The following is a 115,343-nucleotide window of genomic DNA, read 5'->3' on the forward strand; positions in this document are numbered from 1 at the left end:
TGGAACGCCATCCGCCGCCTGCAGGGACAGGCCGATATCGAGCTTTCCGAACACGGCAAGGAGCAGGCGCGCGCGCTCGCGCCAATGGTGGCGAGTTTCAAGCCCGGGCTTGTGCTGACCTCCGACCTCAAGCGAGCGGCCAACACCGCAAGCCTGCTTGGCTATGAGGACGCGGTGCGCGAACCGCTGTTGCGCGAACAAAATGTCGGGGCATGGACCGGCATGGAGATCGCCCAGTTGATGACGGATGCACCGAGCGCCTATGCCGGCTGGCGGGCCGGCACGTTTGCGCCGGAGAATGGTGAGATCTGGGCCGATTTTCGCGCCCGTATCCGCCAGGCGCTGGACCGGGCGATCACCGCCGAAGCCGAGACGGTACTGATGGTATGCCATGGTGGCGTCATTCGCGCAGCGCTTGATGGCGCTTTGGGGTTGGCACCGGCACGGATCATTCCGGTCGGGCCGGCGAGTTTGACCATTCTGGCCTTTCCGGCGGGTGAGGCACGGTTGGAGGTCTTTAATGCCACCACCTTTGCACCCGTCGTTGATGCGCCCGATTAAAAGACGCATCCGCGGACGCTCAGGCAGGAAAAAGTGACCGGCCAACGCAGATCGAAATGCGCCTTTTACGGTCAATCGACCCCTTTGCCGCCAGTCGCGCCAAAAACCTCGCCGTTCAGATAGCTTCCTTCCTGGGACGCCAGCAGGACGTAGAGGGGTGCGAGCTCGACTGGTTGGCCAGGCCTGCCAAAATCGCTGTCCTTCCCGAAGTTTTCAACTTTTTCGTCCGGTTGACCGCCGCTCGGCTGCAGCACCGTCCAGAAAGGACCCGGCGCCACCACATTGGCACGAACGCCCTTCTCTATGAGCTGTTTTGCCAACGCCTTGGTATAGGCGACAATGCCGGCTTTGGTCGTGGCGTAATCGAGGAGGATCGGGGATGGCTGGTAGGCCTGAATGGAAGCGGTGGTGATGACCGAAGCGCCCGGCGGCAGATGCGGCACGGCTGCCTGCGCAATCCAGTGCAAGGCGTAAAGATTGGTCTTCATGGTCGCGTCGAAATCGTCGGTCGACAATTGCGAAATGTCGTCGCGATACTGCTGGCGGGCCGCGTTGATGACGAGAATATCCAGACCACCTAATTTCTCGACCGCCAACGATACCAATTCACGGCACCAGGTTTCCTGTTTGACATCTCCTGGCAAAGCAATGCCCTTGCGCCCTTCAGCGGCGATCAGATTGATGACCTCACGGGCATCCTCCTCCTCTTCGGGAAGATAGGCGATGGCAACATCAGCCCCTTCCCGCGCAAACGCGATCGCCGCAGCACGACCAATACCGGAGTCCGCCCCCGTTATCAGCGCCTTGCGCCCCGTCAACCGTCCACTTCCTTTATAAGAATGCTCGCCGTGATCGGGTTTCGGCGACATCTCCCTGACAATTCCGGGCATTGCCTGTGGCTGAACCTCGAAAGGGGGAGATGGATATTGTGTTCTCGGATCCTGCATCTGCAAGCGGTCTGACATTAAAAGTCCTTTCCATTAAGTCGATGTGTAACTCGCGGAAAGGACCGGAGTTCCTGCCGGATAGTTCGCAAAAACGCTGCTGCGAGACGCATTCGCGCAGGAACAAAAGCGCGCATGGACGGTTCGCCTTTCACAACAAACGAAAAGGAGGACTACCCAATGGATCATACAAATCACGTTCGTCTCAGCACCGCAGAACTCGTCCCCGGTACACTCGAAGGCGCAACCATCTATGGCGCAGACGACCACAAGGTCGGCAAAGTCGACCATATTCATGGTGTCGGCGCCGGCAGTGCCGCGATTATTGACGTCGGCGGCTTTCTAGGGATCGGCGCAAAGCCGGTTGCTGTCCCGCTCACCGATCTCGAATTCATGCGCGATGAGGATGGCGATGTTCATGCGGTGACAAGCTGGACCAAGGACCAGTTGAAGCAGATGCCTGAACATCGGCACTGATACGACCCGCCTTCATGGAAGCCCGGCAAATTGCCGGGCTTTTTTAATCCTGCGAAACCGTTCAACCTTCCTCGGGTTCGTCCTTGTAGGTCATCACGCGGTAAACATAGATACCAACCAACAAGACCAACACGCCCGTCGAAACCGGATCGACGTAATCGGCAACCACACTATAGGCTTGACCCAAAACGTAACCGGAAATAGCGAGTGCAGACGTCCAGATAAGTGTTCCGACGAACGATAATGCGAGAAATCTCCCGACCGGCATGTTCGCAACCCCGGCCGGTACGGAAATCAATGTTCTCACCGTCGGGATCAGCCGCCCGAAAAGGACCGAGATTGCACCATGTCGTTTAAAACGGTCGGCAGCAGCATCCACATCGGACGCTGTCATGGTCAGCCAGCGGCCGTGGCGCGATGCGAATTTTCGCACCCCTTTATGGCCAAGACGGCGCCCAAGAAAATACCAGGGGAGAATTCCGAGCATGGAACCCATGGTGCCTGAGGCAATGACGACAAAGATGTTCATATCACCACGGGTTGCCAGATAGCCGGCAAGCGGCATGATGAGTTCGGAAGGAATTGGAGGAAAGATGTTTTCCAAGAACATCAAAAGCCCGATGCCAAAAGCTCCGAGCGTTTCCATCATCGCTTGAACCAGTCTTTCCATTGCCAACCTCGATTATCGCTGCGCAGGCAAACGCCCGAGATGTAAAAAAGTTACATCGACCCAGACGCTTACCGTAGAAAAGCAAACGCAGAAACGACCGTCACGAGGCTGGGAAGAAAACGCAAGCGCGTCCGGCACTCCCCTCCCTCGGCGGGGCGCCGAATGTTGATCCGCCTGGCGAAACCCACGTCAGCATTTGTGACCGCGCGATCCGCGATGAGATGGCAATTGGCCGGTTTGGCCGAATGCCAAAATGAGCGCGTGATGGCTAACTGGAGTCTGGAAGGACAATCGGTAAACGCGGACTCAGATGGCCGCCGAAAATACGTGCCGTGTAAGATACGTCATGACCTGAGAAAGGCTGCTGGTGTGACAACCTAACGAGCGTTGGTGCGTTATTGCAAAACACTCTTTGATCAGCGGAGCCCAATGTGCCCAGAAAACCTCGTTTCGAATGGCTGGCGAAAGCCGGTTACGCCGCCCGTGGCACCGTGTTTCTGTTGATTGCCGGCCTGGCTCTGTTCTCCGGCTTTGCTGGTGCGGAGCCGGAAAGCAAGTCGGCTCTGTCAACGCTGCTGGAACAACCATTCGGGCGTGTCTGGGTCGGCTTGATTGGGCTTGGGCTGTTCGGTTTCGTCGCATGGCGTTTAGCCCAGTCCCTCGCCGACAGCGACGGGCATGGAACGGATGGCAAGGCCGCTGTCATCCGGATTGCCATGCTCGGCAGCGCCATCACCTATTTCGGTCTGGCGAGTTATGCAATCGGCCATGCGGTGAACGCCGGCGGTGGCGACGCGGGGTCCGGCGAGCGCGGGCTTGCCGAATGGATCATGGCTCAGCCTTTCGGCTCCTATCTTGCTATCGCGGTTGGCATCGGCTTTGTCATTGGCGGAATGGTGACAGCAGCAAAGGGATTGATGCGCAAATTCGAGAAATACGTTCACATTCCCGACCGACACGGCATTCTGACAATGATCTGCATCTACGGACTTGCGGCCAGAGGTGTGGTTTTTGCGATCACTGGCATCCTTTTCACCTATGCGGGCTTTCGCGTGGACCCCGATCAGGCCGGCGGCATGTCGGATGCCTTGAACTGGCTGCGACAGTTGCCCTTTGGTTCGCTGATCTATGTCGTCATCGCAGCGGGCCTGGCGGCGTTCGGCGTGTATAATCTCATCGAGGCACGATACAGGGTTGTTCGCGGCCCCACAAAAAGTGACCTCAGCCGTTCGCTGCCCATGCGAAACAAGAGCTTCTAGCCCTGTTGCGTTCAAAGCTACCGGCGGACAGGCCGTCGCGCCGGCAGGAAGGAAAGGATGCCGTCGAGTGGCTTCAGCTTCCTCGCTCGAGCCAACGAACCTCGTCTGTGGTCAAGGCAATCTCCAGCGCCGAAAGGCTGTCCTCCAACTCGCCGACCGTACGCGGCCCGATCAGAGGAATGACCGGGAACGGCTGCGCGATGACATAGGCAAGCGCAATATGGATCGGGCTCACACCGCGTTTGTTCGCCAGTTCGATCGCCCGGTCGCGACGCTCGAAATTGCTGTCGGAATACCAGCACCGCACGATTTCCTCGTCGTCCCGTTTGTCGCGCCCTGCCCGGTCGGTAAAAAAGCCGCGTCCCTGGCTGGACCATGCGAAATTCGGGATCTGCCGCGCGTTCAGCCACTTCTTCCATTCCGCCGTCGATGATGTAACGCAGCCCGGCCAGATCGGATCGAGCATTTCCGCCAGTGCAAAATTGTTGGAAAGGGCGGCGGGTGCCGCCTTGCCGTTCTTGGCCGCATAGTCGATGGCCGCATCCAGACGTTCGCGCGTCCAGTTGGAGCCGCCATAGATGCCGCGGATACGGCCGCGTTTCACTTCCGCATCGATGGCATCGACAAATTCGCCGATCGGGATATCCGGATTGTCGCGGTGCATGAAATAGACATCGAGATAATCCGTCTTCAGCCGCTCCAGAGAGTGGTCGAGCTGTTTTGAAATCACGTCCGGATAGCAGAGTGGCGAGTGGGCGCCCTTTCCGATCAGCACGATCTCCTCACGCGGCACTTGGCGGCTTGTGTGCCAATCTCCAAAAATGCTTTCGGTTTTTCCCGCGCCGTAAACGAAGGCCGTGTCGAACAGGTTTCCGCCCGCCTCGTAAAAAGCGTCCAAAGTCAGCGAGGCGGAGGCGAAATTCGGGAAAAATTCGAAACCGAGCGCGACGACCGAAGCCGGTTTCGCGACGCCGGGGATTTGCCGTTTCGGCATGCTGTTTCCGGCCACGACCTTTGCGCCAGCAATATTTTCCGTGCGCTTCGCTGCCTTTTCGATCCCGTATTCCAGACCGACAGAGGCACGCCAGCGATCCAGCACACGCAGATTGGCCAGCGTTTCGGCCGCATTCATGCCCGGATAGGCAAACGTCTTTTCACCGGCACGGATGGCAGCCGTCACGGCATCCACCTCGAAAGAGTAAAGATGCCGGTTTTCCGTGACTTCGATCACCTCGCGCTCATCGCCTCTGACAATCTCGATTTTTCCGGTGCCGCCTTTGCGACCGCCAGCAAACCAGAAATCCTTGACCTCGATTCGCCCCTTGGAGCCGATGATGCGCAGCGTATTGTCCTGGTTCGCCATGATCGAGCACGAAACTTCGGCCACGATACCGTTTTCGAACTTCAGGACGGCGGACGCCCATTCGTCGACACCCGACTGGCCAAGATGCGCGGCACCGGCAACGCTTACCGGTTCGGCATAGGATGTGCCGCTGACGGCACCTGCCAAAAGCCGCACCATCGAAACCGGATAACCGCCGACATCCAAAATGCCGCCGCCTGCGAGATCGTTGGAAAACAGCCGGTGCTCGGGCCGGAAACTCCCCATGTCGAAACCAAAACTGGAGCGGATCAAGCGGACATCGCCGACAACGCCCTGTTTCACCAACTCGATCAGCCGTGCCGTCTGCGGGTGGAAGATGTACATAAAGGCTTCGCCGACGAACACGCCGGCTTTTTGGGCCTCGTAAAAGATCACGTCGGCATCATAGGCCGAAACTGCGATCGGCTTTTCCACGAGCACATGTTTGCCCGCCCGCACGGCCTTGATCGCCCATTCGGCATGGCCCGTATGCGGCGTGGCGATATAGATCGCGTCGACATCGGGATCGGCAAGCAGAGCTTCGTACCCATCAACGATACGGGCACCGGGAAAATCATCGCCAAGCCCCGGCTTTTCGGGATTGCGGCTGGCAATGGCCGCAAGCGTGCCAGTGGACGATCCGGCGATGCCCTCGACAAAGGTTTTGGCGATGGTGCCGGGACCGATAATACCCCAGCGGATTTTTTGCTCTGCACTCATGGCATGTCCTTTTCAGTCAGTCTTGGGAATTGAAAACAGCAGAAATCAGCGAAGGCGCTGGCCATCCGCATCGAACAGGAAGCAGCGTTTGGCCGGCAGGCCGATAGTGAGGGTTTTACCGGCGCCCGAATGGCGCGATTCCGGTCGCTCAACGATCAGCGGTTCATCGGAAACGGCGGCGTAAACGTAGCTGGTATGGCCGAGATGTTCGGCGACATCGACATCCACCGTCAGATCGGCGTCGCCGGTACCGGCATCGACAAAATGTTCGGGACGGATGCCCATAATGACGGATGAGCCGATTTCCGGGCGGCTGGAGATCGGCAGCATCAGCCTGACACCCGGATCGGCAGCCAGCGCCACCGTGACATCATCCGATGTGGCTGCCTCGATCTTCGCCTTCAAGAAATTCATTTTTGGCGAGCCGACAAATCCGGCAACAAACTGGTTGGCGGGATCGTCATAAAGATCGAGCGGAGCGCCCACCTGCTCGATGCGCCCGGCGCGCAGCACAACGATCTTGTCGGCCAGCGTCATCGCCTCGGTCTGGTCGTGGGTGACGTAGATCATCGTCGTGCCCAGCTGCTTGTGCAGTTTTGAAATCTCCACGCGCATCTGCACCCGCAGTTCCGCATCGAGGTTGGAGAGCGGCTCATCGAACAGAAACACCTGCGGTTCGCGCACGATGGCGCGACCGATGGCGACACGCTGGCGCTGGCCGCCGGACAGTTGGCCGGGACGCCGATCCATCAACTCGTTGATCTGCAGGATATCGGCTGCGTGCGCCACGCGACGCTCGGTGTCCGCCTTCGGATTGCCGTTCATCGTCAGGCCAAAGGACAGGTTCTTTCGCACCGTCATGTGCGGATAAAGCGCATAGGACTGGAACACCATGGCGATATGCCGTTCCGACGGTTCGACATCGTTGACGACAGTGCCGCCGATGGCAATCTCGCCGCCCGAAATATCCTCCAGTCCGGCGATCATGCGCAGAAGGGTCGATTTTCCGCAGCCGGAAGGGCCGACGAACACGACGAACTCGCCGTCTTCTATCTCGAGATCGGCGCCATGGATGACCTGCAAGGCACCGAAACGCTTGGTGACATTTTTGAGGGTGAGCCCGGCCATGAAGCCTCCGATTACTTGACTGCGCCGGCGGTGATGCCGGAAATGAAATGACGCTGAAGGAAGATGAAAACGAAGAGGATCGGCGCCGTCAGCAACACCGCGCCTGCCATGATGCCGCCCCAGGAAACCTTGGTGAGGCCGATCAGCGTGCCGAGCGCCACAGGCGCGGTCATCATGCCCGGCTTTGAGTTGACCAGCAGCGGCCAGAGATAGTTGTTCCACGAGGCGAGGAAGAGGATGATCGACAGCGCCGCCATGGTCGGTCGCGCAAGCGGCAGGGCGATGTGCAGAAAGATGCGCCATTCCTTGACGCCCTCGACCCGCGCGGCATCGAACAGTTCCGACGGCATCATAGAAAATGCCTGCCGCATGAACAAAACGCCGAGCGAATTGAACAGCGGCGGCACGATCAGCGCCACCCAGGTATTGGCGAGCTTGAACTCACGCGCCACCATGATGAACTGTGGGATGACGACGACGGCGAAGGGCAGCGTGATCGTGCCGAGAATGATGGCGATGACGACGGAGCGTCCGGCGAACCGGTAGCGCGCCAGGGCCCAGCCGGCCATCGAGGTCAGCATCACCGACAGGATTGTATAGATGACCGCGACGGTAATCGAGATGAACATCGCCCGCAAAAAGTCCGTATCGGCCTGCAGGTTCTTGAAATTATCAATAAACTGCGTCGATGGGACGAGCACGATATCGGGGCTGAAAATGCCGTAATCCGACATGGTCGAGAACACGAACATCATCCACAGCGGAAACAGCCAGACGATTGCGAGTGGCGTGAGTGCGGCATGCAGCGCCACTCGGCGCATCAGCAGAGAACGGGATTTCGATCTCATTTCGCCTCCCTCCCGAAAAACAGATTGAGCAGCGAAATGGCGACGGCCAATGCCGCGATCGTATAGGCGATTGCCGAGGCGTAGCCGAAATTGAGCGAGGTAAAGCCCTGGCGATAAAGCAGCAGGCCCAGCGTTTCGGTGGCCCCACCCGGCCCGCCGCGATTGGTGATGAGGAAAGGCTCAGTAAACAGCTGCATCGTGCCGATGACGGACAGGACGATGCAGAACAGGATGATGGGTTTCAGGAGCGGCAGGGTGATGTGAAAGAATTGCTGAACCTTGCCGACACGGTCGAGCGTCGCCGCCTCATAGACATCGCCGGGAATGGATTGCAGGCCCGCCAGAATGATGATGGCGTTGTAACCCGCCCAGCGCCAGGTGACCGCCATGATCAGCAGCGCCATCGCCGCCGTGCCGTTGTCGAACCATGAGACCGGCGCTAAACCGACAGTGCCGATGATCTTGTTGATGATGCCGAAATCGGCACTGAACATCAGGCGGAAGACGGCGGCGTAAGCCACCTCGCCCACGACGACCGGGGCGAAAAAGGCAAACCGATACAGCGGCCGCGCCTTCAGGAGCGGCGAGTTCAAAAGCACCGCCATAACGGTTGCAAGCGCGATCATCACCGGCACCTGAATGACGAGAATGATCAGCGTGTTGTAAAGCGCATTATAGAAGGCCGGATCGCCGACCAGCCGCCCCCAGTTCATCGAGGGGGCGAACCGCCACGGATTAACACGGGTATTCTGGAACGAGATCAGGAACGAACTGATGATCGGCCACAACCAGAAGGTGGCGAAAATCAAAAGGTAAGGGGCCAGGAACGCATAGGCGATCCTGCTCTGCATACGCATGGCATCCTCCAGTCATCGTCGGCGGGGAGTTTTGGGCCGGACAGCGGACTGCCCGGCCCGATTGCTCATTCCGCGATGGGAAGGCCGGTGGCCGTTTCGATCTGCTTGGCGGCATCGTCGAGTGCCGTCTTGGCATCCGGGTAACCGTTGGCGAAATATTTCGCCTGCACCGCCTTGTAGACACCATCCGCATCCGCCTGGAATGCGGTGCCACGCGCCGGCTTGATTTTTGGCAGGGTGGAAAGGATATCCGTCCATACCGCCTGATCACCCCAATAGGCCTGCTTTTCCTTGACGAACGGATCGTCTATCGCCGACAGAAGCGACGGCACGAGACCAAAGGATTTCAGCATCGAGACCTGACCTTCATTGGTGGTCAGAGCGTATTCCACGAACTTGAAGGCGGCCTCCTTGTTTTCGGAAACCTCGCTGATGGCGAGCGACGAGCCACCGAGATTGGCGGCGCGAGGACCGTCCGCCGTCAGGCTCGGCATCGGATAGACACCCCATTTGCCGGCAAGGTCGGGGGAACCGGAGCGGATCGTGCCCTCATACCAGGCGCCAAAAACCTGGCTGGCTGTGCGGCCGGCCGTGTTCGCCTGGATCTTTTCGTCCCAGATGGCGGCGGTGATGATGCCGGCATCCTTCATCTGTTTGATCTTGTCTAGCGTGGCGACGCAAGCCGGCTGGTTGATGGTGATCGCTTGACCATCGGTCGAAAAGTAACCGCAGCCCTGCTCATTGGCGAGCATGCGGAACCATTCGCTGTCGCCATTAAAATCGGCCTGCGCCATCACCGTGCCGGGGTTGGCCGCCATGACTTTCTTGCCTGCGCTAAGAAAATCGTCCCAGGTCGTGATCGTCGCCGGATCAACGCCTGCCTTCTCGTAGAAATCACGGCGATAGAAGACCGTGACCGGCCCGGAATCCCATGGCATCGAATAGGCCGCGCCATCGACCTCAAGTTCGGTCCGTTTGAATTCGGGGAAAAGCGCCTGCATTTCCGGCGTGTAGCCGAGCGCCGTCAGGTCGGTGAAGCAATCCGGAAAACGGTTCCAGAACAGTTCTGCTTCAAAATTCTCGATGGTGACGATATCCGGCAGGCCATCACCACCGGCCGCACAGGCAGCCAGTGACTTGTCAAAAACCTGATCGTTGCCGAGATCCTGAACTGTCACCTTGATATCGGGGTATTTCTTGTTGAACCCCTCCAGGGTGGATTTCAGTGCCGAAGCGGCAACGTTCCAGCTCCAGATGGTAATTTCCGTCGATTGCGCGGCGGCCGGCCCGGTTGCCAGAAGAGCAAACGATACCGTCGCGCCAAGAAACCTGTAGCCCATTGAAAACCTCCCTTTTTCAATTGCTGTTCCTCCACGAACATGAGCAGATTACCGATTGACGGCATCCTGTCTCGTTAGAAGGGAATGTGGACTTGGCGAAAAGTAAGATCGGCGAGAATGCGTTCTATCAGCCCGGCGCCAGCAGCATCGAGGGCATGCCCACGACGCTGCAGTTCTTCCATGGCCATCCGCGCGTCATGCTGCGGCCTCACTGGCACGCGCAGGTGGAGGTCAATTACATCATGCGCGGCCATGTGCATTACCGCATGGGCGGGCATGAACTGACACTCTCGGCTGGGCAAATGGGCATTTTCTGGGGCGGACAGCCGCACCGGATGGACGAGTCTTCACGGGATTCGATTTATGCGGGCGCACATCTGCCGCTTGTGCATTTTTTCCGCATGCGTCTGCCGGCGGCCGTCTCCGCCATGCTCATGGGCGGCGCGACCATGTTGACCTCGCAGACAGACGCTGCCGATCGGGAAAATTTTCCGCGCTGGTTTCGTTATGTCACTTCGGGAGAAGAGATGAAGGCGCAGCATGCGGTGGAGGAACTGCTTTTGCGTGTCGAGCGAATGTTCATGGAGCCTTACGCAACCATCTCATCCGATCACGTGCGGGTTGCGGCCACGGAGACCGGCGCGCCCTCGCCCGCCGTCGCAAAAATGTGCGATTTCATCGCCGCCAATTTTCTCGAAGAAATCGATGCGACCGACATTGCCGAGGCGGCAAGACTGCATCCCAAATACGCAATGAACCTGTTTCGCAAATCGACCGGCATGACGCTGATCAAATATCTGACGCTGCTCAGGCTTTCGCATGCGCAGGCGAAGCTGATGCATAGCGGCGACAGCATTCTGCAGGTGGCGATGGACAGCGGTTTCGGGTCGGTCAGCGCCTTCAACAAGGCGTTTCGCTCCACCGCCGGCATGCCGCCCTCGGATTTCCGCCGCGACACACGTGCCGCGGCGGTTTGAGACGAGCCGGTTGGGTCAGCTCGCCTTTGCCTGCCGGACGGGCGCGCTCTGCGTCCATGTCGGCAGCCAGTCGCGATGTGCCGTCAACAGGTCTTCGGTCAGCGACCAGATCTGGTCGAGATCGAGTTCGGCGGCGGTATGCGGGTCCATCATCGCGGCGTGGAAAATATGCTCGCGGTTTTCCGTCATCAGTGCCTGAACCGTCAGTTCCTGCACGTTGATGTTGGTGCGCATCAGCGCCGTCAGCTGTGGCGGCAGATCGCCGACAAATGTCGGCTGGATGCCGTTGTGGTCGACAAGGCAAGCCACTTCGGCAGCGCAGTTGAAGGGCAGCGAAGTGATGCAGCCATTGTTGCGCTGGTTGCCGTAGATCACCGAGGGTTCGCCGGTCCAGACCGAGTTGATGATCGAGGAGGCATATTCCTTCGACTGCTTGACCTCGATCTTTTCGGCCGAGCGATAGGCATCCGCCTGGTTCTTCCATTTCTCGATCTGCTCAATGCAGCGTTTTGGATATTCATCGAGCGGGATGCCGAATTTCTCGATCAGGTCCTCGCGACCTTCCTTGATGAAATAGGGCGTATATTCGGCAAAATGCTCCGAACTTTCGGTGACGAAATACCCGAGCCGCGTCAGCATTTCGTACCGCACCTTGTTGGGGCAACGCGGGTTCCAGGTGGGTTTTGGCGCTTTGCCTTCGCGGTAACCGCGCAACAGGTCCGGATAGAGATCGCGATAGCTGCCGTCCTTCTGGCGATGCTCGAATTCGAGATAGAACGCCATGTGGTTGATACCGGCCGAGCGATAGCGGATTTCCTCGTAAGGGATATCCAGATCGTGCGCGAGTTCCATCGCCGTGCCCTGCACCGAGTGGCAAAGCCCCACCTGCCGGATGGTCGGATATTTTTCGGCGATCGCCCAGGTGTTGATCGCCATCGGGTTCACATATTGCAGCATGATCGCATTCGGGCAGACGGCGAGCATGTCCTCGCAGATCTTCCACAGATGCGGCACGGTGCGAAGCCCGCGCATGATGCCGCCGACACCGAGCGTATCGGCAATCGTCTGGCGCAGGCCGTATTTTTTCGGCAGTTCGAAATCGGTGACCGTGCAGGGTTCGTAACCGCCGATCTGGAAGGCGACGACAACGAAATCGGCATTGGCCAACGCCTTGCGCTGATCGTTGAACGTCTCCGCCGTCGCTTTTACGCCCAACGTCGAAATCAGCTTGTTGACGACGATGGCGCTTTCTTCCAGCCGCTGCGGGTTGATGTCCATCAGCGCGATATGCGCTTCAGCCAGCGCCGGCCGCTGCAGCACGTCGCCGATGATGTTTTTCATGAACACCGTCGAACCGGCGCCGATGAATGTGATTTTGGGATGTCCTGCCATATGTTCCTCCAACAATGTGTTCGTCCGGCAATCAAGCGAATTCGAAAGCGGCCTTCACCAGCCGCTGCGTATATTCGGTTTTCGGTTTGGAAAGGACGTCTTCGACCGGCCCCTCCTCGACGATGCGGCCGTTCTGCATGACGATGACGCGGTGGCAGAGTGCCCGCACCACTTTCAGGTCATGGCTGATGAAGAGGTAGCTGAGGCCACGTTCGTCCTGCAGTTTTCGCAGCAGCTCGATGATCTGCGCCTGAACGGACAGGTCGAGCGCCGAAGTCGGCTCGTCGAGCAGGATGAATTCCGGCTCCAGCGCCACGGCGCGGGCAATGGCGATACGCTGCCGCTGGCCGCCGGAAAATTCATGCGGGAAACGCGACAGGATGTTGGTCGGCATGCCCGCTGCATCGAGCGCATCGCGCACGCGTGCCAGCCGTTCTGCCTTGGTCCTGCCGAGCCCGTTGACGACAAGGCCTTCATCGATGATCTGGCCGATCGTCATGCGCGGGTTGAGAGAGGAAAATGGGTCCTGAAACACGATCTGCATTTTCGCCCGCAGTGGTCGCATCTGGGCGCGCGAATGGGCATCGATGCGTTCGCCGTCAAAGGTGATTTCGGCAGCACTCGGCTGGTTGAGACGCAAAAGCGACTGGCCGAACGTGGTCTTGCCGGAACCGGATTCACCCACCAGCCCCAGCGTTTCATGACGGCGCAGCGTCAGGCCCAGGCTGTCGACCGCCACCAGCTCACGCAGGTCCGGCTTGAAGACGCCGCCATGGCGCATCATGAACGATACCCGCACCCCACTCGCCGAGAGCAGCACCCCGGCATCCGCCGGCAGCGGCCCGGCATTGCCATGCGGCTCGGAAGCCAGCAGTTTTTTCGTATAGGGATGGCGCGGATCGGCAAAGATGCGTTCCGCCGTGTTGTGCTCACGCATTTCCCCGTGCTGCATGACATAAACGTAATCGGAAAACTTCTTCACGATCGTCAAGTCATGAGTGATCAGCACCACCGCCATGCCGCGCTGTTTCTGCAGATTGCGGATGAGGTTGAGGATCTGCGCCTGCACGGTCACGTCGAGCGCCGTGGTCGGCTCGTCGGCGATCAGCACATCTGGATCGTTGGAAAGCGCCATGGCGATCATGACACGCTGGCGCTGGCCGCCGGAAAGCTGGTGCGGATATTGTTTCAGTCGCGCTTCCGGCTCAGGAATCTGCACCTGTTTCAGAAGATCGAGCGCCTTGGCCTCGGCCTGTTTGCGGTTGACCCGGTTATGCGCGCGAATGGCTTCGACGATCTGGCTGCCGATCGTATAAAGCGGGTTGAGAGAACTCATCGGCTCCTGAAAGATCATCGAGATGCGGTTACCGCGCAGGGCACGGCGAGCACGCGGCGAAAATTTCAGGATATTGTCGCCGTTGAAACCGACCGTCGCCTTCGGTGAGATGGTCGCTCGTTTCGACAGCAGCCCCATCACGGTGCGTGCGGTGACGGATTTGCCGGAACCGGATTCACCGACGATGGCGATGGTTTCGCCACGGTAGAGCTGGAAGGAAATATCCTTCACCGCTTCCACCGTGCCATGCTCCACCTTGAAGGTGACGCCGACATTGCGGGCATCGATGATCGGTGTTCCCTTCAGCGCATCATGATCGAAACGGTCGAGCGGCGCGTAATTGTTGACGATTGCGAGAGCCATGTTCTGTCCTCCGCTCAATAGGGATCGACCGCATCGCGCAGACCGTCACCCAGCGCGTTGAACGCAAAGACGGTGACCAGCACGAAGCCGACGGGGGCGAGGATCCACGGATAGGATCCGATGACGGAATAGGTGGATGTGTCCTGCAGCATCAGGCCCCAGGAGATCAGCGGCGGCTTGACCGCGAAACCGAGGAAGCCGAGGAAGGATTCCAGGAGCACGACGCTCGGGATGTGCAGCGTGACGGAAACGATGACGTGGCTCATCACGTTGGGCAGAATGTGCTGAAAGATGATACGACGATCGGTGGCACCGACGGCAATGGCCGCGCGCACATAATCGATACGGGCGAGCGCCATCGACTTGCCGCGCACTTCTCGCGACATCTGCGCCCAGCCGAGCGCCGACATGACCACCACCACAAAGGTGAGGAACACATGAGTTGGCGCCGTAACCGGGATCAGGGAGGTGAGCGCGAGATAAAGCGGCAATTGCGGAAAGGCCAGCACGACTTCGACGAAACGCTGGATCCAGGTATCGGCGACACCGCCGAAATAACCCGAGACCAAGCCCACCGTGGTGCCGATGACCGTGACGATAAAAACGACGCTCAGCGCGATGGCAAGCGAGATACGCGACCCGTGAATGGCGCGCGACAGCACGTCGCGACCGAACTTGTCGGTGCCGAGAAAATGCACGGGCTGGCCGTCGGTGGCGCCAAAAAAATGGCGGTCCATCGGGATGAGGCCAAAGAGGTTGTATTCCGCGCCCTTCACGAAGAAACCGAGATAATGCGGATTATCGTAATCCGGGCCCACGATCGGCTGGAAAGTGACGGGGTCAAGCTCCTCGGTTTCGGCTGTGGCATAGACCCGCGGAAAGAGGCTGAACGCGCCTTCCTTGTCGGTGAAACTGATGGCCTGCGGTGGTGCGAAACTCGCATGGGTTTCCATCGGATCCATCGGCGCGAAAAAGTTGGCGAAGATGGCGGTGAGGAACAGCAGGCCGACAAGGATCAGCCCGAGCATGCCGGTGACGGAGCGGCGGAAACGCCGCCAGACCAGCGCGACATAACTTTCATTGACCTGCTGCGGCTCAGTAGCCGGCTTGATCATCTTGGTGGTGGTTTGATCGATGGCGGTCATCTCACGCCCTCCCGAATTCGCGAACGCGCGGGTCGAGCAAGGCGAGCATCATGTCGGCGATGATATTGCCGATGATGAGCGTTGCCGCGAGCACCATCATGAAGGTTGCGGTGACATAAACGTCACCCACCGCCATGGAGCCGACAATGGCGGGACCGACAGTCGGCAGCGAAAAGATGATGGCGGTCTCGATTTCACCCGACAGCATGTAGGGAAGGACGACGCCCTGATACATGACGAGTGGATGCACGGCATTCGGCACCGCATGGCGCATGATGACAGCCCCTTCCGACAGTCCCTTGGCACGCGCCGTCTCGACATATTGCGCGTTCAGTGTATCGAGCAGATTGCCGCGCATGACGCGCATGTTGTAGGCGAGCCCGCCGAACACGGCGATGGCGACCACCGGCCAGACATGGCTGACAAGATCGACGAACTTCGCCCAGGACCAGGGCGCGCCGCCATATTGCGGCGAGAAGAAACTGCCGATCTCCGACACGTCGTAATGGAAGACCATGAAATAGACGAGCACCAGCGCCATCAGGAAGCGCGGGATGGTCATGCCGAGGAAGGAGACGACCGACAGCAGATTGTCGATCCAGGAATATTGGCGGGTTGCCGCCCAGATGCCGAAGCCGATGCCGAACAGCGACGCAAGAATATGGCAGACGACAGCCAGGGCCAACGTGCGCGGCAGGCGTTCACCCACCACTTCGGCCACCGGCTTGTTGTAATAGAAACTGTAGCCGAAATCGCCGCGCGTCAGGATCCCGCTGATCCAGTTGAAATACTGCACCACCATCGGCTGATCGAGACCATGCTCGATACGATAGGCCTGGGCCTGCGCTTGCGCCTGTTCGAAGGATGCCCCGCCTTGGTTCATCAGCTGCGAGCGAATGTAATCGGCATAGTCACCGGGTGGGGCCTGAATGATGGCGAATGTCACCACGCTCAGGATCAGCAGGACCGGTATCGCGGAGCCGATGCGGGTCAACAGAAATCTCAACATTTCCGTCTCTCTCCTTTCAGCGGGCGCGTAACAGGCACCCGGATTGTCGTCCTCTCCGGCCGCGCTTCACGCGCGACCGGGACTTCTTCTGGGAGGGAGATTACTGGGTCGGGCCCTTGTCCGGGCCTTTGTCGCCCGGTTTGCCGGGCAGCTGTTCGGCAAACAGCTCGTATTTGCCCTGTTTGTCGGTCGCCACCCACATGCGTTCGCGGATGATGGCGTCTTCGGCCCAGTTGAACATGTTGATCGGCGTGCCGGCTGGAACGTTGGAGAAGCGCTTGTTGATGATCAACGCACCCGGATATTCCGTCAGGCCGATCGTGTAGAGATTTTCGGTGTAGAGTTTCTGGTACCGCTTCATAAGCTCCGCCTTTTCGGCATTGTCCTGCGATGCGGTAAACTTGTTCACGACCTCGACCATTTCAGCCTCGAAAGGCATCATGTCGACCGGCTTGCCTTCCGGCGCGCGGTGGTTCCAGCTGGTGCGCGGGCCAACCGGCGCCAGCTGTTCGGTGTTCTGCACCACGGAAAACAGTTCGGTGCTGTTGCGGCGCACCGCCCAGTCGAACTGGCCGCCGTAATGTTTGGCGTCGCGCTGGTTGGAATCGAGTGCATTGAGAACAATGCGGATGCCGAGCTTGGCCATCTGGCCTACCAGCCCTTCGGCAAGGCTTTTGTCGGTCGCGTAACCATTGTTGACCAGAAGCACGATCTCGACATTCTTGCCGCCCGCAGTCCCCGCCGGAAAATTGACGAAACCGTCATTGTCGGTATCGACCAGCCCGATCGTCTTCAGCGCCGCCTTGGCCTCCTCCAGATTAAAGGGGTAATAGACGGTGGATGCGCGATCGTAAAAACTCGTGCCGGAAGAAAGCCCGCCCGGATAGATGGCGGTAAATGGCCCTTTCACCAGCGAGTCGCCGACCGCCTTGCGATCGATCGCCGACGTGATCGCCTTGCGGAATTCCGGGTTGCGGTTGAGTTCGCGGATCGCCTGGCCGCGTTCATCCGGATTGCCCCAGCCGTTGGCAGAAAAGTTCATCAGGAGATTGTAGCCGGTGAGGCGCGGGCCGAAGGCAAGACGCGCCGGCGCGTTTTCATCCGCCGCACGCTTCAGCGAAGCGACAAAGTTTTCCGGCTGCTCGAGATTGGAAAGGTCGCCGGAGCCGGCAACCGCCTGCACGTCACGGTCAGCCCAGGTCGAGAGCTTGTAGTGAAGCTCGTTGATGTAAGGCAGCTGCTGGCCTTTCTCGTCGACCTTCCAGTAATAGGGGTTGCGACGCAGCACGATAATATCGTCGGAGCGATAGCTGACCGGCACCCAGGCGCCCATGACCGGCATGTTCATGTATTCCGGCGGGAAGGCATTTTTGAACTGGTTATAGGTGTTCGACGAATATTTGGGATGTTTCGGTTTCAGGAGATGCGACGGGCCGGGGCAGAAGGTCGGGTAGGCCATCGTGTAGAGATACTGTTTTGGAAAGGCCGCCTTGAACGTCCACTCGACGGTGTAATCGTCGATCTTCTTGAGAGTCGTGCCCTCGCCAAAGGCTTCCGGCGATGCACCGCCGCCGAGCGGCGAAACCTGCGGGTCGATGACAGCATCTTCCCAGTAAAACATCACGTCATCGGCGTTGAAGGCTTCGCCATCCGACCATTTGGCGCCCTTGACCAGATGCATGGTGAGCTTGTGACCGTCCTCGGACCATTCCCAGCTCTTGGCGAGATTGGGCAGCGGCTCGGTATCGGCGGCATTGACCTGAAACAGCGGTGCGGTGCGCGTCAGGCATTCGGACAGCGCGATATCGATGCCGCCCCAGCCCTGGCTCTGGCCGGCAATATAGTTCCAGCCTTCGGGCCGCCCGCCGACCACATGGCGCATCGTGTCACCATAAACACCGACGCCATCCGGCATGTTTCCGGTCTTGTAGACCAGCGGCTCTTCCGGCAGGCGATCCTTCAGCGGCGGCAGCTTGCCGGTCTTTTCGAACTTTTCCGCCACCCAATCCGGCTGGCTGTATTGCGGCAGCGCCTTGAATTCGAGAATGGAATCGCGCGGCACATAGGTGACCTTGCCTTCTGCCGGAAACTTTGGCGGTTCCGGCGGCGTGGTCGGCTCGAACGCGTGAGCGCTTACTGCGATGAACGAAACGCCGAGGCTGAGCGCGGCAATGGTCGAAATTCTGGTCTGAAACGGCATCGTCATTCCTCCCTGACGGCAGCACCCCACCGGCCTGCCTTGATGGCGATGAGGCCGTGCCCCGCTCCTCCGGGTCACGGCCTTTCAAAATTCTAGCCTGCCTTTTTCATTGCGGCCTTTTCCACTCGAAGTTCTTCGATTGAACGGACATTGCGGCGCGCCGCACCCTGCCAGTCGCGCGTCTTGACCTTGGAATGCGCCAGTCTCTCCTTCGCGGCCGGCACGGCATCGGCATATTGCGGCAGCCAGCGCGCCTGCGCCACGACCATCTCGTCCACCATCTGCCACACCTCCTCCGGCGTGGCGACGGCGCCGACCAGCGGATCGTGCAGCACGGCCAGTTTCAGCAGATCGATATCGCCGCTGATCGCCGCATGAACCGACATGCGCTGGACGTTGATCGACGCCATGCAAGTGGCAGCACAGGCTTCCGGAATGGTGATGCCCGAGACCATGTTGATACCGAAACGATCGACAAAACCGGGGGATTCGATGATGGCATCGGCCGGCAGATTGGTAATCACGCCGTTGTTCTTCACATTGAAATGGCCGCGATAGACACGTCCTGTTTCCAGCGCCTCGAGAATATGGCTGGCATGCTCGTTGGACCGTTTTGCGGGATCGATCGGCTTCTTGGCCTGTTCGAGGAATTGCGGAAACTCGGTTTCGAACCAGTTGCGGGTTTCCGTCGAGTGGCGCAGGTAACCGCCGGTCTCGCCGTGGATCCAGTCCGACATGTCGATCCAGCGGGAAATTTCCTCCGGCCGCTTGCGATACCAGGGCAGGTATTCCGACAGGTGGCCGTTGCTTTCGGTCGAATAGACGCCAAACCGTTTCAGCACATCGATGCGCAGCTTTTCCTGCTGCGAGAACACCGGATGCGCCTCGAAGGCAGCAACAAGCTCGTCCTTGCCGATCTTGCGACCATTCAGCTTCAGTTCGGTGAACCACGTCTGGTGGTTGATGCCGGAGCAAATGTAATCGAGTTCATCGAGCGATTTGGCGCCGAGAACCTCGGCGATCTGTTCGGCGCCATGCTGCACGCCGTGGCACAGCCCCACCGTATCGACCTTGCCGTATTCGATCGCTGCCCATGTGTTCATCGCCATCGGGTTGGCATAGTTGAGGAATTTTGCGCCCGGTTCGGCGACCTCGCGGATATCCTTGCAGAAATCGAGAATGACCGGGATGTTGCGCTGGCCATACAAAATGCCGCCGGCGCAGATCGTGTCACCGACGCACTGGTCGATACCGTATTTCAGCGGGATGGCGATATCATCGGCATAGGCTTCCAGACCACCGACGCGAACGCAGCTGATGATGTAGCGCGCGCCTTCCAGCGCCTTACGGCGATCCGTTGTTGCAGTCACCCTGGCGGGCAGTTTGTTGGCGTCGATGATGGTCTGCAGGATCTCGCGGATCATGCCCAGATTGCGTTCGCTGAGATCGGTCAGCGAAAATTCCACGTCTTGGAATTCCGGAACGCAGAGAATGTCGGTGAACAGTTTTTTGGTGAAACCGACGCTTCCCGCGCCGATGATAGCGATTTTGAAACGCATGAAGCAAATCCTCGTTGCAACTTCAAAGGCATGACAAGCGCAAGCGAAGCGACGATGAAACGCCGCCATGACAGCAGGATGAATACGGATAAGTGACTGTATTCTGCCGAAATCGCTTCCGCAGGCCCTCCCTTCAACTTCTCCTCGGATTGCAATTATGCGTATTATCAAAAGCCGGACCAGAGAAGGATTATGCTATCATGGGTAATTTTGTGCTCAAGAACCTGATTGATGCCGGTCCGGCCTCTCGTTCGGTGACACTGCCGCGCGGGCGCCAGACACTGCACACGATGCCGACGAGCAGCGGTTACGAGATCAGGCGCGACATCGCTTATGATTGGGACGGGCGTCGGCGCGGTCAGGCTCCCTTCACCGTGCTGCAGCACTGCATCAGCGGGCGCGGCAATCTGCGTTATGAAAACCGGACCATGCAGGTCAAACCCGGCGAAACCCTGCTGGTACTGGTGCCGCACAATCATCGCTACTGGCTGGAGCCGGGCGACGAATGGGAGTTTTTCTGGATTTCCATGAATGGCGAGGAAGCGCTGCGCATCCATCGCTCGATCCTGTCGATCACCGGCCCGATTATGCATCTGCAGCCGCAGACGATCGATCAACTCGCACATTGTTGTCACCGTCTGACGACCGGAGGCGAAACGCCGGGCCTCGCGTCGGCCATCGCCTATGAGGCGGCGATGACGCTCTATGACGATGTTTTTGGCTCGCATCCGAATTTCAGCCAGGAATACCGGACCATGCAGCATGTTCTGATCCATATCGAAAGCCATCTCGACCAGCGGCTGTCGGTGAGCGATCTGGCGGAGGTGGCGGGCCTCAGCCGCGCCCATTTTTCCCGCATCTTTGCCGCCAACGAAGGCTTGCCGCCCGCCGAATTCGTGCTGCAACGACGCCTGCGCCGCGCCGCCAAACTGCTGACCAAGGCTGCAGACATGCCGATCAAGGAAGTTTCGGCACTCTGCGGTTTCGACGATGCCAATTATTTCTCAAAAGTGTTCCGGCGGCTCTACGGCACCAATCCCAGCGATTTTCGAACCACCGGCATGTATGCCAGCGTGACGAGCGACCGCAAACGCAGCTGATCAGACGGCGAGAAAACCGCCATCGACACTGAGAACCGCACCATTGACCATGGCCGTGTCCGGGGACAGCAGCGTCGCAATCGTGCGCGCCACATCGTCCACTTCCGCAAAACGTCCGATCGGGTGGCGCACCATCATCGGCGCAGATTTTGCAGGGTCGCTCCAAGCCGCGAGCGCCAGTTCCGTCAGGGTGATGGTCGGAGCCACTGCATTGACGCGAATGCCGTGCGGGCCGAATTCCTTGGCCATAACGCGGGTGGCGCCTTCGAGGCCTGCTTTCGAAGCGGCATAACATAGATGTTCGGTAAATCCGCGATGACCGGCAATCGAGGTGATATTGACGATGGCCCCGCCACCACCGGCCGCCACGCGGGCGCGACCAAACTCCTGGCAGGTGATGAGAGCTGCCCGCAGATTGATGCCCATCACCGCTTCATAACCCGCTTCGGTCATGTCGAAGCTTGATTCCAGCACATTGATGCCGGCGCTGTTGATGAGAAAATCCGCCGTACCGGCCTCGGCCATCGCCCGGCGTGTCGCCGCCGGATCAGCGAGATCGACGGCAATCGAACGCCCGCCGACCTTTTCACGCAGGCTGTCGAGATCCGATGCCGTGCGGCTGAGTGCGATCACCTCAGCGCCGCGCTCAGCCATGATTTCCGCGCAGGCTCGACCGATACCCTTGCCGGCACCGGTGATGATGACGGATTGTCCTGAAAACTGCATTTTATCCTCCCTGTTATGACTATCGGCGCGCTTGATGCCGATCGCGCCATGCCGGAAGGCACAGCGCGATGACATGCCCAAAAATCACACGCGATCGAAATTGGTCGGCAGAACCAGCATGTCGCGGATTGTCACATTGCGATTGCGGGTAAGAATGTATTCGACGGCATCGGCCACTTCGGAAGGCTCGATGATGCTGCCGCTTTCCTTGGCCTTGCGCAGGTTTTCCTCCGGCCAGTCGGCCAGAAGCGCGGACGAGACCGGGCCGGGAGACACCTGCGACACACGCACGCCATGTGGGATCATCTGGCGGCGCATGGTCTGCACGAAGCAGGTGATCGCCCATTTCGAACCCGCATAAACCGGCTCCCAATGGGTGGGGAAATGGCCGGCGATCGAGCTGGTGACGACGATGTCACCCGTCTTGCGCTCGCTCATATGCGGCACGACGGCGTGCACGTTTTTCATCACGGCGTTGATGTTGAGGTTGAGCATGCGGTCGATTTCTTCGGCCGTTGTCTCCGTCAGGTCGCCGCCGATATAGGTGCCGGCATTGCAGTAAAGGATGTCGATATGATCGACCTTCTTGAGGATGTCGGGAATCATCGCGGCGCAGCTGTCGGCATCAAGCAGGTTGGTGACCTGCGGGATCGCCTTATCGCCGAGCTTGGCGACGAGCTCGTTCAACGCCTTCTCGTTCCAGTCGACCATCACCACCGTGCAACCGTTTTGCAAGAGCTTTTCGGTGGTCGCGAGACCGATGCCGGAAGCGGCGCCGGTGATGACGGCAATCTTGCCTTCGAGGGATTGAGCCATGGTGTTTCTCCTGTGGTTATGAAAATGGACGGTTGGTTTGGATCAGCGCCATTCGCGGGCGATGTAGATGGCGAGCAGGATGATGAAGCCGCGGATGATGTCCTGCAGGTACGGATTGATGCCCATCAGGTTGAGGCCATTGTTGAGGATGCCGAGCAGCACCGCGCCGATCAGTGTGCCGAGAATGAGGCCCCGACCGCCGGCAATCGCCGTGCCACCAAGCACGACGGCGGCAATGGCATCGAGTTCGAAACCGACACCGGCATTCGGCTGGCCGGACATCAGGCGGCCGGTCAGGATGATGGCGGCAAGACCCGCCGTCAGGCCGGAAATGACGTAAACGGCGATCTTGATGCGGCCGGTTTTGACACCCGACAATCTGGCCGCCATCTCGTTGCCGCCGATCGCATAGACATGACGGCCGAAAGCAGTGCGCTCCAGCAAAACCCAGGCCAGCGCGTACACGATCACCATGGCGATGACGGGTACCGGGATGATGCCGATACGGCCGACGCCGAACCAGGAAATCCACGAGGGCAGGCCCGAGATCGGGTAACCACCGGAATAGATCAGGCCGGCACCACGGGCGATGCCCATCGTGGCCAGCGTGACGATGATCGCCGGCATACGCCCGAAAGCGACGAGAAGACCGTTGAACAGACCAAGCCCGACGGCGATGCCGATGCCTGCCATCAACCCCGCCCAGCCTGGCAGGCCAAAGTGTACCATCAGACCGGCGGCCATCGTGCCCGCCAGCGCCATCAAGGCTCCAACGGAAAGATCTATGCCCCCGGTGAGGATGACGAATGTCATGCCGACGGCGAGGATGGCGACGATCGACACCTGTCTCAACACGTTGAGGATGTTGGAGACGGAGAAGAAATTGTCCGAGGCAAAACCCATCAGGACCGAAACGACGATCAGGCCGGCCAGCGGCAGAGCCAGAGGCGAATGGATCATCGATTTCCAGAAGGGCGTGGCAGAAGTTTCCGCCTGCCCGCCGGTGATAGCGTCCGCGTCATGCGACATGTTGTGTCCTCCCGGTTGTTGCATGGGTCATGATCTGCTCGGAGGTGATGGCGTCGCCCTCGACGGTCGCGACGATGCCTCCGGAGCGGAAGACACAGACCCGGTCGGACATGCCGATGACCTCAGGCAGTTCCGACGAAATCATGATGATGGAATAGCCACGCGCGGTGAAATCGCGCATGAGCTGGTAGATCTCGGCCTTGGCGCCGACATCGATACCGCGTGTCGGCTCGTCGAAGATCAGCACCTTCATGCTGTGATTGATCCAGCGGGCGATCACGACCTTCTGCTGGTTGCCGCCCGACAGCGTGTCGACGCGGGCATGCGGGCTAGGCGCCTTGACGCGCACCTGCTGCATGGCCTTTCGCGTATCTTCCAGTTCGCGGGCGCGATTGATGAAGAAATGGCCGAGCAGATATTTGCCGTAATTGTTGAGCGAGACATTGTGCAGGATCGGGAAACTGGTGATCAGCCCCTGTTCCTTGCGGCTTTCCGGCAGAAGGCCGATGCCCGCTTCGAGCGCCTGTGACGGATCGGCAAACCGGATTTCGACACCGTTCATCCGCACCCTGCAGCGCGCTGCCGAATATGCACCGAGCATGGCGAGCACGGTCTCGGTGCGGCCGGAGCCGACGAGACCGGCAAAACCTAAAATTTCGCCGGCACGTAAGGCAAAACTTGACACCGGCCCACCCTTGGCAAGCTGAACCTCTTCGACCTCAAGCACCGTTTTTGCATCGGCCGCAATAACCGGTTTTGGCGGAAAGCTGTTTTCGATCCGGCGCCCGACCATCATCTCGACCAGCCGCGCCTGATCGACTTCACTGACGGCGCAGGAAGCAACGTATTCGCCATCACGCAACACGGTGATGCGGTCACAGATCTCGAAAATCTCCTCGAGGTGATGCGAGATGAAGATGATCGCCACGCCCTGCGAACGCAAGCTGCGCATGACGTGGAACAGGTGCTCCACTTCGGCGGGTGTCAGCGTTGCGGTCGGCTCGTCCAGCACCAGAATGCGCGCATCGAGCGCCAAGGCCTTGGCGATCTCGACGAACTGCTGTTCGGCAACCGACAGATTACGGATCGGCACGTTGAGCGGAATGGAAATGCCGAGCTGTTTCATGATCTCAGTGGCCCGCTTGCGCATGGCCGCACGTTTCATGAAACCCAGACCGTTGCTCAATTCGCGTGCCAAAAACATGTTTTCGACAGCGTTCAGGTAAGGAACCAGCGAAAATTCCTGGAAAACGACGCCGACGCCGGCATCAATCGCCTCGTTGTAATCGCTGAAATGGCGGACATCGCCATCGATGCGCACCTCGCCTTCGCTCGGCTTGATCAGGCCGCAGAGGATTTTCATGAGCGTCGATTTACCGGCGCCGTTTTCGCCCAGCAGAGCGTGCACTTCGCCCGGTCGCACTGTCAGATCGACCCCATGCAGGACCTCGATCCGCCCGAAACTTTTCTTGATGCCACGCAGTTCCAGCATCGGTTCCTCCCTTGGCTGAATTGGAAAAGTCGCCCCCGCCATGATGGCGAGAGCGACGCTCGGGAGGCGCTTACCAGCTGAAATCGGCAGCGTTTTCCTTGGTCACGGGGCGAACATCGATCGGCACTTCCTTCGGCACGACACGAGCGCCCCATTTCTGGGCCAGCGCCATGGCGAGACCGACGCGGATCTGGTCACGCGGGAACTGCGCAGTAGTCTGGATGAACGGTGTGCCGTCGGCGATCGCCTTCACCGCTTCCGGTGCACCATCGACCGAGGTCAGCTTGACGTCGCGACCAGAACCCTGGATGGCGGCGAGCGCGCCAATGGCGCCACCGTCATTGACGGAGAAGATGCCCTTGAGGTTCGGGCGCGACTGCAGCATGTTTTCGACGACGCCGAGCGCGACCGAGCGATCCTGACGACCGTTCTGTGTATCGACCAGCTTGATGCCCTTGAACTCGGCCAGTGCTTCCTTGCAGCCTTCGACACGCTGCAGGATCGGAACGACCGGAATGCCATCGAGAATGGCAACTTCGCCCTCGCCGCTCAAGGCTTCGCCGAGTGCCTTGCACGACTGGTAACCGGCATCCTTGTTCTTGGAGCCGACAAACGTATCGACAGGGCCATTGGCATTGGCGTCAACGGCAACGACGATGACATCCTGTGCCTTGGCGGCATTGACGGCTGCCTCGACGCCGGCGGAATCGGTGGGGTTGAGAAGCAGAATGTCGATGTTCTGCTGCAGCATGTCCTCGACGTCGGAAATCTGCTTGGCGACATCATGGGCGGCATCGGTGACGACGACTTCGGCACCCAGCGACTTCGCGGCCTCGTCGAGTGCTTCCTTCATGGAGACGAAATAGGGGTTGTTCATTTCCTGAAAGGTCATGCCGATCTTCAGCTTGGCATCCTGCGCCAGGGCTGAACTTGCGGTCAGCGTGGCGACGGCGATCGACAGCGCGGTGAGTGTCTTTTTCATCCGATATTCCTCCCATTGGATGACGGCAGGCAACACCTGTCCGTTTCCGGAAAGCACCACGCTTTCCGAATTGCTTCTCCCCGAACCGGGGTATTCAGTTGTCTGGCCTATTCGGCGGCTTTGAAGGCTCCATTGGCCGCAAAGGTCGCGCGGAATTGCGAGGGCGGCATTCCCTTGAGTTTCTGGAAATGCCGGTTGAAGTTCGAAAGGTTGGAGAAGCCAATCTCGTAGCAGATTTCGGCAACCCTCACGTCGGGGCGGGTCAGCAGCGCCAGGCAGGCAAGGTCGACTCGCAACTGGTTTCTGTAGCGCACCAGCGTCGTGCCGGTATGGCGCTTGAACGCGCGTGAAAACGAACTCGGGCTATGGCCGACCATATCGGCCAGATCGCGCTCATCGATATCGTCCGTCAAATGTTCGCGTAAGTGCGCGATGGCGCGGTTGATGCCGCTCTCGTTGATGTTCGAAAGGTCCAGTTCGTAACTCAGGCTGGCGAGAACTTCCGGCTCCGGCGCGGTCGCCAGAACATCAAGGATTTCCCAGAACAATGCCAGCCGTCGAATGCCGCGCGCCTCAATCAATTGCTCGACCAGCGGCCGGACAGTGTCGCTGGTGGCATTGTCGAACAGGAGGCCGCGATGGCTACGCTCCAGAAGCGGCACAATCGCCTCCATCTCCACCATGCCGGCAATGCTGTCATCGATGAATTTTTGCGGGAACTGGAGGACCAGAGAACGGGCCGGAACAAGCTCGTCGGGTTCGATTTCGGATATCCAGTTCTGCGGCAGGTTCGGCCCGGTCATGATCAACTGTCCCGGTCCGAAGCGGCCAATATGATCGCCGATGTAAAAACGACCTGACGTCGCGACGACAAGATGGATTTCAAATTCGGGATGATAATGCCAGCGAACCGTGCGGAACGGATAGCCATGCGTCCAGGCTGCGAAGGATTCGCCCTTGCGGATATGGACCAGTTCCAGATCAGGTTGCACAGCGTCTCCTCCCAAAGAACGCACGGATCGTCATCGAAATCTGCAAACCTCCGACTTTGCAGATTTGATCTTTGCCAGGATCATAAACACCGATTTTCCGGGCTATCTACATCACGGCGAAATTTTAACTGATACTTTTTTGACAAACGTGATGTTGTGACGGCTCATCAGCGAATTCTGGATAAATTGCTTGATCGGCAAATTTGGGGAGATGGCAAAAAGACGATTGCTCAGGACGTGCCACGACCGCATCCGCCACTGTCATGAAAAATCTTGAGATAGCTGGCTTGCCGATGGTCTGCACTATCACGTGCCGCCATCTGCAAGCCAATGCATCTGCTTGTCGCTATGCCGTTCTCGGGTCACCGGACAGCGTAACCGGTCGAATTAGAGACCCGGCTCACCGAGGCTCGCATCGGTCACCCTTCTCGTCGAAGACATGCAGATGTTGCGATGGGAAAGACACGTGAACGCTCGGCCCCGCCGACAGCGCTGTACGATCCAGCGTAAATACCTTGAAGGCCAATCCGTGCAAGGAGAGATGCAGGATGATGCCGAAACCGGTCGGCTCGACCAGATCGACGCTTGCCGCCATGCCTGAGCCCTCGCCGCCCATGACCACATGTTCCGGGCGGATGCCGACGGTCACCTTCGCGCCATTGGCAACCGCCAATGGTGCCGGCAGCGCCACCACTGTTCCGTCCTTCAGCGTCACATTGCCGTTGCTATAGGTCGCATCGAGAAAATTCATGCCCGGCGAGCCGATAAAACCGGCAACGAAGAGGTTGGCGGGACGGTCGTACAGCTCCAGCGGAGCCCCCACCTGCTGGACCACCCCGCCATGCATGGCAACGATCCGGTCCGCCAAAGTCATTGCCTCGATCTGGTCGTGGGTGACGTAGATCGAGGTGGCCTTGAGGTCGCCATGCATTTTCTTGATTTCGGCACGCATCTGCTCGCGAAGCCGCGCGTCGAGGTTCGACAAAGGCTCATCGAACAGAAACGCCTTTGGCTGGCGCACGATGGCGCGGCCCATGGCGACGCGCTGACGCTGGCCACCCGAGAGTGCCTTTGGGCGACGATCCAGCAGCGGATCGAGGCCGAGTTTGGACGCCGCACCCGCGACCGCCGCAGCGATCTTTTCCTTGGCGATCTTTCTGAGCTTCAGGCTGTAGCTCATGTTTCCGGCGACGTTCATATGCGGATAAAGCGCATAGGACTGGAACACCATGGCGATGTCACGATCCTTCGGATGCAGTTCGTTGACGCGCTTGCCGTCGATGCGCATCTCGCCGCCGGTGACGCCTTCGAGCCCCGCAATCATGCGCAGCAGCGTGGATTTTCCACAGCCGGAGGGGCCGACCAGCACGACGAACTCGCCGTCCTTGATCTGCAAATCGATGTCGTGCAGCACCTGCACATGGCCATAGGCCTTCTTGACGTTCTGGATATCGATCGAAGCCATAAGATTACCCCTTGACCGCGCCGGCCGTCAGGCCCTGGACGAGGTAGCGCTGGATGAGCAGGAAGAAGAGAGCAGCCGGGATGAGCGCGAGCACGCCCGCCGCCATCATCTGTCCGAAATCCACCGAGAATTTGGAAACGAAGGTCAACAGCCCGACCGGGAAGGTCGCGGCATTGTTGCCGTTGATCAGCATCAGCGCGAACAGAAGTTCGCTCCACGCGGCGGTGAAAACGAAACCGAGCGTCGCGGCAATGCCGGGCAGCGTCAGCGGCAGAATGATCTCACGGAACGCCGTGAATTTCGTGGCGCCGTCGATCATCGCCGCCTCTTCGAGATCCTTTGGAATGCCATCGAAGAAGGACTGCATCAGGAAGGTGGCGAAGGGCACGTTGAAGGCGGTGTAAACCACGATCAGGCCGGTCAGACTGTTGGTGAGACCGAGCGGCGTCAAAATCTTGAAAATCGGCGCCACCAACATGACCAGCGGGAACATCTGGGTCAGAAGCATTAGGCCGACGATCCAGTATTTGGCGCGGAAACTGAAACGCGAGAGCGCGTAACCCGACAGCGAGGCGCAGATCGTGACGATGACGGCCGTCGAGCCGGAGACGATCAGGCTGTTCTTGAAGAAGGTCGGAAAGGCGCTGTGCTGCAGCACGAAGGAATAATGTTCCCAAGTGGTCCGCGACGGCCACATGCGCACACCTTCGGAATAAAGAAGGTCGTTTGGCGTCAGCGACACTTTTAACAGCCAATAGAGCGGGAAGAGCGCAAAGATGACGTAGGCGAGAATGGCCAGTCGGTGCGCGATGGTCGGAAGAAGCGATGTTTTCATGACTCTCACCCCTTGTTCAGCAATGTCTGCCGCAGCAGGATGATCAGCATGGAATAGGCCAGAAGCAGCACGAGCAGCACCAGCGCGATCGCCGAGGCATAACCGAAGTCGAGCGCCTTGAAGGCCTGGGTGAAGATATAGCTGGCGACGATCTGGGTGCGATCGGCAGGTCCGCCGCCAGTCATGACGACGATGAGATCGGCGAAGTTGGAGATCCAGACGGTGCGCAGCAGCACGGTGATGGCGATGGTCGGCGCCAGAAATGGCAGCGTGATCGACCAGAAACGCTGGAACCATGAGGCGCCATCGATGGAGGCCGCTTCATAAAGATCACGCGGGATCGATTGAAGGGCTGCCAGAAGCGTGATGGCGAAGAACGGAATGCCCCACCAGACATTGGCGATGATCGGACCCCACATCGCATATTGCGGATCGGACAGGATATTGCCCGGCTGGCTCATCAGGCCGAGATCGAACAGCCAGTGCGGGATCGGCCCGATGACCGGGTTGAACAGCCATGCCCAGTTGAGGCCGGCGAGAAACGATGGCACCGCCCATGGCAGGAAGACCAGCGCCTGCACCAGACCGCGTCCCATGAACGGCTTGTCGAGCAGCAGCGCCAGAATGAGGCCGAAGCCGAATTGCAGGAACACTGACGCGCCGGTCCACCACAGCGTGTTTTTCAGCGCGGTGTAAAACGCCCGGTCCTTTGACAGCGTCTCGAAATGGTCGAGCCCGATGAAACCGCCGGAAAACGGATTGAGCAGCTGGATATCGCGAAACGCATAGGAAATGCCGACGACGAGCGGCACCAGCATGACAACGATGATGAGGATCAGCGCCGGTGCGCTGTAAAGATAAGGCTCCGAGGCATCGGCAAGGCGCTTCAACCACGGCCTGCGATCCTGGCGACGATCATAGACGTCGGCGGTCATGGACATCAGACAGTTTCCCGTTTGCGGCGCAAATCTGCGCCGTCATTGCATGAAGAAGGCGGGGTGACGGCGCGGGAAAGGTCCGCGCCGCCACGACGTCGATTACTTCTTGGAGAGGTTCTTCTGCTGTGCCTTCGTGAGGTAAGCCGCCCATTCATCGGCCAGTTCCTTGGCAGAAATGTCGCCGAGCAAAGCCTGCTGCGAGGTTTTGATCGCAAGCGAATCCTTAAAGAAGGCGAACTCTTCGAGGAAGGTCGGCATCACGGTCGGAACGGTGTCCTTGTCGGCCAGTTCCTGGAACCAGCCCTTGAACTGGTCACCGGCGTAGAACGGGTCCTTTTCCGCTGCCGTATAGGCCGGCAGAGCGCCGATCTTCTTGTTCCACTCGATATTGCCTTCCGGGCTCTGCAACGTTTCGATCAGCTTCCAGGACAGGTCCTTGTTTTCGCTTTTGGCGAACATCGACCAGCCGGCATAACCGATCGTCGGGTAAGACTTGCCAGCCGGGCCCTTGGGCAGCGGCGCGACACCAAAGTCTTCCGGCTTCATGCGTTCGGCCACGGCAATCAGCGCATCCGGGTCCTGATCGAGGAAGGCGCAGGTGCCGGAATAGAAGCCGGCGACGACCTCGTTAAAGCCCCAGTTGACGCTGTCCTTCGGGGCAAGACCCTTCTTGTAGAGGTCGACCATCCACTCGATGCCCTTTGCCCAGCCTTCGCTGTTCATGGTCGAGGTGCCGTCTTCGGTGAAGTATTTATTGTCGCCCGCCATGGAGGCGGCAAAGATCATCCAGCCGTTCAGGCCGCCCGGTCCGCCGCGCATGCAGTAACCGTATTTGCCCGGCAGTTTGGAGACGGCTTCGGATGCCTTGACGAAATCTTCCATCGTCTTCGGCGGTTCGGAAACGCCGGCTTCGCTCAGCAGCTTCTTGTTGTAAAACATCGCCCGCAGATAGAAGCCGTAAGGCAGCATATAGGCGGTGTCCTTGACATCGCGGCCAAGCTCCAGCGCGCGCGGCGTCAGTTCCTTGGTGTGCTGCCATTTCTCGAGATAGGGCTCGAGGCTTTCGAGCATGCCGTTGTTGCCGTAGAGCGAAAGCCAGGTATCCGGCATTTCCATCACGTCGGGCGTATCGCCGGCCGACACCATGGTGGCGAATTTCTGAAAAGCTTCGTTCCAGGGCAGCGAGATGATCTCGACCTTTGTGCCCGGATTGGCTGCCTCGAATTTTTCGGTCAGCGATTTCAGTGTCTGTGTGCGTTCCGGGCTGGTGATGACTTCCACCAGCTTCAGTGTCGTATCGGCCATGGCGGTTCCCGCCATCATGGTCGCGATGAATGCAGCTGTTATGATTGTTTTCATTTTTCTGCTCCCAGTTGTTTTTGGTTGATGCGCTAGGTGGCGACGGCGATCGCCTCCTGAAGATCGCTCCACAGGGCCTCGGTTCCCTCGAGGCCGACATGGAGGCGTACGGACCGCGCATGGATGCCAAAAGTATGCGCGGAATTCGGCTGGGCCTTTTGCTGCAGCACCACTTCGCCCGGAACGATCAGGCTTTCGTGGCCACCCCAGCTGACGCCGAGCTTGAAGAGTTTGAGATGATCGGCAAAGGCGCGGATATCGACGCCTTCCTTGAAGATGAAGGAAAACAGGCCGGACGTGCCGTGAAGACCTGCCGGCAGGCGGTTGGCCAGCCCCGGATGGCAGACGGTTTCCACCACATCGAGTTCCTGCAGCCGCCGCGCGATGGTCAGCGCCGATTCCTGATGCGCCTTCATGCGCAAGGGCAACGTGCGCATGCCACGGATCAGCAGCCAGGCATCGAAGGGCGAAAGCTTGCCGCCGAGATAAGGATAGGCCTCCGCCTTCACCCGCGCGATCATTTCCTTGGAGCCGGCCACGACACCAGCAACGACATCGCTGTGACCGCCGAGATATTTTGAAGCCGAGTGGATGACGAGATCCACTCCAAGGGTGATCGGCCGCTGAAAAACCGGGCTGGCCCAGCTGTTGTCGATCATCGAGATGGCGCCATGCTTTTTCGCCAAAGCGGCGAGCGCGCCGACATCATGCGCTTCCATCACCCAGCTTGTCGGGCTTTCGAGATAAAGCAGTTTCGCACCGGGCAGCGCCTTGTCGACCGCTTGCTCATCGCGGCCATCGACATAGGTGACTTCGACCTTCATCCGCTTCAAAAGCGTGCCGAACAGGCGAAAGGCGTCGGGATAAACGTGTTTCACCGCGACGATACGGTCACCCGGCTCGACAAAACTCAGGACCGAAGACGAGATCGCCGACATGCCGCTGGCAAACCCGAGCGCATCTTCGGCGCCTTCCAGCTTGGCCAACATTTCCTCGAACATGCGCACCGTCGGGTTGAGGCCGCGCGTATAGATCGGCCGCACCTTTTCGCCGCGATAGGAGGCGATCATCTCGTCATATTCGGAGAAGGTGAACAGCGATGTCTGGAAGATCGGCGGCACCACCGCATCGGCAAAATTGCTTTCATCATGGGCGGTGATCAGCGAGGCAAACGCCGACGGATCGAGCATTTCGTTCATTTGGACATTTCCTTGATGTCTTCCTCGACAACCGCGAGGATTTTCAGTGTCTCGCGCCGCGCGCGCTCCGGGTTCTGGGCGGCGATGGCGTCGAAAAGCGTACGATGGAACGGAAAGGAGCGGCGGGCAAAATCCTTGCGGTCGAAGGGTGAGGCCCAAAAATGCTCGAAACTTTCGCGCATCTGCTCGAGAAGCTGGCGGAACAGCGGATTATGCGTGGCGTCGTAGACGGCAAGGTGAAAAGCAAGATCTTCCGGACCCGACGAGCCTTTCTCCAGATGGACGGTTTCCATCTTTACGAGCCTGTCCTCGATGATCGCCAGATCATCGGCGGTGCGCATCTGCGCCGCCACCATGCCGGCTTCGCATTCGATACCGCGCCGAACTTGGAGGGTTTGCAAAAGCACATCGCGCAATTGCGTGGTGTCCAGCGACAGCGGCATGTGAACGGTGTCGGGAGAGATTGGCCGCAGCAGATAGGTGCCGCTACCCTTGCGGGTCTCGATGACACCAAGTGCCTGAAAATGCCGGATTGCCTCGCGGATCGTCGAACGCCCGACGGATAGAGCGGTCATCAACTCGCGCTCTGCCGGTAGCCGATCGCCCGCATGCAGCCTGGATGTTGCGACATATTCCGCAAGCGCAATTGTCACCTGCTTGGCGCGGTCCATCTTCGGCAAAGGCCGAAGTGCGGCTGACAACTCTAACTCCATCGCCCCCTCGCAATGTCGAAATTGGTCTGACATCATAGCAAATCATGCGTGGGCGGCAGTGTCAATTTGCCAAAATGATTTTCTGATCTCGATGAAAAATAGACCTGAGATTGCGGAAATTGGTGTCGAGGTTTTGCACCTGTCGATATTGCGAAATTGCACGTGCAGGAGAGCTATCATCACCTGAATTGGTGGCCTCACAAATGGACATGCACATTTCATCGAACGCCGCTTTTGCAAGGAAGCAGATCAGGATCCCGCGCGTTTAATGGGGTGAGTGCATGCCGGGTAAAAGCAGGATGACTGCCCCCGGCCATTGAAACAGGGACAGGCATCTGCGAGACCGGGCTTAAAGCCTTTGATTGCAGCCTCTTGCCAGATTGATGATCGGCCAAATGTGCCGATCAATCGACTTTCAGCAGGCAAGCCGAGAGAGTGAATTCGTTCTCTTCTGGTTCGGACAAACGCAGCGCGCCATCCGAACCAGCATTTTGCATGACTGTTACCGACCCGGCTAGCCCGTCGACGTGTTGCGCACCACGCGCCAGTCCGGTCGGCCGAGATTATAGGGCCATGGATGAACTTCGCGGTCGTTAAAATAAACGACTTCCTCCAGCCGGGGGAATTCGGCGAACTTGCGCGTCACGTCTGCCATCCAGGCGGTCAGATAACTGTCGCTTCCTTCATAACCGAGCTCTGCCAACCAGACCGGTTTTTCAAAGCCTTCGACACGTCGATAACCGTCGGTGATCGCCTCCTGAAAGCTGCGCGGTTTGCCATGAGCAATCTTGTCATAGGCCTCCAGGCCGAAGACCGATAGCCCGACATAATCGACATAATCGTTTCCGGGGTAATACCCTTCCAGACCGGCAAGTCCCTTGGGAGACCACATCAGCCGGGCATTCGGTGCTTCGTTGCGCACGATATCCATCATCCGCCGGTATGCGGTGATGAACGCATCCGGTTCCCAGCCCGACCATGAAAAGCGACCGTCACGGTCTTCCATTTCCTGCGCCCAGCGAACGATCACCGGATTTTTCATCTTGCCGACGAGACGGGCAATCTCCCGCATATTGGTGTCGTAGCCGCCAGCCAGAATGCGTTCCCGCAATTGGCTGGAAGTCAGCCGCCAGTCACGGTCCCAGGACCATGGCTCCACCGTGACCAGCAGATCGCGCCCGCGCTCACCCGCATAGATGTCGGCAGCAGGCAACGAGGACAGGTCTACGTCCTCCCAAGGCATAAAAAGGGCCTCGGTCCCGACATTGGTCTGTTGCGTGAAATCCCCGTGCGGGTCATAGGCGCCAAAGCGCAACCCGTCCGGATGAAGCGTCGGACGCTTGTCGCGGATCGCGCTGCCCGTCATCGATGATGTAACGCCCTGCCCCAGGGCGAAATGATATGCCCCGGCGAGCACAGCCGTCGCAACGCCTGCGCCGAGGATCTGCCGTCTGCCAATCTGTTTCATGACGCATCCTCCTTCTTTCTCAGTTTCGACCATCATCTCGGGAAACCGAAGCCTGCCACCGGCGAACCTTTGGTGTCACAGTATCGGCGGCGACCAGCTTGCGGAATTCGTCACCCTGACGCGCGCGCGCATGGCGGAACACATACCATTTGCCGAACGGATGCCGGCGCTGATAGATCGCGCCGCCCACCTTCATGTGACCGAAACAGGTTGCGGCGCGTGCAGCGCCATCGCTCGCATACCATTTGGCAAAAATGCATAGCTTGCCGTTTTCATCGACCGCCCAGCGCCCCTGTCCGATCGAGGATTTTCCGTCCTCCCGCGTGTAGGCGGAGAACTGCTTGTGCATGGTTTTGAAACGACCGCCGCCGCTGTTCCAGATCCATGTCCTGTCGCCATAGATCGAGGTCAGTTCCGCTGCCGTGACGGGCACGACAACCGATCGCATGGCCTTTGTCTGGGCAGAGGCCGGAAATGGCATGGCCAGGACGGATAACAATGCGCCGGCCAACGCAAAATGATTCATATTCATCTTAGTCTCCCTGTTCTCAACGCAAAACATCCGGGTGAGAGACCGGCATTTTCAGATAGTTCGCTCGCCTTTTCCCGTTGCCGGGGTGAAGCCATTCCAGCGGAAGCGGAACGTGGTGATCTTGGTGCGGCTGCCAAATCCGGCACCGGCAATGGTAAAGCGTGTCTCGCTGAAACTGACGACCTGCTGGCCGAAGGACATGGCTTCCGCCGCTCCGGCTGCCTTCTGGCTGAACTGCGCGCCGCCGAGGACAACGGCTGCCATCGCTGCGACCATAGCCGTTTTGATGCCGCGAGACCGCACGACTGCCGGCATGCCGTTTTCGCGGGCATGCCGCAGAGCGATCAACGCAGCGGCGCCCGCATAAACGGCCAGATTGACAGCGGCAAACAGATGGAAACCGCGCGCCGCATCTGCATCGGGCGCAACCCACATCACGAGCGCAGTCAGGCCGGCAAGACCGACATAGGGAAACACGACCCTTACCGGCAGACACTGCGCCTGTTTGTCCTTGGGCGTAATCCGAAAATCGACGAAGCCCTTTGCCAGACTGTCCCACACCGCCATCACGGCGCCGGCCAGCGACCAGGGCCAACGGACGAACGGAAACACCAACCCCTCCCAGCCGAACAGTTTTGCCGAGCGCGGCCGGAACAATCCGGTCGAACGCCAGAAGATCGCCAAACCGATCAGCGTGATCGAAAGCGGCAGGAAATGCGCCAGAAAATCAACATAGCTGACCTCTGCGAGGGATTGTCCGCTCGCAAGCGAGATCAGCGGCATCGAAAACATCACCGCCATGAAGACGGAATAGAGCGGATACCAGAGCTGCGCGAAAACGAACTGGAATTTCAGCGCCGGCGGCAGCTTGGCGACAAGTGGCGCGGAATGCTGCAAAAGCAGCGTCGTCAGGCTGCGCGACCATTGAAATTCCTGTACGGCAAGATCCGCAAAGGTGGCTGGGCCATCGCCGTGGGCAATCGCATCGACCGCGTGAACACCGCGCCAGCCCCCGGCATTCATCATCAGCGTCGTCGAATGGTCTTCCGCAAGTTCCGGGCCGAGCCCGCCGATGTCTTTCAACGCTCTGGTGCGCACGGCATAATGCGATCCTATGCACAAGGGAGCCCAGCCGTTGTTGTACCCAATCTGCAAGGCACCGTGCAGGCTTGCCTCCGCATAAAGCCGGCCGCGCGCAGCCCAGCTTTGAGAAGCATTCGCGTCGCAGATGCTGGGCGCCGAAACATAGCCCACCGCCGGATCGGAAAAAGGTCGTATCACCTCCAGCAGATAGGTGGGCTCGGGCACATGATCGGCATCGAACTGGGCGACGAAATCATAACGGTCATAACCGTAATGATCGTAAAAATAGGCGAGATTGCCTTCCTTGCAGCGTGTCCGGCGCGGCCATTGCTCCCGGTGATAGGCCGCCACGCCCTTCCGCGTCGAAACGAACACGCCATGATCACGGCAGAATGCCAGGGTTTCTTCCGAGGGATCTTCGTCGGCCAACCAGACGTCATATGTCATGCCGACCTGTGCCAGCATGCCGAAAAGCGTGTGGCGCACCACCTCGAACGGCTCGGATGGCGCCTTGGTGACGATCATGGCGATGCGCCCTGTGGGAAGGGCTGCATCGGGCCGCATCCGCCGTGCCTGAAAAAAGATGGCGACGAAATAACCGGGAATGAGCGTGACCCATGCCAGAATGACAGTGACGATTGCAAACGACAGCCAGCCGCCGACATGGTCGGGACGCAGCCACCAAATCCAGAAATACACGAGTGCACCCAGCCAGACTGCAGCACCAACCACATAGGCAAAGGCCCGCCACCCGATAAAAACAGGCTCCAGCCGCGATTGGTCCAGCACTCGGTGAATGGTCATTTGACAACCTCCAGACCGAATGTCGGTGCGGCAGTTCGGATGATCGTGTCGATATCGGAAAGGCGCGGCACAAAACCAAGCGTTTTGCGTGCCCTCGCCGTATCGGCAAACAGCACGGGCGGATCACCCGGTCGCCTGTCACCAAATGCAACGGGCACACGCCGGCCGGTCACCCGACCAATCGATTGAACGATATCAAACACGGAGGTGCCTTGACCCGACCCGAGATTGACCCGCAGCGTCTCGCCACCCGACAGCAGGTGACGGACGGCAGACAGATGGGCGTCGGCAAGATCACAGACATGCACATAATCGCGAACACAGGTGCCGTCCGGCGTCGCATAATCCCGGCCGAAGACGTCCAATCGGTCCAGACGGCCGATCGCCGCCATCAGCGCCCTTGGGATGAGATGGGTTTCCGGCTCGTGGCGTTCCGACAGTTCGCCGACGGGATCTGCGCCCGCGGCATTGAAATACCGCAGCGCCACGAAACTCAGGCCATAAGCGGCGGCATAATCCTCAAGCGCCTGTTCAAAAACCAGCTTCGTTCGGCCATAGGGATTGATCGGTTTCTGAGAACAATCTTCGCGCACCGGCAGCTGTGCAGGTTCGCCGTAGGTGGCACAACTGCTGGAAAACACCATCCGCTCGATACCGCTTGCCAGACAGGCGTCCAGAAGCGTCAGCCCGCCAACGACATTGTTGCGATAGTATTTTCTCGGATCCACGACGGATTCACCGACATAGGCACTTGCCGCACAATGCACGATGCAATCGGCCTTCGATGTCTTGAGTGACCGGCAAAGCCCATCGAAATCGGCAATGTCCAGTTGCTCCAGTGGACCCCAACGCACCGCATCGGCATGACCGGTCGAAAGGTTGTCGACTGCAATCACCCGCATGCCGGCAGTGGCCAGTGTCTTGCACACATGGCTGCCGATGAAACCAGCTCCTCCGGTGACGACAACCGTGCCCGACATCACGCCACCTCCACCGAAGCGCGGTCATGCTGGGCGCCGATAACGCCGTCGAAATACTGGATCGTGCGCTGCAGACCGGCTCGAAGAGCGACCTTGGGTTCCCAGCCAAGCTGCTCGCGGGCGCGGGAAATATCGGGACGACGCTGGCGCGGATCATCGACCGCAGCGGCCAGATGGACGATACGCGATCGCGAATTCGTCAGTTCCAGCACGAGTTCGGCCAGTTCGATCATCGGGATTTCGACCGGGTTGCCGAGATTGATCGGGCCGACGACATCCTTGCCGGCACCGGAAAACCGCACGAAAGCCTCGATCAAGTCATCGACGTAGCACAAGGAGCGCGTCTGATGGCCATCGCCGTAGATGGTGATATCCTTGTTCGTCAGTGCCTGAACGATGAAGTTCGATACCACGCGGCCGTCATCAAGACGCATGCGCGGGCCGTAAGTGTTGAAGATGCGCCCGACCTTGATGTCCGTTCCATATTTGCGGTGATAGTCGAACAGAAGGGTTTCGGCAGACCGTTTGCCTTCGTCGTAGCAGGCTCGCGGACCGACCGGGTTGACATTGCCGCAATAGGCCTCTTCCTGCGGATGTTGCAGCGGATCGCCATAGACCTCGGATGTCGAGGATTGCACAATGGTAGCGCCGTTCAGGCGGGCAACTTCGAGACCGTGCAGGGCGCCGAGTACACCGGTCAGCAGTGTGCCGACGGGATCGCGCTGGTAATCCGGCGGCGACGCGGGCGAAGCAAAGTTGAAAATCAGCGAAACATCGGCGTGATACACCTCGCGAACATCCTGCTCGACAACGGCAAAACGCTGCGATGTCGCCAGATGAGCGATATTGGCGCGCCGCCCGGTCGAGAAATCATCCAGGCAGATGACGTCACGCCCATCCTGCAGGAGACGCTCGCACAAATGCGAGCCAAGAAAACCCGCGCCCCCCGTCACCAGAACCGGACGAGACGATTGCGGTTGCGCCATTTGCATCAGTGCAGAGCTGGTAAGTCTAGGTTTACGCATAACAGTTCCCCTTCCGGCGACCTCAAGCGCACGCCGGTTACAATCACCAGAATATGGAGGGACAAGCGGGTCTGTTTCGTTTCGTCAGCGAGACGCCGAGAGGAAACCGTGGAAAACTTTAACGCCGTCTTAACTATAATTGTCTCTCAAAATATAATTTCGTCAAATAGAAATACATAGAATTACACTAATTCATCAGAGACATAGCTATATCAGTCGACCAAAATAACCCGTCTGAACGATAGGGATTAGGCCTCGTAAATCTGGAATAAAGGAATTCATAATATAAGCGGATTAGCTTACTGATAGCCAATCTGATTCTGGAGATTTTCGTGCAGATAACGCCAGCGATACGCGTTTTCGTCGCGACCGCAGTGATTGCGGTGCTCTCGTCCTGTTCTGTAACGGATAACGACACGGCCGACGCGACTGTCTGCTGTAAGCCCGGAAAGACATCGACGGCGATTGCATCGACAAAGACCAAGACCTATGCGTTCGCGACACCGAAGCCCGTCAAAATCCTTCGCAGCGAAAGTTCTGCCAAAACAGCTTCGGCAACCACCGTCAATCCCAGCAGGACAGCCTTTCTCGGAAGCGCGCCGTATATCTGCTCCCCAAGCGGCTTTGGTCGAAAATCCGCGTGTTTTCTGCGCTGACGAACGTCAGCACGCCAGGGCGAGCTGCGGGTATTTCGTTAACCCGTTGAAATACTGAGAGGCGGCTTCGGTACGATTCCGCACCTGCATTTTCTTGTAGATATTGCGGATATGCGCCTTCACCGTATTTTCTGAAAGCTTCAGCGTGCCGGCAATATTCTTGTTTTGCGTACCCTTACAGACCAGGTCGAGTATCTCCACTTCACGCAGGGTAAGCCTGGAACGACTGACCCCTTCTTTTCCCGGGGTATCTGCGGCATGCAAACGCCGCGCCCCATGCCCTTGCAGGCGCGCCGGACGACTTTGCTGCAGCAACAAGGATGGAAAATGCTCGCCCCCTTTGGCGAGCAGTTCAATACCGGCAAGAAAAACATCAAGGTGCAGACTGAGCGACAGCACGCCGTTGATCCTCTGTTTTTCCATGAGTTGTCGCAGAACCGGTTGCGCTGCCTCCAGGTCATTCATGATGATGCCGATGGCGCTGGCCGCCAGACCATCCCTCACCTGCGAGACGATCTGATCGATCTGCGAGGGATCCTGGCAATAAATCAATGTAAGTCGGATGCTGCCGACGACATCCGCAGGAATATCCGCCGGGTTTTCATAGGTAACGACATCATAGTCCGGAAACCGGCCGCAGAGGATTTCCGCGAAACATTCCATCAGCAGGCCCGTCTGGGCCATGATCGCCACTTTTTGCTGGCGACGAACACGTCCCGACTGCGGAACCATCTCTGCAACTGCAATATCTGTCATACGCATCACAACCCCTCACCCGATACTTGAACGCGCTGTATTGACTCAGTTCAGATAGCCATCCGTCTTCATGTTAAGGAATTACTTACTAAGCATAGTCGGAAATTCAAATAAAACAACGGGATTTTCACTTCGCCAAAGAACCTCATACCAATGGATGCAATGTTCATGACAAATTTCATCTTTTGATTGCAATTTCCACAGATTTTTTCGTTACAACCAGTTTTCCATGCTGCACCAAGCAGCCATATATTGAGCAATTACATAACTATTTTGAAAGCTGACCGAATATTAAAATACACCCAAGGAAAGTTTTTGGGTAACCCCAATATAGGTGAAAGAAATCACGAAATTTGCGTGTAAACGGCGAATGAAATTTGGAAAAACAACGTCGAACCGCCCGGCGTTCAGCCGATCGCAGCTGATCGCCATACCTGTCAGTAATAAGTGAGCAGTGGTTCGCTGACGCAGTCAGTCTTTACGTTTCGGCTTAAGCGTGGCAGCAAAATCGCTTTTGAAGAACTGTGAGGCAGCCTCCGTACGATTGCGGACACCCATCTTTTTGTAGATGTTGCGGATATGAACCTTCACCGTATTTTCGGAGAGCCGAAGGCGGTCGGCGATGATCTTGTTCTGCGTACCGTTGCACAGAAGATCGAGGATCTGGATTTCGCGAGTCGTCAGTGCGATTGCCGCGGGATCGGGGGCGCCATGATTGCCTTCGCCAGCCTCGGCACGCGTGGACCCGTACCGCGTAATCGGCAAATCTCCTTCGAAGCGGCGCAGCCGCTGCAGCAGCGCAGATGGAAAATGTTCTCCCCCCTTCACAAGCAGCCGAACGGCGGCAAGAAAAACATCGAGCCGCAAATCAAGCGAAACGACGCCATCCACGCCCTCCGTCCCCGATATCTGCTGGAATATATCTTCTGCTTCGTCGATGCTCTCCACCACGATTCCGATCGATTGCTCCGTGGCGTGATCATGCAGTCGCTCCAGCATGTCCCAGATCGTCTCCGGAGCTGGACGATAAAGAAGCACAAGCCGCGCATCTTCACCCTCTTCGTCGCTCAGATGCGAGATATGATCACGACGCGATACATCATTATCCGGGAAATTTTTCATGAGCACTTCAACCAGGCATTCAGCGGTCAAAGTACGCGGCGCCACCATGACGATCGCTCGTCCGCGCCCCCCGGCACCGATCTGTCGTGTCGATTTGTCGTTGAACTGTTGGCCCATCAACATACTTGTCCCCTCCGGTGTGGCAACACTTTACGTCACGCTCCTAAGAACGGGCGGTAGGCGCCACTCGTTATTGATTACAAAACCAGTATAAATGCAGGGTTATCAAAAATAAATCGTCACTTCGGGTTATAAATCCGACCATCACCTTGTTTACGTGAAACAAAATCATCAAACACATAACACATTGTCCGGTTTATATTGACCTTGAGCCCCATCGCCCGGAAGGAATTCGCCACCTTTCACACCCGTCCTGGCTCATTTAATAACCTGTAAAGCATTTATTTCATCATGAGCAGGTGTAACCTCCAATCCACCAAGGCTAATCCTTTTTTGTGTCTTGGATCAAAACTGATTTGGGTGTTGTCTGAGGTTGTCGAGGCGACAGAAGGCGCCGCAGGCTGAACACCCGCTGAAAACCCCAAGTATTCTCGACAAAAATCCGAAAATATCGACGTGAGTTTGAAAGTATATTTACTTTCGGAAGAAGTCCTCGTGCGTTTTCGTGGGATTTTCTTCCGGATCACCGGCAGATGAAAAGTTCATCGTACGTCTGCTCATCAAAATCGGAACAGCGCGAGTGATCCCATAACAGATGAGAGGGGTCGAGCGCATTCCAACATCTTGGAGGAATACGCATGTCTAAAGGTTATGAACCCAAGGGCTCCGACGAGTCGACCGTAGCTGGCGCATTGGCCGACGGCTTTGCCGCCAGCGCCATCAACTCCACGGAAGTGGACGAAGGCTCGACCGGTTATGTCGGCGGCCTCGCCAACGGCGACAACCGCGGCAACACCGACAATAGCGTCGATGTCGACGCCAAGGTCGATATTGAAGCCGGCAACGGCAACAACCGCGATAACGATTACGATTGGAGCTACGACAGCAAGTCGTATTCCAACACCGAGACGGATATCAAGAACATCTCGGACAACGACACGAAGACCGTGACCTCCACGGACATCAAGTCGGATTACGACTGGAGCTACGACAGCAAGTCCTACTCCAACACCGAAACCGACACCGACATCAAGACGGTTACGGAGACCAAGACCGATATCGACACCGACGTGAAGACCATCTCGAGCGATGACGATACGACCACCAACGCCACCAACAGCTTCAACTCTTCGGACACCGACTTTGCGGTCCTCGAAGACGTGAAGGACTTCAGCAACCTGGGTATCGCCGGCGGTGATCTCACCTTCAATCTCGGGGACGATTTCTCGTTCACCCTGGATGTCGACAATATCCTCAACGACTCGCTGAATGGCGGCGGCGGCACCGGCTTCAGTGCCGTGCAGGCCAACCATCTTGCCGACCAGGATTCCGCCTGGGAAATCCGGATGGAGAACGGCGGCGCCCAGAACCACCTCAACGCCAACGCCGGTACCGCCAACGGCGCCGAAGGGATGGAACTGGACGGGAAGACCTGGGACCTCAAGGCAGACGACGATGTGACTGGCACGAGCACGGCAGATGCGTCCGCCATCCTCGCCAACTCGGGCTTCCACTTCGAGTTCGTTCAGGGCGCCAACATGCTCAGCAACGCAATCGACAGCAGCGTCATCGGTGGCAACTCGCATGTCACTGACGTTGGTGAAGACACCGCAGGCTGACATCTTCTCCACCAAAGGCAAGAAGGACCGCACCGAAACCCCGTCGGTGCGGTCCGATCCGATGTTCCGAATAATCTGTGACGCAGGGAATGGACGGTGAGATCGTATTGATCCTCAGCCGGACTGGGCGTCGTCTGGCCGAGGAAGACGGACATGCACGCGGAAAAGCTCTCCGAGATGATCGCGAATTTCATCGGCTTTCTCGACCTGGCACTCGAGGACGATCGGATGCGCACGCATCTCACCGGCGGCAAGGTAGAGACGTTCGATGCACGCCCTCCGGCCGATCTGGAATCCCTCGATCCGCGCTTTGCCTCAAACCTTCTGCTCGACGATTACGATCCCAGCCTGTCTTACCGCAGCGGATTTGTCAGGTTCGTGGTCGACAAAATCCATCTGGGCATCGACGACCAGGATTACGACTGGGGCACATATTTGCGCGCCGGCTTCGGCAACGCAGATCCGGATTTCATCAGACCATTCATCCCGTCATCCTCAGATGATCCGCAACTCCCGATCTTCATGGGGCCCGGATCGGTCATTTCCCACATGGCCCAGTTCAACCTGCTGCAGGACGACGACTACCTGAACCTTCGGGATGGCCGTATCGAGCTTTTTGACACCCGTTTCGTGGTCGAGAAGCTCAACGACTATCTGATTGCGGGCAAACCCTACGTGCCGTTTGGCGGCTTGGACCGCATCGACACCTATGAGGGATTGACGGCGATACGCGACCAGATCCGCGACCATGCCCAGAATATCCAAGAGAACCGGATCCATTCGCTCAACGACGGCGCCGAGATTGATTTCGTACAGGCCGGGCACGCCATCGAGGGGTTCTATGTCAACGGCGAGCGGGTCTCCGAAGTCCCTGACATCGATGATTACCTGCCCGACCGTGGTCTTGCGACACCCCCTTCCGAACCGGAGGAAAGCGAAGTTTCGTTATCCTCTGCCGATGCGCCGAGGGATCGCCTCGAGGTCGAGGCAGGCGCCAATATTGTGCTCAGCGTCGCGACCGTCACGAATGTCGGCATCATGGCGCCGGTCATGGCGGTGATGGGACATTACTCCCAGGCCGATGTCATCAGCCAGTTCACCATCTATAGCGACCACGATGTCATTGCCTATCAACCGCTGGGCGGCGAGCAGCAACACGAGATCCTGCCGGCAACGACAGTCGCCATGAATATCGGTGCCTTTGAGCGCTCCACCTATGAAATGCCCTCGGCCACAACAGATGCGACCCACGCAGCGATCTTCCCGACCACCTGGCAGGTGAGCGTCGTTGAAGGCGACGTCTCCTTCGTACAGTGGATGGAGCAATACAACTTCATCACCGACAACGACCAGATGGTGATCACTTCGACCGGCTGCGAAATGTCGGTGATCATGGGCGGCAACTCCGTGGTCAACTTCGCCTCCTATCTCGGCATCAGCCTGCAATACGATCTGGTGATCGTCGGCGGCGACGTTCTCGACATGAACATCATCAGCCAGGTGGCGGTGCTCTACGACAATGACTGGATTGTCGGGGCGGGTAGCGCGGGCGGAACCACGGATTATTCGACCAGCGGAAATCTGCTCTGGAACAGCGCCTCGATCCACAATGTGGGAGCCAGCGACCGTTTCGAAACAATGCCGGACTATATGGTCAAGACCATGGAAGCGATCGAGGCTCGCGACGCGAACATGCCCGACGGGCTGGCGACCGATCCGAATTTCGAGGGTTTTGCAGGGCTGAAAGTCCTATACATCACAGGCAATCTATACGACGTGTCACTGATCAAGCAGGTCAGCGTTCTCGGCGATGCGGATCACGTCACGGAAGCCGCCAGTCTCGTGCTGAGCGCCAATCCCGACGCAGAGATCACCGTGGGCACCGGCAGCAATGCCGTCGTCAATCTGGCCAGCATCATCGATTACGACACATTCGGGGCGACCACCTATCTCAGCGGCAGCCTCTACAGCGACGTCATCCTCATTCAGGGCGGCCTGATCGACGACGACGACACCCGGCCGCTGCTGGTCGAACATCGGCTGGCCAACGAGGTCATCGCGTTTCTCGATGACAATCCGGATACGGCTGACACAGACGACGCCATCATCAGTTCCGGTCGGGATCTGTCCTGGTCGAATGTCAATCCGGCGGATGTCATGCAGACCGTGGTCCACTGAGACAGTGCCGAGGGGGCAACATGAATTTCATCTCCAAAAAGTACGTCATTCCGGCAGCGGTTCCAGCCGCATCAGCAAAAAAAGACCACCCCGGACAGGCGAACGAAGACGAACTGACAGACGCCTGCATCTTCGCCATCGAGAAGGCGGTTTCCGACATTCGCCGGCTGGCCGCTGAAGCTCAACCATTTGTGCCCGAGGCACCCATCCCCGCCCCAGTTCATGCCGATATCGAAATGGCGGCCACGCCTGCGCCTGTGGCTGCGGTTACGACTGCCGGTGAACCGCAGGCACGCCTGCCCGAAGACGGGGAACTCAAGGCGACGCCCGACCTGCATTTCGGAAAGACGATCGAAGTCGAGTCTGGGCCGATCCGCCAGAACGAGCGCCGGACCGGCAGCGGTGATGGCGGCAACGTCAGTGACAATGGCGGCGGCGGCGGTGGTGGCGGGGGCGGCAATGGCGGCCATAGCGCATTCCATAAACGCAGCAGTCCGATCAGTTTTGCCGCAAGCCTTGCCAAGGGACTTGCCATCCTGCGCCGCAACCTGGCGATCGTGATGATTTTCACCGTCGCCATCAACGTGCTTGTGCTGGCCATCCCGCTATATCTTTTCCAGATTTCCGACCGCGTCCTGACCAGCCGTTCCATCGACACGCTCGTCATGCTGACGGTCGTCGTGCTCGGCGCGATCCTGGTGCAGGCCTTTCTCGATTCCATCCGCCGTTTCATTCTGATGCGAACCGCCGTGGAACTGGAAGTAGAACTGGGCGCGCCGATCCTCAGCGCCGCCGCGCGTGCATCTTTGAACGGCAGCGGCAAGGATTATCAGACGCTGCAGGATCTGCAGCAGATTCGCGCCTTCCTGACATCCGGCACGCTGGTCGCGTTTCTCGATGCGCCCATCATGCCGCTGTTCGTCGTGGTCGTTTACGTCGTGCACCCGCATCTGGGCATCATCATCATGCTGTGCTGCGCCGTGCTGTTCGGCATCGCCTACCTCAACCAGAAATTTACCGCGCGCCAGTTCGCGGAAGCCAACTTCTACGTCAGCCGCGCCAACCTCCATCTGGAGTCCATGGCCCGCAATTCCCAGATCATCAATGCCATGGCGATGATCCCCGAGGCGGTGAAGATGTGGGGGCAGGAAACGGCGGGATCGCTCAAATCGCATGTCGGCGCGCAGGACCGCAACATCATGTTTGCCGGCATCTCCAAGGCATGCCGCATGGTGGCGCAGGTCGCGCTGCTCGGCTGGGGTGCTCATCTGTCACTGTCGGGTGAACTGACGGGCGGCATGGTCATCGCGGCCTCTATCGTTTCGGGCCGCGCGCTCGCTCCGATCGAAGGCGCGATCGAAGGCTGGCACCAGTTCAACAAGTCGGCGACGGCCTATAGCCGAATCAAGCAACTGCTGTTGAATTCACCGCTGAACTTTCCCCGCCTGCGTCTGCCCAATCCGGAGGGCCGGCTGGATGTGGAACGGGTGCTGTTCGTCCCGCCACCGCAGAAAAAGGTGATCCTCAACGGCATTTCCTTCTCGCTCAACAAGGGGGAGTCGCTGGCGGTCATCGGCAATTCCGGCTCTGGCAAGACCACGCTCGGCAAGATGCTGGTGGGCTCCATTCTTCCAACGTCGGGCAATGTCCGTCTGGACCTGATGGACCTGCGCAATTGGGATCAGCGACAGTTCGGCGAAAGCATCGGCTACCTGCCGCAGGACGTGCAGCTGTTTCCCGGTACGATCAAGGCCAATATCAGCCGCATGCGCGACGACATCGAGGATCGCCAGGTCTATGAAGCCGCCGTGCTGGCCGACGTACACGAACTGATCGCCAGCCTGCCGCAAGGCTATGAGACGGTCGTCTCCGGGGATGGTTCACCACTGTCTGGCGGACAAAAACAGCGCATCGCACTGGCGCGTGCCTTTTTCGGCGATCCGAAACTGGTGGTTCTCGACGAGCCCAATTCCAACCTCGACACCCAGGGCGAAGCCGCACTTGCCAAGGCCCTGCGGCATGCCAAGCAAAACAACATCACCACGGTGACGATCACCCAGCGTCCTGCGCTTCTGCAGGTCGTTGACAAGATCCTCATCCTCAAGGACGGCACGGTCGCCATGTTCGGCGAGCGCATGGACGTGCTCAAGGCGCTCGACAAGGGCGCTCCGAAACGCGAGCAGCTGCCCCCGAAAAACGAAGACAGGTGAGAAGTGATGACCAAGGATATTGCAGTCAAGAACCCCTCTTCGCCGGAATGGTATGGCGACGTTCCGCGTTCCATTCGCTTTCATTCGATGTTGGGGCTGGGCGTACTTTTCGCGACATTCGGCGGCTTCAGTCTGTGGGCGGGGACGGCGCCGCTTGCCTCGGCCATCATCGCGCCGGGGAGCTTCGTGGCCACCGGCAACAACAAGATCGTCCAGCATCTGGAGGGCGGCATCATCAAGGAAATGCTGGTCAGCGAAGGCGAGACTGTCAAGGAAGGCGACATCCTTCTCAAGCTCGACCCAACTGCGGCACTGGCCAACGAACGAGCGATGAAGCTCAGGCGTCTGCGGCTGGAGGCTGTCGTGGTGCGCCTGCGCAGTGAGGCACAGGGACTCAAGACGTTGAACCTGCCGGATATCATCAAGAAAGAGGCGGGTGACCCGGACGTTAACGCGATCATTCAGGGCCAGCACGTTATCTTCAACAGCAAGATCGTCAGGCTGGAAGAACAGTTGAACCTGATTGAGAAGAACATCCGCTCGCTGGAATTCCGCCGCGCCGGTTATCAGGGCCAGAAGGAATCGTTCGAACGCCAGCTTGCCCTGCTGTCGGAAGAGCGGAACTCGAAAGCGAACCTGGTCAAGGTCGGCTATTTCAAGAAGACCGACCTGATGGCTATCGAACGCGCCGTTGCGGATGCGATGGGCGAAATCTCGCGCCTTGATGGCGAGATCAACGAATCCGAAGCCCAGATCGCAAAGTTCCGCCAGGAGGCGGTGATCGGCATCAACGCCAACAAACAGGCCGCGCTTGATGCGCTGGAGACCGCGGAAACCGATCTCGACAGCGTGCGTGAGCAGATGAACGAAGCGGCCGGCGTACTGGACCGAACGATCATCCGTTCGCCGGTGGCGGGCACGGTTGTGCGCTCCTATTATCACACCGCCGGCGGCGTCATCACCACCGGCAAACCGATCATGGAGATCCTGCCTGCCGGCGTGCCTCTCATCATCGAGGCCGAGGTGCTCCGAAGCTCCATCGACCAGGTGCATCGCGGCCAGACGGCGGCGATCCGGCTTTCGGCCCTCAACCGGCGCACCACGCCTGTTCTGAATGGAACGGTCTTTTACGTCTCCGCAGACTCGGTGGAAGAAGTGACGGCCGGGCCGCCGAAGGATGTCTATATCGTTCGCGTCGAAGTGCCCGAGACGGAAATGGCCCGCGTGCATGATTTCCGGCCAGTATCCGGCATGCCTGCCGATGTGCTAATACAGACATCGGAGCGGACGTTCTTCGACTATCTTGCCAAGCCGATCAGCGACAGCATGTCGAGAGCATTCAGGGAGCGTTAGGCCGCGTGTCCGGCCGGCTGGTGAGGTGCTTATGGGAAATGTGCCGGATGTCCTGCTGAATGTCGGGCGGCTGAACTATGTCTGGACCAATACCGAAAGCCTGCTGATCTACGTGATCGCCCACCTGCTGGCCGTCGACAAGGAAGCCGCCATCATCGTCTTCCTGACCCTGAACACCACGCGGGCACGCATCGACCTTGTTGAACGTCTGGCAAAGCGACGTTCGGTCGCAAAAAGCGAACGTGTGGCGGTTCTCGGCGCCATGGCCCGGCTGAAACGGGAATCCAAGGTGCGCAACAAATACAACCACAGCATCTACACGTTCGATGAACATGGCGACATTTCCGGCACGCAGTTGATGCGTCTCGTCGAATATGACGATGCCATCCGCTACGGCAAAGTGGAAAAGATGAATGACCGCGAGATGCAGGAACTGGAAAAATCCATCGCCGAGATTGCCGACATCAGCAAGGCCCTCTGGCGTTTCATCCATGCAAGCGAGCGCCTGAAAGGCGCACTCTGAGCTCCCTTACCCGCCATCCTAACCCGAATTGGCGGGGCTGCCTCACCCGAACCGGCCATGGTTTCGCGCTTCACCCTCTACTAAAATGCGACGTTCAGGTTCTGCGTCGGGAGGGGAAAATGTCGATGCGTATCGATGTCATCGAAACGCTGGAGGCGTTGCGAAAGGTTCGTGAAAACTGGCAGTCCGTTTTCATGGCGGATACGTCCGCACAATATTTCCTGTCATGGTCCTGGCTCTACCGATACCTTTCTCATCGTAAACGGTGGTTCATCCTCGCACTTCGCCATTCGGAACCAGACGCGCCTTACGTGGCCTTCTTTCCGGTACGCCTGCAGACGCAACGCGACGACAAGGGCCAGTTTTTCGACGAAATCATCATGGCCGGAAACTATGCCGCCGATTACACCGGCTTCATCGCACAGCCTCAATACGAAAGTTTGGCCGTGCGCGGTTTCTCAGATTTCCTCAAGGCCCAGAACTGGCGGCAGATCAAGCTCGACTATTTTGGAGGACCGCCCGGCCGACACGAGGCGATGCTGCGCGCATTGCAGGGCCCCAAGGTCATGTTCCGCAACAACAAACCGCGCAACGAGCAGAATGTCGACAACACGATCTGCCCGGTGATCAACCTGCCCGACACCTGGGACGGTTATCTGGAAAATCATATGAGCAGCCAGACGCGCCAGAAACTCCGGCGCTTCCTGCGCAAGGTCGAAGGTGGAGACGATTACAGGATAACGCTGGCGACGCCGCAAACGATCAAGCGCGATATGGACATCCTTTTCGACTTCTGGCGAAAACGCTGGCAGCCTTCAAAGGGTGACAAGACCGAAAAACTGATCGCCGCGTCGCGCGAGATGCTGATGGACTGTTTCGAAGACGGCGATCTCGATGTGCCTGTATTGTGGCACCGTGACCGCCCGCTCGGTGTCCTGGCAAATATCGTCGACCGCCGGAAAAGGGCAATCCTCTTTTATATCACCGGCCGCGACGAGGAGTGGACCACGCCCTCCCCGGGCCTCGTGCTTCACGGTTACTGTATCCGCCGCGCCATCGCCGAGGGATTTCACACCTATGATTTCCTGCGTGGCACCGAGCCCTACAAATACATGTTCGGCGTCGAGGACCGGCAGATCAACTGTACGATGTTCAGAACGAGAGACGGCAAAAACCTTGGCGGCAAGCTCAACACCCGCAGCATCCGCTTCGTTTACGATCAGGCGGTCGCTTTTTACAACAATGGAAAAAAGCCCGAGGCCGAAATGGCGTTTCGGCAGGTGCTCGCGGCCATGCCAGGCCATCGTGGCGCGCAATTCGGTCTGGCGAATCTCCAGTTCGAACGCGGTCAGTTGAAAAAGGCGGAAGAAGCATATCGGTCGCTGTTGCCGCGTATCGAAACACCGGTACCGGTCCTGCTGCGCATCGGCGATGTCGAGCTCGCCACGCGCCGTTATCGTCAGGCAGCCGAAACGTTCGACCAGATTTGCCGGCTGGCACGCGACCACGTCGAAGCACGGTATAAACGCGGTGTGGCGCTGATCGCAATGTCCCGGCTGCGGGACGCATCCGCGGTTCTCACCGAAGCAGCGGCGATGGGCGGGCGCGATCCGGCGAGCGGCTTTTATGCCGACAAGGCGCAGAAGGCTTTGTTGCGGCTATGACCTGAGATCTCAACACAGTTTTCCCAAGGCGCGACGATGCCAGCAAAACAGCATCGGTCCTCATTTGGTCGGCGACCCCGATCTCGGCCATGGCGCTCTCTTCACCACCCGCTGCAGCAATGACCGCGATTTGCCCTTCAGCGGCAGAAGGTCGATATCGCTGACGAGCCGTGCGCCGCCGTCCCGGCGCTCCAAGGTGATCTTGCGGCTATGGAACGCCTCGAGTTCGGCACGGTGAGCAACGCTCAGGATCGTCGCCTTAGGCAGTTCTTGCGTGACGATTTCCATCATCCGGTCCTGGCTCTTGTCATCAAGCGCGGCCGTTGCCTCGTCCATGACGATGATATCGGGATCATTCAGCAGCAGCCGTGCGAAGGTGAGGCGTTGCTTCTCGCCGCCCGACAATGTCTGGTCCCATGGCGCGTCGTCCTCGATCTTGTCCTTGAGATGGCCGAGTCCGACCTTTTCCAGCGCTGCCGCAATCTCTTCGGATGTCCAGATGTCGGAAGACTGGGGATACGATACCGCGCGACGAAGCGTGCCGGTTGGGATGTAAGGTTTCTGGGGCAGCATGAACAAGCGGCTGTCGGGGTGGAAATTGACGCTGCCACTGCCCCATGGCCACAGGCCGGCAATCGCGCGAACCAGCGTGCTTTTCCCCGATCCGGACTCGCCGGCAACAAGCACCCGCTCGCCGGGTCCGATCTCCACCTGTGTTTCCTTGACCACGGCAGTTCCATCGCCGAGCTTGACGGAGAGATCACGCAGCGAAAGCATGGTCTCGCCCTCCGTCTCGCCGCGAGCGATGCGACCAAGCGTATCGCTCTGTTCTGCCCGCTCAAGCCCATCGAGCGACATCATGAGAGATGCCACACGGCGCGCGCAGGCATTCCAGTCTGCCAGACGCGGGTAGTTGTCGACCAGCCATCCGAATGCTCCCTGCACGATGGTGAAGGCGGATGCCGCCTGCATGACCTGCCCGAGCGACATGCTGCCATCGAGAAATTTCGGCACGCAAAGCAGGACAGGCACAACAGGAGCGATCAGCAGGGAGCTGTGCGAAACCAGCGTCGTGCGCATGTACTGGTTCGCGAGTTTCCGCCACTGGTGACGAACGGCACCGAATTTCCTGTCGAGATCGCTGCGCTCTTCCTCTTCACCGCCGAGAAGCGCAATGCTCTCGCCGTTTTCGCGCACGCGGGTCAGCGTGTAGCGAAATTCCGCCTCCAGCTGGTTCTTTACCTCGGAGACCTGGACAAATCGACGCCCGATGACGGCGATCGAAGTTGAGGTGATGACCGCATAGAGGACGGCCGCAATAACCAGGAAGCCGGGAATCGTAATCTCGGAGCCACCGATAGACAGCGTCAGCGCTCCACCGATCGTCCACAGGACGGCAATAAAAGTGGATGCCGACAGGAAAGCGGCGACGACGCCAGCGACAAAATCAACGGGAGCCTCTGTGGCAATCCGCATATCCTCCGAAAGGCGTGCCTCCGGGTTCTGGTGATCGCCATCGATCAGATTGAGCTGGTAATACCGGCCGCCGGCGAGCCAGCGTGCAATCGTCGATTTGGTCAGCCAGGAGCGCCAGCGTCGCTGGATCAACATCCGCACATAGACCTGCGAGGTCACGATACCGACGCTGCCGACAACCAGCAGCGGAAACAAGGCTCCCAGAGAATAGACCGTCGGAGCGTTACGCTGCTCGATGGCATCGAACAGGCCGCGGTTCCAGACGTTCACCCCGTACTGAAAGCCGACATTGATGCAAATAAGCGCCAAAAGCCCGACCGAGAATGGCCAGGCGATCTTATCGCCGCGACGGCTCCAGTATCCGCGGGCGCTGATCCAGAAGCGACGCAGCAGGTATTTCTTGCGCGCGCGCTCCAGTTCTTCCGGCGTCATGTCGGGGTCGGTCTCAACGATATCCGGCGGTGGCGGCGGATCGCCCTCGCTCTGTTCTTCAATCTGACGCGCCTTTTCAGGCGCAGCAGGATCGGCACCGTTGACCTGTTTCGGTTTCAGCTCGTCATTGTTCATGGCGGCATCAACGAACGATGGAACCAAAGGTTTCACGCTCACGCGTCTGGGCTGACGTTATATTGACAGCGCGGGACACAGACGCTGCGGCCGGAAACAGGATTGCCGGTCGCTTACATCTTGTAAGACCGCTTCGCCAATCCGTAGGCAAGGTCGTGGGCAACATCCCCGGCCTCGTCTTCCGCGATACGTCCCGACACGACGAGGTTGGCGAGATATCCGCAATCCACGCGTCTGGCGACATCATGGCGCGCCGGTATCGAGCAGAACGCGCGCGTATCGTCGTTGAAACCGACCGTGTTATAGAAACCGGCGGTTTCCGTGACGGTTTCACGATAGCGAAGCATGCCTTCCGGGCTGTCGTAAAACCACCAGGCGGGGCCGATACGCAAGCACGGATAAGCGCCGGCCAGAGGCGCAAGCTCGCGCGAATAACTCGTCTCGTCGAGAGTAAACAGGATCACCGTCAAATCAGGCCGCATGCCGACAGCATTCAGCAACGGTTGCAGCGCGGTCACATAATCGGTCCGTCCCGGAATATCGAACCCCTTGTCTCTTCCGAACATGGCCATGACCTGGCCAGAATGATTGCGCCGCGACCCCGCATGAATCTGCAGGACAAGGCCGTCCTCGATGCTCATGCGCGCCATCTCGGTCAGCATCTGGCCCCGGAATGCGTCCGCCTCGGCTGCTGAACATGCGCCGCGCAATGCTTTCTGGAAGAGGGCGGCGGCCTCGTCCTTCGGCAGATCTTCCGTTCGGGCTGAAGGATGACCATGATCGGAAGACGTCGCGCCAAACTGCTTGAAAAAGGCTCGACGAGCACGATGGGCATCGAGATAGCCCGCCCAGCTGGACGTGTCGAAACCGGTCTGCTCACCCATCAGCATGATGTTTTCGGCAAAACCCGCCATTTCAGGATCAACGACATTGTCCGGGCGGTAGGCGGTCACCACCCTGCCATGCCAGCCGCTTTCGCGGATCATCCTGTGCCAGCGCAGATCATCGGTTGCGGCTTCGGTCGTTGCGATCGCCTCGATGTTGAACCGCTTGAACAGGGCACGAGGGCGGTATTCCGGTTGGCCCAGGCAATCGGCAATGTGATCGTAATACCAATCGGCCGTGTCGGCGCTGAGGCGCCGGTCGATGCCGAACACGTCCTGAAACGAATGATCGAGCCAGAGCCGGGACGGGGTGCCGCGAAAGAGATGATAATTGGCGGCAAACAATGTCCAGATCTTGCGACCATCGGTCTCCACCGGCCCCCCATCGGCGCGCGGCACACCGAGATCGGTCATGCTGATCCCTTGCGAGGCCAGCATTCGGAAGACGTAGTGATCCGGCGTCACAATGAGTTGCGCCGGATCTGGGAAGGCTGCATCCTCCGCATACCAACGAGGATCGGTATGCCCATGCGGGCTGATGATCGGCAGGTCACGCACCTGCTCGTAAAGCGTACGCGCCACACGCCGCGACCGCTCCTCGGTCGGGAACAGACGGTCTTCATCCAGCAGTTTCATAGTGCCTTTCTCCTCGACTTGGTGTGCAGACATGTCGGACGAACCGTTCAGAGATCGACCATATCCGCGACTTCAACCGGCAGACCGGTCTGGAACGAACGATTGGCGGCGAGACCTGTCAGGATTGACATGGCGCCGTCGCGAAAATCTGCGGCGAAGGCGCTGCCCGACTTCGCATCGCCAAAAATATCGGCCAGCATGCGGTTGTCGCCACCGCCATGGCCGCCCTCGCCCATCACCACCGGCACGACGCGTGGTTCGCCATGCAGCGGGAAATGATAGAGTTGAATGCCCTTCGCTGCACCTTCCTTGTCGGAAGAGCCACCAGCATTGATATAGGACGTTTCGCGCACCATCAGTTCGATGCGTCCCTTCGAGCCGTTGAAGGCGACGTTGAAACCTTCCCAAGGCGCGTAGGTATTCAGCGAATACGTCATGACCGCGCGATTTTTGTAACGCACCATCACCTGCATCGTGTCTTCAATACTGATCCCATCTCCAAAAACGTTCTGGTCGCGCTGATAACCGTCCTCGTGTTCGGCATCCCAATAAAGTGCTTTCTGCACCGGGCTGTCGGTCAAATCGATGGCAAACGGATCAGCCTTTGCAGCCTTCACTTCAGTCGTACGTGTATAGGGTGTAAACAAACCGCGCTCCTCCGCATTGGCGCGGCCATAAAAGCGCAGGTCGCCCATGCCGAACACGGTCTGCGGCTGGCTTTGAAGCCAGAAGTTCACAAGGTCGAAATGATGGGTGGATTTATGCACCATCAGGCCGCCACTGTTGCGCTTGTCGCGATGCCAGCGGCGAAAATAGTCGGCTCCGTGCTTGGTATCGAGCAGCCATTCGAAATGCACGGAGAAGACCTCGCCGATGCCGCCCGACGCGATGATGTCGTGAACCGCGGCATTGTGTGGCGCATAACGGTAGTTGAAGGTAACTCGAACCGAGCGACCGGTGCGCTTCGCGGTGTCGATGATCTGCTGGCATTTGACCACATCCGTGGTCATCGGCTTTTCCGTGATAACGTCGCGACCAGCCTCGAGTGCCGCAATGATGTAGATGTGGTGTGTCCGGTCGATTGAGGTGACGATCACCACGTCGGCACCGGTCTCATCGAGCATGCGCCCGAAATCCTCGGCTTTGTAAGTCGGCAACTGGACAAGACCGAACTCCTCCACCAGGACCTTGTTGGTGTAATCCATGCGGGTCTGGTTGGTATCGCAGAGCGCGACCAGTTCGCCATGCTCGCGATAATCGCGAGCGATCGCCTCGTAGAACATGCGGGCGCGGGCACCTGTGCCGACAAGGACGTATTTCTTCTTGCTCATGGACTATCTCCTCTTGCGTTCACGCCAAACCGTTCCGATCGACGATGCCGATCCGGCGGAACAAGATGTTTCTGATCATTTCGTGGGAAGGACGTTTCGCCCTATCTGGGCAAAGCGCGGCCTTCGGCATCGAATAGGTGGCAATTTTTCGGATCGATGCGCAATGCGACACTCTCGCCCGATCGGCATGCCTGCTGACCGGACAGGACCACCGTCATCGTTTCCTCCTGAAATGGTGGAAGGACATGCAGTACCGTGCTGCCGCCGAGATGCTCGACCAGTTCGATGCGAGCCTCGCAGATGACTTGCCCGGCCCCATCGCCAATTTCGATATGCTCCGGTCGGATACCCAAAGTCAGCTTGCCACTCGAAAACTGTCGCCCGGTTTCAATCCGCGTGCCGTTCAATGTCACCGCCGTGCCATCCGCCGCCTGTACGGCGACAAAATTCATCTTCGGCGAGCCGATAAAACCGGCGACGAACTGGTTGGCGGGATTGTTGTAGAGTTCCAGCGGCGAACCCGCCTGCATGACCTTGCCTGCCTTGAGCACCACGATCTGATCAGCCATGGTCATCGCCTCAACCTGATCGTGCGTAACGTAGATCATCGTATTGCCGAGCCGCTCATGCAGCTTGGTGATTTCGACACGCATCTGCACCCGCAGTTCCGCATCGAGATTGGAGAGCGGTTCGTCGAACAGGAAGATTTTCGGATCGCGCACGATTGAACGACCGATGGCGACGCGCTGGCGCTGGCCGCCGGACAGCGCCTTGGGCTTGCGCTGGAGATAATCGGTGATCTGCAACGTGGCAGCGGCCTCACGTACGCGGCGATCGACCTCTTCTCGTTTGTAACCCGCCGTCTCAAGGCCGAAGGCAAGGTTCTTGTAGACGCTCATATGCGGATAGAGCGCATAGGACTGGAACACCATGGCGATGCCACGCTTCGAGGCGGCAATATCATTCATGCGTTCGCCATCGATCAGCAGATCGCCGCCCGAGATCGTTTCCAGACCGGCGATCATGCGCAGCAACGTGGACTTGCCGCAGCCAGACGGGCCAACGAAGACGGTGAATGCGCCCGGCTTGATTTCGAGATCGATGCCCCGGATCACGTCCAGTGCGCCAAAACGCTTTTCGACATTGTTGAGAGTGATAGTCGTAACCATTCGCATATCCAGATTTCAGCCACCATGGGCTGGCCAAAAGGGTTTCAGCGTTTCATGCCGGTCGTGGCGATGCCTTCGATCAGCAGACGCTGGAAAAACAGAAAGATCAGGAAGATCGGCACCAGAGACAGGGCCGACATGGCAAACAGCTCGTTCCAGCTGGATGTGCCGCTGGAGTCGATGAACGAGCGCAAGCCGAGCTGAACCGTGTAGTTGCGCATCTCGCTGATATAGATCAGCGGCCCGAAAAAATCCTCCCAGGTCCAGATGAACGAGAAGATCGCGGCCGTTGCCAGAACCGGCATGGATAGCGGCAGGATGATTTTCCAGTAGATGCGCCAGGCACTGCAACCATCCATCCGGGCCGCTTCATCCAGCTCCTTCGGGATGCCACGGAAAAACTGCACCATCAGAAAGATGAAGAAGGCGTCCACCGCAAAATATTTGGGCAAGATCAGCGGCCACCAGGTATTGACCCAGTCAAGATTGCGGAACAGCACATATTGCGGGATGAGCGTCACGTGATAGGGCAACATCAGCGTGCCCAGCATCAAGGCGAACCAGAAGCCACGCCCCCAGAACTGCAACCTTGCGAACGCATAGGCCACGAGCGATGCGGCCGCCACGTTGCCCACCGTTGCCAATACGGCGATGATCAACGAGTTCAGGAAAAACTGGCCAAAATTGATCTGCAGTCCGAACCAGCCATTGGGATAGGCCTCGACCGTGACCTGAGACGGGATCAGCCCCGCATCGCCGCCGAACAGTTCGGAAGCCGGCCTCAATGAACCCGACAACATCCAGAGGATCGGATAGACCATCGCGAAACAGATCGCGACAAGCAGGACGTGGCGAATAACACCCGTCAGCCGTGGATGCGTAGGGCCGCGCCCCGGCATATGCTGCAAAGCATCAGTCATCGTAATGCACCCAGTATTTTGTCGTCAGGAAGGAGATCGCGGTAAACACGGCGATGATGGCCACCAGCACCCAGGCCAGCGCTGACGCGTAACCCATGCGGAAATAGCTGAAACCTTCCTGATAGAGATACAGCGTATAGAACAGCGTCGAATTGATCGGGCCACCCGAACCGCCGGAGATGACGAACGCCGGTGTGAAAGCCTTGAATGCCTCGATCACCTGGATCACCAGGTTGAAGAAGATCACCGGCGACAGAAGCGGCAGGGTAATGCGCCAGAACTGTCGGGAGGGTGATGCTCCGTCGAGACTGGCCGCCTCATACATGTCTGTCGGTATCTGGCGAAGCCCCGCCAGAAAAATGATCATCGGCGAACCGAACTGCCACACCGACAAAACCACCAGAGTGTAGATCGAATAGTTCGGGTTCGAAATCCAGCTCGGCCCTTCGATGCCGAACTGGGCCAAAAGACCGTTGACCATACCGTCCGAGGCAAAAAGCTGCCGCCACAAAACCGCGATCGCGACGGACGTGCCGAGAAGGGAAGGAAGGTAGAAGATTGCCCGGTAGACCGGCAGCCCCCGCATGCCCCGGTTCAGCACCATGGCCACCGCCAGCGCGAAGATCAGTTTCAGCGGCACTGACAGGGCGACATAGATCAGCGTGACCTTCATCGACGCCGCAAATTTCGGATCGGCCGTGACCATGCGAACATAGTTCTGGGCACCGATGAATTCCGGCGCGGTCAACAGATCGAACCGCGTAAACGAGAGGTAGAGTGAGGCAAGTGCCGGACCGAGTGTCAGGCAGAAAAAGCCGATCAGCCAGGGCGAGAGAAAAAGATACCCGGCGCCGTTTCGGCGGATCGCGGTCACGAGACGGCCAGCCGGCCGCCTCGAAAACTGCATTGCATGTGTATCCTGCACAGTCATCATCAACCACGCTTCAGGATGGCAGCGGCCTCATCGACCATGTTCGCACCGGCCTGTTCAGGGGTGATCCCCTCAAACGAAGCCTCCTGACTGATGCGGATCAGAACGTCGTTGATTTCACCCGCACCACGCGGCGGCGCCGGTGGCAAAGGTCCGACCAGCGGCGTGATGGCAGATACGAGTTCGACCACCTTTCGGGCATTGGGGTTGAGATCCGCCATGATGGCATCGCGGATTGCAGGCGAAGCAGGAACGCCGCGATCGAGACCGAGGATCTTCGCGCCTTCCGGTTCGGCAATCAGGAAATTGATCAGCTGCGCCGTTGCTTCGGGATTTTTCGAACTCGCCGAAATCGCAAACAACTGTGAAGGTTTCAGATACTGGCCAGGTTTACCGCCGTCCTGAACCGGCGTGCCGGTTGCCGTCAGTTCGAACGGAACGAGCTTCTGGCAACCTTCGAACTGGTTGGAATGAACGAAATCGGTGACCGCGCGACCATTGACGATCGGCGAGGTTTCGGGAGACTGCTTGTAAAGCGCCTGAATGTCCGCGGCCACGCAGCTTTTCGCCTTGCGCATATCGGCCCAATAGGCGAACCAGCGGCCGGCATCCGCGGCATCGTAAGCCAGTGTGCCATCCGGATTGTAGAGCGCCTTGCCCTGCGTACGCAGCCAGATTTCGAAAAGGGTTTCCTGGCCGCTGCCATCCGCGACGGCGCTGACACGCTTGTTCTTGTTGCCCTTGGTAAAGGCAGCGCATTTTTCGGCAAAACCGTCCCAGGTCATCTTGAGATCCGGCGGTTCGACACCGGCTTCGCCCCATGCCTTGGCATCGAAGACGACGGCAAATGCATTGACGCCGACATTGCCGCCGTAAAGCTTGCCATCCACGGAGCAGCTGTCGAGATTGACCTTGCCGAAATCCTCAAGCTTGAGCTGCTTGCCCAGATATTCATCCAGCGGCCGGATCGCGCCACGACGCGCGTATTCGAACATGTAACGGTAATCCATCTGGATGAAATCGGGGGCATTGCCACCCGCGACCTGTGTCGCCAGGCGCGCCCAGTAATCATCCCAACCCATGAATTCGGCTTGGACGGCAGTTTGCGGATTGGCTTTCTTAAACAGATCGATAGCCGCATTCGTGCGGCGCGCGCGTTCATCGCCACCCCACCAGATCATACGGATATTGGCGGCCTCCTGCGCGAAAGCGCGGGTTCCAGCGAGCAATGGCAGGGTAGCAGCGGCCAACCCGGCGCCGAAGAACCGACGCCGACCGATAAGGGTCATATTCATGTCATCCTCCCGAGACGATATCCATCCCGTCCAGGCTGTGGACAGGGCGGTCCTGCGAGCTCAACCCCTCCTCGGGTGCGCTTGCATGAAGAAGACTAGCTGTCGCGGGGCATATGGACAAATAGAATATTTCCGCCCAATCATAAAAATCCTTTATGAAAGCGGGAGGAAGCTATGGACAAGGCATTGGAGCAATTCGCAGCAGTCGCCGAGGCTGGATCATTCATGGCGGCAGCCGAAATACTGCACATTTCCCAACCCGCGCTGAGCTACAACATCAAGCGGCTGGAACAGTCGCTCGGCGTTGAACTTTTTCACCGATCGGTGCGCGGGGTGCAACTGACCCCTTACGGAGAGACCCTCTACAACAGCGCGGTCTTCATGAGCCGGCTGCACACAAACGCGCTGGCAACGATTGCCCGGCAAAAAGCCGAACTCGAGGAAGGCATCAGCATCGGCACCGGGTATTCGACCTGGATCCTGCTTCTGAAGGATTTTGTGATCGAGCACTTCAAGACGCATCCGGCTGCACCAATCAATGTCAGCATCGGCAACATGATGCGCTGCATGGACCAGTTGATAGCCGGTGACATCTCCCTGTTCATGGGCCATCGCATCGATCATCTGAAACCGGGACTTGCGGTGGATTTTATTCCTCTGGGGCTGGCCACCGACGGGTATTTCGTCCGCGAAGGGCATCCACTTCTTGCGCGCACGCATTCGATCGACGAAGTACGCGCCTACCCGACGACAATGGCGAACCCGACGGATGCACGGCAAAAACGCCTAATCTCAGGTACGGGAGCGCAGGATCTCGATGGCATTGGCCATGCTTTCGCCTGCAATTCGATGGACGCGTGTATCAGTTTTGCGCTGGAGACGGACGCGGTCCTGATCCACAGTGACGTGCTGAGAGACTACTTTGTCAAAAACGGTCTGCGGGAGGTGATGATCACCGCGCCGAGCTCACGCCGGCGCGCGGTGATGGGGTTTTATGTTCTGCCGGAAGGCAGATCCAAACCCAAGATCAAACAAATCATCCAGTCGATATCTGCCCGCGCCGAAGCTGCAAGCCTGTTTCCGCCGGCGGCTTGAAGCTCGACAACAGACTTACTGACGGACTATAGCGCCACACCAGTCTCGCGGTCGAACACATGCACCTGTTCCGCCGCGATGTTTGCCTGAAAAAGCGAGCCATAACGCTGCGGATATTCGCCATCGACAATCGCCGTTACCGGCTGGCCGGCGAGATCGAAGATCACATGTGTCTGGGCACCGGTCGGTTCGACCAGCAGGGTCTGGCCTGAGAGCGGTGTACCCGCCTTGCCGGGGCTCAAATGTTCGGGCCGCAGGCCGATCTTGATCGGCTGGCCACGCCTGACCTTGCGATCCTGCGCAATGCGAATGGCCGTGCCGTCCGAGAGGCGGGCGGCCGCCTCGCCGCCGTCCGCATCGACGGTGCCGTCCAGCAGGTTCATGGCCGGCGAGCCGATGAACGCCGCCACGAAAAGATTAGCCGGATTTTTGTAAAGTTCCATCGGCGTGCCCTGCTGCTCCACCCTGCCCTGATTGAGCACGACGATCCGGTCGGCCAACGTCATTGCCTCGATCTGGTCGTGGGTGACATAAATGGAAGTCGTCTTGACCTTCTGGTGCAGTGTCTTGATCTCGGAGCGCATCTGCACGCGCAGCTTGGCATCGAGGTTGGAGAGCGGCTCGTCGAAGAGAAAGACCGCCGGGTTGCGCACGATCGCTCGGCCCATCGCCACGCGCTGGCGCTGACCACCGGAAAGCTGGGCAGGTTTACGCTCCATCAGCGGCACAAGATCGAGCATGCGTGCGGCTTCATTGACCCGCTCGACGATTTCCGCCTTTGAAGCCCCGGAAAGCCGAAGATTGAAGCCCATGTTTTCTGCGACCGTCATGTGCGGATAAAGCGCATAGGACTGAAAGACCATGGCGATGTTTCGTTCGCGCGGCGTCAGGTCGTTGACGACGGCATCATCGATGATGATGTCGCCGCCGGAAATATCCTCCAGCCCGGCGATCATGCGCAAAAGGGTGGACTTGCCGCAGCCGGAGGGGCCGACCAGCGCGACGAACTCACCATCCTCGATGGACAGCGAGACGCCATGAATGACTTCGAGTGCGCCAAAAGCCTTGCGGACTTCGTGAAGTTCTACGGATGCCATGTGTGATCCTCCGGTCCGGCTGTCAGGATTTTACCGCACCGGCAGTGAGGCCGGCGATGATGTGTTTCTGAGCGAGGAAAAAGACGATGATGGTCGGCAGGATTGTGAGCGTGATGAAGGCCAGAACCAGCTGCCATTCGGTGTTGAACTCGCCGCGATAGATCATGATGCCGAGCGGCCAGGGATAACGGCTTTCGGAATTCAGCATGATCAGCGGCAGGATATAGCTGTTCCAGCTGCCGACGAAGGAGATGATACCGACGGTGGCGATGATCGGCCGCGATAGCGGCAGGGTGACGTGCCAGAAGAAGCGCATGTAACCGCAGCCATCGACGAAAGCCGCATCGAACAGTTCTGATGGCAGGTTTCGAAAATAATTGCGGAACAGCATGATGCTCATGCCGGTGCCGAAGGCCACCTGCGGCAGGACCACACCCCAATAGGTGTCGACGAGGCCGAGATCGCGGATGCGGATATAAAGTGGCAGGATGGCAGTGGCGGCCGGGAACATCAGGCCGATCAGAAAGTAGTTGAGCAGATAATCCGAGCCGAAAAAGCGGATATGGGCAAAACAGAAGGCCGCCATGGCGCCGAAGGCCAGCGTCAGGAACACGGTCAGCACCGCGATCACCAGCGAATTGCCCATCTGCAGCCAATAACGCTGGCTGACGATGATATCGCCATAGTTGGACCACTGCCATTCCGTGGGCAGACCAAAAGGATTGCCGCGCAGATCGCTGAGTGACTTGAAGCCGCCGAGCGCCGCGCTGATCAGCGGCACCACGACGATGGCGGCGACGATGATGAGCGCCACATACATGTAGATCTGCGTGGCGGTGCGCAGGCGCTGGCCGGAACCGGGCGCCGTTGCGGCATCGATGGGCTGGGATGTGGCGATATCAGTCATGGCGCATAAAAATCCGCTTGTAGCTGAAGGCGAGCGTGACGCAGATGACGAACAGCACGACGCCGACGGCGCTGCCGAAACCCACCTGCATGCGGGTCACCCCGAAATTGTAGAGGAAGGTCACCATCGTCTGCGTGGAGTTGGACGGACCACCACCGGTGAGCGGCATGATCATGTCGAACAGCTGCAGCGAACCGACGACCGCGAAGAAGACGGACAGGCGCACGGTGGAACCGAGCAGCGGCAGCGTGACCAGACGGAATTTCTGGAAACCGGTGGCGCCGTCGATATCGGCCGCTTCAAGCACGCTTTTGTCGATCGCCTGCAGGCCGGCGATGAACAGCATCATGTGAAAACCAAAGTATTTCCAGATGACGACACCGAGGATGGCGTACATGGCGGTATCGCGATCGGCCAGCCAATAGGGTGGTTCCGCGCCGAAGAGATGGGCGATGCCGCCGACCAGACCGAAATCGCCGTCATAAACGAACCGCCAGATCATGCCGGCGGCGACATCCGCCAGCACGTAAGGCAGAAAGAAGATCAGCCGGAAAAACAGTGCGCCATGGATGCGGCTGGAAATCATCGTCGCCAGCCACAGCGCCAGCGGGATCTGGATGAGGATCGAGGCGACCACGATCATGCCGTTGTTGATCAGCGCCTGGCTGAAGGCGCTGTTGCGGAAGATCAGCTGGTAATTACGCCAGCCGACCCATTGCTCAGGCAGGCCATAACCGTTCCAGTTATAGAAGGAATACCACGCCGCCTCGCCCATCGGCAGGATGACGAGCACGGTGAACAGCATCAGCGCCGGCGGCAGGAACAGCAGCAGCACCGGCCATTTGCTGTGCTTCAGCGACCGTTTTCGCCGTTGCAGCGTCGCACGTGGCCTTGTCTGCCCATTCGCCGCAGCATAGGTCCTGCCGGGCATGGTGGTTTCGCTCATGCTCATTCGCATTCCTCATCTCGCACGGACGGGGCGGTATGGTCTGGAAAAGGGTCGCCTGCGCTCCGGGGCCTAAAACCCATGGAGCGGGAGCGCAGGCAAAGCGCCCTATTGGCGCTCGAGGGAAAAGGCATCCTCGATCTGCTGGGCCGCATCGGCCGGTTCCATGCCGCCGGAGACGATCTCGACGCTGACATCGTTGACCACGGCACCGACATTCGGACCCAGATCCTGATCTAGGAAATTCTGGTGCCAGGTTTCCTTGGCCAGCGTTTCCGCGACGTCCTTCAGGAGCGGTTTCTCGATCGCTTCGCTGGCGCCCTTGGCGACCGGCATGATCTGCGTGTCCTTTGCCAGACGTTTCTGGACATCGACACTTGCCATGTAACGCAGAAATTCCTCGGTTTCCGGCGGTGCGTCTTTCGTCACCGCCCAGCCGTTGAGACCACCGAAACTGTCGGTGACCAGGCCGGGCGCGCCTTCGATGGTCGGGAACTGGAAGCGGCCGATATTGTCTTCCGACAGTCCCTTGCGGCTGGTCGAATTCGACGCCTGCGTACCCGGCGTGCTCTCGAAGCCGAGAAGAATGGCTGCACGGCCGTCGCCGAAAGTGGCCAGAGCATCGTTCCAGGTGGCGCCGAGATAGCCGTTCTGGAAGGGTTCGAGCTTGCCGAGTTCCGCCAGATGCTGGCCGGCTTTCACAAATGGCTCGGCAATGAAGCCTTCGTTTTCACCGGCCTTGGCATCGGCAAAGCCTTTCTGGCCCGCCTCGCGCATGGCGAGATAACTCCAGTAGAAATGCAGAGGCCATTTATCGAGACCGCCGCCGGCAATCGGCGTGATACCGGCACCCTTCAGCGTTTTCACCGCGCCCAGAAAATCATCCCAGGTGACGATCTTCGAGGCATCGACGCCCGCCTTCTGGAACATTTCCTTGTTGTAGTAGAACGAGACAAGCCCGCTTTTCGCCGGCGATGCCCAGACTTTTCCATCAAAGGTCAAACCTTCGATCGCATTCGGGTTGATGGAATTGCGCCATTCGCCGCCACTGGCGTCGAGTGCCGCATCGATCGGCCGCAAAGCGCCGGTTTCGGCCTGCGCCTTCAGAACGCCGCCGCCCCATGTGTAAAACATGCTCGGAGCATCCTTGGACTGCAGCAATGTCGGCATCTTTGCCTTGAAAGCCTGGTTTTCCAGGAACTGCATCTCGATCTTGACGCCAGGATTCTTTGCTTCAAACTCTCTGGCAACTTCTGTCCAGAGGCTGACAGCTGCGGGCAGCTGCTCGACATGCATCCAGCGGATGATGCTTTCGGCGCTCGCCGAACCGGAACCACCAAGCGTGAATACGGCCAATGCGGCCGCGGTCGATAACATGCGGAAATGGAAAATCGTGTTCGACATAAAAGGCGCTCCTCCCAAAGCTCTTTTAATCCCGTGTCCGAATTAAATAATTGAGGACCATGCTCAACCTGTCAATAGCCAGAATGAGAATCCGGCAATTTTGACGGGGTGGCGTTATATTTTGCAAAAATCGTCTTGCGCGACGACCGAAACTCGCCCTACAAACAGCCAAATTAATTTGGATTGCGTATTAAATCGCGTTCGACGCAAGAGGCTTGCGCACACGACATGAAAACTGCCGACCCCGAACTCATGCGCGCGATGAACCGGTTGAGTGTGCTGGATGCGATCCGGCGGCACGGCCCGATTTCCCGCGTCGAGATTTCTGAACGCACCGAACTTTCGACCACCACGGTTTCCGCCATCACCGGATCACTGCTGGATGATGGGCTGATCCTGACCCGACACGAAGGCGACATCCGCAACGCCGCCGCGCGCGGCAGGCCACGCGTCATGCTGGAGCTCAATCCGGCAGCAGCCCGTGTCGTCGGCGCAAAGATCACCGCCAGCCGCATGGTGTTCGTCGTCACCGATTTTTGCGGGGACGTGTTGTCCACGCTCACGCTGCCGATCCGCATCGACCGCCAGCCAATCAGCGTGATCGCCGACCTGATCGAAGATGGCGTGCGACGCTGCGTCGTTGATGCCGAACTGTCGCTGAAGGATGTTCACAGCGTCTGCCTCGGCCTGCCCGGCGTGATCGAGCACCGCACCGGCCGCATCCGTTTCAGCCCGATCCTGAAGGATGCCAATGTCGATTTCGCCACCGAAATGTCGGCGCGGCTCGACACGGCAACGATCATCGAAAGCGATGCAACAGCAATCACGCTTGCCCATCACTGGTTCGGCAGGGCCCGCGACCTTGAAGACATGGTGCTGATCTCGCTCGAACAGACACTCGGGCTTGGTGTTCTGCATGAGGGCCGGCTGTTTCGTGGCGCCGGCGGCCTCAGCCACAATCTCGGCGATCTGGTGCTCGGCATGGGCCGGGACGGGGCCATGCGCCTGTCGTCACAGGCGGGCGAAAACGCCATTTTGGCGGACCAGCGTGGCGATGGCGCCTTTGCGGAAGCGGTCAAACTCGGGCGCGGCATGGCGCATGCGCAGGCGCTGATCAAGGCGGAAGACAGCCAACTGATGACGGCGGCGATCCGGGCCGGCGAAGCGATCGGCCTCAGCATCGCCAATATCGTCACGCTGTTTGCGCCGCCGCGCGTCATTCTGGTCGGCACCTCGCTGGCACTTGGCGCGCCATTCCTCAAAAGCCTTGGCGACGCTTATGCGCTTGCCATCCCACCATCGCTGCAGGGTGTCAGCGAACTCGTTTTCGACGATTCCAACGACGATTTCTGGGCCCGCGGCGCTGCCGCCGTGGCGCTTTACGAGCTCTATGAATCGCCCTGGAGCACAACAGGGCCGGCGCGCTGACGCGCCATCACGAACAATGCCATCGGGAGGAGACAAGATGGATAAGGTCGGTATCGGCATCATCGGATGCGGCAATATTTCGGGCGCCTATCTGAAGGCCATGACCAGCGCCTTCGGCATTCTCGACATCAGGGGGCTGGCGGATCTCAACCGCGACATTGCCGAGGCGAAGGCGGCCGAATTCAACCTGCCCGTCAAGACGATCGATGAGCTTTTCGCTGATCCGAAGGTGGAGATCATCGTCAACCTGACGGTGCCCAAGGCGCATGTCACCGTTGCCCTGCAGGCACTCGACGCCGGCAAGCACACCTATTCGGAAAAACCGCTCGGCATCAATTTTGCCGAGGGCAAAAAGCTGGCAGATGCAGCAAAGGCAAAGGGCCTGCGCATCGGGGCAGCGCCCGACACGTTTCTCGGCGGCGGCCACCAGACCGCCCGTGCTTTGATCGATCAGGGCGTGATCGGCATTCCGGTCGGCGGCACAGCCACCTTCATGTGCCCCGGCCACGAGCGCTGGCATCCTAACCCCGGCTTCTATTACGAAGTCGGCGGCGGCCCGATGCTCGACATGGGGCCCTATTACATCACCGATCTCGTCAACCTGCTCGGCCCCGTCTCCAAGGTTGCCGGTTTTGCCACGACACCGAGGTCGGAACGCATCATCACCAGCGAACCGCGCAATGGCGAGCGCATCCCCGTACAGGTGCCGACCCATGTCGCGGGCGTCATGGCCTTTGCCAATGGCGCCGTCGTACAGATCGGCATGAGCTTTGATGTCGCCGGCCACAAGCATGTGCCGCTCGAGGTCTATGGCACCGAGGGCACGTTGATCGTGCCCGATCCGAACCATTTTGGCGGTGAGGTTTCCTACCTCAAGAAAGGCGGACAGTTCGAGGAACAGCCGCTGACCCAGCCCTATGCCGACGGCAATTATCGCTCGATCGGGGTGGCCGACATGGCCTTTGCCATCCGCAACAACCGGCCGCACCGCGCCAATGGCGATCTGGCGCTGCATGTTCTGGAAGTGATGGAAGCGTTTCATACCGCTTCGACCGAAGGCCGCACGATCGACATCACCACCGCGACGGAGCGCCCTGCCCCGCTGTCGGAGTCTTTGATTGACGGCAAGCTTGCGAACTAAGAAATATCTGGAGGAGATTGGAAATGCGCGAAGCACTTATCGCCTGGGGCGGCTGGAGCGGCCACGAGCCGGAGGAATGCGCCGTTGTGATCAAAGACATGCTGGAGGAAGACGGCTTCAAGGTCTATGTCGAGCGCTCGACAGAGGCATTCGCCGATCCTTCCATTCACGACCTCAGCCTGATCGTGCCGATCATGACGATGTCGAAGATCGAGAAGGAAGAGGTGAAGAACCTTGCCACCGCGATCGAGAGTGGTGTCGGCATTGCCGGTTACCATGGCGGCGCGGGCGACGCCTTTCGCGAGTCCGTCGATTACCAGTTCATCATCGGCGGCCAGTGGGTGGCGCATCCCGGCAATATCATCGACTACACCGTCAACATCACCCGGCCGGATGATCCGCTGATGGAAGGGATTTCCGATTTCCCCTACACGTCAGAGCAATATTACATGCATGTCGATCCCTCGAACGAGGTGCTCGCGACCACGACATTCACCGGCGAGCACGCCTACTGGATCGATGGCGTCGTCATGCCGGTCGTGTGGAAACGAAAATACGGCAAAGGCCGGGTCTTCTATTCGGCACTCGGCCATCAGGCCAAGGAGTTCGATGTTCCGCAGATGAAAACGATCTTTCGCCGCGGCGCCGGCTGGGCGGCGCGCTAGGTCTGTTGGCAGACGTTTGGTCGGCGGCGCGCATTCGTCGTCGGCCTTCTGGCACCGACAAGCTGACTCACCGGCCATTCGGTGCCGGGCCAGTCGGCGAGCGGGCAAAACTTGGCCAAGGACAGCGGTCGATTGCAGCAGGCCGGCCAGCCTTATGGCGACACTGGTAACGGGCGCTGCTGCCCCGATCGGCTCACCCACAGCCAAAGGCTTTGAAATGGAAGAGATCGCCCAAAGGCAAAGGCACAGCCACGCGATTATTCTCGGCCGCGTCGTCGCTGTCACCGCCCACGGCGACTTGCCACTGCTTTGCAGCCATGGCCGATATGGATCGGTCGCGTCCTGTTTCTGTTCGCTCACCGACCGGGCAAGATATGCCGAGTCCGAGACGGTCATGCCTCGGTTGTCCTAACCGCCCCGGCAAAGCGTCGCCTCACAATCCCGCCGGAGAACACACTTGCGAGCCGTCGGCAGTCTCTCAATATAATTTTCTTGGTCGCACCCGAATAATAGCATTCCTTGCCGCGACCTTCGTCAGACGCTCAGCCTAATATTTATTATCTACTAATTCGATAGATATAGGAAAATTTGATGACGCTGAAGTTCTCACGGCGCAACGCTCTCAAACTCGGTGCCGGGGCAATCCTTGCATCTCCCCTCGCGGCCAGCGCATCGTTTGCGCAATCCAACATAGACTTCCCGACGGAACTGCGTCTCGATTGGGGCTTTTACTCGTCCCACACACTTCTCATCAAAAACAAAGGCTGGCTTGAGGAAGCGTTCAAAGATGTCGGCACCAAGATCACCTGGGTGCAATCGCGCGGCAGCAACAACTCACTGGAATTCCTGAAGGTCGGTTCGACCGATTTCGCAGGCTCCGCGGCCCTCTCCGCCTTCCTGTCGCGCGCCAACGGCGTTCCCTTGAAAGTCATCTATGTGGCAAGCTGGGGTGGTTCATCGATCATTCAGGTCAAGCAGGATTCACCTTTGCAGTCTGTGGCGGATCTCAAAGGCAAGACGATCGCCGTCACCAAGGGCACGGCACCCTATTTCACGCTGGTGCGCGCACTCGCCAAATCCAACCTGACGATCAATGATCTCAAGATCGTCAACCTGCAGCACCCGGAAGGTTTTGCGGCGCTTCGTCAGGGTCAGGTCGATGCATGGGTAGGAATCGACCCGCAAACCGCACAGGCTGAGATCGCCGGCGACCGGGCTATCTTCAGCGATAAAAGCTGGCGCGAAGGCAGTGTTTTCAGCGTGTCGGAAGACTTCCTCGGCAAACACCCGAAAGCGGTTGAACGCGTGCTCGGCGTATGGGCGCAGACCCAGAAATGGATTCTCGAAAACAAGGAGGAGTTCATCGCCTTCGTCACCGAGCAGGCAGGGGGCGATCCGCAGGTCACGAAACTGACGGTCGACCGGCGTGACTGGACCGACCCTGTCCCCGGCGATGAACTGCTGGCGTCCATCAGGACGGCCACACCGCTTCTCGGGCCGGAAGTTCTGCGGCCAGGCACCAACGTCGATGATGTGCTTGGCCAGCTCCTCGATCCCGCGCCGGCCCGGAAAGTGCTCGGCGCATGACGATGTCCACCCATGAATTCAGGGGCGAGGCGCAAAGCAAAACGACAAGCCCGCGCCCGCTGGGCGCAATCTCCGGGTTCGGCGCCAAGATAACTTCCCTTGATCTGCGCGGCGCCATTGTGCCGGTAGGTGCGCTGGTGCTTCTCGAGCTGTTCGTGCGCATGGGTTGGATCAGCCCCTATGTGCTGCCACCGCCTTCGGATTTGTACGCGACATTTCTTTATCTGGCGGAAGGACCACTCTGGGCAAATATCGCAGCGAGTGGGTTACGCGTCCTGATCGGCTTTGCCGTCGGCTCGCTGCTTGCCATTGTTGTCGGCTCCATCGTCGGGCTATGGTATTCCGCCGAGCGTTATCTGGAGCCAAGTTTCCAGGCGCTTCGTGCCGTGCCAAGCCTCGCCTGGGTACCGCTCCTGATGATCTGGTTCGGAATCGGAGAAACGTCGAAAATCGTGCTGATCGCCAAAAGCGCGTTTTTCCCCGTTTATCTCAGCCTCTTTTCCGGCATCCGCAATGTCGACCGCAAACTGGTGGAAGTGGGAGAAATGTATCGGCAGCCGCTGCCCGTACTCGTCTGGCGCATCCTCATTCCGGCCTCGCTTCCTCACCTTTTCACCGGCCTGCGCTACGGCCTGTCGCTTGCCTGGTTAAGCGTCGTCGCCGCCGAACTTCTCGCAGCCTCCGAGGGCATCGGATACATGCTGTCGGATGGCCGTGAACTCTCTCGCCCCGATCTCGTGCTGATCGCGATCATCTGTCTCGCGGTGCTGGGCAAGATTTCCGACAGCCTGTTCAAGTTGATCGAGGACCGCTGCCTGTCCTGGCGCGACAGTTATTCGACCTCGATCGGAGGACGCCCGGCATGAGCCTTCTCGATATAGACGTTCGCGAGAAGGCGTTCGGCAAAACGGTGGTGCTGCACGACATCAGACTGAGCCTGGAGAATGGCCAGGCGGCTGTTCTTCTCGGCCCCAGCGGTTGCGGCAAGAGCACCCTTCTGCGCATCGCCGCCGGTCTCGACAAACAGTTTTCCGGCAGTGTGTCCGTCAAGGCAGGACAGGACGGGAGCACGTCGAAAGCCCCACCCGTCGCCTTCGTGTTCCAGGAACCACGGTTGATGCCATGGCTCACGGTGGCTCAGAATATCGGCTTCGCAGACGGCGCCAAATTCGACGCCGCTCGCGTAAACGGGCTGATTGCCGATGTCGGCCTAACCGGCCACGCGACCACACTTCCCAAAGCGCTTTCGGGCGGCATGGCCCAGCGTGTCGCCATTGCCCGGGCCCTCTATACTCAGCCGCGTATCCTGCTGCTCGACGAACCCTTCAGCGCCGTCGACGCATTCACCCGCATGAAACTGCAGGATCTCGTGCTCAAGCTGGTGGAACAGCGGGGCATCTCGTTCCTGCTGGTCACGCATGACATCGATGAAGCGCTTTATCTCGGCGACCGTATCTACATGATGGGGGCGGGTGACGGCGGCATCCAGCATGATCTGTCCGTCGATGTCGCGCGCCCTCGCGATCGCCGCGCCGCGCGACTGGCCGAACTGAAGAGCGATGTGCTGACGGCATTGCAGGCAGCCCACGTCATTTGACCGGATGATCAATCGTCCGCCTCCTTTTAATCAAAAGACAAGATAAACATGACGAAGCAATCGGAATTTCTCTGGTACATTCCCAATCAGGTCGTGGCCGGGCATCGAGGCGAACCTGTCCGCGACGACCACAACAGCCTGGACACATTGACCAGCCACGCCAAGGCCCTGGAAGAACATGGGTGGAAGGGTGCATTGCTTGGCGCGGGCTGGGGTCGCCCGGACACATTTACCGTGGCGACCGCTTTGGCGGCCCGCACCACAACATTCGAACCGCTGATCGCCATCCGGCCGGGTTACTGGAAACCAGCAAACCTCGCCTCCTCAATCGCCACGCTCGATCATCTGAGCAGCGGCCGCATCCGCATCAACATCGTGTCCGGCCAGGACAGCATTGCCGCCTATGGTGATCAGGAAGGCGACCAGGCGGAGCGTTATGGCAGGACACAGGAATTCATGCGGCTGGTCCGCCGGCTTTGGAGCGAGGATAACGTCACCTTCAAGGGCCGGCATTACTGGCTCGATAATTCCACGGTAACGCCACGGATAACCGCAAGGCCGGACCGCCCCACCCCAAAACTCTATTTCGGCGGCGCCTCCGCAGCCGCCGAGCGCGTCTCGGCCAGCGAGGCCGACGTTCAGCTTTTCTGGGGCGAGCCTCTGGAAGGGATCGCCGCCCGTATCGATCGGCTCAAACAGTTGAGCCGGATGCAGGATCGCGATTTGCCGCCACTGGAATTCGGGTTGCGCATTACCACCTTCGTGCGGGACACGACCGAGCAGGCCTGGGCGGAAGCGGAGGCCAAGGTGGCGGAAATGGCGAAAGCCGGCAAAAGCGACTGGGTCGACGAACGCCGCCCGAATGCGGTCGGCCAGCAACGCCTTTACGATCTCCAGAACAAGGGCGATGTCCTGGACGAAAATCTGTACACAGCGCCCGGCAAATTCGGCGGAGGTGGCGCCGGAACGACATGGCTGGTGGGGTCTCCTGCTGATGTGGCGCGTTCATTGAAGCGCTACCGCGACCTCGGCATCACGCATTTCGTGCTGTCCGACACACCCTATCTGCGCGAGATTTCCCGGCAGGGTGATCAGCTGTTGCCATTGTTGCGCGAGGCCGCATGACGGTCGCTGCCATTCAGAAGATCATCGCGGACGGCAATCCTGGCATCGTGCCCGAACGTGGAAAGGAGAACCGCCCTGACCCGGTGGTGCTCATCATCGGCGGCGGTTATTCCGGCGTCGCCTTGGCGATACGCCTGCTTGAGCAGAGGCGAAAACACCTGCGCATCGTCATCGCCGAGCCGCGCAGCGCGCTCGGCTGCGGGCAGGCGTACAGTACCACCGAGACAGCACAACTGATGAATGGTCCGGCCGGCAACTTCTCCATCCACCCGGATAATTTGACACACCTTACCGAGTGGGTCGAACGCAACGCGGATAGATACGATATCGTTGTTCCGCCCGGTGGTGCCGACAACCTATTCATACCACGTGGCGTATTCGGCCACTATGTTCAGGAGGAATTGCAAGAAGCGATCCGCGCATTGGACGATGGCGTCACCCTCCAACACTGGCAATCACAGGTCATCCGCCTCGACAGGAGAGCGAACGGCGGCATGGCGGCAGAATTCGCGGATAGCCGCACCCTGCATGCAGATCTTGTGGTACTGGCAACGGGTGTGTTTCCGCTTGCCCCCGATCCTGCGCTCGCATTTCCTGCCAGTGACTTGCCCCTCGCCACGCCATGGAATGCAGAGAAACTGGATCGCCTGAGCACTGCACGGGACATCCTGATCGTCGGCGCAAGTCTGAGCATGGTCGATACGGTAGCGAGCCTGGAAGCACGTGGTTTCACCGGCCGTTATCACGTCATCTCTCGCCGCGGCCATCTCATCCAGCCCGTGCGCGCGGCCGGTGATCCCGTCGATATCGTTGACCCGGGCGCACTTCCGCACACTGCCCGCGAACTGCTGGCACTGGTGATCCACGCACGTCGAAAACTGCTGACGGAAGGGCGTGACTGGCAGGTCATCCCTCTCAGTCTGCGGCCCTTTATTCTCGCTTTGTGGCAGGGCGCGACAACGACCGAGCGCCTGCGCTTCACCCGCCATCTGCGCTCGCTTTGGGATGTCACCGTGCATCGAGCAGCACCACCATCCTATGCCGCGGTAGAGCGCGCCATGCAGGCGGGACGGTTCACGGCGCGGGCAGCACGGCTGGTCTCGGCTGCTCGAGGTGGCGACCGGATCGAGGTCTCACTGCGCCCGCGTGGCCAACAAGAAACCGTCACGATCCAAGTCGATGGGATCGTCGATGCCCGCGGCCATCAGGAGCATGACTGGAGCCGGATAAAGACATCGCTGATACGTCATCTGCTTGAGAACGGTCTGGTTCGGCGCCACGACACCGGTTTCGGAATAGACGCGACAATCGACGGATGCGTGATTGATTACTCAGGGATCGTGCATGGAGATCTTTTTGCCATTGGTCACCCGCTACGGGGTGTCGCATGGGAATCGAGCTCTTTGACCGAACTGCGCGCACAGGCGCAGGCGTTGGCAGAAAGGCTCGATGCTGCGCTCGGCATGGAAGAGACCGACAGGCACGCAAGCACCTTATTTTGACATCGTCGGAATGAAGCGCACCGGCGATTGACGGCGATCTGTCCTTACCAAGCCGAAAACTGCTTTCTGTTTTCTCGGCACGAAGTGTACGCGCCCTACGAGAAAGAGGTTCCTACCCGCGGGAAGTTGTGATACCGCCCAGAATAAGCTTCAGTTCAAGCTCTTGCAAAAGCAGGCGCTCGGCGAGCGAACTGAAAACCTTGATAGCCGACGCAATCACCGATATCGATAGCGTCGCATTCGACCAACGAGGACAACATGGCAACTGGTACTGTAAAATTCTTCGCCCAGGACAAGGGCTTCGGCTTCATCACCCCAGACAACGGCGGCCCGGACGTTTTTGTCCACATCTCCGCAGTCGGCTTCGGCGGTTCTCTGCAGGACGGTCAGAAGGTCAGCTACGATGTAGGTCAGGACCGCAAGACCGGCAAATCGAAGGCTGAAAACGTCAGCGTTCTCTGACAAAACCGCGTTTGACCCTGCCGTTTTTTCGGCAGGGTCACGTCCGCCTGACCGCTTCGTGGCAAGAGTGCTCGGTGAGGATCACACCTCACGAACACCAAAGCCTGCAAAGCACTCGGAAAAGCGGCACATCAAATCATAGATTTAGCACGGATATAAAATCCGGATGGTCGCTGCTGACTTTTGACCGGCACCGATCAGCGCGGCAACTCGAGCCTGATGCGCAATCCCCCAGGCCTACGATCTAAAAACTCCAGCTTTCCGTGATGGGCCTGCACGATTTCCGAGACGATGGACAGGCCAAGTCCAAAGCCCGCATCGGAACCGCCGCGCGAACTATCCATCTTGAAAAATGGCTCGAGCACGCGGGCTCTATGCGTTTCAGGTATGCCCGGCCCGTCATCCAGTATCTCGATGACCGCACCACCGTTTTCCATGTGCAGGTGGACTTCGACCTTCGTTGCGAACTTAACGCCGTTTTCGCACAGATTGGTGATGGCGCGGGTGATGGCCAACGGCCGCACACTGGTAATAGCGCGCGACGGGCCGAGATAACGCACATCGTGTCCCATGTCGGAAAATTCATCGCACACCGTCTGCAGTACCGAGGCCAGGTCAACGCGCTGCGGCTCTTCATGTTGGTGGTTGTCGCGCAGATAACCGAGACTTTCCTTCAAAAGCTGGTCAATACGCTCGATATCCGTGAGCAGGGCGTCGCGAATCTCTCCCTCGCCGACACGATCCGCCCGCAAGCGTAATCGCGTCAACGGCGTGCGCAGGTCATGGCTGATGCCGCGCAGCATGCGGGTTCGCGCCTCCACCATTGTCGAAATGCGGGTTTGCATGCCGTTGAGAGCACGCGCCAGCGCCACGATTTCGACGCTGCCACGCTCCTCGAAAAGTGCTGGACCAAGCGAGATGTCAGCTTTCTTGGCAGATGAAACGATGCGCCGCAGAGGGCGGGTGATGGCCCATACGGCAAACACGGAAAACAGGATTATCAGCGTTATCGTGGCAACCAGATAGTTCGATCCGAACCGCAATGCGTCGGTGCGCAGGAAGCGTTCCGGCTGCAAGGCCATGACAAGAAGCGTTTCTTCATCAACCTTGGCGGCAAGAACGCGCTTGCCGTCGATAAACGTTCTCCACCCCCCAAACGGCGGCGGCCGGTCTTCCGGTGGAAGAAGTTTATCGATGACGACCTGAATGAATGGCTCGTCCGGCGATGTGGTGGCGAAATTGTCGAAATACGAGATTGGCTGCAGCATGAGCGGCAGATCGCCACGATTGGCAGCGGTGAGAACGATGGCTCGCTCGTTGGGGCCAGCTTTTGCAAGCACCAAAGCGATGGCCGAAACCCGTGCCGACATACCCTCCAGATCGGGCGCGGAATATTCGTCCCTGACCCAGCGTTCCAATGTCGTACCGATGACGAAGGCAATGACAAGGCAGGCAAAAATGACGGCGGTGATCTGGCCGTGAATGGTTGATATCAACCTGGGCACTCGAAATCCCACAATGCCTCCCTGGGACCGTCCCCATAGATGAAAAATAGTCGCCGGGCCAAAACCCATGGCATTCGTCGCGCACAATAGAGATCAGCACGAAAATTGGACATTAAGTTTTGTGTCGACCGCACGAACAAGCCCGCAAACCAATGCATCGCAACAAAGCGTAACATAACGACACGCCATACCGGATTGCAGGGTGACAGGACGAAGGTGTTGCACACACGGCCCGCCTTTCCTTTCCCGCGAGGCCCGTGTCAAATCACTGGAGCCCCCATGTCTTTTATCCAACGGACCGACTGGCGACTTGCGACAAGCGCCCTCTACGTGTCGCTTGTGCTCATCGGCACAGCATCAAATACGCTTGCCGCCGATGCAAGCCTGTCCAACCAGCCCCCGGAACCGGCTTTCGATCAAGAGCGGTTCAACAACGAAAAACCGCATCGCGATTGGAGCCTGATCATCGGGGCTGGCGCGATCTACGCGCCGGAATACGAAGGCGGCGACAAGCTTGAAGTCTCTCCCGTGCCGCTCGTGGTCTTCAATTATGGGGACTGGCTGGAGATCGACCCGAGAGGCGTCACCGTTACCGCCATCCAGCAAAACGGCCTGAAGCTTGCCGCCAGAGTTGGTTATGAAAGCGGTCGCGATCAGGACGACGCCGATCGTCTTCGTGGACTGGGCGACATCGATTTCGCCGCGACCGTCGGCGCCAAGGCATCCTATGAATGGGACGGATTTGAAATTTTCGCCACGGTCGACCAGACGATCGATGGCAGCGAAAGCCTGATCGGCACGTTCGGCGCAGAATATCAGGCGCCCGTGACCGAACGGCTGATCCTTGGTGCTGGCGTCGAGGCGATCGTTGCCAATGACAAGCACATGCAAAGCTATTTTGGTGTCACCGCCGCGCAGGCAGCCAGTTCCGGCCTTGCCGAATACAAGGCGGAAGCCGGACTGAAGCGTGTCAACGTTTCGGCTTCGGCGATCTACATGCTCAGCGAAAACTGGCTAGTGCGCGGCGAAGCCGGTGTCGGATTTCTCACCGGCGATGCGGCCGACAGCCCGATCGTCGAGGAAAAGGTTCAGCCTTCCGCCTCGCTGTTTGTCGGCTACAAGTTTTAGAACGGCGCAGATAAGATGGAAAAGCCGGGTCGAGCGCCCGGCTTTTTTGTGATCTCAATCAGGCCTGCTCGACCCGGGCCGTGAACACATAACCGCCGAGCCTGACGGTCTGCAGGAAGATGGGTATTTTCGGGTCCGCCTCGATCTTCTGACGCAACCGGCTGATATGCACATCGACGCTGCGTTCGATCGGCCCAGCCAGACCGGTATGCGTGAGCGAAAGCAGTTCCTCACGGGTGATGACCCGGCCGGGATTGCGGCAGAAGGCCAGGAGAAGATCGAATTCGGTAGTCGTTACGGCGACACGCGCATTGCTCGGGTCATGCAACTGCCGGCGTAGCGGATCGATCTGCCAGCCTTCGAAACGCAGCGTACGCTGAATGGTGCTATGCGACAGACCGTAGGAAGCGCGCCGCAAGAGGCTGCGAATGCGTGCCACAACCTCGCGCGGGCTGAAGGGCTTGGTAATGTAATCATCGGCGCCGACTTCCAAACCGACGATGCGATCGACTTCTTCACCGAGTGCCGTCAGGAGAATGATGGGAATGGTCTTTTCCGAACGGATGCGCCGGCAGATGCTGAGACCGTCCTCCCCCGGCAGCATGACATCCAGAATGATCAGGTCGAACTCATTGCTGCGCAGAAGCGCGTTCATCACATGGCCGTCCTCGGCGACGGTCGGCGTCATGCCGTTTTCTTGCACGGCGAGCGCGAGCAGCTTGCCGATTTCGGGATCGTCCTCGACGATCAGAATCTTTGCATTGTTGGAGTTTGCCTGCACCACGACCTTCCTAGCTGCCCTGCTCGACGCCATATGGCACCCGGTCAGGATCGCAGATGTTTCGCTTTATTAAGTTTTGTTGCGAAATTTTTCAAACAGCGCGGTTCAGACAGGCAGGGACAACAAGACAGGCAGGATACCCGAGGTCTGCGCAAACCTGATCAGTTCTACGGCAACCCAGGCACAGAGGAAAACGACACCATCCCGCAGGCTGCCGATGGCCTGCACTGAGCGAAGCGGCACATCCTCGCATTCCCGCCAGAGCGACAGGTTGGGCAGGAGGCGTGGTACCGATGCCTTGTACTCATCGAAACTGCGGCCATAACGGTTGCCGAGATAGGCATCTTCACCGCGCATGGCCATGCCGAAAGCGAGCCAGGAGACAAGGACGAGAATCATCATGGATAACAGGCTGCCCGTCTGCGCGCCGATGCCGGCAATGCCGAGCAGGCTGAAAAAATAGAGCGGATTGCGGCTGATCGAATAAGGACCGGTTGTCACCAGTTCCGAGTTCTTGCGGCCGCCTATGTAAAGAAGCGACCAGCCACGTCCGGCAATGGCAGCAAAGATGGCCAGCGTTCCAAAAAGCTCGAGCATGACGCCGACCAGGGGATGCGTCGGCGCGGAGGTGATCGCCAGCAGGCACAGGGCGATCCCGCCGGAAAGCCGCAGAGCGTTGATGCGGTAGGTCTGGATGAAGGGGGAGCGGATATGAGACATGATGTTCCTGAAGCCTCGCGGAAGGATACGCGCACTGGCTTTCCCATGCCCGGCAGGGCCACAGCTTTATGAAATGTTGCCGTCTGTTAAGATCAGCAATGACATGTGAAGCGGCCGCTTGTTTTGACTGGCGTTCATCGGGCTTCATGTGTCCACTTCGTCCGTCGAGGACGGCCGGCACTTATGGTCATTCCCTGACTGCAGCCTTACTGTTTCGGCGAGTGACAGAGCGCACCAGGGAGTCTGACCCCGCCTGTTGTGACCGGTAGACGAGCGTTACGCGCCAGCACGGAAAACCTATCCGCGCGAGCCGGAATCTACCCTTTTCAAAGAGGCCTGCATGACCGATCTTTTCGATGCCGCCCCCCGCACCGGCTCCATGCCGCTCGCCGCGGAATTGCGCCCGACGACGCTCGACGATGTCATAGGTCAGGAAAAGGTGCTTGGAGAAGGAACTATGCTGCGTCGCCGCATCGTGGCCGGACGTCTCGGCAGCATCATTCTTTACGGCCCGCCCGGTCTCGGCAAGACGTCGATCGCGCGTGCCATCGGCAACATGCTGGGCAAAAACTTCAGGCCGCTGCACGCCGCACACAACAATGTCGCCGATATCCGCAAGATTGCCGACGAGGCACGCATGCGTCCTACGCTTTTGTTCGCGGACGAGGTGCACCGTTTCAGTGCGACGCAGCAGGACCATCTGCTTGCTTTATGTGAGGAAGGCATTGCCGATTTCATTGGTGCGACCACGGGCAATCCCTATCACACGCTGACGCCCGCGCTCATATCCCGCTCGACCATTCTGAAACTGGAGCCGCTGGCCATCGAGGAGATGGAAGAGGTTTTGCGGCGCGGTCTCGACCATCTCGCTGGCAAGGGCATAGCGGTCGACCTCGCCCCGGCGCTTCTGCGCCGCATCGCCGGCCGCTCCGGCGGCGATGCGCGCCGGGCCCTGACGGTATTGGAGAGCCTCGCCATCGGCCATCCAGCCGGACCGTCTGTCCTTATCACAGAGCAGATGGTCGATGAAGCCTATGCCGCCGCGCCGGTCAACCACGACAGATCCGGCGATGCGCATTACGACGTCGTTTCGGCTTTCGTCAAATCCATGCGCGGATCGGACCCGGATGCAACGCTTTACTGGCTGGCGCGACTGATCCACGGCGGCGAGGATCCTCGCTATATCGCGCGCCGGATCATGATCCATGCCTCGGAAGATGTCGGCCTGGCGGACAATAGCGCTCTGCAGACCGCGGTCGCGGCCCTCCACGCGGTGGAGAAGATCGGTTATCCGGAAGCGCAGATCGTGCTGGCGCACGCCGCCCTTCATGTGGCGCGCGCGCCAAAGTCGAATTCCGCTTGCCGCGGCATTTCGCTCGCCCTTGCCCATGTGGCGAATGAGGCGCCGTCAGCAGTGCCAATGCATCTGCGCGACACGCACTATAAGGGTGCTGCAGCACTTGGCCATGTCGGCTATGCGTTTCCGCATGACGATGCTCGCGGATGGAGCGACCAGCTTTATGCCCCCGATGTGACACGCGGCGCATTTTACCAGAGCGATGCTCGCGATGCCGCAACCTTCGAACATCGGGCCGACCAACACTGGGAGCGGGTAACCGGCAGTGCCACGGCACGGCGTTTCGACGCGAAATCATGACGTCCGGGTATTCGTCATCAAACGAGGGCGTTTGGAACCAGAGGCACCTTGGCGGGCATGTTTGCGCCAAACGCCCCAGGAATTGATCGGCCGGCCGGCAGCTATTAAGCGCAGAATCTGTTCGGCGCTGATCATGCTCGACATATGTCGCTCTCCAAAGTCCCGGCTAAGCCTGTCAGCGATGATGGACATTGATAGTCCCGCGCTCGTCCTCGGTCTTTTTACGGCGCCAAAAGCCGTCATTGCGGAAAGTCGCAGATACTGACATTCACTCATTTTTTGTGGCTGATCTCACCTCTCGCACCGGGCTTCTGTCCCATTTCGGCCCAATCTATTTCGCCACGTATTTTCTGACCAAGAAAATTAGGCGAAATCAGTGCCTTAAAACCTGTCTGACGCCCATCCTTTTTCAAACGTGCGAACAATCGGCTCGATACTGCAACCATCGGTTAACCAATCATAAGTCTTTTAGTATTTAAGCATATTCTTATTCTTGATCCTTTCCCGCTGTGACGCACATGCTCCACAACGGGACTTGGCAATTTTCGGGTCTGGGCGGGGCTCGCATCAACGTGTGTCGCGGCCAGGTTTTCGGCGGAAATCCGAGACCTCCACAGCATGCCGGACTGAATGTCCGGGTTACTTCAAATTAGTTATCCGAGGGAGCAGATAACGATGGTGGCGATTATTTCTGACAAGGCAACCGGTGCAACCACCAGAGTTGCAGATTCGAACATCGTTGTTAGCCGCCCCAGCACAGTCACCTTGGAACTGTCTCCAGACGACATCGCCTCGATGCGACGCACGGGCAGCGACCTCGTGATCAATCTCGAAAACGGCGGCCAGATCCGTATCCAGGGCTTTTACACGGGCGGCGGTGCGGATCGCAGCGATCTCGTCCTCGAAGATTCGAACGGAAAACTCTGGACCGGTGAATATACAGACGCGCTCGCCGACTTTCAGTTCGAGGAAGGCGGCGCCGTCGACCAGCTTGTCGGCGGAGGCGCTGGTGGCGGCCTGTCCGGTCTTGGAATCGCTCTGCCTCTGGCACTGGCTGGAGGAGCGCTGGCGCTGGGAGTCGGCGGCGGAGGTGGCGGCGATGATGATGATTCTGACGCCGATGCTGACTCGGATGCAGACGCAGACGCAGACGCGGATGCCGATGCAGACGCCGATGCGGATGCCGATGCCGATGCAGACGCCGATGCAGACGCGGATGCGGATGCGGATGCAGATGCAGATGCAGATGCAGATGCGGACACGGAAGCACCAGGCGCACCGACACTTGTCATAGGCAATGGCGATGACGTCATCAACGCACAGGAAGTCCGCGATGGCCTCGTTACGGTCACGGTCAACCTCGTCGGCACGGGCGCTTTGGCTGGCGACACGCTCACCGTCAACGGGACAACGATCACCCTGACCGACGCACAGATTGCGGCCGGACTGGTCGAAATATCGCTTCCCGCTCCGGTCGATGGCGGTACGCTCACGGTCACCGCCTCGCTGACCGATGCGGCTGGCAACACATCGCCGGGCACGACCCTGACATCATCGGTGGACACGAGTGCGCCGGGTGCTGCGGCCATCACGATCGGCAATGGCGATGGCTTGCTTGGCGCTGCCGATGTGGCGGGCGGCGTTGCCGTCTCCATCAATCTGGCAGGTACCGGCGCTGTTGCCGGTGACACGCTGACCATCAACGGCACACCGATCGTGCTGACCGCGGCGCAGATTGCCGCCGGCGTGGCGACAACGACTCTGCCCGCACCAGCCGATGGCGAAACATTGACGGTCACGGCATCCATTACCGATGCGGCCGGCAACACGTCGGCTGTCTCGACCGCCTCCGCGCTCGTGGATACAACCGCGCCAGGCTTGCCCGGTATCGTGCTGGGCGATGGCGACGGCACCATCACTGCCGGTGAACTGAATGGTGGCTCGGTTCCTGTTTCGGTCAGCATCGCCGGCACGGGTGCCGTGGCTGGCGACACACTCACGGTCAATGGCGTGGTCGTTGTGCTGACGGCGGCGCAGATTGCAGCGGGTGTTGTCCAGACCGCCGTTCCGGTTCCTGCAGACGGCGCCACTTTGACTGTCACCGCATCGCTTGCGGACGCAGCCGGCAACACCTCGCCGGCGGCGACGGTGAGCGCACTCGTCGATACGGATCTTCTTGGCGCGCCTGTGATCACGCTTGGCAATGGCGACGGCTTCATCAACGCCGCCGAAGGTGGTGGCGGCACGGTGCCGGTCTCCGTCAGCCTGGCAGGAACAGGCGCCGTTGCCGGTGACACGCTGACCGTCAATGGTACGCCGATCGTGCTTGATGCGTCCCAGATTGCTGCCGGTATCGTTGCAACAACGGTACCGACGCCCCCCGATGGTGCAACCTTGACCGTGACGGTTTCGCTGGCCAATAGCGGCGGCATCAACTCACCGATCGTAACCGCGACCGCCGTCGTTGATACGATCGCTCCCGGCCTGCCGACCGTCACCCTCGGTGATGGCATCGGCCCGCTCAATGCAAGCGAAGTCGCAGGCGGCACGGTCAACGTCTCGGTCAGTCTGGCGGGCACTGGCGCCCAGCCCGGCGACACGCTGACCGTCAACGGCACACCGATCGTGCTGACCGCCGCACAGATCACCGCAGGCGTCGCCACCACCACGGTAACGGCACCCGGAAACGGCCTCACCCTGACGGTGACGGCGAGCCTGACCGATCCGGCCGGCAACACCTCGCCCGTCGCAACCGCAACCGCAGTCGTCGATACCACCGCTCCCGGCCTGCCGACCGTCACCCTCGGGGATGGCGTCGGCCCGCTGAATGCAAGCGAAGTCGCAGGTGGCACGGTCAATGTCTCGGTCAGCCTGACCGGTACCGGCGCGGCTCCCGGCGACACGCTGACCGTCAATGGCACACCGATCGTGCTCACCGCTGCACAGATCACCGCAGGCGTCGCCACCACCACCGTTCCGGCTCCGGCCGACGGCGCCACCCTGACGGTGACGACAACCCTCACGGATGCCGCCGGCAACACCTCGCCGCCGGCCACCGTCAGCGCCCTCGTCGATGCCACCGCACCCGGCGTACCGACAGTAACGGTCGGCGACGGCATCGGCCCGATCGGTCCCGGCGAGATCACCGGCAACACCGTTCCGGTCACGGTCAACCTCACCGGAACCGGTGCGCTGGCCGGCGATACGCTCATCGTCAACGGCACTGCGACAATCCTGACAGCCGGACAGGTCGCGACAGGCACGGTTACGGTACCGGTACAGCTGCCGGCGGGCGGCGCACCCCTCGATGTGACCGTGACGCTCACCGATGTCGCCGGCAATATCTCGACCCCGATCACCGTCACGGTGCCGGTCGACACAACCGCACCGACCGCGCCGGGCGTCACCATTGGTGACGGCAATGGCACGATCGTCGTCGGCGAACTCGTCGGCGGCGCCGTGCCCGTCTCGGTCAGCATCGCCGGAACCGGCGCTGTTGCCGGCGACACCCTGACCGTCAACGGCACACCAATCGTCCTCACCGCCGCCCAGATCACGGCCGGCGTAGTGGCAATAACGCTGCCGACCCCGGCCGACGGCCAGACCCTCACCGTCACGGCAACCCTGACCGACCTGGCCGGCAACAGCTCGTCCGCGACCACGGTCTCGGCGGTGGTCGATGCCGACCTTCTCGCCGCGCCGACAATCACGATTGGTGATGGCGACGGCTTCATCAATGCTGTCGAAGCAACCGGAAACACCGTTCCCGTCTCGATCTCCCTGGCCGGAACCGGTGCCGTCGCCGGTGACACCCTCACCGTCAATGGTACGACCAGCATCCTCACCCAGGCACAGATCACGGCCGGCGTGGTGAACACGACCGTGCCGGCCCCTGCCAATGGCGCAACCTTGACCGTGACCGCATCCCTGACCGACAGCGCCAACATCAGCTCGCCGGTCGTCACCGCCACGGCCGTGGCGGACTTTACCGCCCCCACCGCCCCCGCCATCAGCATCGGCGATGGCAATGCCTTTATCGTTGCCGGCGAGATAACCAACGGACAGGTGACCGTTTCGCTCAGCCTTGCCGGCACCGGCGCGGCTGTCGGTGACACGCTGACCGTCAACGGTACCGTCATCACCCTCACCCAGGCCCAGATCACGGCCGGCGTGGTGACGACGGCACTGTCGGCCCCTGTCAACGGCCAGGCACTGTCGGTCACGGCCTCCATCGCCGACATTGCCGGCAACAGCTCACCGATCGCCAACGCTTCCGCAATCGTCGACACCAGCGCACCCGGACTGCCGGTGGTGACGCTCGGCAATGGCGATGGCGTGCTCGGACCGAGTGAAGTCGCCGGCAACACCGTGCCTGTCTCGGTCAGCCTTGCCGGAACCAACGCCGTGGCCGGTAACACGCTGACCGTCAACGGCACTGCCATCGTCCTCACACAGGCCCAGATCACCGCCGGTGTTGCGACGACAACCGTGCCCGCACCCGGCAATGGCGCGACCCTGACCGTCACCGCATCGCTCACCGATGCGGCCGGCAACACCTCCCCCACCGCCACCGCGACGGCCGTCGTCGACCTCACCGCACCCGGAGCGGTCACCGTCACGCTCGGCAATGGCGACGGCTTCATCAATGCCGCAGAAGGAGCCGGCGGCACCGTGGCGGTCTCCGTCAGCCTGGCAGGAACCAACGCCGTGGCCGGCGACACCCTGACCGTCAACGGTACCGCCATCGTCCTTACCGCCGCTCAGATCGCTGCCGGCGTTGTCGCAACAACCGTTCCAACACCGGCAAGCGGCGCAACCCTCTCCGTCACGGCCGCAATCACCGATATCGCCGGAAATACCGCAAATCCAACAACCGTAACCGCACTCGTCGATACAATCGTGCCCGGTCTTCCGGGTTTGAGCCTTGGCAATGGCGACGGGCTTCTCAGTACCGCCGAAGTGGCCGGTGGGGTCAACGTCTCGGTCAATCTGGCGGGCACTGGCGCCCAGCCCGGCGACACGCTGACCGTCAACGGCACACCGATCGTGCTGACCGCCGCACAGATCACCGCAGGCGTCGCCACCACCACGGTAACGGCACCCGGAAACGGCCTCACCCTGACGGTGACGGCGAGCCTGACCGATCCGGCCGGCAACACCTCGCCCGTCGCAACCGCAACCGCAGTCGTCGATACCACCGCTCCCGGCCTGCCGACCGTCACCCTCGGGGATGGCGTCGGCCCGCTGAATGCAAGCGAAGTCGCAGGTGGCACGGTCAATGTCTCGGTCAGCCTGACCGGTACCGGCGCGGCTCCCGGCGACACGCTGACCGTCAATGGCACACCGATCGTGCTCACCGCTGCACAGATCACCGCAGGCGTCGCCACCACCACCGTTCCGGCTCCGGCCGACGGCGCCACCCTGACGGTGACGACAACCCTCACGGATGCCGCCGGCAACACCTCGCCGCCGGCCACCGTCAGCGCCCTCGTCGATGCCACCGCACCCGGCGTACCGACAGTAACGGTCGGCGACGGCATCGGCCCGATCGGTCCCGGCGAGATCACCGGCAACACCGTTCCGGTCACGGTCAACCTCACCGGAACCGGTGCGCTGGCCGGCGATACGCTCATCGTCAACGGCACTGCGACAATCCTGACAGCCGGACAGGTCGCGACAGGCACGGTTACGGTACCGGTACAGCTGCCGGCGGGCGGCGCACCCCTCGATGTGACCGTGACGCTCACCGATGTCGCCGGCAATATCTCGACCCCGATCACCGTCACGGTGCCGGTCGACACAACCGCACCGACCGCGCCGGGCGTCACCATTGGTGACGGCAATGGCACGATCGTCGTCGGCGAACTCGTCGGCGGCGCCGTGCCCGTCTCGGTCAGCATCGCCGGAACCGGCGCAGTTGCCGGCGACACCCTGACCGTCAACGGCACACCAATCGTCCTCACCGCCGCCCAGATCACGGCCGGCGTAGTGGCAATAACGCTGCCGACCCCGGCCGACGGCCAGACCCTCACCGTCACGGCAACCCTTACCGACCTGGCCGGCAACAGCTCGTCCGCGACCACGGTCTCGGCGGTGGTCGATACCGACCTTCTCGCCGCGCCGACAATCACGATTGGTGATGGCGACGGCTTCATCAATGCTGTCGAAGCAACCGGAAACACCGTTCCCGTCTCGATCTCCCTGGCCGGAACCGGTGCCGTCGCCGGTGACACCCTCACCGTCAATGGTACGACCAGCATCCTCACCCAGGCACAGATCACGGCCGGCGTGGTGAACACGACCGTGCCGGCCCCTGCCAATGGCGCAACCTTGACCGTGACCGCATCCCTGACCGACAGCGCCAACATCAGCTCGCCGGTCGTCACCGCCACGGCCGTGGCGGACTTTACCGCCCCCACCGCCCCCGCCATCAGCATCGGCGATGGCAATGCCTTTATCGTTGCCGGCGAGATAACCAACGGACAGGTGACCGTTTCGCTCAGCCTTGCCGGCACCGGCGCGGCTGTCGGTGACACGCTGACCGTCAACGGTACCGTCATCACCCTCACCCAGGCCCAGATCACGGCCGGCGTGGTGACGACGGCACTGTCGGCCCCTGTCAACGGCCAGGCACTGTCGGTCACGGCCTCCATCGCCGACATTGCCGGCAACAGCTCACCGATCGCCAACGCTTCCGCAATCGTCGACACCAGCGCACCCGGACTGCCGGTGGTGACGCTCGGCAATGGCGATGGCGTGCTCGGACCGAGTGAAGTCGCCGGCAACACCGTGCCTGTCTCGGTCAGCCTTGCCGGAACCAACGCCGTGGCCGGTAACACGCTGACCGTCAACGGCACTGCCATCGTCCTCACACAGGCCCAGATCACCGCCGGTGTTGCGACGACAACCGTGCCCGCACCCGGCAATGGCGCGACCCTGACCGTCACCGCATCGCTCACCGATGCGGCCGGCAACACCTCCCCCACCGCCACCGCGACGGCCGTCGTCGACCTCACCGCACCCGGAGCGGTCACCGTCACGCTCGGCAATGGCGACGGCTTCATCAATGCCGCAGAAGGAGCCGGCGGCACCGTGGCGGTCTCCGTCAGCCTGGCAGGAACCAACGCCGTGGCCGGCGACACCCTGACCGTCAACGGTACCGCCATCGTCCTTACCGCCGCTCAGATCGCTGCCGGCGTTGTCGCAACAACCGTTCCAACACCGGCAAGCGGCGCAACCCTCTCCGTCACGGCCGCAATCACCGATATCGCCGGAAATACCGCAAATCCAACAACCGTAACCGCACTCGTCGATACAATCGTGCCGACTGTCCCGGTCGTCGCCTTCGAAAACGATACGGGCACGATCGGCGATGGCATCAGCACGGATGGCACCATCCTGGTCAGCGGCATCGAGCCTGGCGCGACCTGGCAATACAGCACAAATGGCGGGTTGAGCTGGACCACCGGAAGTGGCACCGGTTTCGAACTCGGGGTTGGCACATTCAACGTCCAGGTCCGGCAGACGGACGCCGCCGGCAACACCGCCACACGGAACCTCGGTCCCGTGCGCATATTCAATCTCGACGCTATCAATGACGCGGCGACATTGAACCTGACTGTGACGCCGGTCACAACCGCACAACCGCAACAGACAGGCCAGGCGACATCCGTCTTGAGCCTGGGGCTTCTGGCAGGAACGGTTGACGTCTCGCTCTTGGCGGGGCAGACCGCATTGCAGTTCAATGTCGCGCAAAATACGACGCAGCAGGTCAGCATCAGCGGCGGTGGCAATGCGCTTCTTTCGCTGTCACTGATCGGCGACAATGACTACGATCTGTATGTCTACAGGGCAGATACCGGATCGTCTCAGGCCCAGCTTGTGTATCAGTTGCCCAACTGGCTCGATTATAGCCCCGGCCTTCTTGGGCTCCTGTCCAGCTGGTCGGGTCCGTCTGTGGCACTTCCGCAATTTCAGGGCGGGGGCACGTATTATGTCGTGCTCGGAAATTCCGGCGCCGTGCTCAACCTGTCGGCGCTCGCCAACATCACGGTCCAGACGACGGCGAATACGATCACCGACTACCGTGATGTGACCGGTTCCTTGACCGGCAATGTCCTCACCGGCGACGTCACGGTTGCCGGGACCATTGTCGCCAGTGTCGATCAGACGCCGATTTCGGCGACCAGCACGGTAATCGATGGGGATTACGGTACCCTGACCATCAACCGGAACGGCAGCTATACCTATGTTCCCGACCGGGTGTTTACGGGTGCCAACGGTGCTCAGGACGTGTTCACATACACGATCGCGTCCCCGGATGGTTCAACCGATACCGCCACCTTGACGGTTACGCTGGGCTATCCTGGCGGTCCGCAGGCAACATTCGCCATGGCCGCAGAGCAGGGGTTTGCCGATGACGACCTGATTTCGCTGTCGCTATTGGCCGATCCGACAGAAACCGGTGATCCGGCAAACAATGGTGTGGATCTCGATCTGGGCCTCGGCCTCAACCTCGGTGAGGATCAGCAGATCCTGTCCGCGGACCTCAACACCGCCGATGACCTGACAATCGATGACAATGACCCTTCGAACATCGACCTCAATCTCGACCTGGGCATAGACGGAGATCAGCAGATCGTGTCGGCGGATATCAATGTGGATGATCTGGCGATCGATGACGGTGGACAGGAGATCGATCTGACGGCATTGGCGCAACAGGGAAGCGAGCCCGTGGAGGGATCGTTTGACACCGATGCACCGGACACCGCGAGCCCGGAGCCCGCCCCGATCACCGTTGCCGAAACGGCCGAGGCACCGCCTCCGCTTGATCCGTTTGAACCGATCCATAATCAGGATGAGCTGAACCAGCTGCCCGTTGTCTGACAATTGAACCGGCACACTGTGACGGATCGGGCCTTTCTGTCCTGATCCGTCCATCGAGGAGGAAAACGATATGGTTCAGTCGGTAATCACTGCGAAAATCGGGAGCGGAGAGGTCCCGGCGGATGCGTGGGTCGAAGTCCTTGGACATCTCGCCCAGCGGCTGGGTATTCCTCATTCGAAATTCGCGGCAAGCTACTACGCGATTACCGAGGAAAATGTTGCCCCCATCCAGCGCATAGAACGGCTGGCACGCAGGTTCGGCATCGAGATTCGGGCAGTCGAACCGACAGCGAGTGGCATCAATGCCCGGCGGTTGCCCATGCTCATCCAGTTCCGGGATGGCGCCGTCGCCCTGGTGACTGCAGTGAATGGCGAACGGGCCACGTTGATATACGGCGGCGACAATGGCCAATGGACGACACTCCCGATTGCGGATCTCAAGGATGGCATTGCCTATCTGCTGATTGCGCGCGATGCCCGTGACGGCAAGGATGCCCGCGTCGATCCCTTCACCGCTCGAAACCAGAAGAGCTGGTTCCGGGCTGCCGTATTGCCTGATCTAAGGCCCTATTGGTACGTCCTTCTGGCCACACTTGTCGCCAACAGCTTGTCTTTGGCGGGTGTCATATTCTCGATGCAGGTTTATGACCGCGCGGTGCCGGCCCAATCCTATTCGACGCTCACTGTCCTATTCAGTGGCGTCATCCTCGCCATCGTCTTCGATTTCATCATGAGGCAGGTCCGCACGGGGATCATCGATGTGCTGGGCAAACGCGCTGACATCAAGGTGTCCGATCGCGTGTTCGGTCATGCGCTCGAGGTGAAAAGCCAGGCCCGACCGAAGGCGACCGGCACGTTCATATCGCAGCTGCGCGAACTGGAGCAGGTGCGCGAACTGTTCACATCCACGACCGTCGCGGCCGTCGCCGACATTCCCTTCTTTCTGATCTTTCTGGTGGTCTTCTGGTATATCGGCGGCGCCCTGGCCATCATCCCTGCCGTCGCGCTTTTCCTGATGGTTCTGCCCGGACTGCTTGCACAGCCGAAACTCAAGAGCATGGCGAACCTTGCCATGCGAGAATCGTCGCTGCGCAACGCGATGCTGGTCGAATCCGTCCAGGGCGGGGAGGATATCAAGGCTCTGCAGGCGGAGAAGATATTCCGGCAACGGTGGAACAGCTATAACTCCGCCACTGCAGAGGCCAACATGCGGCTGCGCGCGCTTACCGGCACGCTCTCGAGCTGGTCGCATGCAATCCAGACAGCCGTGTTCGCGGTGATCGTTTTTTGCGGCGCGCCCATGGTGATGGCGGGCGACATGACGACGGGTGCGCTGGTTGCCTGCTCGATCCTCGGCTCTCGAATGATGGCGCCGATGGGACAGGTCACCGGTGTCCTAAGCCGCTACCAGCATGCGAAAATCGGGATGCAGGGTCTGAATTCCATCATGGATCTTCCCACCGACCATCCGCAGGCTGAACGGCGGATCAGCGTCACCGGTCTGGCAGGCCATTACCAGTTCCGGTCCGCGACATTCCATTACGGTCTGCCGGAAGGAAAACCTGCACTGACGTTGGGCAATTTTTCGGTCACCGCTGGCCAGACCGTCGGATTGCTCGGCAAAAACGGCGCCGGCAAATCGACCCTTCTCATGGCTTTGTCGGGCATGATCGAACCGAGCTCGGGCGAGGCATTTGTCGACAATCTCTTGATGTCTCACGTCGATCCCCATGACCTGAGACGTGATATCGGCATCATGACCCAGAACGCGCGGCTGTTTCACGGCACGATCCGGGAAAACGCCATGCTCGGCGCGCCGGATGCGCCGCAGACGGCATTGCTCAACGCACTCGCCATCAGCGGTGCCGATCAGTTCATCCGGCAACTGCCCGACGGCCTCGACCATATCATCGATGAAGGCGGTCGTGGCCTGTCCGGCGGGCAGCAGCAGGCCTTGTTGTTGTCGCGCCTGATCATTCGGGATCCGAACATCATCCTGCTCGACGAACCGACCGCCTCGCTTGATGAGGCAGCGGAGCGTGATTTCATCACGCGGTTCAAGGCATGGAGCAAAGGCAAGACCGTGATCGTCGCCACTCATCGCATGCGGATGCTCGACGTTGTCGAGCGCGCCGTGATGCTGGAGAACGGTCGTGTTGTTCTCGACGCACCGAAATCCGACGTGCTTGCACGACTTCGCGGAACGCCTGTGGCTGCGCCGGCGGCGGCAATCGAGAAAGGCGCGGCATCACCCGCCATCAAAGGCTCAGCGGGCAGGTCGGCCAAACGGGCAAAAGCCCCCTCGGCCAAGCCTCGAGCCCGGAGCAAGAACCAGGTGCGCACCGTGGAGGCGGATATCTGATGGCAGCGATTTTTCAGCAGCCGGAACTTGAAAGCTGGCAGCATGGCGGTGATGACAGCGTCAAGCTGACGCGCGCAAAGCGTGTCGTGCTGGTGCTGACCCTGCTTCTGGCAACCGGCTTGATATGGGCGAACTATGCGGTTCTCGACGAGGTTTCAACGGGCACCGGCAGGGTTGTTCCAATCAGCAAGGAACAGGTCGTGCAATCTCTCGAAGGCGGCATCGTGTCGAAACTCGAAGTGCGCGAAAACCAGATTGTCGAAGCGGGGCAGATGATTGCCCAATTCGACCCCACTATCACCCAGTCCGGCGTTGGAGAGGCGTCGGCGAAATACCGCGCAGCACTCGCAAGCGCTGCACGTCTGATCGCTGAGGTGAACGGTCAACCCCTGTCTTTTCCCAATGAGTTGCAGGACGAGCCAGCCTTGATCGCCAGCGAAACGCAATTATACGAGGCACGTCAACGCAACTTGCAGGAAACGCTCAGCTGGATCGACAAATCCGTCGCCCTTGCCAAAAAGGAACTTGCCGTCAATCAGGATTTGTCGGGCATAGGCGCGGCCAGCACGGTCGAGATCCTGAGGCTGGAGCAGCAACTTGCGCAACTCGAACTCAAGAAAGTGGAGACGAGCGCCCAATATATCGTGCAGGCCCGTGAGGAACTGTCGAAGGCCAATGCCGAAGTCAATTCGTTACGTTCGGTCGTTGCAGGTCGTCGCGACAGCCTCTCGAGATTGACCGTGCGATCACCCGTCCGCGGCATCGTCAAGAATATCGAGGTTTCGACGATCGGCGGCGTCGTGCCGCCAAACGGCAAGCTCATGGACATCATTCCGTTGGGCGACCAGTTGCTGGTCGAAGCAAGGATCTCGCCACGCGATATTGCCTTCATTCATCCCGATCAGCGCGCGACGGTCAAGATAACGGCCTATGACTATTCGATTTACGGGGCTCTCGAAGGCAAGGTCATCGCCATTTCGCCGGACACGATCCAGGATGAGGTCGATCCGGAAGTGTATTATTACCGCGTCTTCGTCCAGACCGACAGCGACGCCCTGATCGGCAAAGCCGGTCAGCGCAATCCGATCGCGCCCGGCATGATTGCGACGGTCGATATCGACACAGGCGAGAAGACCGTGCTCGACTATCTGATCAAACCATTCAACAAGGCTGGCGAAGCGCTGCGTGAAAGATGAGGATGGGAAGCAGGTTTCCCGTACAGACCCAGCGCGATTTTGATCGTGCTTGTCGCCGGCTGGTAGGATGAGGCCCGAGATGCTGGTCAGAGCCTCGGCATGATCTCCATCGAGACTGCTTCCGGCGAGATCGACATGAAGAACCAAAAGGGAAGCGGCTGGGCGGATATGCCGAGCCGTTTCAAGGCCTTTCGTTTCGGCGGACCACATCACTCTGCGTTCTGTTCAGGACGTCACGATACCGTAATCCAACCACGACACACGTCATGCAATCTCAAAAACTTTCGGAGCCCGCCTCGAGAGAAACCAGTCGCCGCCCCTCAATCTTGTAAACACCCAGTCGGCGTTCGATTGTACCGGTCGCCGTCAACCGGAAAAGGCCTGTGACGCCACGAAAGCCGGTCTTGCTGGTAAGGGCTTCAGGTGTGATGACCGCGGAGCCGCCGCTCCTGACGATGCCGGCCGTCATTGCAATACTGTCATACCCCAGTGCCGCGTGGATGGAGAACGGTCGCTTGTTGGCGGCCTCGTATCGCGCGCCGACAGTATTCATCGCTTCGGGATCCGCCGTTGCGATGATGGCGTTGGCTGCAGCCGGATCGGCATAGATACTCGTCGGCCAATGGCTGGTCCCGACGATTTGTAATGTGGCAGATGTCGCTCGCAGGGTTTTGAGAACAGACCCAATTACAGCGCCATCGCCCGTCACCACGGCCGCGTTGGCGGCGTCGATCATCGGCTTGCTTCGTACCAAGGCCTCGGAAACCGAGCCTGCATCGTAACGGATCACCCCTGTCACCGAACCACCGGCCTGAGCGATGGACGTCCTCAGGCTCGTTTCTTCCGACGCGCCGAGACCGGTTGGCGCCAGCACGACGATCGTCTTCTGACCGGCGCCGATGACCCGCCGCGCTCCTCTCGCCGCGCTGGCGATCTCGTCGAAACCGAAATTGAAGGTTTTAGGCCCCGAAACCGGCATGCCGAGATTGATCAGCGGCGGTCGCAGATCCGGTGCTGTCGCGGCAATAGCCGCCGTCGTAGCCTGCGGCGCAAAGGCGACAAGCAGGCCGGAACTGCGGCTGTTGGCGGCTGAAATCATGCCGGTGACAGCAGATGCGCCGGCCGCCACATCCACCACTTTGATCTTCATCGAGCCGGCTTCGTCCAGTTCGCGGATGGCGAGCGCGGCACCGTCGCGGATGTCTTTTGCGGCGCCCTCGTAATAGCCGCTTTGCGCTTTTGTCAGCGCCAGGGTGATCTCGATCGAACCTCGACCAAACGTCTCCTCCACCGTGGTCGGCGGGGGTTTCAATGCCTTGTCATTGGCCATGCGGGCACCGATGGTTTCGGTCTCGCAGGATGTCAGCGCGATCGCCACACCGACCAGCAGAACGGCGCTTCGCAACGACGGAAGGGGGATAGGAATAGAAAGGGACGGATTGAAAGCGCAAACCGCGCCGGACATGAAAACGGGTCGTCTGCGGAGCGGCATCTGTAGGACTTTCAACTGCAACTCACACATGTTAGCGCATGTAAAAGGGCTTAACAAGCGACAATAGAATTGCGAAAATTTTATGCAATTTCTCTCAATAATATTACATCCTTAGTATACACGTTCACCAACGAGAAATTCAGAGCCGATTGCTAGTCTTCTTCCAACAGGAGAGACAACAATGGCTCACAACAACAAGAATAAAATAGCCTTTATTGCCTTTGCGATGATGTCCACTTTCATGGCGTCGCACGCAAGCGCAATGATCTTGCAAGCAACGTCAAAACCCTCGTCTGCAGCCACGTTTCTGGCGCAGGGTGCCATGACCTACTTTCCGCAAGCGCTTCCGGTTATTGCATCAATGACCCGGCTGACTGCCGATTTTGCGGCCACCATTACCGCACGAAACACCGCCCCCGCAGGATCTGCCATTGAACCAGCGGAAACATTGGCTGTTATGCAGGTCTCCATCAAGCCTTCAAACGTTCCGACTGAGCCCCGCAACGGCCCGGCCGCCGCCGCATTCGATACCGTCGCGGTCCCGTTCAAACGCCTGTCGGCGCTAAGAAAGCTTGCTCCCTCGCTTGCCGAAATGGACAAAGGCGCTGCCATCGTCTGCCGCGGCAAGACCTGCGCGCCCGCGGTCACCCTCATCAAGCAGGCAGGCAATGAACAAGCTTCGTTGCGCGACAAACTCAACGCCGTCAACGCCGCCGTCAACAAGGCCATCACCTATCGTTCCGACATGGAAACAAACGGTGTTACAGATCATTGGGCGACACCGAGCGAAACGCTTGCCCGCGGCCAAGGCGATTGCGAGGACTTTGCCATCCTGAAAATGGCCGCTCTGCGCGCGGAAGGGTTCGATCCGGCAGCGATGAGCATCATCGCCCTGTTCGACCAAAAGCGCCGCCTTTACCACGCCGTCCTGTCTGTCGAAGTGTCCGGCCGCCACTTCATCCTCGACAATGTCCGCAATCAGGTCCTCCAGGATACCCAGCTTCCCGACTATGTCGCGCTTTACTCGATCCGCGACGGCAAGGGTTTTCTGCACGGCTCGCAACGCCAGAAGCAGATTGCCAGCGCCATCACATCCATGGAAAAGATCGCGCCGGGCGCGGGCGTGAACTGACAGGCACCAAACAACAAGGAAAAGGCGAGGCGGATGATCACCGCCTCGCCTTTTCTCATGCCAAAATCAAAAAAATCAGAACCGCGAGATATAGCCGATCAACATCGGCTTTTCATGCGCCGGCGCCAGCGCCAGGTTGATCTGGCCGACAATGCTCTGCTTGCCACAGGAGATGGAAAAGCCGGTATTCAGCGTCTTGCCGCGTTTGGCCTGCAGGGTTTCCATTGCGTCATCGACCTGCGTATCGACGGAAAATTTCAAGGTTTTCATCAGTTGCGCGTATTCGTCGACGACCAGCCGCTGCCGCAGCATCGTCAGAAACGCCTCGTTGAACAGGTGGATGCGCTTGTCGCGGGTCAGAACCACGGTCGGTGACGGCGAGGCCTGCACCAGGGCATTGAGATTGTCCATCGACGACACCTCTTCCACCGAAGCCAACCGGCCAAGCGCCCATTTCAGGCTCATGACCCGAAGGAGCGAGGTGAGATTGCCGGGTTGCGGCAATTGTTCGGCGGTATAATCCACCAGATCACCGGTCGTCACCCTTCCGGCCGCCGACATCCGGCTCAGGCCTTCCCAGTAGATCTGCTCCAGCCGAATACCACGCCGCTCGCCATTGCGGGCGACAACAGCGCGAAAACGCGGCTCAACCTCGGCCTGATCGATGATCGGCAACGCCTCGCCGGCGGGCGACAGGGCGGGATCGAGCGGCGGAATAAGACTACCGGACTTCATGCATCCTCCCTCACCTCTCGCTCAGCGCTTCGGAGCGCGCGCGGTTGATCGGCTTCATCAGGTAGCTCAGCACGGTCTTGCGGCCGGTCATGATTTCGGCGGACGCGATCATGCCCGGAATGATCGGGTAGGATTTGCCGTTGCGCTGCAGTTCGGAACTGTCGGTCTTCACCTGCACGACGTAATAGGTCTCACCCTTTTCCTTTTCGATGATGCTGTCGGCGGAGACATTGGTGACCTCCCCTTCCAGCCCGCCGAAAATGGCAAAATCATAGGCGGTGATCTTGACGATAGCCTTCTGCCCTCGGCGCACGAAGGCGACATCGCGCGGCGAAATGCGCGCCTCGATCAGCAGCGTATCGGCAGTCGGAACGATGCCGGCGATCACCCGGCCGGGATCGACATAGGCACCGATCGTATTCACCTCGAGCGTGTTGACGATGCCATCGACTGGCGAGCGGATATCGGTGCGTTTGACGCGATCGGATGCGCCACGGATGGTCTCGTCGATCACCGACTGTTCGGCCAACGCCTGCGCCTTTTCGGTCAGCGCCTGCTGGCGCAGCGCCAGCGAAATCTCGCTCACCTGCAGCCGCGCTTCCTCGATCGCGCCGCGCAAGCGGTCCATGCTCTCGCGATAGACTTTCAGCTGGCCTTCCTGATCGGTCAGCTGGCTTTCCACCTGTAGAAGCTGCGTCTGCGCCACCAGACCCTTCTTGGCGAGCGGCCCGTACAGATCGTGCTGGCGGTTGGAAGCGGCGATGTTCTGCACCAGACGATCGATATTGGCATTCGCCTCGCTCATCTCGTTCTGGCGCTGCTTCATGCGCTCCTGCAACACGCCGAGCTTGTTTTCATAAGCCGCCTTGTTGGCCGCAAACAGCCGCGTCTCGTTTTCGCAGACACTCTGCGCCACTGCCATCACATCGGCAGGGCATTTGTAATCGTGGCTGTAATCACCTTTTTCCTCGAGTACGAGGCGGTTGATCTTGGCGCCCAGCGCCCGCGCCTTGGCCACCACCTCGCCCAGCGTCGATTCCGTCGTCGTGTTGTTGAGCTGCACGATCAGATCGCCCTTGCGAACGATCTGGCCCAGTTTGACGGCGATATCCTGCACGATGCCGGCTTCCGAGGACTGCACGATCTGCGTTTTCGACACCGGAATGACCTTGCCGTCGCCACGAGCGATCTCGTCGATCTCGGCAAAGGCCGCCCACAGGACGAATGTGATGATGCAGGCGCCGACCAGCAGAACCAGAATGCGCGCGAAAAACGGCGGGTTGTCGTGCACGGCACCGCTCATTGCACCGCCCCCTTGCGCTGCATGGCGGCAATCACCGATGCCTTGGGGCCATCCGCCACGATGCGGCCCTTGTCGACCACGACGAGACGATCGACCAGATCGAGCATGCTGAAGCGGTGGGTGGCGATGATCAGCGTCGTATCCCGGCTGAAGGCGTCGGACAGTTTTGTCAGCAGATGCCGCTCGCTGGCCAGATCCATCGCCCCCGACGGCTCATCCAGGAACACGATTTTTGGCTTGGTCAGCAGCAGGCGGGCAATTGTCAGCGCCTGTTTCTGGCCGCTCGACAGATTGCTGCCGCGCTCGCCGACCGGCATGTCGAAACCGCGCGGATGGTTGGCGACGAATTCCTCGACGCCGGTCATCTTGGCGACTTCGAGCAGCTCGTCATCGGTTGCATCCGGCCGACCGATCAGCAGATTTTCCTTCACCGTGCCGGAGAAAAGATCCGACGACTGGCCGGCAACGGCAACGGCCGCGCGCACCTCCGCCATGTGATACTGGCGGATATCGACACCATCGATCAGCACCCGGCCTTCGGACGGCAGGTAAAGACCATCCAGCAGACGCCCGAGCGTAGTCTTGCCCGACCCGATACGGCCGATAATGCCAACCCTCTCGCCCGGCGCCACCGTAATCGACATCTTGTTGATCACACCATAATCCGAACCCGGATAGGCGAACGACACGTCCTGGAAGGAAAAACCGCCATGCTTGATCTGGCGGTTGACGAAACCGACCGTCGAGGGCCGATCCTCGGGCTGCTCCATCACCTTGTCGAGAATCCGCAGCGACATCATCGCCTGGCGGAAACGCGCCAACGCCATGGCGATCTGCCCGAGCGGCGCACCGGCGCGGCTCGACAGCATCACGGTCGCGATGATCGCGCCCATGGCCAGCCGCCCCTCGGAAAACTCGTAGGTGCCGGCGATAACGATCAGCACCGCCACCATCTGTTGCACGAAGGCGGTATAGTTCACCGCGTTCGAGGAGACGTGCTTGATATCCTCGCTGGTGCGGCTGGAAAGCTTCATCAGCTCCTGCCAGCGGCGCAGCATGCCGGCTTCGGCGCGCAGGCTCTTGACCGTCTCGATGGTCGAGATCGTCTCGATCAGCAGCGCCTGACGCCGCGACGCCTCGTTGGTGGCCGCCGCCATCTTCTGGCCGATCTTTGCCTGCGCATGCAGGCCGATCAGCACGGAGAGCAGAAGCGCCACCGCCGGAATGACCACCAGCCAGCCGGCAATCAGATAGATGACGATCAGAAAAATGAACACGAAGGCCGTGTCGATCATCAGGCCGACGGTGTTGGACGTGAAGAACTCGCGTACGAATTCGTATTGCGTCACCCGGTTGGCATATTCGCCGGTCGAAAGCGGCCGCGATGCCATGGTCGAATTCAGCACCTTGTCGAAAATCATCTGCGACAGACGAAGATCAGCATTGCGGCCCGCATGGTCGATCAGCGCCGAACGCGCCGTCTTCAGAAGAAGATCGAAAGTATAGGCAAGCGTTATACCGGCGGCGAGCACCCACAACGTCGGAAACGCCTTGTTGGGCAGAACCCGGTCATAGACATTCATGGTGAAAAGCGGCGATGCCAGCGCAATCACGTTGATGAAGAAGGCCGCCATGATGACGCGCAGATAGGTGCGCCAGTAGGGCACCAGCGCCCTGAGCAGCCAGTGGCGCCGCTCGATTTCGCCCGCTGTGCCAACAAGGCTGTCTTCAGATGCGTTCTGATAGAACAGCGTGAAGGCATAACCGAATTTCGGCCGGAGCGCTGCAATGTCCTGAAGGCTGAGCACCGTCTGCGGTCCGGCATTGGCCGCCACATCCGTCACATAGTGACCGGCGTCGTTGACCTCCAGCAACGGCAGCACGCCGCCGTCTTCGAACACGAGGATGGCGGGACAATCGAAATTGCCCTCGCGGCATTCGCGCTCGCCATGGCGCATGACCTCAAGCCCGATGCGATGCGCCAGATGCTCGACATCGTCGGCCTCCAGAGATTCGACGATCTCGTCGGGAATACCGGAATAGAGCACGACATCCGAGGCTGGGCGACCGTAGAAGATCGCCACGGAGCGAAACGCCGCCTTGAAGGTCTTCAACTCCACCGTATCTGATGTGTCGACCTTGACGTTGAGCATTTTTCTGGCCGATCGGCTTTAGCGGACCGGCGCCAGAAGATCCATCGGCATGCCGGCCTTCTGACGGGATTCGATCTTGGCATAACCGGGATCAACCGGCGCGCCGCCCTGAACCCTGAACTCGGAACGGGCATAGGCCTCGACCTGCTTGACAGGCTTCATGTTCATCGCGGTGAGCAGGCTGCCGGAGGCGGCCAGGATCTTGTATTCGGCAAACAACGAGGCGAAACGCGCGGTCTCCGCAAGGATGCTGGTGTTGAAGCGGGTGTTCTGCGCATCCAGCACGTCGAGCAAGGACCGCTGGTTCACCTTGAACTGCTCGCGATAGGACGACACGAGGCTGGCATTGGTCGACGACTGGCGGCCGAGAATGGCCGAGATTTCGCCCCGGCTCTTGCGCTCGTTCCAGGCGGAACGCACGGACTCTTCCACTTCGCGATGGGCATAGGCCAGCGCATAACGCTGCTCGCTGGCGCGGCGGATCTGCTCCTGCTCACGCGCCTGGTCGATGCCACCGCGATAGAGGTTCCAGCGTGCCACGACGCGCACCTGCACGTCGTTGGTATTGCCGTCATCGCCGTTGATATCGTCACCGACCTGGGCGATGCCCTGCATGTCCACCTTGGGCAGATAGTTGGCGCGCGCGCCGCGCACGCCGGCATCGGCGGCATCCACATCCGCATTGGCAGCATGGACGCCCGGATTGTTGGCCTGTGCGATCAGGATCGCGTCATTGACAGTCTTGGGAATGTAACGGGCCAGCGAGGCCGGCATCTTGACGTTGGCGCCGATCGGCTCGCCCACCGTCTTGAGGAAGCGGATTTTTGTGGCTTCCAGCTCTTCCTGGGCTTCGCGCAGGCGGGCCTTGGCGGCCTCCATGCGTTCGCGGCCCTGCAAGCGGTCTGCATCGGTCAGCGCGCCGCCGCGGATGCTTTCGGAAATATCGCTGACCAGCCCGTTGTGAACCGAAACGTTCTGCTGGGCGATGCCGACGATCTTGGTCTGGAGGATGTATTCGAGATAATCCTGCGTCGCCTGCAGTGCCAGCGATTCCGAACGCTCCAGAACACGGAAGGAAGCACCATCGACGCGTGAGGCCTGCTGCTCCACCTGCGAACGACGGCTGCCGCCATCGAACAGGGTCTGGGTGATCGTCAGGCTGGTATCGGCCGGCGAGTAGACGTCATGGTCACGGGTCAACGTGCCGGTGCTGCTGTTGGACAGGCGACGGCGCCCGGCGCCCGCCTCAAGATCGACCGACGGCAGGTAAAGACCCCGCGCCTGCCGAAGCTCGAACTCAACCGCTTCCCGGTTTTCCACCGCCTGCATGATCTGCGGGTTGGTATTGAGGGTCTTGCCGATCGCCTCTTCGAGAGACATGGCCAAGGAGGGTGAAACGAAAGCAGCCAATATCGCTGCACTTGCACCAAGCGATGCAATTATTCTCTTCTGATGATTCACCGATGTCCCCTGCCCCAAATTCTCATTGAGAAACCTCTTACAGACAGCAAAGATTGAATGGAAGTACTTACCCATAAGATTAGAGGGCTTACGACAACTTGGTAAATTTCAAAAAATCCGCGCCATAACCATTAGATGAAAATCTACATCCATGATTCAAAAGGATATTTTTTATGAAATAGGCAAAACAATTTCATGGAAACTTTTTTTGGTAGAAAAAATCATGATAATTCAATCATAATGTGGCCAATCAACAACAATCCAAAATATATCACAAAATCACATTTACATCGATCAGCAACGTTGCTGACCGATACCCCATACACACATTAGCAACGCTTAAAACGAAAAGAGGCGCTCGCGCGCCTCTCTCCTTTTCTGCTCCGGCTCCGCCCGTCAATGATGGGAAACATCAACCGTGTGCTTGTCGTCAAACAGGATTTTGACGGCTTCCGTATGGTTCTGCAGCACCGCCACATCCTTCCAGCTGTCGGTAGCCACCTGAACACTCACCGTTGTATCGGCGCCGGTGATCGTCGTCCTGACATTGGCCGCCGCCTCGTCTCCGTTCGCCTTATGGCCAAGCATGCTGTCGAGCAACTTGGAAACGTCCAGCACGTCGCCCTCACCTGCCTTGTAGTCGGTGACCACATCGGCCATGTCCAGAGACTGCAGCGCAGACGGATCGAGCACGAACGTGTCGGCACCGGCACCGCCGGTGAACTGCGTGAAACCCGCGCCGCCGACAAGGATATCGTCGCCGGCGCCGCCGATCACGACATGATCCGGCTGTCCGCCAAAGGCCGTATCCAAGCCGACTTCGAGGAAGTCGCCGGTCGAGCCGTCCGTCAGAGTAAAGTGTCCCTGTGAAAGCACGGCCTGACCGTCCTCGAACAACCCGTTGGTGACCGTCGCTTCCAGCGAAATGCTGGAGACCGCGTGATCGAACAGGCTCGACAATTCACCCGCATCGCTGACGCCGTCATTGTTGGCATCGATCCAGATGGACAGTTTCGAGAAGGCCTCGTCATGGGCATCGATCTTGCCGTCGCCATTGCTGTCGAGCGTGGCGAGAGCTGCCAGCCCGCTGGCATAATGACCACCGTTGAAGCTCGGCGTGAACAGTTCCGAACCGTTATCGATCTTTCCGTTACCGTCGAGATCGTATGCGAGGATGCCGTCGGTCGAGGTCCAGGCCACCTTGTCCTGATGTCCGTCGGCATTGATGTCGAAAGAGACACCGTTGTCGATCGAGGAGAAGGCGAAGCCGTTATGGTCTAGATCGAGGACGATAGGGTCACTGACGCTGCTCAAGGCATATTGGAAGTCGTCGACAACGATATGTCTGCTGCCGCTCCCTTCCGCCCCGGCAACATCGATCACCAGCTTGTCGATCAATCCCCAGTTCGCGGCAATGCTTGCAATCGACGAGACGCTGATCGCACTGGTGGCCGTGCCGATAACGGCGTTGTCGTTATAGCCGGTAATGGTCACGCTCAGGCCTTCGATCCAGGCCGCCGACAGTTTCACACCGGCGAAATAGAAGTCGGCATGGTCCGGCCGGGTAATGACGACCGGCTCGTTGCCGTAGGGCGTATACGCCACGTCGGAGCCGAAATTGTCATAGCCGGTGGTTTGGGTGTTTCCGATATACACGGCATAGGCATAATCCATCGCATATAGAGCATGCGCATTACCCGGTGCGCCCGGTATGGTCCAAGCAAACCCACCATAGGTCTCAATCTGGACGGCGTCGCTATAGGGAGCAACGTCCTCGAAGCCGAGCGTGGTGATTGCCCCAGCGTCATCCGCACCGCGAACGTCGATGTTCAGATGCGCCGTGTCCTTTGCCCCGGCCAGGTCGCTGACTTCATAGCTGAAGCTTTCGTGACCTGTCTGTCCGACCTTGAGCGCCTGTGTCACCGTCCGGCTGTTGTCGAGCGCATAGCTGTAACTGCCATCCGCCTTGATCGTCAGCGTACCGTACATACCATTGATGACCAGTCCGCCGGTTGTCATGGCCGAGCCGTTGGCCGCCGTTACCTTCATCGCATCAATGGCGTTGCCGCCGACCCCGATATTGCCGTCGGTGTCGTTGGCAAGCACGTTTCCGGTCGCGATTGGCGAACCGGCCAGACCGTTGGCGATACCGCCCGCTTCTATGACGAAATTGCTGTCATCCGTGGCTTCCGGAGCGACATTGACGACCTTGCCGATCTCAATTGCATAATCCACGATCCCGTCGTTTCCGGTGAAGGCAAGCTGCTCGACATTATGTGTCGTGGCGAGGACCAGACCATTTTTGGAAACGGTATATACGTCGCCGGTCTGCACATAGCTGTAGTCGGACCATTTGCCGGCAAGCTTGATGACATCCTGTCCTTCGCCACCCTCGACGACCACACGATGGTTCGAGGTCAGGCCGGTGAGATCGATCGTGTCGTTGCCGGCGCCGCCATCGACCGTAATGGTCGAGTAGGCAAGCCCGGTATCGTCCAGCGAGCCGCTAACGATCACGGTATCATTGCCGGCGCCCGTGTTGATCACGATGTCTTCGACACCATGGGTGGCAACCTCGTAATTGCTGCTTGTCGCGGCAACGGCGCCACTCGTCGTTTCGACATTGATGCCGACATGCGAGACACCGCCCAGCGTGATCCGGTTGATGTTGAACGTCTCGTCTTCGGATGAGCCGTTCATGACCTGGACATCGGTCCCGATCCCGCCTTCGACCTTGTCGCGACCGTCACCCGAATTCCAGATGAAGCGATCGTCTCCGGCACCGCCATCGATCGTATCATTGCCCTTGCCACCGATGATGACGTCATTGCCGTCATTGCCGGTGATCGTGTCACCGCTTGGCGAACCATAGAGGGTTTCGCCGGACAGGCCGCCGATCACCTTGTTGGCATTGTAGTTCGGGTAAGGAACGGAGTTCTTGTTGTCGATGATGAAGCCGGTCGATTCGCTGTTGCTGATCGAATTGTTCACCACGTTTTCGGTGATGTTGATGCGTGGGCCACGCGCCACCAGAGCACCGCTATCGGCGGTCGTAAAGCCGGCAAATGTGTTCTTGTCGATGTTGGAGTCGGTCGCATCGATGATGACGAGCGCGTTGCCGTATTTGACGCCGCCAGGCGCGATAATGCCCGAAATGCCCTCGATCGTATTCTTGTAGAAGTTGACGCCGGTCACCGCATAGGCGGCACCATCGCCATTGCCGATCACCACCAGACCACGCGGTGCATTTTCAGCGGTCGCCGGTGCCGTATCCACGAAGGTCTGGCCGTTGAACGTGTTGTTCTCGATCTTCAGGCCAGAAATCGGTCCCGTGCCCTTGGCGAGAAGAGCCGCGTCACCTTCCGCCGTTACGGTATTGCCCTGGATCAGAACATTGTTGTGGCGGCCGTCGATATAGATGGCGGCCTTTTCGCCGGCACCGGTGCCGTTCAGACCGATGATGGTGAAGCCGTGGCCGACGGAGCCGATGGTGACATTGTTGGCGTTGTCCTTAAGGTCGATCGTGCCGTTTGCCGTGCTCTCCTGCACACCATCGATGATGGTCGACCCGGCGCCGTCTTGCGACACCAGCGTCAGGTTGCCGCGGCCGATAACCAGATTTTCCTCGTAGGTGCCTGCAGCCACCACGATCTTGACGGCACCCGCGACCGGGAGCGACGCATTGATCGCATCCTGGATGTGGTCGAACGTACCGATCAGCCGGTTCGTGTTATCGAACAACTGCACCTTGTCGGTGAGATCGAGCGTGACATTGCCGAACTTCAGCACTTCGATGCTGGTCAGGGTATCGGAGCCTTCACCGGTGGCCGAGCTATTGCCGTCAGTTACCTTGGAGAAGCTGGTCACGAAGCCGCTGGCGTCGGCCAAGACGTCGATCGTGTAGCCGCTGCGGGCACCCGAATACACAGCCGTATCGATGCCGTTGCCGCCATCGATCGTGTCGTTACCGCCACGGCCTTCGATGATATCGTTACCGTCACCGCCCTTGAGAACGTTGGCAGCGCTTGTGCCGCGGATCACGTCATTGCCGATGCTGCCGGTAACATCCTCGAAATGGGTGATGGCGTCGATTGCCACCAGCGTGCCGCCGAGAGTGCTGCGGATCGCTGTTCCGGCCTGCAGATCAATGGTCAGTTGCTGCGAGACCTGGCTGAAGTCGAAATGATCGATGCCGTCGCCGCCATCCACCTGCTGGGAGATCGCCTGTCCGCCCGCCACGAACGTGTCGTTACCGCCATGCAGGTTTGCTTCCAGCTTCGTGGCCGAGGACACGTTCGAGAAATACACCGTATTGCCATTGTCGTCGCCGGTGACCTTCACCGTCTCGATGCCGGCAGAAGCCAGGTTCGAACCGTTATTCTGGCCGAAGACCAGCCAGTTGTAGCCCTTCACGTCGATATCGAGCGTCTCGATATTCCTGGCTGTCAGCGTCTTTTCGAAAGGCAGGTCGGCAGCGGTGCCGTCATTGACACTGATGCGCAATTCGCCGTTCACCGCGAAGATATCCTCGCGCAGATAAGGCGTGCCTGTCGGCGTCGTCACCTTCAGTGTGTCGGACCCGGCACCGCCGTTCACCGTATCGGCTCCCTGACCAAGGGTGTAAAGGATGACGTCATCGCCGTCATTGCCGATGATCGTATCGCCGCCCGGCGTGCCTTGCAGGATTTCGCCAGCGCCGCTGCCGATCACCTTGTTGGCATTGTAGTTCGGGGTGGTGCCCTTGTTGTCGACGATGAAGCCGATCGATTGGCTGTTATGGGCGCTGTTGTCCACCACGTTTTCGGTAATGTTGGTATCGCCGCCGCGCACCCGCAGGCCGGCAGCACCGCCAGTGGTGTAGCCCGTGATCAGGTTGTGGTGAATGTTCGAGTTCGTCGCATCGATCGTCACCAGCGTATTGCCGTATTTGGCGCCAGTCGCATCGCTGCCGCCGGCAACGCCATCAACGACGTTATTGGTGAAATCGACCCATTTGACTGGCAAACCGGCATTGATCACCACCAGTCCGCGCGGAACATTGTTGTCCAGCTTGAACTGATCCGGCACCCCGTTCGGTGGTGTCGGGCCCGGCACCTGAACGGTGTCGCCCACAAAGGTCTTGCCGTTGAACAGGTTACTGTCGATCTTCAGCCCGACGATCGTGCGGCCATATTCGGTCAGCAGCGCCTCGTCGCCTTGGGCCGTGACCGTATTGCCTTGAATGGTGATGCTGTTGTGGTCGCCCTGGATATAGATGGCAGCCTTTTCGCTGGCACCGTTGCCGTTCAGCCCGAAGACCGTGAAGCCGTGGCCGATGGAGCCGATGGTGATTGCGTCGGCGCCGGTCTTGATCTCGATCGCGCCCTGTTCCGTTCCGGACTGAACGCCATTGATGATGGTCGTGTCGGCACCATCGCGGGAGATCAGGGTGAGATTGTCGCGGTCGATGACGAGGTTCTCGTCATAAGTACCAGCCGCAACCACGATTTTCACTGCACCTGCAACCGAAGCGGAAGCGGTGATCGCGTCCTGAATCTTGTCGAACGTGCCGATCAGCGTATTGCTGCTGTTGAACAGCTGGACCTTGTCGGTGAGATCGAGGGTCAGGTTGCCGAACTTCAGCGCCTCGACATCCGTGAGCGTGTCCTTGCCTTCGTCCGTTCCGGTCACAACGGTTTCGGTCACTGTCGTAAAGGCCGTCACGAAGCCGCTTGCGTCGGAAACCACACCGATCGTGTAATTGCCGCGGGCATCGTCGTAGACCGCCGTGTCATAACCCGATCCACCGCCGATCCGGTCATTGCCGGCACCGCCACGGATGGTGTCGTCACCATTCTGGCCGTAAAGCGCGTCATTGCCTTCGCCGCCATCGATCTTGTCGTTGCCGTCGCCGCCATAGACGGTATCGTTGCCGGCATCACCATAGATGGTGTCGCTGCCGCCTTCGCCGTGCAGTTCGTCATCGTCGGCGCCGCCATGGATTTCGTCATTGCCGTCGCTGCCGTAGATCCTGTCCTCGCCAGCATCACCATAGAGAATGTCGTCGCCGGAGCCGCCATTGATGCGGTCATTGCCGTCACCGCCCCAGATCGTGTCGGCACCGTTGCCGCCTTCGAGGCGGTCGTCACCACCCAGACCGGAGATCCAGTCGTCACCGTCGCCGCCGACGATATGATCCGCCTGCGCATTCGAACCCTGCAGGAAATCCGCGCCCGCGCCGCCGTCAATATAGATCGGATCGGTGCCGGACGTGTAGCCTGTCGGCAGCATGATCACGTCGCTGAAGGCCGTGCCGATGAAGCGCTCGACGCCGGAAAGCGACCCCGGATAGTTGGCACGATCGAACACAAAACCGTTGGCTGCAACCAACTGGATCGTGTCGATACCATCGCCGCCGTGGATGCTGTCGCTTTCGCCCGAGCGGTTGCCGAGAACGACCGGCTTGGTCGTGCCGTCGCCGATGGTGAAGTTGCGGCTGCCTTCGCCGCTGGCATCGTCGATGTCGGCCGTGATGATGAAGGTGTCATTGCCGTTGCCGCCATAGAGCGTGTCGGCACCCTTTCCGGAAGTGATGATATTCGCCCCGTCATTGCCGATGATCGTGTTATTGCCATCGTCACCGACGACGTTGATCGGCGCCGTGCCGGTCAGCGTCAGCTTCTGGACGCCATTCAGTGTCAACGTGATGCCGGTCTGGTCCGAGGCACCGAAGACCGTCAGGTTTTCCCTGGTGATGGTTGCAGTCTTGGTTGTCAGGCTGCCGACCAGTTCGATGCGATAACCGGCGGATGCCGCGTCGTTGGCGTCCTGGATCGTATCGAACGTGCCGACCAGATTATTGCCGTTGAACAGCCGCACCGGATCGAGCAGGTCGAGCGTGATATCCGGGAACTTGATGATCTCGATCCCGAACAGGGAGTCGATATTCGTGCCCGGACCCGACATGCCGGTATATTCGTCGGCCGTGGCCGTGGCTGTCACTTCCCAGATCTGGCGTGTCTGGTTCCAGACGACGGTATAGTTGGCTGCGCCGCTGAGATAGGCCGCAGTGTCACTTTCACCGGCGGTGGCATAGAGGTCCGATCCGGTATTGGTCGTGCCGTTGCCGAAGATGTTGTCGGACGCCTTGCCGCCCCAGAACGTATCGTTGCCGGTGCCGCCGATCAGCGTATCCGCGCCGTCGCCGCCGTAAAGCGTGTCATTGCCGACATTACCGAAGATGACGTCATTATCGTCATCGCCATAAAGCGTGTCGTTGCCATCGCCGCCGAACAGATAGTCGGCACCGGCACCGCCGTGCAGGATGTTGTCACCGGCGCCACCGATCAGGATATCGGCCGCCTTGGAACCATAGGCCTCGGTGATCGCGCCGAGCTGATCGATACCGACCACATCGTCGGTCACACTGGCACGGTCGGTCGCGGTATGTGCCGCAACACTCTCGCCACCGAGAAGATTACGGATTTCAGCCGGCATATCGGCTGTCGACAGGTCGGAGAGGTTGACGAGAACACCGGTCTCCAGCGCCGAATAGTTGATCGAGCCTATCGTGCCGGCCGCATCGATGCGGACGGTGAACGTTCCGGCCGTGGCGCTGACATCACCATCGAAATCGACTGCCTTGAAATCGAAGGCGAGGTCGATGAAATGCTGGTTGTCGGCATTCGGTGCCGGATGGTCGAGCGGCTGGTTGAGGACGAAATTATAACCGCTGGCGCCAAGCGTTACCGCAAACACGACGGAAGCGTCGGTAGCCGAAGCCGGAACGGTCGCAGCGGTGGACAGGTAGGCCAGAATGGTGGTCGCGCCGATCTGGATATAGTTCAGCGTCACACCGTTCGAACGCAGCCCGGTCATCGCGCTGGAGCCGCTGACGGCGGGTGCCGCATCACCGGAGAAGATGAAGGGAACTGCCCCCTTGCCGTCGCTGCCGAAATCGGCAGACAGCGCATGGTCGTTGGAAGGCGAACCGGCGGCCTCCTCGATGGTCACGCCGGCTGCTGCGCCCGAGGGCGCCGTCGGCAGATAGTCGCCAAAGGTCAGCTTGAAGGCGCGGTCAAGCGTATCGCCATCGCCATCCACGGCAACCGCCGTCAGGTTCAGCGTAATATCCGCGAGGTTCGCGCCGCCGGAGCCGACATGATCGAGCGGCTGGAAAAGCGCCACGACATAGGCGGAGTTCGTGCCCTGGGAGTTCAGGGACACGATGAAGACAGGCGCATGGCTGGCATCGCCGCTCTTGTAGGCCACGAGTTCCTGATCGACCCCGTTGGCGGCGGTGCGAATGTCATAGGCGAGCGTCTCGCCACCGGATTTCAAACCGAGCGCATCGAGAGTGCCGGCCGTGCCCGCCTTGAATTCCAGATGGCGGCCGACAAAGGCCGAACCGGCATTGCCGCTCTTTGCGAAGGCATCCGCATTCCAGTCGATGTTGAGGCCGAAGCTTTTGGTCAGCACAACCGGACCCATGTCCGCTTCGGAAACCGAGCCATTGACCGGAGCACCGGTTTCCTGCGGAACACTGTCATTGACCTTGACCGTGAAGGCCGCATCGACGGCATCGCCGTCGCTGTCGGTGACCGTGAAGCCGAGCGTCACGTTCTGGAGATTGCTGCCGACCGCATGATCGAGATTGCCGTACAGTGTGAAGGAATAACGACCGCTGTTGAGATCCGACAGCGTTGCCGAGAAAACACGCGCCGCATCAGTCGGCGCCACGCCGAGGTCACCACCACCGGCCGATGCGTAATGCACTGCAGGGGTTTCAGGCGACGTGTAGGACATGCCGTTATAGACGCGATATGCCGTCACCGTCGTGCCGTCGGCAGACAGGACATACTGAAGCTGGAAACCGTTGGAGGTCAGTCCGGACGGCATGCGATCGGCATCGAAGACGACCGAACGGTTGGCAAGTGCCGTGTTGGCATCGTCTGCCTTCCAGTCGATGTTCAGGTCGACATTGCTGATGGTTTGCGGAAGGAAGGTGTTGCCACCGGCATTGTTCGTCGTTGCCTCATCGATCGAACGGATGCCGATCGATCCAACCGTCGGGATCGTGTCGACCACCGTGACCGAGAACGAACCGGTATCGGTATCGCCGTCGCTATCCTTGGCGATCACGCTGAAGCTCAGCTTGGCGTTGACATCATTGCCGGTGCCCTTGTGGTCGATGCTGTCCAGCAGCGTGAACGTGTAGCTGCCGTCCAGGCTGTCGGAGAGCGACACCCTGAAAATCTCGGTCGTGCCGGCCTTCGCCGTCAGTTCCGTCCGGTCGGCGGAGAGGAAGTACTTGATGGCAATGCCATCATGGGTGAAGGCAGAAGTGGCGTTATTGAGGGCCGCATCGAATGTCAGCGAGCGGTTGGCGCTACCCTGGTTGTTGTTGTCGGCACCCCAGTCAATGCCGAGCCTGCCGATCTGGATGGCAGATTCCGGGCTGTCGGCGATGATCACGTCCCAAAGGGTGGCGGGCAGTGAATCCTCGTTGACGGTCTCGTTCTCGATGGCACCGAATACCGGCTTGTCGTCGGCAACCGTCACCGTGAAGCTGCTTGCCGCCGTATCGCCGTCGCTGTCCTTCGCCGTGAAGGCAAAGCTCAGCGGCAGGCTGTCGCTGTTCGACGCATGGTCGATATTGTCATAGAGACGGAACGTGTATTTTCCCGAACCATCCTCGCTGAGCGAGACGGTGAAGACGACCTTCGTCAGCAGGCCGCCGCCGGTGTAACCGGTCAGCACCGTCCGGTCGCTGTTGAAGGCGTATTTGATCGCATCGCCATCGGATGTCAGGCCGGCTGGTGCCGTCAGGTTGTTGGCGAAGGCAACCGCGATATGCGGGTTGTTCGATGCATCGCGGTTGTCGGCGCCCCAGGAAATGTTGAGATCGCCGGTGTGAACCGTCGTCGAATTGCCGCCGATGAAGCCGAGGCCGCTTTCGGAAACCAGGCCGGCTGCCGGCGTGCCGATGTAAGGCGCATCGTCGTTGACTACAACCTGCACGTTGCCGGTTGCGGTGTCGCCGTCACCATCGGTGATGGTGAACTTGAAGTTGATCGCGATATCGTCCTCGGTATTGGCGACACTGTGGTCGAGAGGCCGCAGCAGTGTGAACGTGTAAGCGCCGTTGGCGATATTCGTCAGTTCGAAGGTGAAGACAGCAACATTGCCGGCCTTCGCCGTCAGCGTGTGCGTGGCCGTATCGAATGAATAGGTCAGCGAGGTGCCGAACGATTTCAGACCGGTGTTTTCAACCTGGATCTTGAAGTCGTTGGCGGTCGAGGCCGACTTGCCATCCGTGCCGAAGCTGTAGGACAGGTTGCCCGAAGCGGTGTTGGAGGTGGCGGCGGCGTCACCGGCATAGGCAGGCTTGCCGCCATTGCCGGAAGCAAGACCGTCCTCGTCAACGGTCAGCGTCACCTGCGTCGACGAAACGGTCGGACCGTCGTCACGCACGGTGATCGTCAGCGCGCTGCTGCTGGTGCTCTTGGCCGCATCGCCGTCATAGTCGGTGGCGACGACCGAGACATGCACGCCCGTCAGGCTACTGCTGTCATCCGGGTTGTACATGTTGCCGTGCTTGATTGGCACATACTGCGCCATGCTGACGATGCCGTTATTGTCGATCGACAGGGCAATGACGGCAGGACCGTTTGCCGACGTCTTGCCGACGACGATATCGCCGACGGAATAGAGTTTGATGGCAGAACCATCCAGCGTCTTCAGCCCGGAATCTTCGCCGTTGAAGGCCGCTCCAGTCTTGGTTGTCAGCGACAAAACCGTATTGCCGGCACCATCGGCACCATAGGCAGTACCCGCTGTGGTCACCATCGCGACAGCGTTCTGCGCCCAGTTGAGCACCGTGCCGTGAGCGGTGAAGGCGATTGGTGCCGCGGCCGATTTGTCATCGGTGCCTGTCTGGACAGCCGCCGTTTCGTCCAGCACCAGCGCCTCGCTGTTGACGGCAACCGCCGCAACGGGCGCATCGTCATCAATGCTGACCGAGAAGCTGCCGATCGCGGTCTTGTCGCCATCGCTGTCGGCGGCGCGGAACTTGAAGGTCAGGTCGATATTGTCTTCGCTGTTGGCGACCGGATGGTCGAGCTTGCCGAGAAGATCGAACTTGTAGCTGCCGTTCGCATCCGTCGGATCGATCGTCACCTTGAAGATTTCGGCATTGCCGGCCTTCGCCGTCAGCACGTAACCGCCATTCCAGTTGTTGGCACCGTTGAGATAGCTGATCGAGTAGGTCAGCGCCACGCCACCGGAAGTCAGTGCGGGCAGACCGAGATTCGCAGCCGAGACGGAACCCGTACCGAGATCATTGTTGCCGCTGCCGACGAATGAAACCGTGCGACCGATCTGGTCGCCGGTGCCATTCTTGAGATCCGCATCCTGGCCCCAGTTGACGCCGAGACTGACCTTGTTGGTCGTCGTTGCCTCACCGGCCGCATCGCTGGATGCATAAGGTGCCGGAGCACCGGCAATGCCATTTGGCGTCAGGCCATCTTCGTCCACGACGGAGGAAGCCGCCGTGAGGCTGGCCAGCGAAGGTGTCGTGTCGAGAACGGTAACCTCGAAGCTGGAAGTCACGCTGTCGCCGTCGCTGTCCGTCGCCTTGAAATTGAAATCGAGGTCGATCGCCGAACCGACGCCGCTGCCGGGGTTGAAACTTTGCCGGCTGCTGAAATGATCAAGATTGTCGAGCAGCGTGAACGTGTAGCTACCCCTATCAACGTCGGAGACCGAAACCGTGAAGACCCGCGCAGCATCGACGGCTGCCGTGCCCAGATCCTGACCTTCCGCGCCGATATAATGACCATTGGCAGCAATACGATAGGCTGTGAGGACAAGGCCATCGGCCGATGTCTTATAGACGACCGGGATGCCGTTCGACGTCAGGCCGGAGGGGGCGGAATTGCTGACCAGCACCACGGAGCGATTGCCGTTGGCCGAAAGGTTGCCTCCGTTGACGGTGGAATTGCCCTGATCGGCGCCCCAGGAAATGTCGAGGGAGCCGTTCTTGGAACCATCGCTGCTACCGATAGCAACCTCTGCGACACGCGAATCCTTCGGATTGCCGATGACCGGCGTATCGTCATCGACGATGACCGAGAATGAGTTGCCGACCTGATCGCCATCGGCATCGGTGGCGACGAACTTGAAGTCGATCTTCAGGTCGTTTTCTTCACCTCCGCGCACATGATCAAGATTGCGCAGCAATGAGAACGTGTAGGAACCGGAGCTCTGGTCCGACAGTTCGACCGTGAACACGGCCGGGCCATTTTCACCCGCAGTTGCAGTCAGGAGCGTGCCGTTGGCGCTGACCGTATAAACCAGTTGGACGCCGTTGGAGGTCAGGCCGGTCGGTGCAGCCATGTCGCCGAAGGTGACCGAGCGGTCCCCGGCCTGCGGCTGGCCGACAATGCCGCCGTTGACATGGATATTGGCATCGTCCGCGCCCCAGGAAATGTTGAGCGAGCGCGTGGTCACCGTATCGACCAGCGTCATGTCGCCGGCGCCGAACAGCGGTCCCGGATTGCCGTTGCCGGATGCCAGCGGGCCGCCGTCTTCATCAACGGCACCATCGAAGAAAGGACCGAGCACGACCGGCTTGTCGTCGGCGATCGCCACGTTGAAGCTGCCGGCCAAAGCGGCATCACCATCCGCATCGGTGCCAACGAAGGTGAAGGTCAGCTTCACGCTGTCAGAACCGATCGCGTGATCGAGTTCGCCCTTCATCTCGAATGTGTAGGAACCGTTGGTCGAGGTTGGGTCGAGCAC

At 59.5% G+C, this 115,343-nt stretch carries 78 protein-coding genes and 1 pseudogene (2 of these 79 running past the window's edge); 27 read left to right on the forward strand and 52 right to left on the reverse strand.

Annotation, left to right across the window (positions count from 1 at the left end):
• Positions 1–561 carry the 3' portion of a histidine phosphatase family protein gene (locus tag ACRQ1B_RS19595; protein WP_432295669.1) on the forward strand. It extends 39 nt beyond the left edge of the window, so only the last 561 of its 600 coding nucleotides appear in the window; the start codon falls outside the window, past its left edge; the stop codon is at positions 559–561.
• Positions 562–632: 71 nt separating this feature from the next.
• Here ACRQ1B_RS19595 and ACRQ1B_RS19600 read toward each other — a convergent pair whose 3' ends face one another.
• Complete coding sequence (locus tag ACRQ1B_RS19600; RefSeq protein ID WP_432295670.1) at positions 633–1,526, reverse strand: SDR family oxidoreductase; 894 nt, start codon at positions 1,524–1,526, stop codon at positions 633–635.
• 159 nt (positions 1,527–1,685) lie between these two features.
• Here ACRQ1B_RS19600 and ACRQ1B_RS19605 point away from each other — a divergent pair, with 159 nt between their 5' ends.
• The gene (locus ACRQ1B_RS19605; protein ID WP_432295671.1) at positions 1,686–1,982 is read left to right on the forward strand and encodes a PRC-barrel domain-containing protein; all 297 of its coding nucleotides are present in this window, start codon (positions 1,686–1,688) and stop codon (positions 1,980–1,982) included.
• 61 nt (positions 1,983–2,043) lie between these two features.
• Here ACRQ1B_RS19605 and ACRQ1B_RS19610 read toward each other — a convergent pair whose 3' ends face one another.
• Positions 2,044–2,652: a DedA family protein gene (locus tag ACRQ1B_RS19610; RefSeq protein ID WP_432295672.1), complete on the reverse strand. Its 609-nt coding sequence runs from the start codon at positions 2,650–2,652 to the stop codon at positions 2,044–2,046.
• 431 nt (positions 2,653–3,083) lie between these two features.
• Between ACRQ1B_RS19610 and ACRQ1B_RS19615 the strand changes: the two genes are divergently transcribed.
• Complete coding sequence (locus ACRQ1B_RS19615; protein ID WP_432295673.1) at positions 3,084–3,911, forward strand: DUF1206 domain-containing protein; 828 nt, start codon at positions 3,084–3,086, stop codon at positions 3,909–3,911.
• Positions 3,912–3,984: 73 nt separating this feature from the next.
• Here the strand turns inward: ACRQ1B_RS19615 and ACRQ1B_RS19620 are convergent, their stop codons facing one another.
• The 5 genes from ACRQ1B_RS19620 to ACRQ1B_RS19640 all read right to left on the reverse strand — a co-directional run bounded on the left by ACRQ1B_RS19620 (position 3,985) and on the right by ACRQ1B_RS19640 (position 10,167).
• On the reverse strand, positions 3,985–5,994 hold the full coding sequence (locus tag ACRQ1B_RS19620) for an aldo/keto reductase (protein ID WP_432295674.1): 2,010 nt from the start codon (positions 5,992–5,994) through the stop codon (positions 3,985–3,987).
• A 45-nt stretch (positions 5,995–6,039) separates the two neighbouring features.
• The gene (locus tag ACRQ1B_RS19625) at positions 6,040–7,122 is read right to left on the reverse strand and encodes an ABC transporter ATP-binding protein (RefSeq protein ID WP_432295675.1); all 1,083 of its coding nucleotides are present in this window, start codon (positions 7,120–7,122) and stop codon (positions 6,040–6,042) included.
• 11 nt (positions 7,123–7,133) lie between these two features.
• Positions 7,134–7,970, reverse strand: a complete 837-nt coding sequence (locus ACRQ1B_RS19630; protein WP_432295676.1) for a carbohydrate ABC transporter permease — start codon at positions 7,968–7,970, stop codon at positions 7,134–7,136.
• Positions 7,967–8,827: a carbohydrate ABC transporter permease gene (locus tag ACRQ1B_RS19635; RefSeq protein ID WP_432295677.1), complete on the reverse strand. Its 861-nt coding sequence runs from the start codon at positions 8,825–8,827 to the stop codon at positions 7,967–7,969. Before ACRQ1B_RS19635 ends, ACRQ1B_RS19630 begins: the two co-directional genes overlap by 4 nt.
• 65 nt (positions 8,828–8,892) lie before the next feature.
• Positions 8,893–10,167, reverse strand: coding sequence for an extracellular solute-binding protein (locus ACRQ1B_RS19640; RefSeq protein ID WP_432295678.1), 1,275 nt, complete (start codon positions 10,165–10,167; stop codon positions 8,893–8,895).
• Positions 10,168–10,253: 86 nt separating this feature from the next.
• Here ACRQ1B_RS19640 and ACRQ1B_RS19645 point away from each other — a divergent pair, with 86 nt between their 5' ends.
• A complete protein-coding gene (locus tag ACRQ1B_RS19645; protein WP_432295679.1) occupies positions 10,254–11,144 on the forward strand; it encodes a helix-turn-helix domain-containing protein in 891 nt (296 codons plus the stop codon).
• A 15-nt stretch (positions 11,145–11,159) separates the two neighbouring features.
• Here ACRQ1B_RS19645 and ACRQ1B_RS19650 read toward each other — a convergent pair whose 3' ends face one another.
• The 6 genes from ACRQ1B_RS19650 to ACRQ1B_RS19675 form a co-directional block, all read right to left on the reverse strand.
• Positions 11,160–12,536: an alpha-glucosidase/alpha-galactosidase gene (locus ACRQ1B_RS19650; protein ID WP_432295680.1), complete on the reverse strand. Its 1,377-nt coding sequence runs from the start codon at positions 12,534–12,536 to the stop codon at positions 11,160–11,162.
• A 31-nt stretch (positions 12,537–12,567) separates the two neighbouring features.
• A complete protein-coding gene (locus tag ACRQ1B_RS19655) occupies positions 12,568–14,235 on the reverse strand; it encodes an ABC transporter ATP-binding protein (protein ID WP_432295681.1) in 1,668 nt (555 codons plus the stop codon).
• Between the two features lie 14 nt (positions 14,236–14,249).
• Positions 14,250–15,380 carry an ABC transporter permease gene (locus tag ACRQ1B_RS19660; RefSeq protein WP_432295682.1) on the reverse strand — a complete coding sequence of 377 codons (1,131 nt, stop codon included), beginning with the start codon at positions 15,378–15,380 and terminating at the stop codon, positions 14,250–14,252.
• A 1-nt stretch (position 15,381) separates the two neighbouring features.
• Positions 15,382–16,389, reverse strand: coding sequence for an ABC transporter permease (locus ACRQ1B_RS19665; RefSeq protein WP_432295683.1), 1,008 nt, complete (start codon positions 16,387–16,389; stop codon positions 15,382–15,384).
• Positions 16,390–16,489: 100 nt separating this feature from the next.
• Positions 16,490–18,589, reverse strand: coding sequence for an ABC transporter substrate-binding protein (locus ACRQ1B_RS19670; RefSeq protein WP_432295684.1), 2,100 nt, complete (start codon positions 18,587–18,589; stop codon positions 16,490–16,492).
• 92 nt (positions 18,590–18,681) lie between these two features.
• Positions 18,682–20,148 (reverse strand): alpha-glucosidase/alpha-galactosidase, encoded by a 1,467-nt coding sequence (locus tag ACRQ1B_RS19675; RefSeq protein ID WP_432295686.1) that lies wholly within the window; start codon positions 20,146–20,148, stop codon positions 18,682–18,684.
• A gap of 200 nt (positions 20,149–20,348) precedes the next feature.
• Between ACRQ1B_RS19675 and ACRQ1B_RS19680 the strand changes: the two genes are divergently transcribed.
• Positions 20,349–21,248, forward strand: coding sequence for an AraC family ligand binding domain-containing protein (locus ACRQ1B_RS19680; protein ID WP_432295687.1), 900 nt, complete (start codon positions 20,349–20,351; stop codon positions 21,246–21,248).
• Here the strand turns inward: ACRQ1B_RS19680 and ACRQ1B_RS19685 are convergent, their stop codons facing one another.
• The 19 genes and pseudogenes from ACRQ1B_RS19685 to ACRQ1B_RS19775 all read right to left on the reverse strand — a co-directional run bounded on the left by ACRQ1B_RS19685 (position 21,249) and on the right by ACRQ1B_RS19775 (position 42,268).
• Positions 21,249–21,974 carry an SDR family oxidoreductase gene (locus ACRQ1B_RS19685; RefSeq protein ID WP_432295688.1) on the reverse strand — a complete coding sequence of 242 codons (726 nt, stop codon included), beginning with the start codon at positions 21,972–21,974 and terminating at the stop codon, positions 21,249–21,251.
• 84 nt (positions 21,975–22,058) lie between these two features.
• Positions 22,059–22,790, reverse strand: a complete 732-nt coding sequence (locus tag ACRQ1B_RS19690; protein ID WP_432295689.1) for an SDR family oxidoreductase — start codon at positions 22,788–22,790, stop codon at positions 22,059–22,061.
• 42 nt (positions 22,791–22,832) lie between these two features.
• The gene (locus ACRQ1B_RS19695) at positions 22,833–23,819 is read right to left on the reverse strand and encodes an ABC transporter permease (protein WP_432295690.1); all 987 of its coding nucleotides are present in this window, start codon (positions 23,817–23,819) and stop codon (positions 22,833–22,835) included.
• On the reverse strand, positions 23,809–25,311 hold the full coding sequence (locus tag ACRQ1B_RS19700; RefSeq protein ID WP_432295691.1) for a sugar ABC transporter ATP-binding protein: 1,503 nt from the start codon (positions 25,309–25,311) through the stop codon (positions 23,809–23,811). The genes ACRQ1B_RS19695 and ACRQ1B_RS19700 overlap by 11 nt, the downstream gene beginning before the upstream one ends.
• Before the next feature lie 70 nt (positions 25,312–25,381).
• A complete protein-coding gene (locus ACRQ1B_RS19705; protein ID WP_432295692.1) occupies positions 25,382–26,293 on the reverse strand; it encodes an ABC transporter substrate-binding protein in 912 nt (303 codons plus the stop codon).
• A 107-nt stretch (positions 26,294–26,400) separates the two neighbouring features.
• On the reverse strand, positions 26,401–27,285 hold the full coding sequence (locus ACRQ1B_RS19710; protein ID WP_432295693.1) for a helix-turn-helix domain-containing protein: 885 nt from the start codon (positions 27,283–27,285) through the stop codon (positions 26,401–26,403).
• Positions 27,286–27,685: 400 nt separating this feature from the next.
• Positions 27,686–28,750, reverse strand: coding sequence for an ABC transporter ATP-binding protein (locus ACRQ1B_RS19715; RefSeq protein WP_432295694.1), 1,065 nt, complete (start codon positions 28,748–28,750; stop codon positions 27,686–27,688).
• Positions 28,751–28,754: 4 nt separating this feature from the next.
• On the reverse strand, positions 28,755–29,585 hold the full coding sequence (locus tag ACRQ1B_RS19720) for a carbohydrate ABC transporter permease (protein ID WP_432295695.1): 831 nt from the start codon (positions 29,583–29,585) through the stop codon (positions 28,755–28,757).
• Between the two features lie 5 nt (positions 29,586–29,590).
• The gene (locus ACRQ1B_RS19725; protein ID WP_432295696.1) at positions 29,591–30,526 is read right to left on the reverse strand and encodes a carbohydrate ABC transporter permease; all 936 of its coding nucleotides are present in this window, start codon (positions 30,524–30,526) and stop codon (positions 29,591–29,593) included.
• A gap of 96 nt (positions 30,527–30,622) precedes the next feature.
• The gene (locus tag ACRQ1B_RS19730) at positions 30,623–31,882 is read right to left on the reverse strand and encodes an ABC transporter substrate-binding protein (RefSeq protein ID WP_432295698.1); all 1,260 of its coding nucleotides are present in this window, start codon (positions 31,880–31,882) and stop codon (positions 30,623–30,625) included.
• Positions 31,883–31,914: 32 nt separating this feature from the next.
• Complete coding sequence (locus ACRQ1B_RS19735; protein ID WP_432295699.1) at positions 31,915–33,081, reverse strand: PLP-dependent transferase; 1,167 nt, start codon at positions 33,079–33,081, stop codon at positions 31,915–31,917.
• Positions 33,078–33,794 carry a FadR/GntR family transcriptional regulator gene (locus ACRQ1B_RS19740; RefSeq protein WP_432295700.1) on the reverse strand — a complete coding sequence of 239 codons (717 nt, stop codon included), beginning with the start codon at positions 33,792–33,794 and terminating at the stop codon, positions 33,078–33,080. The genes ACRQ1B_RS19735 and ACRQ1B_RS19740 overlap by 4 nt, the downstream gene beginning before the upstream one ends.
• A gap of 514 nt (positions 33,795–34,308) precedes the next feature.
• Positions 34,309–35,262 (reverse strand): glycoside hydrolase family 26 protein, encoded by a 954-nt coding sequence (locus tag ACRQ1B_RS19745; RefSeq protein ID WP_432295701.1) that lies wholly within the window; start codon positions 35,260–35,262, stop codon positions 34,309–34,311.
• Between the two features lie 19 nt (positions 35,263–35,281).
• Positions 35,282–35,794 carry a DUF995 domain-containing protein gene (locus ACRQ1B_RS19750; protein WP_432295702.1) on the reverse strand — a complete coding sequence of 171 codons (513 nt, stop codon included), beginning with the start codon at positions 35,792–35,794 and terminating at the stop codon, positions 35,282–35,284.
• A 51-nt stretch (positions 35,795–35,845) separates the two neighbouring features.
• Positions 35,846–37,681, reverse strand: a complete 1,836-nt coding sequence (locus ACRQ1B_RS19755; RefSeq protein ID WP_432295703.1) for a glycosyltransferase — start codon at positions 37,679–37,681, stop codon at positions 35,846–35,848.
• The gene (galE, locus tag ACRQ1B_RS19760) at positions 37,678–38,661 is read right to left on the reverse strand and encodes a UDP-glucose 4-epimerase GalE (protein ID WP_432295704.1); all 984 of its coding nucleotides are present in this window, start codon (positions 38,659–38,661) and stop codon (positions 37,678–37,680) included. The genes ACRQ1B_RS19755 and galE overlap by 4 nt, the downstream gene beginning before the upstream one ends.
• The gene (locus ACRQ1B_RS19765; RefSeq protein WP_432295806.1) at positions 38,661–39,653 is read right to left on the reverse strand and encodes a UDP-glucuronic acid decarboxylase family protein; all 993 of its coding nucleotides are present in this window, start codon (positions 39,651–39,653) and stop codon (positions 38,661–38,663) included. Before ACRQ1B_RS19765 ends, galE begins: the two co-directional genes overlap by 1 nt.
• A 695-nt stretch (positions 39,654–40,348) precedes the next feature.
• Positions 40,349–40,747 (reverse strand): annotated as a pseudogene (locus ACRQ1B_RS19770) (response regulator transcription factor); the annotation flags it as partial.
• 822 nt (positions 40,748–41,569) lie between these two features.
• Positions 41,570–42,268, reverse strand: coding sequence for a response regulator transcription factor (locus ACRQ1B_RS19775; RefSeq protein ID WP_432295705.1), 699 nt, complete (start codon positions 42,266–42,268; stop codon positions 41,570–41,572).
• A gap of 710 nt (positions 42,269–42,978) precedes the next feature.
• Here ACRQ1B_RS19775 and ACRQ1B_RS19780 point away from each other — a divergent pair.
• The 6 genes from ACRQ1B_RS19780 (at position 42,979) to ACRQ1B_RS19805 (ending at position 51,887) form a co-directional block, all read left to right on the forward strand.
• Positions 42,979–43,959 (forward strand): fibrinogen-binding protein, encoded by a 981-nt coding sequence (locus ACRQ1B_RS19780; protein WP_432295706.1) that lies wholly within the window; start codon positions 42,979–42,981, stop codon positions 43,957–43,959.
• A 153-nt stretch (positions 43,960–44,112) separates the two neighbouring features.
• Positions 44,113–46,137: a hypothetical protein gene (locus tag ACRQ1B_RS19785; RefSeq protein ID WP_432295707.1), complete on the forward strand. Its 2,025-nt coding sequence runs from the start codon at positions 44,113–44,115 to the stop codon at positions 46,135–46,137.
• 20 nt (positions 46,138–46,157) lie between these two features.
• Positions 46,158–48,347: a type I secretion system permease/ATPase gene (locus ACRQ1B_RS19790; protein WP_432295709.1), complete on the forward strand. Its 2,190-nt coding sequence runs from the start codon at positions 46,158–46,160 to the stop codon at positions 48,345–48,347.
• A 6-nt stretch (positions 48,348–48,353) separates the two neighbouring features.
• A complete protein-coding gene (locus ACRQ1B_RS19795) occupies positions 48,354–49,700 on the forward strand; it encodes an HlyD family type I secretion periplasmic adaptor subunit (RefSeq protein ID WP_432295711.1) in 1,347 nt (448 codons plus the stop codon).
• A gap of 31 nt (positions 49,701–49,731) precedes the next feature.
• Positions 49,732–50,223 (forward strand): hypothetical protein, encoded by a 492-nt coding sequence (locus tag ACRQ1B_RS19800; RefSeq protein WP_432295713.1) that lies wholly within the window; start codon positions 49,732–49,734, stop codon positions 50,221–50,223.
• Positions 50,224–50,348: 125 nt separating this feature from the next.
• Entirely contained in the window at positions 50,349–51,887 is a 1,539-nt protein-coding gene (locus tag ACRQ1B_RS19805) for a GNAT family N-acetyltransferase (RefSeq protein ID WP_432295807.1), read from the forward strand.
• A gap of 60 nt (positions 51,888–51,947) precedes the next feature.
• Here the strand turns inward: ACRQ1B_RS19805 and ACRQ1B_RS19810 are convergent, their stop codons facing one another.
• The 7 genes from ACRQ1B_RS19810 to ACRQ1B_RS19840 all read right to left on the reverse strand — a co-directional run bounded on the left by ACRQ1B_RS19810 (position 51,948) and on the right by ACRQ1B_RS19840 (position 61,096).
• Positions 51,948–53,930 carry an ABC transporter ATP-binding protein/permease gene (locus ACRQ1B_RS19810; protein WP_432295715.1) on the reverse strand — a complete coding sequence of 661 codons (1,983 nt, stop codon included), beginning with the start codon at positions 53,928–53,930 and terminating at the stop codon, positions 51,948–51,950.
• Positions 53,931–54,043: 113 nt separating this feature from the next.
• The gene (gene uxaC / locus ACRQ1B_RS19815) at positions 54,044–55,450 is read right to left on the reverse strand and encodes a glucuronate isomerase (RefSeq protein WP_432295717.1); all 1,407 of its coding nucleotides are present in this window, start codon (positions 55,448–55,450) and stop codon (positions 54,044–54,046) included.
• 47 nt (positions 55,451–55,497) lie between these two features.
• Positions 55,498–56,781 (reverse strand): Gfo/Idh/MocA family oxidoreductase, encoded by a 1,284-nt coding sequence (locus ACRQ1B_RS19820; protein ID WP_432295719.1) that lies wholly within the window; start codon positions 56,779–56,781, stop codon positions 55,498–55,500.
• A gap of 101 nt (positions 56,782–56,882) precedes the next feature.
• Positions 56,883–57,950: an ABC transporter ATP-binding protein gene (locus tag ACRQ1B_RS19825; RefSeq protein ID WP_432295721.1), complete on the reverse strand. Its 1,068-nt coding sequence runs from the start codon at positions 57,948–57,950 to the stop codon at positions 56,883–56,885.
• A gap of 44 nt (positions 57,951–57,994) precedes the next feature.
• A complete protein-coding gene (locus ACRQ1B_RS19830) occupies positions 57,995–58,870 on the reverse strand; it encodes a carbohydrate ABC transporter permease (protein ID WP_432295723.1) in 876 nt (291 codons plus the stop codon).
• Positions 58,863–59,777 (reverse strand): carbohydrate ABC transporter permease, encoded by a 915-nt coding sequence (locus tag ACRQ1B_RS19835; protein ID WP_432295725.1) that lies wholly within the window; start codon positions 59,775–59,777, stop codon positions 58,863–58,865. Before ACRQ1B_RS19835 ends, ACRQ1B_RS19830 begins: the two co-directional genes overlap by 8 nt.
• A gap of 26 nt (positions 59,778–59,803) precedes the next feature.
• On the reverse strand, positions 59,804–61,096 hold the full coding sequence (locus tag ACRQ1B_RS19840) for an ABC transporter substrate-binding protein (protein WP_432295726.1): 1,293 nt from the start codon (positions 61,094–61,096) through the stop codon (positions 59,804–59,806).
• Positions 61,097–61,270: 174 nt separating this feature from the next.
• On the opposite strand from ACRQ1B_RS19840, the gene ACRQ1B_RS19845 reads away from it, so the two are divergent.
• The gene (locus tag ACRQ1B_RS19845) at positions 61,271–62,191 is read left to right on the forward strand and encodes a LysR family transcriptional regulator (RefSeq protein WP_432295727.1); all 921 of its coding nucleotides are present in this window, start codon (positions 61,271–61,273) and stop codon (positions 62,189–62,191) included.
• A gap of 26 nt (positions 62,192–62,217) precedes the next feature.
• Here ACRQ1B_RS19845 and ACRQ1B_RS19850 read toward each other — a convergent pair whose 3' ends face one another.
• The 4 genes from ACRQ1B_RS19850 to ACRQ1B_RS19865 all read right to left on the reverse strand — a co-directional run bounded on the left by ACRQ1B_RS19850 (position 62,218) and on the right by ACRQ1B_RS19865 (position 66,545).
• Positions 62,218–63,288 carry an ABC transporter ATP-binding protein gene (locus ACRQ1B_RS19850; RefSeq protein ID WP_432295728.1) on the reverse strand — a complete coding sequence of 357 codons (1,071 nt, stop codon included), beginning with the start codon at positions 63,286–63,288 and terminating at the stop codon, positions 62,218–62,220.
• 22 nt (positions 63,289–63,310) lie between these two features.
• A complete protein-coding gene (locus tag ACRQ1B_RS19855; RefSeq protein WP_432295808.1) occupies positions 63,311–64,108 on the reverse strand; it encodes a carbohydrate ABC transporter permease in 798 nt (265 codons plus the stop codon).
• A 79-nt stretch (positions 64,109–64,187) separates the two neighbouring features.
• Positions 64,188–65,141 (reverse strand): carbohydrate ABC transporter permease, encoded by a 954-nt coding sequence (locus ACRQ1B_RS19860; protein ID WP_432295809.1) that lies wholly within the window; start codon positions 65,139–65,141, stop codon positions 64,188–64,190.
• A gap of 108 nt (positions 65,142–65,249) precedes the next feature.
• The gene (locus ACRQ1B_RS19865) at positions 65,250–66,545 is read right to left on the reverse strand and encodes an extracellular solute-binding protein (RefSeq protein WP_432295729.1); all 1,296 of its coding nucleotides are present in this window, start codon (positions 66,543–66,545) and stop codon (positions 65,250–65,252) included.
• A gap of 228 nt (positions 66,546–66,773) precedes the next feature.
• Between ACRQ1B_RS19865 and ACRQ1B_RS19870 the strand changes: the two genes are divergently transcribed.
• From ACRQ1B_RS19870 to ACRQ1B_RS19910, 9 genes are all read left to right on the forward strand, one after another.
• Positions 66,774–67,973, forward strand: a complete 1,200-nt coding sequence (locus ACRQ1B_RS19870) for an ROK family protein (RefSeq protein ID WP_432295730.1) — start codon at positions 66,774–66,776, stop codon at positions 67,971–67,973.
• 37 nt (positions 67,974–68,010) lie between these two features.
• Complete coding sequence (locus ACRQ1B_RS19875) at positions 68,011–69,114, forward strand: Gfo/Idh/MocA family protein (RefSeq protein WP_432295731.1); 1,104 nt, start codon at positions 68,011–68,013, stop codon at positions 69,112–69,114.
• Positions 69,115–69,137: 23 nt separating this feature from the next.
• Entirely contained in the window at positions 69,138–69,779 is a 642-nt protein-coding gene (locus ACRQ1B_RS19880) for a ThuA domain-containing protein (RefSeq protein ID WP_432295732.1), read from the forward strand.
• A gap of 591 nt (positions 69,780–70,370) precedes the next feature.
• Positions 70,371–71,366, forward strand: coding sequence for an aliphatic sulfonate ABC transporter substrate-binding protein (locus tag ACRQ1B_RS19885; RefSeq protein ID WP_432295734.1), 996 nt, complete (start codon positions 70,371–70,373; stop codon positions 71,364–71,366).
• Positions 71,363–72,232, forward strand: coding sequence for an ABC transporter permease (locus ACRQ1B_RS19890; RefSeq protein WP_432295735.1), 870 nt, complete (start codon positions 71,363–71,365; stop codon positions 72,230–72,232). Before ACRQ1B_RS19885 ends, ACRQ1B_RS19890 begins: the two co-directional genes overlap by 4 nt.
• The gene (locus ACRQ1B_RS19895) at positions 72,229–72,963 is read left to right on the forward strand and encodes an ABC transporter ATP-binding protein (RefSeq protein WP_432295736.1); all 735 of its coding nucleotides are present in this window, start codon (positions 72,229–72,231) and stop codon (positions 72,961–72,963) included. Before ACRQ1B_RS19890 ends, ACRQ1B_RS19895 begins: the two co-directional genes overlap by 4 nt.
• A 48-nt stretch (positions 72,964–73,011) precedes the next feature.
• Positions 73,012–74,088 carry an LLM class flavin-dependent oxidoreductase gene (locus ACRQ1B_RS19900; RefSeq protein ID WP_432295738.1) on the forward strand — a complete coding sequence of 359 codons (1,077 nt, stop codon included), beginning with the start codon at positions 73,012–73,014 and terminating at the stop codon, positions 74,086–74,088.
• Positions 74,085–75,590, forward strand: coding sequence for an FAD/NAD(P)-binding protein (locus tag ACRQ1B_RS19905; protein ID WP_432295739.1), 1,506 nt, complete (start codon positions 74,085–74,087; stop codon positions 75,588–75,590). Before ACRQ1B_RS19900 ends, ACRQ1B_RS19905 begins: the two co-directional genes overlap by 4 nt.
• Positions 75,591–75,848: 258 nt before the next feature.
• Positions 75,849–76,052, forward strand: a complete 204-nt coding sequence (locus ACRQ1B_RS19910; RefSeq protein ID WP_080830080.1) for a cold-shock protein — start codon at positions 75,849–75,851, stop codon at positions 76,050–76,052.
• A gap of 197 nt (positions 76,053–76,249) precedes the next feature.
• Here the strand turns inward: ACRQ1B_RS19910 and ACRQ1B_RS19915 are convergent, their stop codons facing one another.
• Complete coding sequence (locus ACRQ1B_RS19915) at positions 76,250–77,557, reverse strand: ATP-binding protein (RefSeq protein WP_432295741.1); 1,308 nt, start codon at positions 77,555–77,557, stop codon at positions 76,250–76,252.
• A 279-nt stretch (positions 77,558–77,836) separates the two neighbouring features.
• Here ACRQ1B_RS19915 and ACRQ1B_RS19920 point away from each other — a divergent pair, with 279 nt between their 5' ends.
• A complete protein-coding gene (locus ACRQ1B_RS19920) occupies positions 77,837–78,685 on the forward strand; it encodes a MipA/OmpV family protein (protein WP_432295742.1) in 849 nt (282 codons plus the stop codon).
• Positions 78,686–78,743: 58 nt separating this feature from the next.
• On the opposite strand, the gene ACRQ1B_RS19925 is transcribed toward ACRQ1B_RS19920, so the two are convergent.
• Both ACRQ1B_RS19925 and ACRQ1B_RS19930 read right to left on the reverse strand, forming a co-directional pair.
• Positions 78,744–79,499 carry a response regulator gene (locus ACRQ1B_RS19925; RefSeq protein WP_432295743.1) on the reverse strand — a complete coding sequence of 252 codons (756 nt, stop codon included), beginning with the start codon at positions 79,497–79,499 and terminating at the stop codon, positions 78,744–78,746.
• Between the two features lie 72 nt (positions 79,500–79,571).
• On the reverse strand, positions 79,572–80,186 hold the full coding sequence (locus tag ACRQ1B_RS19930; RefSeq protein WP_432295744.1) for a methyltransferase family protein: 615 nt from the start codon (positions 80,184–80,186) through the stop codon (positions 79,572–79,574).
• Positions 80,187–80,526: 340 nt separating this feature from the next.
• On the opposite strand from ACRQ1B_RS19930, the gene ACRQ1B_RS19935 reads away from it, so the two are divergent.
• The 4 genes from ACRQ1B_RS19935 (at position 80,527) to ACRQ1B_RS19950 (ending at position 94,287) form a co-directional block, all read left to right on the forward strand.
• A complete protein-coding gene (locus tag ACRQ1B_RS19935; RefSeq protein WP_432295745.1) occupies positions 80,527–81,843 on the forward strand; it encodes a replication-associated recombination protein A in 1,317 nt (438 codons plus the stop codon).
• Between the two features lie 675 nt (positions 81,844–82,518).
• Complete coding sequence (locus tag ACRQ1B_RS19940) at positions 82,519–90,729, forward strand: BapA/Bap/LapF family prefix-like domain-containing protein (protein ID WP_432295746.1); 8,211 nt, start codon at positions 82,519–82,521, stop codon at positions 90,727–90,729.
• A 70-nt stretch (positions 90,730–90,799) separates the two neighbouring features.
• Positions 90,800–93,091, forward strand: a complete 2,292-nt coding sequence (locus tag ACRQ1B_RS19945; RefSeq protein ID WP_432295747.1) for a type I secretion system permease/ATPase — start codon at positions 90,800–90,802, stop codon at positions 93,089–93,091.
• Complete coding sequence (locus tag ACRQ1B_RS19950; protein WP_432295748.1) at positions 93,091–94,287, forward strand: beta-barrel domain-containing protein; 1,197 nt, start codon at positions 93,091–93,093, stop codon at positions 94,285–94,287. Before ACRQ1B_RS19945 ends, ACRQ1B_RS19950 begins: the two co-directional genes overlap by 1 nt.
• A 274-nt stretch (positions 94,288–94,561) precedes the next feature.
• On the opposite strand, the gene ACRQ1B_RS19955 is transcribed toward ACRQ1B_RS19950, so the two are convergent.
• Positions 94,562–95,752, reverse strand: a complete 1,191-nt coding sequence (locus tag ACRQ1B_RS19955; RefSeq protein ID WP_432295749.1) for an ABC transporter substrate-binding protein — start codon at positions 95,750–95,752, stop codon at positions 94,562–94,564.
• A gap of 289 nt (positions 95,753–96,041) precedes the next feature.
• Here ACRQ1B_RS19955 and ACRQ1B_RS19960 point away from each other — a divergent pair, with 289 nt between their 5' ends.
• On the forward strand, positions 96,042–96,911 hold the full coding sequence (locus tag ACRQ1B_RS19960; RefSeq protein WP_432295750.1) for a transglutaminase-like cysteine peptidase: 870 nt from the start codon (positions 96,042–96,044) through the stop codon (positions 96,909–96,911).
• Positions 96,912–96,986: 75 nt separating this feature from the next.
• Here the strand turns inward: ACRQ1B_RS19960 and ACRQ1B_RS19965 are convergent, their stop codons facing one another.
• The 5 genes from ACRQ1B_RS19965 to ACRQ1B_RS19985 all read right to left on the reverse strand — a co-directional run.
• Positions 96,987–97,646, reverse strand: a complete 660-nt coding sequence (locus tag ACRQ1B_RS19965) for a ribbon-helix-helix domain-containing protein (protein ID WP_432295751.1) — start codon at positions 97,644–97,646, stop codon at positions 96,987–96,989.
• Positions 97,647–97,656: 10 nt separating this feature from the next.
• A complete protein-coding gene (locus ACRQ1B_RS19970; RefSeq protein ID WP_432295752.1) occupies positions 97,657–98,949 on the reverse strand; it encodes an HlyD family type I secretion periplasmic adaptor subunit in 1,293 nt (430 codons plus the stop codon).
• Entirely contained in the window at positions 98,946–101,102 is a 2,157-nt protein-coding gene (locus ACRQ1B_RS19975) for a type I secretion system permease/ATPase (protein ID WP_432295753.1), read from the reverse strand. The genes ACRQ1B_RS19970 and ACRQ1B_RS19975 overlap by 4 nt, the downstream gene beginning before the upstream one ends.
• An 18-nt stretch (positions 101,103–101,120) precedes the next feature.
• Positions 101,121–102,482, reverse strand: a complete 1,362-nt coding sequence (locus ACRQ1B_RS19980; protein ID WP_432295810.1) for a TolC family outer membrane protein — start codon at positions 102,480–102,482, stop codon at positions 101,121–101,123.
• Between the two features lie 477 nt (positions 102,483–102,959).
• On the reverse strand, positions 102,960–115,343 hold the 3' portion of the coding sequence (locus ACRQ1B_RS19985; RefSeq protein WP_432295754.1) for a T1SS-143 repeat domain-containing protein. It continues 5,136 nt past the right edge of the window; 12,384 of the gene's 17,520 nt are visible here — the last part of the coding sequence; the start codon falls outside the window, past its right edge; its stop codon occupies positions 102,960–102,962.

Source organism: Endobacterium panacihumi (genome assembly GCF_050847465.1).
GTDB lineage: Bacteria > Pseudomonadota > Alphaproteobacteria > Rhizobiales > Rhizobiaceae > Neorhizobium > Neorhizobium panacihumi.

Coding starts and splice junctions, on each gene's coding strand:
- ACRQ1B_RS19950 (WP_432295748.1), top strand. CDS start 93,091: ATGGCAGCGATTTTTCAGCAGCCGGAACTTGAAAGCTGGCAGCATGGC.
- ACRQ1B_RS19825 (WP_432295721.1), bottom strand. CDS start 57,950: ATGGTTACGACTATCACTCTCAACAATGTCGAAAAGCGTTTTGGCGCA.
- ACRQ1B_RS19765 (WP_432295806.1), bottom strand. CDS start 39,653: ATGCAAATGGCGCAACCGCAATCGTCTCGTCCGGTTCTGGTGACGGGG.
- ACRQ1B_RS19845 (WP_432295727.1), top strand. CDS start 61,271: ATGGACAAGGCATTGGAGCAATTCGCAGCAGTCGCCGAGGCTGGATCA.
- ACRQ1B_RS19630 (WP_432295676.1), bottom strand. CDS start 7,970: ATGAGATCGAAATCCCGTTCTCTGCTGATGCGCCGAGTGGCGCTGCAT.
- ACRQ1B_RS19625 (WP_432295675.1), bottom strand. CDS start 7,122: ATGGCCGGGCTCACCCTCAAAAATGTCACCAAGCGTTTCGGTGCCTTG.
- ACRQ1B_RS19840 (WP_432295726.1), bottom strand. CDS start 61,096: ATGAATATGACCCTTATCGGTCGGCGTCGGTTCTTCGGCGCCGGGTTG.
- ACRQ1B_RS19635 (WP_432295677.1), bottom strand. CDS start 8,827: ATGCGTATGCAGAGCAGGATCGCCTATGCGTTCCTGGCCCCTTACCTT.
- ACRQ1B_RS19925 (WP_432295743.1), bottom strand. CDS start 79,499: ATGGCGTCGAGCAGGGCAGCTAGGAAGGTCGTGGTGCAGGCAAACTCC.
- ACRQ1B_RS19810 (WP_432295715.1), bottom strand. CDS start 53,930: ATGAACAATGACGAGCTGAAACCGAAACAGGTCAACGGTGCCGATCCT.
- ACRQ1B_RS19875 (WP_432295731.1), top strand. CDS start 68,011: ATGGATAAGGTCGGTATCGGCATCATCGGATGCGGCAATATTTCGGGC.
- ACRQ1B_RS19980 (WP_432295810.1), bottom strand. CDS start 102,482: ATGTCTCTCGAAGAGGCGATCGGCAAGACCCTCAATACCAACCCGCAG.
- ACRQ1B_RS19895 (WP_432295736.1), top strand. CDS start 72,229: ATGAGCCTTCTCGATATAGACGTTCGCGAGAAGGCGTTCGGCAAAACG.
- ACRQ1B_RS19860 (WP_432295809.1), bottom strand. CDS start 65,141: ATGAGCGAAACCACCATGCCCGGCAGGACCTATGCTGCGGCGAATGGG.
- ACRQ1B_RS19685 (WP_432295688.1), bottom strand. CDS start 21,974: ATGCAGTTTTCAGGACAATCCGTCATCATCACCGGTGCCGGCAAGGGT.
- ACRQ1B_RS19975 (WP_432295753.1), bottom strand. CDS start 101,102: ATGCTCAACGTCAAGGTCGACACATCAGATACGGTGGAGTTGAAGACC.
- ACRQ1B_RS19970 (WP_432295752.1), bottom strand. CDS start 98,949: ATGAGCGGTGCCGTGCACGACAACCCGCCGTTTTTCGCGCGCATTCTG.
- ACRQ1B_RS19745 (WP_432295701.1), bottom strand. CDS start 35,262: ATGAAACAGATTGGCAGACGGCAGATCCTCGGCGCAGGCGTTGCGACG.
- ACRQ1B_RS19835 (WP_432295725.1), bottom strand. CDS start 59,777: ATGCAGTTTTCGAGGCGGCCGGCTGGCCGTCTCGTGACCGCGATCCGC.
- ACRQ1B_RS19775 (WP_432295705.1), bottom strand. CDS start 42,268: ATGGTGGCGCCGCGTACTTTGACCGCTGAATGCCTGGTTGAAGTGCTC.
- ACRQ1B_RS19955 (WP_432295749.1), bottom strand. CDS start 95,752: ATGTCCGGCGCGGTTTGCGCTTTCAATCCGTCCCTTTCTATTCCTATC.
- ACRQ1B_RS19780 (WP_432295706.1), top strand. CDS start 42,979: ATGTCTAAAGGTTATGAACCCAAGGGCTCCGACGAGTCGACCGTAGCT.
- ACRQ1B_RS19735 (WP_432295699.1), bottom strand. CDS start 33,081: ATGAACGAAATGCTCGATCCGTCGGCGTTTGCCTCGCTGATCACCGCC.
- ACRQ1B_RS19890 (WP_432295735.1), top strand. CDS start 71,363: ATGACGATGTCCACCCATGAATTCAGGGGCGAGGCGCAAAGCAAAACG.
- ACRQ1B_RS19705 (WP_432295692.1), bottom strand. CDS start 26,293: ATGAAAAAGACACTCACCGCGCTGTCGATCGCCGTCGCCACGCTGACC.
- ACRQ1B_RS19900 (WP_432295738.1), top strand. CDS start 73,012: ATGACGAAGCAATCGGAATTTCTCTGGTACATTCCCAATCAGGTCGTG.
- ACRQ1B_RS19730 (WP_432295698.1), bottom strand. CDS start 31,882: ATGAAAACAATCATAACAGCTGCATTCATCGCGACCATGATGGCGGGA.
- ACRQ1B_RS19675 (WP_432295686.1), bottom strand. CDS start 20,148: ATGCGTTTCAAAATCGCTATCATCGGCGCGGGAAGCGTCGGTTTCACC.
- ACRQ1B_RS19680 (WP_432295687.1), top strand. CDS start 20,349: ATGGGTAATTTTGTGCTCAAGAACCTGATTGATGCCGGTCCGGCCTCT.
- ACRQ1B_RS19700 (WP_432295691.1), bottom strand. CDS start 25,311: ATGCTGGAACTGCGTGGCATCAAGAAAAGTTTCGGGCGGATCGAGGTC.
- ACRQ1B_RS19865 (WP_432295729.1), bottom strand. CDS start 66,545: ATGTCGAACACGATTTTCCATTTCCGCATGTTATCGACCGCGGCCGCA.
- ACRQ1B_RS19940 (WP_432295746.1), top strand. CDS start 82,519: ATGGTGGCGATTATTTCTGACAAGGCAACCGGTGCAACCACCAGAGTT.
- ACRQ1B_RS19750 (WP_432295702.1), bottom strand. CDS start 35,794: ATGAATATGAATCATTTTGCGTTGGCCGGCGCATTGTTATCCGTCCTG.
- galE (WP_432295704.1), bottom strand. CDS start 38,661: ATGTCGGGCACGGTTGTCGTCACCGGAGGAGCTGGTTTCATCGGCAGC.
- ACRQ1B_RS19605 (WP_432295671.1), top strand. CDS start 1,686: ATGGATCATACAAATCACGTTCGTCTCAGCACCGCAGAACTCGTCCCC.
- ACRQ1B_RS19670 (WP_432295684.1), bottom strand. CDS start 18,589: ATGCCGTTTCAGACCAGAATTTCGACCATTGCCGCGCTCAGCCTCGGC.
- ACRQ1B_RS19945 (WP_432295747.1), top strand. CDS start 90,800: ATGGTTCAGTCGGTAATCACTGCGAAAATCGGGAGCGGAGAGGTCCCG.
- ACRQ1B_RS19665 (WP_432295683.1), bottom strand. CDS start 16,389: ATGTTGAGATTTCTGTTGACCCGCATCGGCTCCGCGATACCGGTCCTG.
- ACRQ1B_RS19905 (WP_432295739.1), top strand. CDS start 74,085: ATGACGGTCGCTGCCATTCAGAAGATCATCGCGGACGGCAATCCTGGC.
- ACRQ1B_RS19600 (WP_432295670.1), bottom strand. CDS start 1,526: ATGTCAGACCGCTTGCAGATGCAGGATCCGAGAACACAATATCCATCT.
- ACRQ1B_RS19620 (WP_432295674.1), bottom strand. CDS start 5,994: ATGAGTGCAGAGCAAAAAATCCGCTGGGGTATTATCGGTCCCGGCACC.
- ACRQ1B_RS19610 (WP_432295672.1), bottom strand. CDS start 2,652: ATGGAAAGACTGGTTCAAGCGATGATGGAAACGCTCGGAGCTTTTGGC.
- ACRQ1B_RS19870 (WP_432295730.1), top strand. CDS start 66,774: ATGAAAACTGCCGACCCCGAACTCATGCGCGCGATGAACCGGTTGAGT.
- ACRQ1B_RS19880 (WP_432295732.1), top strand. CDS start 69,138: ATGCGCGAAGCACTTATCGCCTGGGGCGGCTGGAGCGGCCACGAGCCG.
- ACRQ1B_RS19965 (WP_432295751.1), bottom strand. CDS start 97,646: ATGAAGTCCGGTAGTCTTATTCCGCCGCTCGATCCCGCCCTGTCGCCC.
- uxaC (WP_432295717.1), bottom strand. CDS start 55,450: ATGAAACTGCTGGATGAAGACCGTCTGTTCCCGACCGAGGAGCGGTCG.
- ACRQ1B_RS19855 (WP_432295808.1), bottom strand. CDS start 64,108: ATGTATGTGGCGCTCATCATCGTCGCCGCCATCGTCGTGGTGCCGCTG.
- ACRQ1B_RS19755 (WP_432295703.1), bottom strand. CDS start 37,681: ATGACCATTCACCGAGTGCTGGACCAATCGCGGCTGGAGCCTGTTTTT.
- ACRQ1B_RS19715 (WP_432295694.1), bottom strand. CDS start 28,750: ATGGCTTCGATCGATATCCAGAACGTCAAGAAGGCCTATGGCCATGTG.
- ACRQ1B_RS19960 (WP_432295750.1), top strand. CDS start 96,042: ATGATCTTGCAAGCAACGTCAAAACCCTCGTCTGCAGCCACGTTTCTG.
- ACRQ1B_RS19920 (WP_432295742.1), top strand. CDS start 77,837: ATGTCTTTTATCCAACGGACCGACTGGCGACTTGCGACAAGCGCCCTC.
- ACRQ1B_RS19885 (WP_432295734.1), top strand. CDS start 70,371: ATGACGCTGAAGTTCTCACGGCGCAACGCTCTCAAACTCGGTGCCGGG.
- ACRQ1B_RS19650 (WP_432295680.1), bottom strand. CDS start 12,536: ATGGCAGGACATCCCAAAATCACATTCATCGGCGCCGGTTCGACGGTG.
- ACRQ1B_RS19785 (WP_432295707.1), top strand. CDS start 44,113: ATGCACGCGGAAAAGCTCTCCGAGATGATCGCGAATTTCATCGGCTTT.
- ACRQ1B_RS19695 (WP_432295690.1), bottom strand. CDS start 23,819: ATGTCGCATGACGCGGACGCTATCACCGGCGGGCAGGCGGAAACTTCT.
- ACRQ1B_RS19930 (WP_432295744.1), bottom strand. CDS start 80,186: ATGTCTCATATCCGCTCCCCCTTCATCCAGACCTACCGCATCAACGCT.
- ACRQ1B_RS19910 (WP_080830080.1), top strand. CDS start 75,849: ATGGCAACTGGTACTGTAAAATTCTTCGCCCAGGACAAGGGCTTCGGC.
- ACRQ1B_RS19720 (WP_432295695.1), bottom strand. CDS start 29,585: ATGAAAACATCGCTTCTTCCGACCATCGCGCACCGACTGGCCATTCTC.
- ACRQ1B_RS19790 (WP_432295709.1), top strand. CDS start 46,158: ATGAATTTCATCTCCAAAAAGTACGTCATTCCGGCAGCGGTTCCAGCC.
- ACRQ1B_RS19805 (WP_432295807.1), top strand. CDS start 50,349: ATGCGTATCGATGTCATCGAAACGCTGGAGGCGTTGCGAAAGGTTCGT.
- ACRQ1B_RS19830 (WP_432295723.1), bottom strand. CDS start 58,870: ATGACTGATGCTTTGCAGCATATGCCGGGGCGCGGCCCTACGCATCCA.
- ACRQ1B_RS19725 (WP_432295696.1), bottom strand. CDS start 30,526: ATGTCCATGACCGCCGACGTCTATGATCGTCGCCAGGATCGCAGGCCG.
- ACRQ1B_RS19800 (WP_432295713.1), top strand. CDS start 49,732: ATGGGAAATGTGCCGGATGTCCTGCTGAATGTCGGGCGGCTGAACTAT.
- ACRQ1B_RS19640 (WP_432295678.1), bottom strand. CDS start 10,167: ATGGGCTACAGGTTTCTTGGCGCGACGGTATCGTTTGCTCTTCTGGCA.
- ACRQ1B_RS19660 (WP_432295682.1), bottom strand. CDS start 15,380: ATGACCGCCATCGATCAAACCACCACCAAGATGATCAAGCCGGCTACT.
- ACRQ1B_RS19655 (WP_432295681.1), bottom strand. CDS start 14,235: ATGGCTCTCGCAATCGTCAACAATTACGCGCCGCTCGACCGTTTCGAT.
- ACRQ1B_RS19795 (WP_432295711.1), top strand. CDS start 48,354: ATGACCAAGGATATTGCAGTCAAGAACCCCTCTTCGCCGGAATGGTAT.
- ACRQ1B_RS19935 (WP_432295745.1), top strand. CDS start 80,527: ATGACCGATCTTTTCGATGCCGCCCCCCGCACCGGCTCCATGCCGCTC.
- ACRQ1B_RS19820 (WP_432295719.1), bottom strand. CDS start 56,781: ATGAGCAAGAAGAAATACGTCCTTGTCGGCACAGGTGCCCGCGCCCGC.
- ACRQ1B_RS19690 (WP_432295689.1), bottom strand. CDS start 22,790: ATGGCTCAATCCCTCGAAGGCAAGATTGCCGTCATCACCGGCGCCGCT.
- ACRQ1B_RS19740 (WP_432295700.1), bottom strand. CDS start 33,794: ATGGAGTTAGAGTTGTCAGCCGCACTTCGGCCTTTGCCGAAGATGGAC.
- ACRQ1B_RS19850 (WP_432295728.1), bottom strand. CDS start 63,288: ATGGCATCCGTAGAACTTCACGAAGTCCGCAAGGCTTTTGGCGCACTC.